Here is a 114,146-nt window from a genome sequence, read left to right as displayed (position 1 = left end):
CGGGGGAGCCGGTCGCCGACCGGGAGGGCCCGCGAGGTGATCCGGCCAGGCCGGTGACGATCTCCTACATCGCCGAGAGCGCCGGAGTGTCCATCCCCACGGTCTCCAAGGTCATCAACGGCCGTTCCGGCGTGTCCGCGGACACGCGCGCCCGCGTCGAGGCGCTGATCAACGAGTACGGGTACCGCAGGACCAACCGCAACAACCTGATGGAACTCGTCTTCGACGAACTCGAGGACCTGTGGGGCATCGAGATCATCCGCGGTGTCGAGCAGGTGGCCCGACGGCACCGGGTCGGGGTGGTGCTCACGGAGTTCGGCCCCGAACGCGACACCCTCACCTACCCCAGCGACGACACCCTGTCCCGCCGTCCGGCCTGCATCGTGACCGTGGCCCAGCTCTCGCAGGAGCAGCGCGACCAGCTGCGCGCCAGAGGCATCCCGTTCGTGGTCTTCGACCCCACCGCCGAGCTGCCCGACGACGTCCCCTTCGTCGGCGCGACGAACTGGTCGGGGGGCCGGTCGGCCACCCGCCACCTGCTCGGGCTGGGGCATCGGCGCATCGCGATGATCGGCGGCCCTGACCACGTGCTGTGCTGCCGGGCGCGCCTCGACGGCTACCGCTCCGCCATCGAGGCGGCCGGCCTGGCGGTGGACCTCGACCTGGTCGTCCGCACCGATCTCACCACGGAAGCCGGCCGCACGGCCGCACTCGACCTGCTCGGCCGCCCTGAACGGCCCACGGCGATCTTCACCTGCAACGACCTGCAGGCGCTCGGCGTCTACCAGGCCGCGCGGACGGCGGGGCTGCGGATCCCGGCGGACCTCAGCGTGGTCGGCTTCGACGACCTGCCCGTCGCCGCCCTGATCCACCCGCCGCTGACCACCGTCCACCAGCCGCTCACCGAGATGGCGGCGGCCGCCACCGAGCTGGCGCTCGCCCTGGGACGCGGCGAGGAGACCTCGCAGGTCGGCCTGGAGCTGGCCACCACCCTCAAGATCCGCGAAAGCACCGCACCTCCCGCCTCATGAAGGACACAGGTCCGAGCCGGCCGTTGATCGGGGTGCCGGTCATTTCGACCTTTCCTAGGGGATGGATGGCTGACGTACGGGATCGAGAGCAGGAGGCCGGTGGAGCCTCAGGGGGTTGAGGCGCGGGGAAGGAGGCTCAGTTGCTCGTCGATGCGGCGCAGTGACGTGGCGGGCACCTGGCCGTAACGGGCCAGGTCCATGAGGCTCAGGGACAGGGGGGCGGAGAGCAGCTCCGACTGCACCAGCGCGGGTGCTTCACGCATGAGGACGTCCTTGGCTCCGGTGATCTGCAAGAGGTCCAGGAGGGGAGCGTGCAGCAGGTCCGGGGCTTGGAGGTCGGCCTCCGGGGGCAGCGGGGCGGCGGTGTCGGCGGCGCGGTCTCGCTGCTCGCGTACGAGGAGATGTTCTGGTGTGATGTCGCCGTCGCGCGGGATGCCCAGGCGCTCGAACTGGCTGGGCGGCGCGTCGGTGTCGATCATGAGCCGGCGCAGCAGTTCGATCATGCGGAGTTCGACGTCGTCGTCGACGATCGGGATCTCCTGGGCCGGGTCGGTGTGGAGGTCGAACAGCAGGGTGCCGTGCTGCCACGGGTTCATCCAGCCGGGGGTGGCGGGCAGGCGCATGGTGCGTACGCCCTTGGTGAAGGTGAACGGCTCGGCGGGCTCCCACGTCTGCAACTCGCCGACGGAGAAGCGGGCGCGCATGTGGGTGGGCATGAGCGTGAACTCTTCGAGCGGGCCGTTGTCCCGGGTCTTGCCGGCGCGCATGTAGACGTAGCGGCCGTCGGTGACGTTGACGTGCCCGCCGTGGATGCCGAACAGCATCGCCTCATGGCCCTGCGTGGTGGCGAGGTCGTTGCCCTGCATGTCGGGGGTCGGCTCCAGGCCGAAGTAACGCAGCACGGTCGGCGCGATGTCGATGGTCTGGGCGAGCGCGCCGCGCCGCCGGTCCCGGCCGCCGGTGCGCGGGTCCCACAGGAACATCGGCAGGTGGACGAGCTCGTTGAACCACGGCATCACCGACTTGGCCCACCAGCCGTGCTCGCCGAGCAGGAAGCCGTGGTCGGTGTTGACGATGAGCAGGGTGTCGTCCCACATGGCGCGCTCGTCCATGAAGTCCAGCACCCGCCCGAGCGAGCGGTCGCACATCGTGACCAGGGCGGCGTACTCGTAGCGGGCGTGCTCGACCTGGTCCTTGGGTTCGAGGACCTTCTGGTACGGCGGCCAGTCGAACGCGGGCCCGTCGTAGTCGTGCGGGTAGCGGTCCTTGTAGTGCTGGTGGGTGAAGAACGGCTCGTGCGGGTCGAACAGCTCGATCTGCAGCAGCCACCGGTCGGCGTGCGCGTTGGTCCGCAGGAAGTGCAGGCCGGCGTCGACGGTGCGGGTCTGGGAGTGTTCCGCCTCGGTGGCCATGTACGTGCGGTTGATCGCGTCCTGGCGCCTCATCCCGCTCTCCCCGACGACGCCCTTCCACGGGTCGCCCTCCTGACCGCGGAAGAACTCCCAGGTGCTGTAGCGGGTGTGATAGGTCGCGCCGCCGTCCTCCCAGTAGTGCGGGTGATCGGAGGCCAGGTGGGTGTGCACGCCCGCTCGTTTGAGCATCTCGGGCATGGAGTCGTCGAACGGCTCCAGCGGCCCCCAGCTCCGGTGCAGGAAGTTGTAGCGGCCGGTGTGCATCTCGCGGCGCGCGGGCATGCACGGCATCGACCCGGCGTAGAAGTTGTCGAACGTCACGGCCTTGGCCGCCAGGCGCGCGAAGTTGGGCGCGTCGACGAAGGTGTCGGCGTACGGCGCGAGCAGGTGCCGGTTGAGGCTGTCGAACATGAGGATGATCGCCTTCATCGCACGGCCTCCTCGGCGGGCAGCGGGCTGAGCGGTTCCCCGTCGAGGAGGCGCCGGCGCAGCTCGGTGAGTGCGGCGATGTGGCGGTCCATCGCCGCGGCCCCCTGCCGATGCAGCCACTCGTCCATCTGGCCGCCGAGCTCGACGTCGTAGCCCGGCGGGGGCTCGTCGAACCGGGTGCGATCACGATGGCGATAGCGCGCCACCTCGCCCAGCCGGGTGTTGATCTCGATGTCGAGCAGGTTGATCACCTGCTCGGCGGTCATGAAGCCGGCATGGCCCAGCCGCGCGTAAAGGTCGGGGTCGCCGACCCGCGTCGGAGGGTTGTACGGGCGGTTCAGCCAGTCGATGAAGACCGTGTGGCCCTCTTCGGTCACGTGGTAGCGCTTGGCGTTGCTCGCCCCGGGGCGCTCCTCGATCGTGTGCTCGACCCAGCCGCGCTCCTCCATCGTCGCCAGCGTCCGGTACGCCTGGCTCATGGTCGTCTTCGAACGCTGGAAACGACCACGCGTGTCGAAGAACCTCTTCAGCTCGTAGCCCGTGCTGGGGCGGTTGAGCAGGGCTCCGAGGAGCAGAATCTCAAGCTTCATCAGACGTGCCCGTCGTCGTGACCAAGGTGACCGTGCCACAAGTGGAACGAAGTCACCATGGCACAAGTGTCATGATCTGTCTACGATGTAGACTTTCTATCTAGATTTGGAAAATATGTCTTGAATGGGCTGGGACCGCTTCCGTGTCCGGGCCGTCCGGAAGGAGGAGGTCGTGGCGCGCGAAGCCGAGGTCGATGGGGGCGGAGAGCAGCCGTCGCAGGGCACGGACTCGGATCTCCATCTCATCCGCGAGGCGGAGAAGATCGCCGAGGCGCTCGGCAAGATGTTCCCGGGGCTGTGCGAGGTCGTGCTGCACGACCTCCGCGACCCCGAGCACTCGATCCGCCGGATCGAGAACAACCTGTCCGGCCGCCAGGTCGGCGACCCGGCCACCGAACTCGGGCTGCGCCGGATCAGCGACCCCGAATACCCGGGCGTCATCCAGAACTACGCCAACCGGTTTCCCGACGGCAGGCCGGCGAAGAGCACCTCCATCGGGATCAAGAACGCGGCGGGCGACTACATCGCCGCCCTGTGCCTGAACCTCGACGTGTCGGTGCTGTCCCCGCTGACGCTGACGCTGGCCAACCTGGTCGCGACCGAGGTTCGGCAGCGCGACCATCCGCTGGAGACCCTCGGCGGCCGCACCAGTCGCGAGCTGCGCCAGGCCGTCGAGAAACTGGCGGCCGAGCGTGGCGTCGGCCCGCGCTCGTTGCCGAAGGACGTCAAGCGCGACCTCGTGCGGCAACTGCACGACGAGGGCTGGTTCGAGTCCCGCGACGCCGCCCGCACGATCGCCGATCTGCTCGGGGTGTCCCGGGCGACCGTCTACAACTACGCGAAATGAGGCAGGGCGCCGGGGCCGCACGACGGCTCCGCGGCCGAAGTGCAGGCGATCGCCGCCGTCAACTGATCCCGCTCTGCCGCTGTTCCCGTCCGTACGTATCGCAGAGGAGAATCCCCTGATCACCGCTCAGCCCGCCCTGTACGACCGCGCCGGTCGGCGATACGCCATCGACGAGCCCCGCTGGTGCGGCGACGACGGCTCCCCGCTCATGGTCGGCGAGCTTCCCGGCATCGGTCCCGGCGACGTCGACACCTCCGCACCGTCGCAGTGGCGCTACGCGGCCGCCCTGGCCCTGCCGGAGCTGGCACCGGTGAGCCTGGGCGAGGGCCGGACGCCGCTGCTGGAGCGCGAGCTGGCCGGCCTGCGGGTCCTCCTCAAGAACGAGGCCGTCAACCCGACGGCCAGCTTCAAGGACCGCGGCACCACCGTCATGGTCAGCGCCCTGCGAGCACAGGGAGTGAAGGCGATCCTCGAAGACTCCAGCGGCAACGGCGGCTCGTCGGTGGCCGCCTACGCCGCGGCCGCCGGGATGCGCGCCACCATCCTCACCCCGGAGACGACCTCGCCGTCCAAGATCACGCAGAGCCGCCTGCACGGCGCCTCGGTCGAGCTCATCCCCGGATCCCGTCAGGACACCGCGGACGAGGCGCTACGCCGGTCCCGGTCGGTGTTCTACTCCAGCCACAACTGGCACCCGCAGTTTCTCGAAGGCACCAAGTTGATCGCCTACGAGATCTGGGAGGACCTCGGGTTCACCGCCCCCTCGGTGATCGTCACCCCGGCCGGGGCGGGCAGCCTGGTCCTCGGATGCGCCATCGGGTTCGGCGAGCTGCATCGGGCGGGGGCGATCAGCCGGGTCCCGCGGATCCTGGTGAGTCAGCCCGCGCGCTGCGGTCCGCTGGTGGCCGCGCTGCAGGCCGGCGACGACGAAGTGAGCCCGGGGGACTGGACTCCGACCATGGCCGAGGGCACCTCCATCGCGCGCCCGGTACGCGACCGGGAGGTCCTGGCCGCGATCCGGGCGAGCGGGGGCGCGGCGACCGCTGTCGCTGAGAACGACCTCGGGCCGGCCGTTCTGGAGCTGGCCCGCACCGGGATCTACACGGAGCCGACGAGCGCGCAGATCGTTCCGGCGCTTCGGCGGTTCGCCGCCTCCGGGCAGATCACGCCGGACGACCAGGTGGTCGCGATCGTCACCGGGTCCGGCCTGAAGGCGGGCGCGGTGATGGCCCGGCTCGCCGAGACCGCCTGCCGTCAGGTGCTCGGGCCGCTCACGTCGACGTAGCAGAGCGCGTACTCCGGGCCGCCGGTATGGGTGAGCAGCAGCGCCGCCGAGCCGGGCGGGCCGGCGGTCACCGGGATCTCGATCCGGCCGTCCGCACCGACCACGGCGGGACCGGAGACGGAGAGTCCGAGTGCCTCCACCCTCACCTGGCCGGTGGCGGTCCACGGGGTCAGGTGGGCGTTGACGGTGCCGGGCCTGCCGGTCTCCAGGGTGGTGGGCTCGCAGCTCAGGTCATAGCCGCTGTAGACCTCCAGCTCCCATATCGACAGCCCGTACCGGGTGGCGGGGACGCCCTCGACGCGCACGTACCTGGCTTCGAGGGGAGAGCGGCCGATCGTGTCCGTCAGCCGGGTCTGCGGCTTGCGCACGCGGGCGAACTCCGTCCATTGGACGCCGTCGGCCGAGATCTTGACCGTGTAGTCCGTGGCGGTGGCCGCCTCCCAGAGGAGCTTCACCTGACTGACCGGGCGCGTCCGGCCCAGGTCGACCTGGACCCAGCGGGGGGTGATGGGCGGGTCCTCGCGCTGAGAGGCCCAGCGGGTGGTGGCGTTGCCGTCGTTGACCAGCGCCGCGCGCACGGCGTCGGCATAGGAGGAGTCCACCGTGACCGGCCGGTTCAGTGCCAGGTTCTCCCGGGACGGCGCCGGCGGTCCGGGCACCCGCTCCTCCGCGAACGCCTCGATCTCCCAGAGTGACGGCCCGTACTGCGTGCTGTCCCGCTGGAGGGTCTGGACGCGCAGGTGGCGGCCGGTGGCCTGGACGGGCAGGACATCCGGCCCGCCGTCGCTGCCCGACGCGGGAGTCCGGTAGACGTCCGTCCACGTCGTGCCGTCGTCGGAGACCTGCAGCGCGTACTGCCTGGCGAAGGCGCTCTCCCAGCTCAGCCGGACGGTGCGCAGGGTCTTCCGCGCGCCGAGGTCCACCCGCAGCCAGGTCGAGTCGGTGTTCAGGCCCTGCCATCGGGTCGACATGCTGCCGTCCACGGCCATGGCCGGTGTACGGTCTCCCGTGCTGCCATCGGCGCCGGCGGGCCGGCCCTGAGCGAGGTTGACGACGCTGGTGGCCGACATCTCGGCGACGTCGTAGCCACCGCGGCCCGAGAGCATGAGCACCCGTGCGAACCGGGCCGGCTCCCCGGCGACCGGCGTGTTCACCTGCGCGCCGGTGCCGTTCGTGACGAACTCATGGTCCTTCCAGGTCACGCCGTCGAGAGAGCTCTGAACGACGTACCTGGTGGCGGCCCGCCTGCCCCACGTGAGGCGGACACCGGTGAGCAGGGATCCTCGGGGAAGCTCGTACCGCAGCCACTGGAAGTCCTGGCGGTCCGAGCGCCAGCTCGTCGCCGGGTCGCCGTCGCCCGCGAGCGCCGGCGCGGTCACGGCCGTGCCGGCGGTGAGCCGCCGGTCCGGAAGGTCAGGGGTGTCGGTGAGCTCCTGAGTGACCGGCTTGCCGAGCTCGGCGCCCGAGCCCAGCTCGAAGACGGCGTACCGGGACTTGCCCGATCTGGTGAGGGTGAGGGTGACCGTGAGAGTGGCGCCGGGCACGTCGGGGACGGAGGCGGTCACCTTCGGGTTCGAGCCCGGGCCGTCGAGCATCACCAGGCTCGGCCGGTCGGCCGACAGGGTCCGGCCGTTGCCGAGATCGAGCGTGCCCGGCTTGGTGAACACGGCCATGGTGCGGCCCAGACCGGCGTGCGTGACGGCCTGGACGTCGGCGTCGTTGCGAAGGACGCGTACGGCGGGTTGCCGGGCGTAGGCGCGGGTTCTGGCCTCGGAGGCGCCGGGCAGGACGATGTAGGCGTAGCCGGCGTTTCCGGGCTTGACCCCGTGGTCCACGTAGAGCGTGAAGACGTTCCTGCTCACCGGCTCATGGCCGATCCAGCTTCCTGTCCGTGCCTTGCTGGAGACGCGCAACGCGCCACCGTCCGGCATGACATATCCGGTCTTGTCGTTGTAGGCCCAGGTCGCGCCGTCCCGGGCGCCGCGGTCGGTGCCGTGCGGCACCGCGGCGCCGTCCACGGACGTGGTGCCGCGGGCGACCGCCTGGTTGAGCGTGGTGTAGACCGGCCCGGTCGCGGAGGAGGAGATGTCGGCGCCGAGCGCCACCATCTCGTCGTCGAAGGTGAAGTAGCTCTTGGTGCCCTTGGTCTGGCCCTTGTCGAGCTGGAGGGTGGTCGCGCCGTACCTGCCGTCGGACACGCCGCCGACGAACGTGCCCGCGTTGGCGCTGACCCCTGCGGTCGTCTTGAGCTGGTACGGGTTGGTCACGCCGGGGTACTGGTACCAGTCGAAGACGGGGAAGAGGCCGGTGTACTCGTCACCGTCGACCTGGATGGCGGTCGCGCCGGCGGAGTTCCACTCGATCTCGTTGCCGATCTCGGGCCGGAGCGTCGACCGATATTCGCCGGCCACGGTCCGCGCCGAGTTGAGCCGGGTGTAGATGGAATAGCCGGGACGGGCGTGGCCGCTGAACTCCGACCGCCAGAAATACTTGTTCCCCTCCGTGCCGTTGGAGGCCGCCGTGCCCATGATGTTGTCGAGCATGCGCTGGTAGGCGGCCGCGTTCAGGGCGTCGGTCCGTATCATCGCCTGAAGGGGCACGATGAACTCCGCGGCCCCGGTGGAGACGCCCTGCACCGTCCTGGCCGGCCGGTAGCCCAGGTAGAGCAGGCCGAACTCGCGCCGCACCATCCACCGCGTCCCGCCCAGGATGTAGTCGGCGACCGCGTCCAGCTCGGCCCGGGTGAAGGCGAAGGAGGTCTCGCGGGCGAGGTCCGCCCAGATGGCGACGCTGTTGAAGAGGATCATGCCGTAGCCCTCGCTGTACAACTGCGCGCCGTGTGCCCAGAAGCTCCCGTCCACCTGGACGGCCTCGGTGGACGAACCGGTGTGGTTCACCGCCAGGGCCTTCGCCATGGTCCGCAGGCCCGTGCTGATGGTGGCCGGGTCCTGCCTGCTGAGCGCCTCGAACAGATAGTTCTGCGTACGCCAGGAGCCGTTCGCCCCGATCGGGTCGGCGATGCCGGTGTTGTGTTTGAACGCCAGGTCGAGCGCGTCCGGGGCGAGCCGGTCGCCCGTCAGGAGTGAGACGCGCCCCATCACCATGGACTCGCCGACCTCGGTGTCCCACCAGTTCCTGCCGCCGGGATCGGCCCGCTCCCAGTACACGAGAGACCGGTTGAGCGCGTCCAGCAGGGCGGGATCATCCGCACCCGGATGATTCGGGGTCCGGTAGGCCTGCGCGATCGCGTTCATGCGGCTCAGCGCGATGGACGGCTTCCACGTCGCGCCGTTGGCGGAGTTGGTCCGGTCGGCGTAGTCGACGTCCGCCCACGACCCGTCGGGGCGCAGCGAGGCGACGTAGTCGAGCGCCTGCGAGGCGCGGGCCATGACGTTGCCGTTCCAGATGTGGATGTCGTCGCCGAGGGAGATCAGCTGGTCGCGGGCGCGTGCCGTCATCACGGAGATGTCCTCTTCCACGGAGACATTCCGCTCCGCGGAGGCGGGCTGGGCGGGTGTGATGAGGGGGAGCAGCAGGGCGAGGGCGAGTAAGACGGGCAGGCGCAATCTCATCGGTGCCTTCTCTGGGGTGGGGCGGTCGTGCGGGGAGGCGTCAGCGGGTGCGTTCGAGCCGGGCGATGCCGATCTTCGTGTCGGCCATGCCGTAGAAGACGTACAGAGTGCCGCCGATGTCGGCGGCGGTGGTGGGGAAGACGACGTTGGGCACCGTTCCGGACACCTCGTCGATGGTCTCCGGGCTCAGGAGGGGTTCCTTGGACCTGGTGAGGACGCGCGCCGGGTCGTCCGCGTCGAGGATCATGGCTCCGGCCGAGTAGACGGCGCCCTGCTGCTGGTCGAACGGGTTGTCGCTGATCGTGCCCGCCGCGCCGTGGTGCAGCATGAGCCACCCCTCGGGTACGCGGATCGGCGCCGGTCCCGCACCGAGCTTCAGCTCCTCGTACGGGTACTCGGGCAGGGCCACGAGGCGGTGACCGCGCAGCCGTACCAGGGCCGTGGGGTCGAGCGCGACCTCGGCCAGCGGCACGTAACTGATCCAGATTCCCGGCCGGTCGTCGTGCAGCCCGGACGGCAGGGGAGAGCCCTGGCCGGGGCGGATCGTGCCCAGGTCCCACATCGGCCGGTGCAGCATGGCCAGGCTGGGCGTACCGTCGGGCGCGATCACCGGCTCGGGGAAGAACACGGCGTCCTTGTTGGGATAGAGGTTGAGATCCACGTCCAGGCCGTCGTCGTAGCCGAACTGGACCGGCCCGAGCCGCCGCCACTCCCGCAGGCCGGCGGAGGTGGCCAGCGCGAGCCGGGGGCCGAGCGGCCCGAAGGCGACGTACGTCATCACGTGCAGTCCGAGCACCGGCAGGTGCGTGACCCGCGGATCCTCGACGCCGGCGTTGCCCGCGCCGCGCTCCCAGCCGCGGTCGGGAGCCAGCACCACGCCCTCCCGCCGGACCCCGGCCGGAACCCCGTCCACCACCTCGACCCTGGCCAGGCCGATCCGTGAGACGTTGCCCCGCGCGACGAGCCGGGGGAGCAGGTAGAGATGCCCGTCCGGCCCCCAGCCGGCGGCGGGGTTCAGCACGCCTTCGGCCTCGAAGGGCTCGTCCGCGTCCGGGGCCATGAGCACGCCGGCCCGGACGAGGCGGTATGGAAAGGTCATCCCTTGATCCCGTCTTCGATGACGCCACGGACGAAGTAGCGCTGGAAAGCGATGAACAGCACGATCACCGGCACGGCGAGCAGCGTCGACGCGGCCGTGACCGTGCCCCAGTAGTTGCCGCCCCCGGCCGTGGCGTGGGCGCCGGAGCCGAGAATCCCGACCGCCACCGACAGCGGCTGCCAGTAGGCGTCGCGGACGACGAGCAGCCCCCACAGGAAGTCGTTCCACGGCCCGATGAACGTGATCAGGGTCGCGATCAGGAACGCCGGCTTGGTGAGGGGGATCGCGATCTTCCACAGGATGCGCAGGTTCCCGGCGCCGTCGAGGTAGGCGGCGTCGAACAGCTCCTGCGGCAGCCCGCGGAAGAACTGGCGGAAGATGATGATCGCGGTCGCGTTGACGGCCATCGGGAAGATCAGCGCCAGGTAGTTCCCCGGGCCGGGCCGAGCCCAGCCCCATTCGCTGACCATGATGAACAGCGGCACCATGAGGAGCTGGAACGGCAGCGCGAGCGTGAAGAGGATCACCGCGAACAGCGTGTCCCTGCCGCGGAAGCTGAGCCGGGCCAGCGCGTAGCCGGTGATCGAGCCGATCACGAGCGTGATGGCCACGACGCCCAGCGTGTAGACGGCCGAGTTGAGCAGGTTCCAGGTGATCGGCAGCTCGGCGAAGATGAACGTCCAGGTGCTGAAGTCGAGTGACGCAGGCACGAGGGAACCCGTGGAGCCGGGCGGCGACACGCTGGTGATGATCATGAAGTAGAACGGGAACAGGAAGATCAGCCCGCCCAGGGCCAGGATCGTGTAGCGGACGATGCGCGTCACGTTGTGCGTTCCTCCAGGAAACGGCGCTGTAGCAGGACCACCGCGACGACCACGAGGGCGACCACGATTCCGATGGCGGCCGCGTAGCCGAAGTCGAGCGACTGGAAGCCCTTCTGGTACAGGTAGAGGACCGGAGTCATGGTGGAGTTGAGCGGCCCGCCGCCGGTCATCAGGTAAGGCTCGGCGAACACCTGGAAACCGGTGATCGTCGACAGCGCGATCACCAGGGCGATCGCGGGCCGCAGGCCGGGCAGCGTGACGTGCCGGAAGCGCTGCCACCAGGTTGCGCCGTCGGTGACCGCCGCCTCCTCCAGCGACCTCGGGATGGTCTGCAGCCCGCCGAGGAACAGCAGCACGTAGAAGCCGAGCGATTTCCACGTCACCACCACCGCGATGGTGGGCATGGCCAGCCACGTGCTCGTCAGCCACGGCAGCCCGTCGAACCCGAGGACCTTCAGGAAACCGTTGAGCATCCCGTCGTCGGTGGACAACATCCACTTCCACAGCAGCGCCACCACGACGGTCGAGGTCACGTACGGCAGGAAGTAGACCGTGCGGAAGAACGTCCGGCCGGGGAAGCTCGCGTTGAGCGCCACGGCCAGCGCGATCCCGCAGACCAGCGTCAGCGGGAGGTTGACGGCCAGGTAGACGAAGGTGTTGACGAGCGAGGTGAGGAACAGCGGATCCTGGAACAGGGTGAGGAAGTTGCCCAGGCCCACCCACGGCCTGTCACCGGAGATCAGGCCCCACTCGTGCAGCGACATGTAGATGGCGAACCCGAGCGGGTAGGCGATGAAGGTGAGGAAGAACACCGCGTACGGCAGCGTGTACAGCCAGGAGCCGCGGTTGTGGGGCTTGCCTCCTCTGGCGCCCACGGTCATGCCGGTCATTTCCCGACGAGCTGGTCGACCTGGTCGGCGGCTTGCTTCAGGGCCTCGGCGACCGGCTGCTCGCCGTAGATCGCGGCGCTCTGGTAGGCGGTCGACAGGGCCGTGAGCACGTCGATGGTCTTGGTCGACAGGTCCAGGTCCAGCACGCTGCCGGCCTGCTCGACGAACGGCACCAGCAGCGGGTTCTCCTTGAAGAACGCCTCACCGACGTCGCCGGCCAGCGAGGTGCGCAGCGGGATCTGCTTCATGTCCGACAGGAACGCGGCGTCGTTGTCCGCGTTGAGGTAGAACTTCACGAACTCCCATGACGCGGTCTTGACCTTGGCCGTGGAGAAGATGACCACGTGCTTCATGTCGCCGTACGTGGTCACGGTGCCGGTGGCCTTGGCGTCGGGCACGGGCACGGTGCTGATGCCCGCCTCGGCCGTGACCTCCTTGGTCATGCTGGGGATGTTCCACGGGCCGGAGAAGTAGAACGCGCTCTTGCCCTGGTTGAACGGGTTGGTGTCGTCCAGGCCGGCGCTGCTGCGCGCGTTGTAGCCCTTGGCGAAGACGTCGCGCCAGAAGGTCATCGACTCCACGCCGGCCTGCTCGTTGAACGCCGAGGCGTCGACCTTCGCGGTCAGCAGGCCGTGCCCGGCCGCCGCCAGGTAGGTGGGGTACCAGTCGAAGTTCCGGTGCCACCAGGTCTGGTCGATCGACTGGGCGATGGGTGCGATGCCGGCGGCCTTGAGCGCCTTGAAGGCGGCCAGATACTCGCTGTAGGTGGCGGGCGGCTTTTCCGGGTCGAGCCCGGCCTTCCTCAGCAGGGCCTTGTTGTAGAACACCATGACCGGGTTGGTGCGCCACGGCACGATGGAGAGCGAGCCGTCGGCGGCGCGGTAGCCGTCGAGGATCGCCTGGCCCGAACGCTCCGTCACGAAGCTCTCGGCGTCGGGGAACTCCTTGCTGAGATTCAGGATGCCACCGGACTCCGCCAGCGACGGCGCCTGTGCCGTGGACGCCCCGATGAGGATCTCCGGGGTGCTCTTGGCCGCCACCGCCGCGGCGATGCCGTCCTCCGAGGCGGTGGCCGCGGGCAGGTCCTGCGCGACGAACTTGGTCGCGTGGCCGGCGTTCCACTTCTCGACGACCTTGCGCACGAAGTCGCCCTCCGTCCCGGCGGGCGCCCAGATGGTGAGCGTCTGAGCGCCCGCCGGCTGCCCGGCCGGAGCGCCGCCCCGCTCGGCGGAGCAGCCAGCGATGGTGAGGGAGCCTGCCACGGCCAACGCCGCGACGGACTTTCTATTGATCCACACTGGGAGTCCCTTCCGTGCTGAACCGGTTGTGCATCGTGAACGTACAGATGTGAAACGTACGGGTCAAGAGTGTTTCAGGTGTGTGTTGAACCGGTTCTGCTAGGGTGTGAGGTATCGTTTCGGCCATTCGGGGGAAGAAAGGTGTCCATGCAGGGGCGTCCGACCATCAACGATGTGGCGCAGGCGGCCGGGGTCTCCAAGAGCGCGGTTTCGTACGCGCTGTCCGGGCGCGGGCGCATCGGCGCGGAGACCCGCGAGCGGGTGCTCGCCGTCGCGGCCGAGCTGGGCTGGCAGCCCAGCCAGCAGGCCCGCGGCCTGTCCAGCTCGCGCACCTACGCCGTCGGGCTCGTCTTCGCCCGCCCCGCCGAGCTGATCGGCGCCGACCCGTTCTTCGCGCCGTTCATCGCCGGCGTGGAGGCCGAGCTGAGCCACCACAAGTACGCCCTGCTCTCCCAGGTGATCGTGGGCGGCGAGGCCGAAGAGGAGGAGGGCTACCGCCGCCTCGTCAGCGGGGGCCGCGTGGACGGCATGATCCTCACCGACCTGCGCGACTTCGACCCCCGCATCGGCCTGCTGCGCGACCTCGGGATGCCCTACGTCGCCGTGGGCCGTCCGATGCAGGCCATCGACGGGCCCGCGGTCAGCAACGACGACTCCGCGTCGGTCACCAGCGCCGTCGACCACCTCGCCGACCTGGGCCACCAGCGCATCGCCCAGGTCTCCGGCTCGCGGGCCCTGGTGCACGGCCTCGAACGCGAGCGCGCCTTCCACCGCGCGCTGGCCGCGCGCGGCCTGTACGCGGGCACGGTGATCCCCGGCGACTTCACCGGTCAGAGCGGCGCCGAGGGGATGTCCGCCCTTCTCGGCCTGTCCCCCCGGCCGACCGCGGTCATCTTCGCCAACGGCCTCATGGCCATCGCCGGCATGCAGGAGGCCGCACGTCAGGGCGTGTCCGTGCCCGCCGACATCTCCGTCGTCGCCTTGGACGACAATCCGATCGCGCCTTTCGTCACGCCGGCGCTCACCGCCGTGCACACCGACGTCCTGCTCTGGGGCTCGCTCAGCGCGCGCACGATCATGGCCTGGATCGAGGGCGAATCGGACACCTCGGACGTGACGCTCACCAGCGAGCTCGTCGTCCGCGGCTCGACCGCGCCGCCACCGTCGCCCTGAACGACTTCGGCGGCTCCGACACGATGCTCAAGGCTCGTGACACGATGACCTGCCAGATCAGGGATGTGCTCGACCGCGTCGGCGACAAGTGGACGCTGGCGGTCGTCAACGAGCTCGGCGGCGGCCCGCGGCGCTTCACCGAGCTCAAGCGGGGCGTCCCCGGGATCAGCCAGCGCATGCTGACCGTCGCGCTGCGCGTACTCGAACGCGACGGGCTCGTCGGCCGGACGGTCCACCCGGTGGTGCCGCCCCGGGTGGACTACGAGCTGACCGCGCTCGGGCGCGCCCTGCTGGAGAGGGTGTGGGGGCTGATCGACTGGACGGTGGAGAACCACCACGAGATCGAGAAGGCCCGCGGCCGGTACGACTCGCTGAACCGCTAGGGCCGGGGCCGCCAGCCGAGCTCGGGGCCGAGCCTGGTGGCGATGTCGGTGAGAATCTGCACATAGTCGTCGTGCTCGAACGTGAACGGCAGCGCGAACGCGACCTCGTCGACCTCCCGGAAGGCGGCATGGGCGTGAAGCCGTTCGGCGATCTCGGCGGAGTCGCCGACGAGATCGGGCGCGAACATCATCCGCGCCGGCCCCTGGGGCGTGGCGGTCCTGGGCGTGCGCTTGCCGGCGTACTCCTTGTACCTGGCGCGCTGTTCGGACGAGGCTGTGTCGGTGGGGATGACGACGAGGCCCTGGGAGACCCGGGCGCGGTCGCCGTCGGGGTGGTGCGCCCGGAACTCCCGTATGTGGGAGAGCTGGATCTCGGCGAAATCCTCGGACTTCTCCGCCTTCACCACACTGCTGGTCAGGAAGTTCATGGCGTTCTCGCCCGCCCACCGGGCCGAGCGCAGGCTGCCGCCGCCGTACCACATCCGGCCACCGAGGCCGGGGGAGTGGGGCTGGACCCGGTCGGAGAAGACCTCGAAGCCCTCGACCCCGCTGAAGTCGGTGGCCGGCTCGCCGCGGACGAAGCTCAGCAGCCGCCGCACACGTTCGTAGCCGAAGTCCTCGACGTCGCCGGTGTCAGGGTAGAGCGCGTCCTTGACCTGGTCGTAGTGCATCGGCGGGCCGACGCTGACGCCCGGGTTGAGCCGGCCTCCGGACAGGACGTCCACCGTCGCCAGGTCCTCGGCCAGCCGCAGCGGATTCTCCCAGCCCACGGGGATGACCGCGGTGCCCAGCTCGATGCGGCTGGTCCGCTGCGAGGCCGCCGCCAGGACGGCGACCGGGGAGGAGATGCCGTACTGCAGATGGCGGTGCCGCACCCACGCGCTGTCGAAGCCCAGCCGCTCGCCCAGCTCGATGACGCCGAGCGTCGACTCGTGGCCGCGCCCGGGATCGGCCTCGTCGAACAGCCCGATCGTCAGGAAACCCAGCTTGCGCAGCGCCATGTGCGTTACTCCTTCGGGTGGCGTCCGGTTCGCAGGACGATATCGCCGATCTCGGGCAGCACGGCGTCCGCCACGGTGCTCTTCCGCTGGGCCGCACGAAATTCCTATCAAATCTATAGGAAAACCATGAATTCGGGCGGAAGATGTGCCATAGTCCCGGCCATGAGCTTGGACGAGATCCGCCCGAAGAGCGCTCGTGCCGCCTCTCCGCTGACCGCCGCCGTCTCGACGGCGCGCTGGATCAGGTCCGCCGGGGTCGACGGCGAGCGCGGCCGCCACTGGGTGGCCAACCCCGACCCGCACGGCCGATCGGCGGTCGGGCCGCAGCCTCGATCCCTGTATTCGGGTGCGGCCGGCATCGTGCTGTTCTTCCTGGAGCTGGCCGTCGCCACCGGGCAGGAGGCGTACCTGGAGGACGCGCGGGGCGGGGCCGAGTGGCTCGCGGCCACCTGGCGGCGGGACGACGATCTGTCGCTCTACCACGGGCTGACGGGCACGATGATCGCGCTGATGGAGGCCGGGTGGATCCTCGGCGACGACCGGTTCACCGCCGAGGCGGCGGCCATCGCCGAGTCGATCGTCGCCGGCGGGCGCACCGGCGCGGACGGTTTCGGCTGGACGCACGACCCGACGCAGCGCGGCGACGGCGGCATCATCCTGGGGCTGCTGCGAGCCGCCGCCCAGTTCGGGATGCCCGCCTACGAGGCGGCGGCGGTGCGGGCGGGCCTGCGCATCGCTCGGCTGCCCGTTCCCGGCCACCGTCTCGGCGACGTCGACGGCGCGCCGCCGGACGCGGTCACCCCCGGCTTCCTGGCCGGCGCCGCCGGCACGTCGTCGCTGCTCGCCCGCCTGTACGGAGTGACCGGCGACGAGCGTTTCCTGCGTGCCGCGCGCAGCGGCGCCGGCTTCGTCCGCGAGGTCAGCATGGTCGGCGGCGAAGGGGCGATGGTCCCGCATCACGTGCCGCAGGCGCGCGAGCTGCACTACGCCGGCTTCTGCTCGGGCGCGGCCGGGGTGGCCAGGATGTTCTACGAGCTGTACCGGGTGACGGGCGATCCCGCCGACCTGGACTGGATGGAACGGCTGGCGCACGGCGTGGCCGACACCGCCGCCCCGCCGCGCAGGACGGACGGCTACTGGAACGTGGCCTGCCAGTGTTGCGGCACGGCCGGCCTGGTGGAGCTGTTCGTCGGGTTGTGGGCGGTCACCGGGAAGGCCTCCTGCCTGGAGTTCGCCCGTACGCTCGCCGTGGACCTGGTCGCCCGCGCCACCGACCACGAGGGGCGCGGCTACCGCTGGTACCAGGCGTACCGGCGGCTGCGGCCCGGGGAGGTGAGCGCGGACACCGGCTACATGGTCGGCGCGGCGGGCATCGGCGCGGCCCTGCTCCACCTGGACGCGGCCGGGCAGCCGGACCGGCCGCGCCGGGTGCTGCTCCTGCCCGACAACCCCTTCCCCGCGATCCCCGTCCCACCGGCCCGTGTCAGCCGGTGGTGAAGCCTCTCGAAGAGGTGAGATGGTCGCAGCCGCCCTGGACGCGGCCGAGGTGCTGCCGAACGGCGAGCGCATCGTAGGGCACCGGCTCGACGTCGTCGGCCTGGAGGGCCACCCGGCTCATGGGCAGTGGCCCAACCCGACCCGGCCGAGTGGATGGGGATCGAGACCGTCCCCCTGCGGCTCAGCCGTAGTGCGGCGGGTTGAGCGGCTGCTGGTGGTGCACCTGCTGTACCGGGAATCTCCGGGTCACTCGCCACCCAAGGAACGACACGGGGATGGCGACGAGCAGCCACAACCCGAGCGTGAACAGGCAGAGCCACGAGTGGATGAATATCCACAGCAGCACGTGAACGACCGCCGCGACCGGGTTGAACTCCTTCACCGTTGCGTACTGGATCGGCCCGTAGTACGGCCCCGTCGGCATCGGGACGTATGGCCGGCTGTACGGCTGCGGCTGGTAGCCGTACGGCTGCGGAAGCTGCGGGCCTGACTGCCCGTACTGCTGGTACGGGTCCTGCGGCTGGTGCGGATAGCCCATCTGTGTGCTCCTGACGGTGGGGCGGCCGCGAGTTGGGACGTTCCAGGCCCGCTCCTGGTTCACGAACATCGCGTGTCCACATCCGGACACCTGCCGGCAAGGGAGCGATGTGGCCGATGCGGCGGTGCACGCCTGGGAGTTGGCCAAATACGGCATGGTCATTCATGCGGTGGAAGAACCGGATGAGTTCGGCGGGCGTGATCACGGCGGCCGACGTGTCTCTTGGCGTTCGAGCGGGACGTTCATGCCACCGCACCCGCGTGACGGCTCACCGGCCACCCGGAAGTGGTGGGTGCCATCCCGCGCCTGCTCTGAGCCACCAGACGACCGGCAGCGCGCCGGCCAGCACCACGGCCGCCACGACCCGGTATCCGGCGGCCAGGCCGCCGGTGGTCATGACCGTGCCCATGACGGCGACGCCGATCGCGCTGCCGAGCTCGCGGGTGGCGCTGTTGAGCCCGGAGCCGAGGCCGGCGCGCTCGCGTGGCAGCGCGGCCATGATCTCGTGTGAGAGCACCGGCAGGCACAACCCCACGGCGGACCCTATGACGACGAGCCCGGCGGCGTACAGGGGGTAGGGCATGGCCGCGTCCGCGAACGACATCAGGACGAGCCCGCCCACGACCCCCGCCAGCCCGGCGGTGACGGCGGGACGCACCGGCAGGCGGCCGGACAGCCGCGACGCCACGATCATGGGGATCACGAGCGGCAGGATGGCCACCCCGGCCAGCAGTGGCGAGAACCCCTTGACCTCCTGCAGGAAGCGGGCGTTGACGAAGAACAGCGCGAACAGCCCGAAGAAGGCCACCGCCACGCCCAGCGTCCCGGCCCGCAGCCGGGCCACCGCGAACAGCCGGGGGTCGAGCAGCGGCGCCGGCGAGCGGAGCTGGTGGCCGACGAAGACCGCGAACAGCACGGCCGCCAGCACGAATGACGTCAGCACCAGCGTGCTTCCCCACCCGACCTCGGGCCCTTCGATGATGCCGGTGAGCAGCGCCAGCGACGCGGCCGTGAGCAGCGCCGTACCGGCCGGGTCCAGACCGGCGGGGTGGCGCGGCGCGCGGGGCACCATGACGGCCACCAGCACCGCGAGCACGGCGGCCAGTAGCACCGGCACCCCGAAGAGCGCCCGCCACGGCAGATACTGCATGACGAGCCCGCCCCCCACGTTGCCGACCACGCCGGCGGCCCCGGTGGCGGCCGTCCAGGCGGCGACGGCCCTGCCGCGCTCGGCGGGCGGGTAGGCGCCGACGGTCAGGGCCAGCGAGGCAGCGCTGGACCGTGGCGCGGCTCGCCGCCGAGGTCGGGCTGTCCCGGGCCGCCTTCGCCCGCCGCTTCGCCACCCTGGCGGGCGAGCCGCCGCTGGCGTACCTGACCCGCTGGCGCATGATCACCGCCGCGATCCTCCTGAAGGAAGGCACCGAACCGCTGTCGGTCATCGCCGGCCGCGTCGGCTATGAGTCGGAGTTCGCGTTCGCCCGCACCTTCAGCCGCGCCCACGGCCGACCTCCCGGCCGTTACCGAGCCCAGACCCGTCTCCGATCTTGAGCCCGGCGCCGATCGCACCGTCGTGTCGTAGACGTCCGTCATCGCACGACAGCCCCGGACCTGCGCGGTTTGACGGCACTTGCTTCGAGTTCGAAGCAATGTGACGAACGTCACACGGTGGAGCGGTATTGCTTTGAACTCGAAGCAAGTTACTGTCAGCATGCTTCGAATTCGAAGCGCATGAGCTGAAGGAGACAGACGATGAAGGCGGTCAGGTTCCACCGCTACGGCGACAGCGACGTCCTGGTCCACGAGGAGGTTGCCCGCCCGGTGCCGGCGGCGGGGCAGGTGCTGGTGAAGGTGGCCGGCACCTCGTTCAACCCGGTCGACGTCGCGATCCGCGCCGGCCATCTCCAGGAGGTGTTCCCGCTGACCCTGCCGCACGTGCCGGGCATCGACGTGGCCGGGACCGTCGCCGGCCTCGGCGACGGCGTGACCGGCTGGTCGGCGGGAGACACGGTCGTGGCCTTCCTGCCGATGACCGCCGACGGCGCGGCCGCCGGCTACGTCGCCGTCCCCGCCGAGATCCTGGCCGCCGCGCCCAGGACCGTGGATCTGGCCGACGCCGCCGCGCTGCCCGCGACCGGCCTGACGGCCTGGCAGGCGCTGTTCGAGCACGCCGGCCTGCGGGCCGGGCAGAGCGTCCTGGTCAACGGGGCGGGCGGCGCGGTCGGTGGGTACGCCGTGCAACTCGCCGCACGGGCCGGGGCCGTCGTCACCGCCACCGCCAGTGCCCGCAGCGCCGATCGGGTACGCGGTCACGGCGCCGGCGAGATCATCGACTACACCGCCGCGCCCGTCACCGAGGCGGCCGGCCGGCGGTTCGACGTCGTCCTCAACCTGGTGGCCACCACGCCGGATGAGACCGCGGCGCTGGCCGGCCTCGTGGCCGACGGCGGGGTGTTCGTCAGCACCACCACCCCCGCGCCGGACGACACCGGCCGGGCCGTGCGGACCGTGCGGGTGTTCGCCCGCAGCGACGCCGCCCAATTGGCCGGGCTCGTCGCCCGCGTCGACGCCGGTGACCTGAAGATCGACGTCGCCGCCCGCCGCCCCCTGGCCGACCTGGCCGCCGTACACGACGAGGCCGTCACCGGCCGCCTGGCCGGCAAGACCGTCCTCATCCCCGCCTGACCCCCTCACAAGGAGACTCATCATGTCCTTCACCCTGGACCCCCAGGTCGCCGAAGCCCTTGCCCCGATCGTCGCCGCGATGGCCGGCAGCACACCGCCGCCGGTCGGCGACGTCGCCGCCCGCCGGGTCGCGGTGGAAGGGCTCATCGGCCACGCCGACACCGCCCGGCCGACCCCGGACGACGTCAAGACCACCGACCACCACCTGACCACCGCCGACGGCGCGACGATCCTGTTGCGCTGGTACACCAAGCTCGGCGCCGAGCCGGGCCCGGCGGCCGTCTTCTTCCACGGCGGCGGCATGATCCTCGGAAACGTCGGCCTGTTCGACGGGACGGTCTCCCGCTACGTGTCGGCGAGCGGCACCCCGATCCTGTCGGTCGACTACCGGCGCGCCCCCGAACACCCCCACCCGACCCCGGTCGAGGACGCCTACGCCGGTCTGGTCTGGCTGCACGAACACGCCGCCGAGCTTGGCGTCGACCCCGCCCGCATCGGCGTGTTCGGCGACAGCGCCGGCGGTGGCCTGGCCGCCGCCGTGTCGATCCTGGCCCGCGACCGCAACGGCCCGGCCATCGCCAAGCAGATCCTCGTCATGCCGATGCTCGACGACCGCACCCTCACCCCCGACCCGGAGATCGCGCCGTTCGTCCTGTGGTCGTGGGACGACAACGCGACCGGCTGGCAGGCGCTCCTGGGCGAGGCCGCTGGCGGCCCCGACACGCCCGCCTACGCCGCGCCCGCCCGCGTCGCCGACCCCTCGGGCCTGCCGCCGGCCTACATCGAAGTCGGCCAGCTCGACATCTTCCGCGACGAGGACCTCACCTACGCCCTGCGCCTCGGCCAGGCCGGCGTCCCGGTCGAGTTCCACCTCCATCCGGGCGTTCCGCACGAGTTCGACGGCCTCGCCTTCACCACCGACATCGCCCGCCGCGTCATCGCCGACCGCGTCCGCGCCCTCGCCTCCCTGTGAGCCTTACGAAGGGAATGTCCATGATCACCGGCCGTTTCACCCCGGACGGCCAGAGGGTCCTGCCCATCATGTCCGACCTCATCCCGGCCTGAACCGGAGCCCGCCACGGGCTTCGGTACCCCTGGCGGGCATCGCGCCGGCGTTCACCAGCACCGTCATCGAAGGCGGGGCGGCGCCGACCGATCGGACGGGTCGGGGGCCTGCGGTGAGGCGGTTCGACGTGCTCTGGCGGATGTGGACCGATGGCACATGTGGGCGAACGATCCGCCACCGGCCCAGCCGCTCCAGTCCACTGCCGGCCACACCCTCGACGCGCCGCCTTTGATACCAGGGAAATGAAGTCGGTCATGAGATCGCGGAAGCGGGTGCGGGCGTGCTGTGGATCACGCTGATGCCGTCGCTTCTGGCGGTGGCCGGGCGCACCGAGGCGGCCCAGCCCAAGCCGAGGGCAGCGGCGACCGTTGATTGCGACCGGATCGCAGGCGGACGTTCTACGAGAGCAATCCCACGTACCCGGATCCCGTGGACGATGACGCGGCCTGGTCGCCGGCCCCGCAGGAGGAGTGGGGTTAGGTCATCACTCCGGAGGGTCGCACGTACCTCGCCATGCTGCGCGCCGAGTGGAGCGGCCTGGTCGACGGGATGCGACAGCTCCTCGACACCCTTGGTGAGGTGCGGGAATGAGCAACGAGCCAGAGATCATCGACGACTACGCCGAGCGGGTCGGGCGCCATCTGCTGGGTCCGGCCCGGGACAAGGCGAGGGCGGAGCTCGGCGCGCACCTGTCCGACGCGGCCGAGGCGGGCGAGCTGGACCAGGCCCTGGGCAGGCTCGGCACCCCGAGAGAGGCGGCGGCCACCTTCGCCGACTTACGATCCGCGCCGCTCGCCCCCATCGGAGCGCGGCTGGCCGCGGTCGTGATCGACAACCTGCCGCTCGTCGGCGTCACGCTCGCGCTGCTGGTGCGGGGCATCGTCCGGATCGCCGACCTGGGCAGCGGCTTCGCGCTGGCGTTCCCGCCCTTCCTGTACGTCAAGATCGGTGACGGGTGCGTGAGCGTGGGCCCGTCCATGCTCTGCGAATCCGGCGTCTACGACTACGCCGGGCTCCTCTACACCGTGGGCGTGCCGCTCGCCCTGCTCTGGTCGATCGTCGGCCTGGGGCTGATGGAGGCCTGGACCGGCACGACCCCGGGTAAACGCCTGCTGAAGTTGTGCGTCGTGACCGAGGCCGGGCTGCGCGTCCACCCGGCCGGCGGCATCGGACGACGGCTCAGCCTGGTGCTGGGACCGGCCGCCTGGCTGGACTGGCTGCCGCTGCTGTGGGGGGATCGGCACCGGGTGCTCGACCACCTGACGGGGACCAAGGTCGTGCGTACGGCGCGCTGACGCGTAGTGGATCGCGGCGATTCGCGGCTCGCGTGACCGATACCCTGGGTGACTTTGGTAAGCGCAAAGTGGTTGAACCTCTGGTGTGGGGTTACGCCCGGCCCAGCAGGTCGAGGTCGAGCGCCATGCAGCGAATGCCGCCGCCCGCCTTGAGAAACTCCTCCACCGGTGAGATCAGGACCGTGAACCCCCAGTCCTCCAGCGCCGTCCTGATCCGCGGCGGGCAGGCGGGCATGACGACGGTGCGCCCGACCACCACGGAGTTGGCGCTGAAGGTGAGCGCCTCGTCGACGCTGATGACCAAAGGCTCCGGCACCAGCTTCTCCACGGCCCGCCGGCCTTCCACGTCCCAGACGTCCGGCGCGTAGAGCGCCCGCCGGTCGTCGAGCGGGCAGAAGGACATGTCGAGGTGGTAGAAGCGCGGGTCGGCGATCGGCACCGTCACCACCTCGACGCCGAGGGCGCGGGACAGGTGCTCCGCCGCCGCGGGCGAGGTGCGCGGGCCGGTGCCGCACAGGAGCACCTCGCCGAACCGGATCACGTCCCCGCCCTCCAGGTAGAGGGCGGGGTCGTCCGGCCACGGGATCTCGGCGAACCCGTGCTCCAGCAGCCAGGCCGCGCCGTGCTCGGCCTCCGTGCCGCGTTCCTGATGCCGGAAGCGGGCCCGTACGAAACTCCTGTCGGTCACGACGCCCACGTCGGTGGGGAAGACCATGTCCGACAGCCCGGGCAGCGAGGGGGAATGGTGCACCGTCGCGCCGGCCGAGCGCAGCCCGGCCACCAGCGCGTTCCACTCCAGCCAGCTCTTGTCCCGGTCAGGACGGCGTCCGGTGGCCATCCAGGGGTTGATCTCGAACGTGACGTCGAAGTGGTCGGGGCTGCACAGGAAAAAGCTCTTGGGCGGGTGCGCCGGGCCGGGCATCAGAAGAGCACCCGCGAGTCGGCGCCGGCGCGGATGCCGCGTGACCGGCGAAGGTCCCGGGTGACGATGCTCTTCTTCAACCAGCGGTCGGCGCCGTCGTAGGAAGCGTGGAACGGCCGCCGCCCGTGCACCGCCCGGAAGTTGTCGATGAACAGGATCTCCCCGGCGTTCACCACGATGTCCTCCAGGCACTCGTTGAGCTGCTCGGTCGCCAGCTCCAGCGCGACCGCCGCCTGCTCGTCGCCCGGCACCGCCGACATGAAGTACGGGTCGATGCGCAGGTACGGCCGATCGGGCCCGCCGAACAGGATCGCCGTGGGGCGCGGCGCGTGGCCGATCTGCAGGACGGTCGAGTGGGGCGAGGCCACGTCCTGGCGCGCGTGGCGCAGGTGCTCGTCGTCGGGCCGGATCAGGAAACGTGGCTCGGAGAGCGTGCGCAGGACGTCCTCCGGCAGATTCAGGGTGGCGACGCTGGCGTAGGTGGTGGGCACCTTGCCGTTGTTGCGCAGCCCCATCAGGCCCAGGTAGTCGCACCGGTAGGGGTGGAAGCCGTCCTCGGTGTGCCATTCGAGCAGGTTGGCGCTTCCATGGCCGCTCTGCTGGTGCTCCTCGCCGCGGATGGGGATGACGTTGTGGACGAGCCTGCCGTCCTGCAACGTCGACCAGCCGAACGGCTCGCCCAGGATCGAGGCCACGAGCAGGAAGAAGAACTCCTCGCGCCTGGTGGAGCCGGGGTCGGCCTGCTTCGACCAGTGCGGCGGCGTCGGCCCGATGGCGGAGTCGTCGACCTGGAACCCCCGCACGACCAGGGCCCCCGCGGGCTCGTTCAGCCGGAACGAGCGCAGGAAGCGGGTCAGCCCGGCCGGCAGCCCGGCGGCGACATCCGGGGCGTCCAGCAGGAACTCCGGCGACTCCGGGTGGGAGTAGCGGCTGATCGTGGACGACAAGAGGTCCTCGATCCGCTCCTGCTCCGCCGGCCGCAGGTCGTAGTAAAGGGTGTCGGTGGCGCGCGAAACGGTGTCCATGGAAGGCCCTTCCAGATTCTGATGGTGTCCGGTCTCAGACGGCCGGGATGGGGGGCACGGATGCCCGGGAGTCGATCCACGCGGCCAGTTCGGCCGGCGTGGGCGCTTCGAACAGCGCCCGGATGCTCACCTCGGTGCCGAGGGCCGTGGACAGGCGATTGACCAGCCGGGTGGCGAGCAGCGAGTGGCCGCCCAGGTCGAAGAAGTTGTCTCGCACGCCGACCTCGGTGGCGCCGAGCACCTCGGTGAACAGCTCGCAGACCTGGGCCTCGCGGCCGGTGGCCGGCGAATCCCCGCCGGAGCCGGACACCGCCGGCTCCGGCAGCCGGGCCCGGTCGATCTTGCCGTTGGCGGTGACCGGGAGCGAGTCCAGGACGACGAAGGCGGAGGGGATGACCGCGGCCGGTACCGACGCGGCGAGATGGCGGCGCAGCGCCGCGGGCGCCGGCGGATCACCGGCGGCGACCGGCACGACGTAGGCGACCAGGCGATGGCCGCCCGCATCGTCGGAGCGGACGACGGTCGCCGCCCGCGCCACGTCCGGGTGCGCGGCCAGGACGGTGTTCAGCTCGCCGAGCTCGACGCGCACGCCCCGGATCTTGACCTGGTCGTCGGTCCGCCCGGCCAGTTCGATCGTGCCGTCAGGACGCCACCGCCCTCGGTCGCCGCTGCGGTACATCCGGCCGCCCGGCGGGCCGAACCGGTCGGCGACGAAACGCTCGGCGGTCAGGTCCGGGCGGCCCAGGTAACCGTGGGCGAGATTGCCGCCGGCCAGATACAGCTCGCCGGCCACGCCGGCGGGCACCGGCCGCAGCGCCTCGTCGAGGATGTAGATCTTCGTGTTCCAGATGGGCCGCCCGACCGTGGGCGTGGCCGGCCAGTCCTCGACCGCGGCGGGCAGTGCGCCGCCCGTGACGCCGTGCGTCTCCGACGGCCCGTACTCGTTGCGGAGGACGAGCCAGGGACGCGCGGCGTGGAACGCGCGCACCAGCGGGGTGAGCTGGAGCGCCTCGCCGCCCTGGATGACGTGCCGCAGAGCGGGCAGGCCCAGCCCCAGCGTGGTCGCCGCCTCGTAGACGGCGGCCAGCACGGCGTTGGTCGGGTAGAACTCGGTGACGGCCTCCGCCTCCAGCCACCGGGCCAGGCGCACGGGATCCTGGCGGGTGTCCTCGTCGGGAATGCACAGCGTCTTGCCGTTGAGCAGGGCGGTGAGCATCTCCTGCTCGGAGACGTCGAAGCAGACGGCGCTGAACTGGGCCACCCGCGCGCCGGGCCGGTACGGCACCTCCGAGGCGTGCCACAGCAGTTCGTTGAGCATGACGCGGCCGGGCAGCACCACACCCTTCGGACGGCCGGTGGTGCCCGAGGTGTAGATGACGTAGTTCGGCGTCTCCGTGGTCAGGGGCCGCGGCCTGTCCCGGGCCGTGGGATTCGATGTCGCGGCTCCGGCCAGCTCCCGCCTCACCTCGGGGTCGTCCAGCGCCAGGACCTCGACGGGCGGCCGGTGACGCGGCGCGGAGGCGGCCACCACGATCGACGGGGCGCCGTCCTGGAGCATGAAGCGGATCCGCTCCTCCGGGTAGGCCGGGTCGATGGGAAGGTAGGCGGCCCCGCACTTCAGGACGGCGAGGAAGACCTCGACCGAGAGGCTGCCCCGGCCCAGCAGCACCGCGACCCGGTCGCCCGGGCCGGCGCCCCGCGCCAGCAGCAGCCGGGCCAGGCGGTTGGCCCGCTCGTTGAGCCGGGCGAAGGTCAGCTCGCCCGTGAAGCAGCGGATCGCGGTCCGGTCCGGCGTGGCCGCCACCTGGCGTTCGATGAGGCCGGGCAGCGTGACGGCGGGCAGTACGGTGTCCGTCGCGTTCCACCCGCGCAGCACGTCGTCCCGCTCTCCGGGCAGGAAGAGGTCCACCTCGGACAGCCGGCGGCCGGGCTCGGCGGCCCACCGTTCCAGCAGGACCACGAAACGGGCCGCGATCAGCCGGGCGGACTCGGGCAGGTAGAGGTCGGTGGCGTACTCCAGCCTGCCCTGGATGCCGGCGGGCGAGCCGTCGGGTCCGCGCCGCTCGGTGAGCTCGAACAGCAGGTCGAAGAGGGCGGCGCCGGTGAAGACCTCTTCGGTCTCGGCGGTCAGGCCGGGCAGGCGGAAGCCCTCGCCGGGCTTCTCGACGGTCAGCTGGAGCATGACCTGGAACAGCGGGTTGCGTGACAACGACCGTGCCGGGTTGACCTCCTCGACGACGTCTTCGAAGGGCACGTCCTGGTGGTCGAAGGCGTCCAGGTCGGCCTGCCGTACCCGGTGCAGCAGCTCTGTCAGGTCCGGGTCACCCGAGACGTCGGTCCGCAGGACGACGGTGTTGACGAAGAAGCCGATGAGATCGTCCAGCGCCGGATCGGAGCGGCCGACGACCGGAGTGCCGATCGGGACGTCCGCGGGCGCGCCGAGCCTGGTCAGCAACGCCGCGATCGCCGCCTGCAGGATCATGAACACCGTCGTGCCGGTACGCCTGGCCAGCGCCTCCAGGCTCTCGTGCAGCGACGGGCCGATGGCGACGGCCGTCATCTCGCCCCGCCCGCCGGCGACCGCCGGCCGTGGCAGGTCGGCGGCGAGGGAGGGGCTGTCCGGCAGGTCGCGCAGCGTGTGGCGCCAGAAGTCGAGCTGCCGGAGCGCGAGCGGGGTACGGCGGGTGCCCGAGCCGAGGAGCTCCGCCTGCCACAGCGTGTAGTCGGCGTACTGCACCGGCAGCGGCTCCCAGGCGGGGGCGGCGCCCTCCCGCCGCGCGGCATAGGCGTCGTGCAGGTCCCGGGTGAGCGGGAGCATCGACCAGCCGTCGCTGCCGATGTGGTTCATGGTCAGCAGGAGCACGTGCTCGGCGGGGCCGAGACGGAACAGCCGGACCCGCATCGGCAGATCGGCGGCCTGGTCGAAGGGCCGCTCGATGTCCTCGCGGATGGTGGCCGCCAGGTCGCCGGTGTGCTCGACCGGCAGCGGCGGGCGCGCCACCCCGGCCGGCAGCACGGTCTGGTACGGGCGGTCCTCGTACACGGTGAAGACCGTGCGCAGGGCCTCGTGCCTGGCGAAGACGTCGGCCACGGCGGCGCGCAGGGCCGCGTGGTCGAGCGCGCCACGCAGCCGGACGGCGAAGGGCAGCGTGTAGGTGGGTGCGGCGCCGAGCCGGCCGAGGAACCACATCCGCTGCTGGGCCGGTGAGAGCGGGACCCGCTCGGGCCGTACGGCCGGCAGGACGCGCGGGCGGGCGCTCGCGCCCGGTTCCATCAGGGCGGCCAGGGCCGCGGGCGTGGGCGCGTCGAACACCGCCCTGATCGACAGCCCGGCGTTCAGCCGTCCGACCAGGCGGACGGCGAGCAGCGAGTGCCCGCCCAGGGCGAAGAAGTCGTCGAGCGGGCCGACGTCGTCCAGGCCCAGCACGTCGGCGAAGGCGGCACAGACGGCGGCCTCCCGCTGGTCGGCGGGCCGATCACCGGGTGCCCCCGGACGGTCTCGCGGTGGGGCGGGGAGCCGGGCGCGGTCCAGCTTGCCGTTGGCGTTGAGGGGCAGCCGGTCCAGGAGCAGCACGGCGGAGGGCACCATCGCGTCCGGGAGCCTGCCGGCCAGCCAGCCGCGGATCAGCGCGGGCAGGCCCGCGGTCTCCCGTTCCGCCGCCGGGACGACGTAGCCGACAAGCCGCGCGTCGCCCGCCTCACGGTGTACGGCGACGGCGGCGTGCGCGACCGCCGGATGCTCCTCCAGAACGGATCGCACCTCACCCAGCTCGATGCGGACGCCGCGGATCTTCACCTGGTCGTCCACCCGGCCCTCGAAGACCAGCAGCCCCTCCGCCGTGCGCCGGACCAGGTCACCGGTGCGGTACATCCGCTCACCCGGCCGGAAGGGACAGGCGACGAAGCGCTCGGCCGTCAGGTCGGGACGGTTGACGTAGCACCGGGCGAGTCCCGTGCCGGCGAGGTAGAGCTCGCCTCCGGCGCCGTCCGGCACCGGGCGCAGCTCGTCGTCCAGCACGTACGCGTCGAGGCCGGGCAGGGGCCTGCCGATCGGCGGGGCTCCGGCCGCCGCCTCCTCGTCCGACCAGGCGGTGGCGTACACGGTGGCCTCGGTCGGGCCGTAGATGTTCATGATCCGGGCCGCGCCGGTGGCCCGCTTGACCGCGGCGGCGACCCGGGGGGACAGGCCCTCCCCGGCGAAGACCACGGTCTCGGCCCGCGTGCACCGGTGCTCGCGGGCGGTCAACTGGTCGAGCACCGAGGGGACGCCGCTGACCAGGGTGGCGCGCGGCGCGCCGGCCGGTCGGTCGGCGAGCGCGAGCGCGTCCTGGAGGACCTCGACGGTGCCGCCGCAGACCAGCGGGGCGAACAGCTCGAAGACCGAGACGTCGAAGCCGAGCGAGGTGGTGAGCAGGGTACGCGCCAGGCCGTCGGGGCCGAAGCGGGCCGTGGACCAGCGCAGCAGGTTCGTCATGCCGTCGTGGGTGATGGCGACGCCCTTGGGGCGGCCGGTCGAGCCCGAGGTGTAGATGGTGTAGGCGAGGTGCTTGCCGGAGACGCGGTCGGAGCCGGTCAGGTTCGAGCTTTCGAGGGCCGGCGCGGTGGCGGGTTCGCTCGGGTCGAGCAGGGGGATGCCGGCGCGGATGGCCGCCCTCGCGGACGGCCCCATGGCGTCATCGGTGGTCAGGAGGAGGGCTGGGCGGGCGTCGGCGAGGATGTACGCGATCCGTTCGGCGGGATGGCGGTCGTCCAGCGGTAAGTAGCCCGCGCCCGCCTTGAGCACCGCCAGGACCGCGACGACGAGACCGGCGTCGCGTGGCAGTGCGAGCGCGACCAGGCCGTCGGGGCCCACGCCCCGCGCCACCAGGCGGCGGGCCAGGCGGTCGGCGCGGGCGTTCAGATCGGCGTAGGTGAGCGTCACACTGCCCGCGACGACCGCGGCCGCCGACGGGGACACGGCCGCCTGCGCCTCGATCATCGCGGCCGCCGTGACCGCTCCGGCCTGCCGGGTGCCCGGGCTCACGACGCACTGCCCGTCGCGGCGGTCGCGTCCGGAGCTTCGCCGAGTTGCGCGCGCAGGCTGCGCGGTCGCATGTCGGTCCACGTCTCGCGGATGAAACGGAGACACGCCTCACGGTCCGTGGCGCCGTACACCGGGGTCCAGCCCTGCGGGAGGCCGGCGAAATCCGGCCACAACGAGTACTGGTCCTCCTCATTGACCAGGACGACGAACTGACCGCCCGGATCCTCGAACGGGTTCGGCATGACAGTCACATATCCCTTCGCGGCGGATTCAGGTTGGCCTCGAGGTTCGCCAGCATTTGGTGCTCCGCGCGCCGTACCGACTCGGCGGTCCTGGCGGCGTACAGGTCATGGACGCGGACTCCGGGCAGCGCGGCGAGGTCGCCGGGCAGGCCGTCGGCCGCGCAGAGGTCCAGCACGACCGGGCCGGTGCGCGACCGCTGCCACGACCGGAAGTCCTCGCAGGGCGCGGGCAGGCCCAGCGTGGTGATGACGACCAGCGCGCCGGAGGCGATCAGGCGCAGGTCGGCCAGCCGGGCGACGTGCCGGTACGCGGGGGAATGGAAGCTGACATAGTCGGCATTCCTCAACAGGTCGGGCAGGGTGGCCCACTGAGGGCCGTCCGGCGGGCCGTGCCGAGGGGAGGGCGTGTGGAACGCGACGGTCATCCCGAGGGCCGTGGCGACCCGGGCCACCGCCGCCCCGACGTTGCCGTACCCGACGAGCCCGAGCCGCTTGCCGGCCAGTTCCGTACGGGCGGCGCCGCCGTGGCGCGCGTGCCGCAGTAGCTCCCCGACGACGAACTCGACATTGCCGACGTCGCCATAGCCGTGGATCGGCGTCACCGTGATGCCGTGCCGGGCGGTGTGGCGCAGGTCCACGCGATCGGTCGAGGTGGCGCGCAGGCCGAGATAGCGCAGCGCGGGCATCCGGCCCAGGCGGTCGGCGTCGAGGCGGTCCTTCCATCCGGCCAGCAGCGCGTCGGTCCGGGCGACGGACTCGAAGGCGTCCGAGCCGGGAGCCGGCCAGTCGTCCAGCACCAGCAGCGGCCGGTACGTCAGCGGGCGCAGCCGGTCGAGCAGGTGCGGGGAGGGCCAGACGCCGGGGGAGACCGTGATCTGGTGGAAGGCCGGCCGGGTCATGCTCCTCTCACACCCCCTCCGGCCCGAGCCGATGACGGCAGGACGGCCTCGATGAGCCACGGACCCGGCTCGGCCAGCGCCCGGCGCAACTGATCGGCGAGGTCGCCGGCCGATCGGGCGCGGCTGCCCGGCACCCCCATCCCGGCCGCCAGGGCGACGAAGTCGAGCCCGGAGATGTCGCTGATGCCCCGGGTACGGCCCAGGTCGGCGCCCGGAACTCCCTCGACCCGGGCCAGTTCGTCGGCGAGGATCGCGTACGAGGCGTTGGCGAGGATGACCGTGACGACGTTCAGCCCTTCGCGGGCCTGCGTCCACAGGGCCTGCGGGGTGTACATGGCGCTCCCGTCGGCCTGCAGGGTCAGCACCGGGCGGTCCGGGCAGGCGACGGCCGCGCCGACGGCCGCGGGCATGCCCATGCCGATCGACCCGCCGGTGAGACAGAGCCAGTCGTGCGCGGGCGCTCCGGCCGTCGCCGCGACCAGATCCGCGCTGGAGGAGATGGCCTCGTCCACGACCACCGCCTCCTCGGGAAGCAGCGCGCCGATCACCGCCGCGGCCTTGGCGGCGGTCAACTCCCCGGCGGGCAGACCCCCGGCGGGCGGGCGTGGGCGGCTCGCCCCGATGCCGGCCGGTGCCACCAGGTCTGCGAGGTCCTGCAGGGCGGCGGGTGCCATGCCGAGAAGGTGGAGCTCGCAGTCGTCCGCGAACAGCCTGGAAGGCCGGCCGGGATAACCGAAGAACGGGACCGGCGGCCGGGCGCCCGCGAAGACGATGTGCCGATGGCCGTCGAGCCGGGCCGACGCCTCCTCCAGCGGGTACGGCAGGCGCTCGATGTCCGGGAGACCGGGCTCCCGGCGGTGCCGGGCCGGCGACTTCTCCGCCAGCAGCCGGGCCCCGGTGGCACGCGCGATCCTGGCGGCGGCCCGCAGCCCGTCGGGTCGCAGGTTGGCGCCGCCGATGAACAGCAGGCAGCGCGTGTCGTCCCGCAGGATCTTGGCGGCACGCTCCACCGCGTCCGCGTCGGCCCGCTCGGGAGCCGTCGCCGGCACGCCGGCCGGTCGGGCGCCTTCGGACCAGCACACGTCGGAAGGCAGAATGAGGGTGGCCACCCCTCCGGTGCCGGCGGCCGACCCCGCCCGCGCCGCCAGGATCGCCTCGGCGGTGTCCCGGCCGGCGTCGGCGGCGCGCGTCGTACGGCGTACCCATGCGGACATGGGAGCCGCCAGCAGCTCGATGTCGGAATTCAGCGGCGGATCGGCGTCCTTGAGATAGGTCGCGTGGTCGCCGACCAGGGCGACCATCGCGGTCGAGGCCCGCCGGGCGTTGTGCAGGTTGGCCAGGCCGTTGCCGAGGCCGGGGCCGAGGTGCAGGAGAGCCGAGGCGGGCCGCCCGGCCATCCGCCCGTATCCGTCGGCGGCGCCGGTCGCCACGCCCTCGAAGAGGCACAACACGTCGCGCATCGACGGCCTCGCGGTCATCTCCGCGACGAGGTGCATCTCCGACGTGCCCGGATTGGCGAAGCAGACCTCCACCCCGCCGTTGGCGAGCGTGTCCAGGACCGCGCCGGCGCCCCGCATGTCACCGTTGGAGGAGGTCATGCCGCGATCAGGACGCGCTTGAGGTGCCGGGACGGGTCCTCGAAGGCGTTGCGCGAGTGCAGCATCCGCCAGTTGTCCCAGACCACCATGTCCCGCGCCTGGTAGCGGACGGCGATGTGCTGCTCGGCGAACAGGACGTTGCCACGGTCGATGAGCCGCCGGGCCGTCTCGTCGCCCTCGGGGACGGCCAGGTAGTTGGTCGAGAACCGCAGGATCGGCTCGCCCTTGTGCTCCTCCAGGACGGGGTGCTCGGCCGTCGGCGTCACGCCGTGCCTGGCCAGGCCCTCGGTGGAGCCCCAGCGGTAGACGGTGTCGCGCAGGTGCAGGCGCTCGTCCTCGGTGAACTCGGCGAGGATGCGGTCGCCGTCGAACAGGGTCGTCTCCCCGCCCTGGCCGGACGGCGGCGTGACGCACCACAGGGCCAGGTGCCGTGGCGGCAGGCCCTGGAACTCGTACCCCTCGGTGTGGGGGGTCAGCGCGCCGCGGTTCTGCCCGTGGTTGACGTCGTCCATGCCGCGTTCGGGCTTGACGTCACCGACGAGCGTCCCGGTGGAGGTGGGCTGGAACTCGCCCAGCTCTTTGAGGAAGGCGACATGGTCGAAGGACTCGGGGACACCGACGAGGTGCACGTATCCGTTGTTGCCGAGCAGTTGCCGGAAGGCGTACCAGAGGACGCCGGCGGCCAGCGGCTCGCCGTTCATGTCGAGGCAGGACAACACGCTGTCGGGCGACTTCGCCACGGGAATCTCCATTCTTGGACAGGGGTGGGCCGATGGCCGCTCAGCGGCCGAAGACGTCTTCCAGTGAGGCCTCGATGACGGCCGTGAGCTGCGCGAGCTCGTCGTCGGTGATGGCCAGCGGAGGCATGACGACCAGGACGTCGCCGAGTGCGCGCATCCAGACGCCGCGCTCCTGGGCGGCGGCGCAGACCCGGAAGCCCGCGCGCGGCAGGGAGGCCGCCAGCTCGATGCCGGTCATCACGCCCAGCCGGCGCACCTCGCGTACGGCGTGGTGCTTGGCCACGGGTTCGAGCAGCGCGCCGAGAACGGCCCCCTTGTCACGTGCCACGGCGGGCAGGTCGAGCTCCTGCGCCATGGCCAGGTTCTCCAGCGCCGCCGCGCAGGCCAGAGGGTTGGCCGCGTAGGTGTGGCCGTGGAAGAACATCGCGGTCGCGCCGGGCCCGGTGAACGCGTCGGCGACATGGTCGCCGGTGAGCAGGGCGGACATCGGCAGCACGCCGCCGGTGAGCCCTTTGCCGCACAGCATGACGTCCGGGACGATCCCGGCGTGCTGCGTGGCCCACATCTGTCCGGTTCTGGCCACACCCGCGGCGATCTCATCGCAGATGAGCAGAAACCCGTAGCGGTCCGCGAGCTCGCGGCACCCCTGGAGAAAGGCCGGGTGGTACGGCAGCATGCCGCCGGCCGCCTGGACCATCGCCTCCACGATCAGCGCGCAGCAGCGCTCATGACAGCCGGCCAGGACCTTTTCGAGGTCGTCCAGGGCGCGGGCCGCGGCCCGCGCCGGATCGAGGCCGTCGGCGGGCGCCGGCGAGGTGGTCCTGCGCGTGCTCATCAGCAGCGGCCCGTAGGCGGACTGCGACTGCTCCCCGCCCATGATGCTGGAGGCGGCGATCGAGTCGCCGTGGAAGGAATTCTCCAGGTGCAGGATGAGATCCCGGGGCCGGCCGGACCGCACCGAGAACTGGTAGGCCAGCTTGAGAGCGGCGTCCACCATGGACGCGCCGTCGCTGCCGAAGAAGACGCGGGTCAGGCCGCGGGGGTCGCTCTCGCTCGCCGGCGCCAGCTCCACCAGCCGTTCGGCCAGGCGGATCCCCGGTGTGTGCGTCGCGCCGAAGAACGTGGAGTGATCCAGCTCCTCCAGTTGCCGGGAGACGGCGGCCTTGAGCCGTGGCTCTCCGTGCCGGTAGGTGGTGACCCACAACGATCCGCAGGCGTCGAGAAAGCGCCGGCCCGAGACGTCGGTGAGCCAGACCCCCTCGGCCCGCTCGATGACGAGCGGATCGTCAGAAAGCCAATCCTGCTGCCGCGTGTACGGATGCCACACGGCGCGGGCATCACGAAACTGCCAATTCATGGTTTCTTTCATAAAGATCCCCCGTGGACCATTGATCCCGTCCTGTGCATAAGGTGGGAGGCGTAAACACTGCCACGCTTCACACATGCGGGAATTTGCGATCATGTAATCGCACTAGGAGACAAGCTAGCCACTGAATTTGGCATCGTCAATCCTATTATCGGCCGCCGGTGGACCACTATTGTCCGACTCCGGCCAAGTGGTACTTTCGCTGTTGCACGCGGCATCCTCCTGTGGCAGTGTCGGGCGGCAGGAGGCGATGACCTCCGACTTCGGGGATTTTTAGGGGACGGTAAAGGATCAACACAGGGGAGCGGCCGGGGGCCGTACGGGTGATGCCGCTCTAGAAGCCGGGGAAGCTTCTGGGCAGGCCGGCCACGATGAAGATCGGTCCACTGAGTGGACATTCCACGCCTTCTGTCGCACACCGCCATCTGGGTGTGCGCTGACGGAAAGGTGCAGCTCAACCATGCCGTGAGGCTTCACGGAAGCCTCCTTGGCGCTGCCGCGCGGTTTCTGGGAAATCTCGTCTTGAATGGCGAATTCGGCATGCGCAAAATCGGCGAGGCCGACAATGAATGGCGGGCTCTAATGTTAGGTTTCCACCATGTCGGGGTGCAGACGGACGACCTCGACAACTGCCTGAACTGGTATCTGGACTATTTCGAAGCGGACTTCTCCTGGCAGCTCGACCGCTTTTCCGATCTTACGCTCGACCGGCTCCCCGGAATCGTCAAGCTGATCGAGGTGAAGGCCGGAGACGTGCGATTCCACCTGTTCGACCGGTCCGCGCACAACCGCCGGCGGCCACCTGCCGCCGGGTTCCAATTCCAGCACGTCTGCCTGACGGTGGACGCCGCGGACGAGCTGCCGGAATTGCGCCGGCGCTGGTTCGAGCTCTACGAGTCCGGAAAGTATGTTTTCGCTCGCCCGGATCCGCCCAGCGGCATCGTCACCGACGCGGACGGCACGCGGAGCCTCTACGTCCTGGACGTGAACGGGCTGGAGTTCGAGTTCACCTACATTCCGGGTAGCGCCCGTGACTGAGCTGCGGACGATCGAACCCGAGACCTCTGCCCCGCAGCGCGACTGGGACTACGGCGACTTCCCGTACGGGCTCGAACCGCTGGTCATGCCGGCGCTGGGCCAGACCGCCGCTCCCGGCCCGCCGCCGCCCGGCATGCGCGCCCTCTACGACGCCGAGCGGGCCCGGGCCGCACTGGAGTTACCCGCCCAGGCCACGGGGCTCGCCCTGCCGGACACCACCGACGTGCTGTACTGGTTCCGCTGGATCACCGGCCACCAGGTGACCATGCTGCTGTGGCACCTCATGGGCGCGCTCGTGACGGACGCCAAGGAGAACGACGCGGACGACCAGGCGCTGACCGACCTGGAGTCCTACGTCAACGGATACACCGCCATGCTCCAGTACAGCGGCTCGTGCCCGCCGGAGATCTACCAGAGCCTGATCCGCCCGCGGATGTACCTCTGGCACCGCTGCTTCAGCGGCCTGTGGGCGGCCGACTTCGCCCCGCTCCGCCGGCTCCTGCGCGGGCACGGGACACCCTGGACGACCGGGCCCGGTGGCACCCGGCTGGTGAAGGCGGTGGCCGTCAACCGCAGGGCGCACGAGGCCGTCGCCGCCCGGCTGGTCCACGGCGGGCGTTCGCTGCTGCAACAGAGCAGCGTCGACACCTCCGCCCGCCCGACCCCGCGCACCTCGCTCATCTTCGACACCTTCTTCATGACCGCGCGAGCGCCCATCGGCCGCGACGCCGTCGTGGCCCAGCTGCTGCACCGGGTCAGGGCCGTCGCGCTCGACCTGGCGGCCAACGGGTCCGGCGGCCCGTCGACGGCCGGCGACATCATCGGCTCGCTCCAGGAGGTCGTCGACTCCGCCGCCCACCATCTTCAACCCGACCGCTGACGCCCCTCGTACGGAGACGAGTTCATGCCTGACATTCGCACCTACCAAGTCGTCGTCAACCACGAGGAGCAGTACTCGGTGTGGGCCACGGACCGGCCGCTGCCTCTCGGCTGGACCAGCGAGGGGACCTCCGGCACCCGGGAGGAATGCCTGACCCACATCGCCGAAGTCTGGACCGACATGCGCCCGCGCAGCGTCCGGCAGGTCCAGGAATGACCTCGAGCATGCCCGGCGATCTCTCCTACGCCGAGCGGCGGATGTGGTTCCTGGACCGGCTTCGCCCCGGCGGGACCGACTACCTGCTCCCGTACATCTTCCGGATCGGCGGCCCGCTCCGGGTGGACGCGCTCACCGCCACCCTCACCCGCCTGCACCAGCGGCACGACGTGCTGCGCTGCACCTACCGGACCGAGGCGGGAGAGCCGCGACGGGTCGTCCACCCCGCCGGTGAGAGCGCGCCGGCACTCACCATCGTCGACCTCACCGGACACGCGCCGCGGGAGCGGGAGAGGCGCGCGCGGGAGGTGCTCGCCCGCGACCAGCGCACCCCCTTCGACCTCGGCCGGGAACATCCGGTGCGGTGGCTGCTGATCGAACTGACCGGCACCGAGCACCTCCTTGTCCTCACCGCGCACCACATCGCCTTCGACGCGTGGTCCGGGCATGTGGTGTTCGAGGAGTTCGGGGCGCTCTACGACGCCGAGGTCGCCGGCGTGACGCCGGCGCTCGCCCCGATCCAGGTGGACTACGCCACCCATGCGGTACGGCAGCGCGAGCGGTTCCTGCGCGGCGAACTCGACGGCTCGCTGGCCTTCTGGGAAGGCGAGCTCGACGGCATGGCGGCACTCGACCTGCCGCTGGACCACCCCCGCCCGCGAATATGGCGCCCTGACGGGGCCAGCGTCGACGTGTCCGTTCCGCCGGCGCTCGCCAAGGCGCTGACCGCGCTGGGCCGCTCGGCCGGCGCGACCCGGTTCATGACGGCGCTGACCGTCTTCACCGGCCTGCTCGCCCGGTTGAGCGGGCAGAGCGACATCAGCGTGGGCACCGCGGTCTCCGGCCGCGACGACGGGCGCACCCACGAGACGGTCGGGCTGTTCGTGAACACGGTGGTGCTGCGTTCCACGGTGGAGGCGGAGACGACCTTCCGCGACCTGCTCGGCCGTACGGTCATCACGACGCTGACCGCGATGGAGCACCCGGAGCTTCCGTTCGACGTGCTGGTGGAGCGCCTGCGGCCGGAGCGCGACCTGTCGGCGAACCCGCTCTTCCAGGCGATGTTCCTGTTCGAGGAGGCGGGCGGCGCCGCCATCACCGCCGGCGGCCTTCACTTCGAGGAAGTGGACGTGCCGCCGATCGCCGCGAAGGTGGACCTGACGCTCGCCCTGCGGCACGAGGCCGATGGCGGGTTCACCGGGCACTTCGAGTACGCCACCGCCCTGTTCGAACGCGCCATGATCGAGCGGTTCGCCCGGCTCTTCGTGCGGCTGGCCGAGCAGGCGGCGGCCGAGCCGGACCGTCCCCTCGTGGAGCTGCCGCTGTCGACGGCGGCCGAGCATGTCGCGGAGCTGGGCTACCGTGAGGCGCCGCCGGCACCGGTGATGACGCCCGAGCTGATCGCCGGGCAGGCGCGGCGGCGGCCCGACGCCATCGCCGTCGCCGGGCCGGACGGGGACCTCGACTACCGGACGCTGGCCCGGCGAGCCGGCGACCTCGCCGCCGCGCTCGCCCGGGCCGGGGTGCGCCGTGGTGACGTGGTCGGCCTCTGCGTGGAGCGCGGGCCGCATCTCGTTTCCGCGCTGGCCGGCATCATGAGTTCCGGGGCCGCCGTGTTGTGGCTCGATCCCGCGCACCCTCGGGAGCGGTTGCTCGGCCTGCTCGCGGACGGGGGAGCGGTGCTGGTCGTCGCGGCCGGGCCGGACCGGGCCGGACTGGACGACTGCGGACTCCCGATCCTCCCGGCCGACGCGGTGCCTCCGCCTTCCGGACCGGTGCCTTTGCCGCGTATCGGCCCGGACGACGTCGCCTACATCGCCTACACCTCCGGCTCCACCGGCAGGCCGAAGGGTGTCCAGATCTCGCACGGCGCGCTGGCCGAGCACCTGGAGGTCATCGCCACCGAGTTCCGGATCACGGCCGGCGCCCGGATCTCGCTCGCCGCCTCGCTGGGGTTCGACGTCTCGCTGGAACAGATCCTCACCGCCCTGGTACGCGGCGCGCGCGTGGTCCCGCTCGACCCGCGCAGGCTCGGCGCCGACGACCTCCTCGACGAGATCGGCAGGCATCGCCTCACCCACCTCAACCTCACCCCGCTGTACTACCGCGAGCTGATCGGACGCGCGAAGCCCCGGGACCGGCGGCTGGACTCCGTCGAGATGGTGTACCTCGCGGGGGACGTCATCCGCGGCGACGACCTCCAGCGCTGGCGGGACGGCGGCTTCGGTGGCGCCTTCGTCTGCGCGTACGGTCCCACCGAGGCGACCGTCACGTGCACCGCGATGGACACCGCCGGCTTCACGGGCAGGGAGAGCATCCTGCCGATCGGGCGCGCGGTGCCGGGCACCCGGGCCTACGTCCTGGACGGCCGGCTCCAGCCGGTGCCGGTCGGCGTGCCCGGCGAGCTCTACCTCGCCGGCCGTCGTGTCGCGCTCGGGTACGCCGGCCGTCCCGCCGCCACCGCCGGCGCCTTCCTGCCCGACCCCTTCGGCGCCGAGCCCGGGGCCCGGATGTATCGCACCGGTGATCTGGTGCGGCGCCGCCCGGACGGGGTGCTGGAGTTCCGCGGCAGGGTGGACCGCCAGATCAAGGTCCGTGGGCACCGGGTGGAGCCGGAGGAGGTGGAGAGCGCGCTGCTGGCCCATCCGCGGGTGCGGGCCGCCGCCGTGGTCCACCGTCCGGTCGGCGCGACCGGCGAGCCGGGCCTGGTGGCGTACGCCGTCCTGTCGGATTCGGTCCGGGGCGATGCCGGTCTCGGGGACTATCTGCGGGAGCGGCTGCCGTCCTACCTGGTGCCGGCGGCGATCGTCACGCTGGCCGAGCTGCCCAGGACGTCCAGTGGCAAGCTCGATCACGACGGACTGCCGGAGCCGGTCCTGATCCGGCCGGATCTGGGCGCCGAGATGGTCGCGCCGCGCACCACGGCGGAGAAGGCACTCGTCGCGGCGATCTCCCACGTGCTGGGCATCGAGGGCGTCGGCGTCCATGACGACTTCTTCCGGCTGGGCGGGAACTCGCTCGCGGCCACCCGGCTGGTGGCCCGCCTGCGGGATCACGCCGGTCTCGTGCTGCCGCTGCGGGAGGTCTTCGGCACACCGACGGCGGCCGCGCTCGCGGCCCGCGCCACCCCGGTGACCGGCACGGCCGGTGACGAGCCCGTCCGGGCGGATCGTACGGGCCCGATCGTCCTGTCCGCCGCCCAGCGGCGCCTGTGGGTGCTCCACCAGGTCGACGCCTCGGGATGGGAGTACGTCGTACCGGCGACCTTCCGCCTGCGCGGCCCGCTGGACACCGGCGCGCTGCGGGCGGCCTGCCGGCTGCTGGCCGAGCGGCACGAGATCCTCAGGACCAGATACGTCGTCGTACCCGGCTCCGGCCCCGCCCAGATCGTCGATCCGGCCGGCGAGGTGCCGGTGGAGGTCGTCGAGCCGGCCGGCCGATCCGCCGAGGAGGTCGTCGGCGAGGCGGCCACGCGGGGCTTCGACCTCGGCCGTGATCACCAGTTCCGGGTCACGCTGGTGCGGGCCGCGCCGGACGAGCACATCCTGCTGCTGCTCAGCCACCACATCGCCGTCGACGGCTGGTCGTGGAAGATCATCGGTACGGAGCTGGCCGCGCTGTACCGCGCGCTGACCGCCACGGATCTCCCCGCGGCACCGCTGCCCGCGCCCGCGTGGCAGTACGCCGACCACGCGGTCCACGAGGCCGCCCGCGACCTGGACGACCAGGTGGCGTACTGGCGCCGGACGCTGGCCGGGAGCGAACCCCTCGACCTGCCGCTCGACCGGCCACGCCCGGAGACCCGGGACCCCTCGGGCGCGGTGTGGGCCTTCCGCGTGCCCGCCGAAGACGCCCGGGCCGTGCTGGAGCTCGGCCGGGACGCCGGGGCGACCGAGTTCGCCACCTGGTTCGCGCTCTATGCGGCGCTGCTCAGCCGCGTGACCGGACAGCGGGACCTCGTGATCGGCACCCCGGTCGACTGCCGCGGCACGGCCGGTGCGGAGACGGTGCTGGGCTGCTTCGTGAACACGCTCGCCGTCCGTGTCCCGCGGGTGGGGGAGACTTTCCGCACGCATCTGGCCGCGGTGCGGTCGCTGCTGGCGCAGGCCCACGGCCACCGCGAGGCGCCCTTCGACCGGGTTCTGGCCGAACTGGGCCGGGACCGCGATCCGTCGCGCACGCCGCTGTTCGACACGATGTTCCAGGTGCTCGAAGGCGCAGGTCAGGCGTTCTCGCTGGCCGGCCTCACGGTCACCCCCGTCGAGTCGCTGCCGCCGTCGGCGGTGACCGACCTGACCCTGGCCATGCGGGCGAACCCGGACGGAAGCTGGACCGGGGAGCTGGAGTACGCCACGGCGCTGTTCGAACCGGCCACGGTCATGCGGCTCGGGGAACGGTTCGCCCACCTGGCCGCCGAGGTGGCCGCCCGGCCCGGCGCCGTGCTGGCCGATATCGACCTGCGCACCGAGCGCGAGCGGACCGCCACGGGTGCGCCGTACGCCGAACGTCCGCGCACGGTGCTCGAACTCTTCGCCGACCAGGTGGCCCGCGTCCCGGACGCGGTGGCGGTCACCGGTCCGAGCGGCTCGGTGACGTACCGGGAGCTCGACGACCGCAGCCGGCGGCTCGCGCGGCGCCTGGCCGCCGCCGGGGTGGAGCCGGGTGCGGCGGTGGCGGTGTACGCCGGCCGGAGCGTGCGGACGGTCGTGGCGCTGCTCGCGGTCCTGCGCCGCGCGGCCGTCTACGTCCCTCTGAACGAGGCCGATCCGCCGGAGCGGCGCGAAGCGCTGCTCGACGAGACCGGGGCGGTCGCCGTCGTGACGGACGAGCCGCACGCCACCGAGTTCGCCGAAGGCGGGCGGCTGGTCTTTTGCGACGACGACCAGCCGGACGATGGCCTGATCACGGACGACCCGGCCGGTGCGGCGCTGACCGATCTCGCCTACGTCATCTTCACCTCGGGCTCCACCGGCCTGCCCAAAGGCGTCATGATCGACCACGCCGCCTTCACCCACCACTGCCAGGTCATGGCCGACGCCTACGGGCTCGCGCCGGGCGAACGGCTCGCCCTGCTGGCCTCGCTCGGCTTCGACGCGTCCATGGACCAGATCATGGCACCGCTGATCAGCGGTGCGGCCGTGGCGGTGCTGGACGCCCGCGCGGTCTCCCCGGCGAAAATGCTGCACGATCTGTACGACCACGCGGTGACGGTCGTGGACGTCACCCCGGTGTACTACCGGGAGCTCCTCCACGCGGCCGTCCCGGACGACCCGCGCCTGGCCCGGCTGCGCCTGATGAGCGTCGGCGGGGACGTCGTCACCGGCGAGGACGCCCTCGCGTGGCACGCGCTCGGCACGGGTGCCGCGTTCGGCTGCACGTACGGCCCGACCGAGGCCACCATCGCCTGCACCTTCCTGGTCGCCGACGAGGCGGAGGCCCGGCGCGCGGGCCGCCACCCGCTGCCGCTGGGGAGGCCGTTGCCCGGTTCCCGCCTGCTGGTCCTGGATTCGGACCAGCGCCCGGTGCTGCCCGGGGCCACGGGGGAGCTGTACGCCGGTGGCCCCAGGGTGGCGCGCGGATATCTGAACCGCCCGGAGCTCACGGCGGACCGGTTCGTGCCCGACCCGTCCGGCCCGCCCGGCGCCCGGCTCTATCGCACCGGTGACCTGGTCCGGATGCGGCCGGACGGAGTGCTGACGTTCCTCGGCCGTACGGACCGGCAGGTGAAGATCCGCGGCTTCCGGGTGGAACCCGCCGAGATCGAGGCCGTGCTGTCCGCGCTGCCGGGGGTGCGGGCGGCCGCCGTCGTGCCGGGGCCGTTGCCCAGCGGGGAGCAGGGGCTGCTGGGCTTCGTCGTACCGGCGGCCGGAGCCCGGCTGGAAGCCGCCGACGTCAGGTCGGCCGTGCGGAGCCGCCTGCCACGGCACCTGGTGCCGGCCGCGCTGACGATCATCGACGAGCTGCCACTGACCCCCAACGGCAAGCTCGACCAGGCGCTCCTGCTCCGAAGCCGGGCCGCGCCCGCCGAGCAGGCGCCCGATCGCGAGCTGGACCCCACCGAGCGGGCGGTCGCCGGGATCTGGACCGAGGTGCTCGGCCTGTCCGGGCTCGGGCCCGGCGACGACTTCTTCGTCCTGGGCGGCCACTCCCTGTCGGCCACCCGGGCCGGCATGCGGCTCCAGGAGATCTTCGGGATCGAGCTGCCGATGCACCGCCTGTTCACCGCCACCACGGTCGAGTCGCTCGCCGTGGTGGTCCGCGAGGCCGTGACCGCCTCACTTGACGCACTGTCCGACGCCGAAATCGTGGCCCTCGCCGCGCAGGATCTGGAGGCCGACCCCCGATGAGCATCGACGCACCCCACTCCGGGACGGACGCGGCGGAGCTGCGCCGCAGGCTCCTGGAGCGGCGGCTGGCCGGCCGGTCCCGGCAGGCGGCGGAGACCACGGTCATCCCGCGCCTGCCACGCACCGGACCGCTGCCGCTCTCCTTCGCCCAGCAGCGGCTGTGGATGGTCGACCAGTTGCACGCCCGCCAGGAGGAGTACCTGATCCCGGTGGCCATGTCACTGACAGGACCGCTGCGGGAGGAGGCGCTGGAGAAGGCGCTGACCGAGGTCGTGGCGCGGCACGAGGTCCTGCGTACCCGCTACGTCCTGGTGGACCGCCAGCCCCGGCAGGTGGCCGATCCGCCCGCGCCCGAACGGATCGAGCGGGCCACGGCGGGCGAGCAGGACCTGCAGCGCGTGATCGCCAAGCTCTCGCGGCTGCCGATGGACCTGGCGAGGGAGCACCCGATCCGCTTCCACCTCGTGGAGCTCGGCCCGGAGCGGCACGTCCTGCTGATCTGCGTCCACCACATCGCCTTCGACGGCTGGTCTGCGGGACTGCTGCTGCGCGAGCTCTCCGAGCTCTACTCGGCGGCGGTGGAGAACCGGCCGCCGGCCCTGCCCGAGGTGCTCACCCAGTACGCCGACCACGCGAGCTGGGAGCGGGACCGCATCCGAGGGATGCTCGGCCAGGCCCAGCTCGACTACTGGCGGGCCGAGCTCGACGGCCTGGACGACCTGAGGCTGTTCACCGACCGGCCGCACCCGGCCGAGTGGGACTCCCGCGGGGCCGCGGAGCCGTTCGTCATCCCCGCCGAGGTCACCCGGGCTCTGCGTGAGACCGGCCTGGCCGCCGGCGCCACGACCTTCGTCACCCTGCTCGCCGCCGTCCAGGCGTTCCTCGGCCGCTCCTGCGGGCAGCCCGACATCGCGGTGGGCGTGCCGTCCGCCGGGCGGCCACGGGCCGAGGTGGCCGGCACCATCGGCTATTTCGGCAACATGCTGGTCATGCGGGCCGACCTGGCGGACGACCCGGCCTTCTCCGCTCTCGTACGGCAGGCCAAGGCGAGCGCGGTGGCCGCGTACGCCAACCAGGACGTCCCCTTCGAGCAGTTGGTCACCGAGCTCCGCTCCCACCGCGACCTGTCACGCAACCCGCTCTTCCAGGCCAGCCTGACGGTGGAGGAGGATTCGGGAGACGATGAGCCGGCCCTGACCGGCCTGACGGCGCGGATGCTCGACATCGACTGGACCGCCGCGAAGTTCGACCTCTCCTTCACCGTCACCGTGCCCGCCGACGGCGCGTGGACGGGCGAGATCGTCTACCCGGCCGCGCTGTTCGACCGGGACACGGTCCGGCGCATGGCCCGGCACTTCACCGCCTTCGTGACCGCGCTGGCGGCGGCACCGGACCGCCCGGTCGGCCAGGTTCCTTTCCAGCCGGACGACGAGCCCGCCGCCGAACCGGTGAGCATCCCGGTCACCACGACCGTGCACGAGGCCGTGGAACGCGTGGCCGCCCATGCCGGCGAGCGGGTCGCACTCCACGCCGGCGACGCGCGTCACAGCTACCGCGACCTCAACGAGCGGGCGAACCGCCTGGCCCGGCACCTGATCGGCCTGGGCGTGGGCGGCGGCGGCCTGGTCGGGGTCCGGCTCGGCCGCGGTGCCGACCTCGTCATCGCCCTGCTGGCCGTACTGAAGACGGGCGCCGCCTACCTCCCGCTCGACCCGGACCAGCCGGACGACCGGGTCAACTTCATGATCGACGATGCCGCCGCCGCGCTCGTCATCACCGAATCCCGCTTCGCGCAAGGGCTCGGGGCCAGGCTCGTCGTCCTCGACGACGACGCCACCCGGGCCGCGCTCGCCGAACTGCCGGGCACGGACCCCGGCCGGGCCGTGGATCCGGACGACCTCGCGTACGTGATGTACACCTCCGGCTCGAGCGGCCGGCCCAAGGGCGTGATGGTGACGCATCGCAACGTGGTGCGCCTGTTCGCCGCGATCGACCGTGACCTGGCGACCGGTCCCGACGACGTGTGGACGATGTTCCACTCCTACGCCTTCGACTTCTCGGTGTGGGAGATGTGGGGCGCGCTGGCGCACGGCGGCCGCCTGGTGCTGGTGCCGTTCGAGACCTCCCGCTCGCCGGAGGAGTTCCTGCGCCTGCTCATCGACGAGCGCGTCACCGTCCTCAGCCAGACCCCGTCCGCCTTCGCGGGCCTGACCCGGGCGCTGGAGGAGCGCGGCGGCCTCGGCGGGCCGGCGCTGCGCGCCGTCGTCTTCGGCGGTGAGGTGCTCGACCCGTCGACGCTGAGGCCCTGGTTCCGGCCGGGCGGGCCCCGCCTGATCAACATGTACGGGATCACCGAGACCACGGTGCACGTCACCTTCCACGAGCTCGGGGAGGCGGACTGCCGGGAGCGCGCCGGCCGCAGCCCGATCGGCCGTCCCCTGGCCGACCTGAGCACGCACGTGCTCGACTCGGCCGGGCAGCCGGTCCCGGTCGGCGTGCCGGGCGAGATCTACGTCGGCGGCGCCGGGGTGGTCCGCGGCTACCTCGGCCGCCCCGCGCTGACCGCCGAACGCTTCGTCCCCGACCCGTTCGGCACCGAGCCGGGCGCGCGCCTCTACCGGACGGGTGACCTGGCCCGGCGCCGTCCCGACGGCCGGCTCGAATACCTCGGCCGCGCCGACGAGCAGATCAAGATCCGCGGCCATCGGATAGAGCCGGGCGAGGTCGAGGCAGCCCTGGCGAGCCACCCGTCGGTGCGCGCGGCGGTCGTCGACGTGCGCTGGAGCGGGCCCGGAGACGGGCGGATCTTCGGGTACGTCGTCCTGTCCGGCGAAGCGGCCCTCGACGACGTACGCCGGCACGCCGCCACCAGGCTACCCGGCTACATGGTCCCGGCCGCGGTGGCCGCCATCCCCCGGATCCCCCTGACCGCCAACGGCAAGCTCGACCGCGGCCGGCTGCCCCAGCCCAGCCTCGGCTCGGCCGTCGCCTACCTGGCCCCGCGCTCGGAGGCGGAATCCGTCGCGGCGGCGGTGCTGAGCGAGGTGCTGGAGGTGCCCAGGGTCGGGGTGCACGACAACTTCTTCGCGCTCGGCGGTGACTCCATCCGCGCGGTCCGCGCGGTGGGCCTGCTGCGCGCCCAGGGGTTCGGCGTCACGGTCGCCGACCTGTTCCGCCGCCAGAGCGTCGCCGAGCTGGCCGAACTGGCCGGCGGCACCGTCGAGGCGGACGCGCCCGCGAAGCCCTTCGCCCTGCTCTCACCGGCCGACCGCGAACGGGTGCCGGCCGATGTGGAGGACGCCTATCCGCTGGCGCAGACGCAGGCCGGCATGCTCTACGAGCTGCTGCGCGACGACGAGGTGCACCGCTACCACAACGTGACGGCGTACCCGGTGCGCGAGCGCGGCACCTTCTCGCTGGAGGCCCTGCGCCGGGCGGCCGCGTACGTGACCGCCCGGCACGACATCCTGCGCACCGGGTTCGACGTCACCACCTTCTCCGAGCCCATGCAGCTCGTCCACGAGCACGTCACGCCGGACATCCGCTTCACCGACCTGCGGCCGGTGCCGGCCGGGGAGCGGGAGGCCCGGTTGTGGGAGGTCATCTCGGCCGAACGCGCCGACCTGTTCGACCTTGACGCGGCGCCGCTGTGGCGCCTGCACATCGTCCCGTCCACCGCCGGGACGTGGCACCTGCTGCTGGTGGAGTTCCACCCGGTCCTCGACGGCTGGAGCCACAACTCGCTGATGACCGAGATCCTGCACGTCTACGAGGCATACCGGGACGGCGGGGCGCCCGAGCCCGCCCCGCCCGGCGCGGTCCGCTTCGCCGACTTCGTCGCCCTGGAGCAGGCCTCGATCCGGTCGGCGGAGGACCGCCGCTTCTGGGCGGAGCGGGTGAACGGCGACTGGGAGCGCCTGTCGCTGCCCGAGCTGTGGGCCGGGCCGGCCGGCATGCTGACCTACGAGGTCCACGTACCCCTCCAAGAGCCGGGCCCTGGGCTGCGGGAGCTCGCGCGGATCGCGGGCGTGCCGTACAAGACGGTGCTGCTCACCGCCTACCTGCGGGTACTCGCGATCGTCAGCGGGCAGGAGCGGTTCTTCGCGGGCATCGTCTCCAACGGCCGCCCGGAGCGGCTCGGGGGTGACGAGGTGCGCGGCATGTTCCTCAACACGGTGCCGTTCGCCGCGCCCGCCGTCCCAGGCACCTGGGTCGCGTACGTGCGGGAGGTGTTCGCGGAGGAGATCGCGGTCCACGCGCACCGCCGCTACCCGCTGCCGGTCATGCAGGGGGAGTGGGGCGGCGACGTCCCGCTGATCGAGACCGCCTTCAACTACATCAACTTCCATGTGCTCGACCTCGACCTGATCGACGCCGAGGCCCTGCACGACGTCAGCCCCACCCAGTTCGCCCTGGCGGTCTCGACCGAGGGCGACCGCCTGGCCATCACGGCGCGGCCAGAACAGGTCGCGCCCGAGTACGGCGAGCTGGTCGGCCGGCTGCTCACCCAGGTCCTGGCGGCGATGGCCGCCGCGCCCCACGGCGACCCGCGCCTGCCGCTGCTCGGCCCGTCCGACCGCCGGCGGGCGCTCGCCCTGGCCGCCGGTCCCGCCGAGCCGGTGGGAGAGGGCTTCGTGGAGCTCGTCGACCGGTGGGCGGTGGAGCGGCCGGACGAGCCGGCGGTCCGCGACCCGGCGGGAGACCTGACGTACGCGCGGCTCCGGCACAGGTCCGGCCAGGTCGCGGCCGCTCTACTGGCACGCGGCGCCGGGCCGGACACCGTGGTGGGCATCAGCCTGCCGCGCGGCTGCGACTTCGTCGTGACCATGCTCGGTGTCCTGCGGGCAGGCGCGGCGTTCCTGGCCCTCGACCCGGCCCAGCCGGCCGTGCGGAGGCAGGCCCTCCTGCGCGACGCGGGCGCGCTGCTGGTGCTGGGAGAGGACGACGACGGCCTGGGCCTGCCCGTGCTGTCGCCGGCCTCGTGCGCCGGGCTGACGCCGCTCGCCGAACCCGTCCGGTGCGCTCCGGAGTCGCTGGCCTACCTGATCAGCACGTCCGGCTCGACCGGAGAGCCCAAGAGCGTGATGCTGACCCATCGCGGGCTGCTGAACCTGGCCGGAACGCCACTCGACGTCCTGGGCGTCGAGCCCGGCGACCGGGTGGCGCAGCTCGCCCCGGTGGTGTTCGACATGGCCCTGTTCGAGATGGTCCTCGCGCTGACCCGCGGGGCCACCTTGTGCATCCCGGACCCGGGCGTCCTCGCGGTCGGCGAGGTCCTGTCCGCCCTGCTGACCGGGATGGAGGTCACCCACCTCGTCATCGTCCCGTCGGCCCTGGACGTCCTCGACCCGGACGGCGTGCCCGGCCTGAGGGTCGTGGCGGTGGCCGGCGAGGCGTGCCCCGAGCCGCTCGCGGAAGGGTGGTCCGGCCGCGTCCGCTTCCTCAACCTGTACGGGCCCAGCGAGTACACCATCATGGCCACCGGCCTGGAGATCCTCCCCGGCCAGGAGCAGGGGCTGACCATCGGCCGTACCATCGCCAACACCGCCGCGTACGTCCTGGACGTGAACCTCGACCCGGTGCCCGTCGGCGTGCCGGGCGAGCTCTGCCTCGGCGGGTCCGGGGTCGGGCGCGGCTACGCGGGCCGGCCGGAGCTGACCGCCGACCGCTTCCCGCCCGACGCGTTCGGCGGCGTGCCCGGGGCCAGGCTCTACCGCACCGGTGACCGCGTGATCCGCCGCCCCGACGGCGAGCTGGTGTTCCTGGGCCGCATCGACCACCAGGTGAAGCTGAACGGCCATCGCGTCGAGCCGGGCGAGATCGAGGCGGCCCTGCAAACCCACCCGGCCGTCCGGCAGGCCGTCGCGGTGGTGCGCGGCGACGGCGGGCGGCGGCACCTGACCGCGTTCGTGGTCGCCGCCCCCGGCACCTCGCCCGGCGACCTCAAACGGTTCCTCCGGGACCGCCTGCCCGCCTACCTGGTGCCCGCCAGGGTGGTGCCCCTCACCGACCTGCCCAGGAACGCGACCGGCAAGATCGACAGGGAGCGGCTCGCCGTCCTGCCGCTCGGCGACGACCACCGGGCCGCGCCGGTGCCGCCCCGCGACGACCTGGAGGCCCGGATCGCCGCCGTCTGGCAGCGCGTCCTGCGCGCCGACCGGGTCGGCGTCCACGACGACTTCTACGACCTGGGCGGCAACTCCCTGCTGGCGGTACGGCTGGCGGCCCGGCTCTCGCAGGCCCTGGACGGCACGGTCTCGGTCGCCGACGTGCTGCGGCGGCGGACGATTGCCGAACTCGCCGCCGAACTCGCCGCCGCCCTGGCCACCAGCCGGACGGCGGACGACGGCGGGCCGCTGCACTGGTTGCGTTCGACGGGCACACAGGCGCCGCTGCTGTGCGTCCATCCGGGCGGTGGCGGCATTCACTGGTACGAGCGGCTCGCGGAGATCATGCCGGAGGGACGGCCGGTCGGCGCCTTCCGCTTCCCCGGGGCCTCCTTCCCCGGCGCGGGCTCCACCGTGGAGCTGGCCCGGCACTACCTCGACCAGCTCGACCCCGGCCTGACCGGCCAGGGCCTGACACTGCTGGGGTGGTGCGGCGGCGGCGCCGTCGCGTGGGAGATGGCCCGGGTGCTCACCGAGTCCGGCGTCCCGGTGCGTCTGGCGCTGCTCGACCCGGGCTCGCCGCTCACCGACGCCGGCGAGCAACTGCGCGACTTCGGGCGGTGCGAGGCTCTCTTCACCCGGCTCGCGGCCGGCGAGGAGGGCGTCCGCACCGAGGCGTTCGCCCTGCTCGCTGAGCTGCTCGACGAGGAGCTGCCGCAGGACGACCTGACGGACGAGTCCTGGCTGGACCAGGTACGCGGCTGGCACGCCCTGCTGAGAGCCACCTTCTCCTACGATTTCCGGCCCGCGCGCTGGTCGGTGGACATGATCTTCGGTGCGGAGATCGCCGCCGGGACGCACAGCGTGCTCCAGGGCATCGGGGCGGCGGACTACGTACGGTCCTGGCGAGAGCTGGTCGCCGGGGCGCCGAGCACGTGGACCACCATCTCCGGCAGTCACCTGGGCGTCATGGAGGAACCGCATGTCTCCGAGCTGGCCGGCGTACTCACGCGGGCGCGATGATGGCGGGCCTGTGGCGCAACCGCGAGTTCAACCTGCTCTGGACCTCCCAGTCGCTGGCCGACCTCGGAGACGGGATCGCGTCGCTGGCGCTGGCGTTGCTGGTCCTGGCCGAGACCGGCTCCCCGGTCCAGGCCGGGATGGTGGGCACGATCACCCAGGTGGCCCGGCTGGCGCTGCGCCTGCCCGCCGGCGTCCTGGTCGACCGGATGGACCGCCGCCACGTCATGGCGTGCTGCGGCGTGCTGCGGCTGGCCGTCTTCGCCACGCTCACCGTCGCCGTGCTCTCCGGCCATACGGGTCTGGCGTTGATCCTCGTGGTCGCGGCGGCCGACGCGGCGGGGAGCGCGTTGTCGGGGACGGCGGAGGACGCCTCGATCCGCAGCATCGTGCCGATCGCGCAACTGCCGGCCGCCGTGGCGCGCAACGAGGCGCGCTCCTACGGCGCCTCGCTGGCCGGCCCGCCGCTCGGCGGCCTCCTGTTCGGGGTCGCGCACGCCGTGCCGTTCCTGGCCAACGCGATCTCGTCGCTGGTCTCGGTCGTCTTGGTGCTGTTCATCCGCAAGCCTTTGCAGGCGGAGAGAGAGGAGAAGCCGCAGGCGTACGGTGCGGCCCTGGCAGAAGGCGTCACCTTCGTGCTGTCCCACCCCTTCCTGCGCGCGTTGATGTTCATCGCCGCGCCGCTGAACTTCGCCATCGGCGGCGTGCTCTTCTCCGTGATCGTGGCGCTGCAGCGCAACGGCACGCCGCCCGCGGTCATCGGCCTGGCGGAGACGATCGTCGCGGTGGGCGGCCTGCTCGGCGCGTTCGTCGCCCCCGCGCTCCAGCGCCGTCTCAGCCTGGCGTCGCTGGCCCGGCTGATCTGCTGGGCGGCGGCGGCCCTGCTGGCGAGCGTCGCGATGCTGACGTCGAGCATCGCCGCGGCCGTACCGCTCGGGCTCGCCGTCTTCCTGGGGCCCGCGTGCAACGCCGCGCTCTTCGGCTTCCAGGCCGCCATCACGCCCGACCGGCTGCAGGGCAGGGTCAGCAGCGTCATCATGGTGGCGGCGACCTCGATGGCCGCCATCGCGCCGGTCCTGGCCGGAGCCATCGTGGCCGCCTGGGGGCCGGCCGCGGCCATCCTGTTCTTCGCCGCGGCCGTCGCCGGATCCGCCCTGCTGGCGACCTTCGGCAACGGCATCCGCCACGCCGGCGACCGTGTTCTGGTCGAATGAGCGGGTCAAGCGCCAGCCGGCGTCAATGCGTCAAATATCAAATCAGGCTGGACATGGAGCAGGCGAAAGACAATGGCCCGCCGGGAAATCCCTGTGATTCCGTGAGAGTGGCGCGGGAATCGCGCCGCCTCATCGGAAAACAGGAGGATTGAATGGCAGCCACATTCGATCTGGACCTGAGCGCGCTGGACGTCGTGCCACAGCCTGGCCAGGCCTCGCCTAAAAGGCCAACGGCAAGAAAGAATGCAAGGACTCGCTTTCATGGCGTCAAGCATTCGGCACGGCTGAAACGTCAAGAACAGCGCCGGATTGGACGACCCCGAAGCGACGCGGCCACCTTTTCGCCTCGATTCAATCCTAATCTCCTGATGAAACCCTTTTAGGGGAGCAGGCGCGAAGAGGAGAACGGGAAATGAGAAAGAGCATTCTGGCCAGAACGGCCCTCGTCGCGACGATCGCGACCGTCACCGGTGCCGGCGTGGCACTGCCCGCCGCGGCCGCCACCAGCACCTCGCACTACACCGTCCAAGCCCAGCTCGACAACAACCCCGGCTCGGGCGCCGGCTGGGTCTGGGTCTATTCCGGCTCGGACAGCAACGGGCGAGTCGACTACCAGTTCTACGACGGGTCGATCCGGAGCCTCCACACCGGCTGGTGGACCGCCAACAGCACGGACCCGGGCCACCCGGTCGCACAGACGGCCATGCTCGGGGCCGTGGAGATGCCCGCGCAGGACTGGGACGGGGGCCGGGTTGTTGGGCTGGTCGGTGTCTTCCGCGCCTCGACCGGCTCGGCGATCTGACGCTGCGGGGGTGGATCGTGCTCAACCTGACCCGGGCCCCGGCTCACGGGGTGCGGGGCTTTCGCCGGAGTTCACCGCCGTGAGACGGGCCAGGTGAACGCGAACGCTCGCGACGTCGACTCCCTGCTCGTCGGTATGGTCGGTGCCCAGGGTGGTCATGATGCTCAGGGCCTGGGTCCAGTGGTGGCGGGCTTGGTCGTGCCGGCCGAGTGCGGCGTGGGCGTGGGCGAGGCCGTCGTGGGCGCGGGTCTGGTCGCCCGGTTGGTCGAGGTCCGTCGCGAGGCGAAGCGCCTGGCGATGGCTGTCGAGCGCCTGATCGGCGTGGCCGGCGTCGTGCTGCAGCCGGCCCATGCCGTGGACGGCCTCGAACTCCCAGTTGCGGTTGCCGATCTCGCGGGCGAGATCGAGGGCCCGCTGGTAGCAGGTGCGGGCCTGCTCGTGCCGCCCCTGGACACGGTGCAGGTCACCGAGGGCGGTGAGGCTGTCGAGTTCGCCGAGCCGGTGCTCCGTGCCGCGAGCAAGATCGCCTGCCCGCGTGAAGCAGTCGGTGGCCGCCTCGTGCTCGTCCCGGCCGAGATGGATGTGGCCGAGCCCGAGCAGCGCGCGCGCTTCGCCGGTACGGTGACCGATCGTCCCGGCGATGTCCAGAGCTCTCGTCAGGTTGTCGACAGCCTGCTCGTGTCGTCCCATCAGCCGATGGATGTGGCCGGAGCCGATCAACGCGTCCAGCTCGCCGGTACGGTGACCGACCGCCCGGGCGATGTTCAGCGCCTTCGTGAAATTCTCGCCGGACTGTACGTACTGTCCGTGGACCGCGCGAAGCATGCCCAGGGTGTTCAGCGCTCGCAGCTCGCCCGGGCGCCGGCCGATGGCGCGGGCGATCTCCAGGGCGTACGAGGTGTCCTCGATCGCTGTTTCGTACCGGTTCTGCATGTGGCGGATCTCGCCGAGTGCGATGAGCGCTTCCATCTCACCCAGGCGATCGGCGGCGGCGCGGGCGGCGGACAGCGCCTGCCGGTGGAGGGTCTCGGCCTCGGCGTATCGGCCGCGAGTGCGCAAGCATCGGTGCAAGGTGGTCGACAAGTGCCGGATATGTTCTGGAAAGTCGTGCTCGGCGGCATGCTGGGCAAGGGCCAGCAGGTTGGACAACTCCGCCTCCAGCCAGGTGGTGGCCGCTGCCTCATCAGGCATGGAGACGATGCCGGATGGGGGCCGCGGCCGCATATCGGCTTCGTAGGGGTAGAGGCGGTCCATTGCCGCTGAGGCGGCCTGACTGTAATGGTCCAGCAGCCGCGTCAGCGCGGCGCGCCGCTCGGTCTCCGACTCTTCCTCGGTGGTGAGTGCGGTGGCATGGGTGCGGATCAGGTCATGGAAGCGATACCGGCCGGAGATCGGCTCTTGCAGCAGGTGCACCTCCAGCAACTGATCCAGCAGCGTCGAGGCTTGCCCGACGGTGGTGTCCAGCAGTGCGGCGGCGGCATCGGGCGCGATGTCAGGGCCCGCGTGCAGTCCCAGGAAGCGGTAGGCGCGCTGCTCGGCGATGGCGAGTTCGCGGTATGACAGGTCCAGCGCGGCGGTGATGCTGCGCTGACCGGCGTGCAGTTCGCCCAACCGGCTCTCGTGCTCTTCCAGCCGCTCCAGCAGATGGTCCACCGTCCAGGCCGGATGAGCCTTCAGCCGGGCCGCGGCCAGCCGGATCGCCAGAGGCAGCAGCCCGCAGCGCCGCACCACCTCGGCCAGCATTTCCCGCGGCGTGCCCGCGACCCGCTCCTGCCCGGCGGTGCCGGTGAACAACGCGATCGCATCGGCCGGCGGCATCACGTCCACCGACAGCGTGAGGGCACCGTCCAGACCGATCAGCCGTCGCCGGCTCGTGATGAGGACCAGGCAACCGCCCCTGCCGGGCAGTAGCGGCCGCACCTGCGCCTCATCGGCGGCGTTGTCCAAAACGATCAGCATCTTCTTGTCCGACAGCAGGCTGCGGTACAACGCCGCCCGATCGTCGAGATGATGCGGAATCGACTCCCCAGGCACACCGAGCACACCCAGCATCCGGGCCAGCGTGTCGGCCGGCTCCGCCACGGCCATGCCCTGGGTGTAGCCGTGCAGATCCACGAACAGATCACCATCGGGGAAACGGCAGGCCAGTTGGTGCGCGGCATGCACGGCCAGGGCGGTCTTGCCGACTCCGGCCATCCCGTCGATCGCGGTGATCACCACCGTGGCCGCGTCGCCCGCCTCCTCGAGCAGGGTCAGCTCCCGCGCCCGTCCCACGAACGCCGCCACATCGGCCGGCAACTGCCGGAGCGCCGACCGTTCCGGGCGAGGGTCGTGCGTGTCGGTGCCGGCGGCGCGGACCAGGATCGACAGCTCGGCAGCGGCCAGATCCAGCGCCTGCGCCAGCAACCGTATCGACGCACTGCGCGGCCGCCGCAGTTCACCCGTCTCCAACCGGCGAATGGTCCGCGCACTGAGCCCCGCCCGCGCCGCCAGTTGCTCCTGGGACAGCAAGGCCCGCTCACGCCAGCCGCGCAGCAAGACGCTCAACGCCGGCTCTTCCATCGAAGAACCTGCCTGAGCATCGCCTTTTCCCCCTGAAGGCATGTACACCTCTCCCACGCACCCCACCCTGGACCAGCGAGCAAGGCGACGCCATCCAAACCCCAGAAGTCAGGGCAAAACCCCAAGATCCAAGCCGCGCCGAACTCGGTGATCGGCCCGTACCGGCGGGCGAGGGCCCTCGGCATGAAAGCCAGGGTGATCTCCGGGGCGAGGACCATCAGGGGACTGGTGCGACCTTGCCGGGTCTTGGCGTGGGTGAGCCTTGCGGCGGGGGCGCGGGAAGCCGGGGAGGCAGGAGGTGGTGAGGGCGGCGCCGCGTGGCACGACGGAGCCTGGCCGGCCGATGCGCGAACGCGAACCGGCTACGAAACCGAACCGCCCTTGACCGCGATCTCTATCGGCCCGCGGCCGGGAAGTATCCCAGGATGTGTTCCGCCACCACGTTGGAGGTAGGCGTCCGCTCGCAGTCGCCGCGGACGGAGACGAAGTGGCTCTTCGTGTGGGGGACATAGCAGCGGTAGAGCGGCTTCGTGCCCGGCAGTTGACGCGTGTAGAGGTAGCCCTCCTGCCGTAGGAAGGTATTGTTCCCCGTGTCATGAACGCTGTTCTCACAGCCGGCGTCGCCGGTCAGGAATTGGTCGCGTTCCGTATTGCCCGCGCGGCAGCCGTAGATGGCCTTGGTGAGGCCCAGCGTCTTTGTCGTGAGAATCGGCGTCCGGCCCTCCTCGCGGTATGCCGCGCCGGGGCTTCCGCCACTGGTCACATAATGCTTGAGACCATCGAAATAGCGGACCAGCGGTTTGGTCGGCGCGGCCGGCCGGCCGGTTTCGGCCTGGGCGGCGGAAATCCCGGACCCGGCGGTGACCACGGCGGCCGCCAGTATTCCGATCACGGTGAATCTCGCCCTCATATCGACTTTCCCTTCATATGCCTGTGCTGATGGATGAGCGAACGTTCCGCGCATTGTCATCGCGGGATCGAGAAATGCGCGGTAGGAACACTATCGGCTCCGTGTCGTGACAATCTGCTACATCCACCACATGTCCGCCCAATGTCCGCTAAATGGCCGGGCGAGCCGTCACGAGCAGGGTCGTTGACGTGGGTCCGTGGTGCTAGGTGGTCGGCCGGCCGCTCGCCCTGTGCGGAGGGCGTAAACCGAGCACTCGCCCTGAAGAAAGAAAATCGCTGGCCGCCACTATCGTGCGTATCCGCAATAAATCGAGCAGGGTGCCGGAGATGCGGATGGGCTCGCGGCATTCGCGCAGGCGGATCAGCGCTATCACGGCGTTGGCCCACATCCCGGGCACCCACACGGTCCTGGCCGCCGGCGCATTGAGTGACCCGTCGACAGAGGACAAGCTGACGATCGCTCGATTGGATCCATGAGCCGCTCATTTCGAGCACGGCACGCCACGTTCGTGGCGTGCCGATCGTCGTTCCGCGCTAGTGGGCCTGCTGGTCGTAGAGGCCGTCCATCATTCGCGGGAGCGGTGCGGGGTAGGTGCCCTCACCCTCGTCGCTGAACTCCCCTCCGTACGACGCCTGCCAGTCGCCGGTCGAGGTGTTGCGGATGGAGGTGTGAGTCAGGGTGCCACCGTCCGCGTTCGCGCCGTAGAGCGCCCAGTGATGGGCGGTGCGCTTGTTGGTCGCCGAGTCGGCGCTGACCGTGTCGTCGTGACGCGAGGCGAGGAACGTGTAGTCCGTACCGATCTGGGAGAGCGGCTGCTTGCCCAGCCAGCTGATGAAGCCGCTGCCCGGACGCATGTCGCTGCACTGCTCGTGGGTGATGGCGCAGGCGGTCACCACCGCGCTGCCGATGCCCTGGTGTGGAGTGGCGAACGTGACCATGTCCTCGATGTACAGGAACGGGGGCCAGTCTCTGGGCCACGTGGTCGCGCCGAGGTCGTCCTGGTTGACCGTCAGCCCGGACAGGTCGGGCGCCGGCTTGCCCACGCCGTACCTGTTGACGCCCTCGATGGCCGCCTTCGCGACCAGGCCGCCCATGGAGTGGGTCACGACGTCGATGGCCACGTCACGGCTGGAGTACAGGTAGTAGACGGTCCACGCGAACTGGCGGCCGACCTCCTGGATGCGCGTGTCGGTGGTGCCCCGGAGTCTGAGGTCGCAGTTGGTGGCCTTGTTGTAGTAGCCGAAGGTGACGACGTCGCCCCAGCCGTTGGCGTTGAGCAGGCTCTCGGCGCTGTTCCATGCGCCGGAGCAGCTGATGTCGGCCTCGCGATCGAACCCGTGGACCATGACGGTGACCCGGTGTCCGTTGGCGCGCGCCGGCACCGCCGACGCGGCCGGTGCGGTGGCGATCAGGGTGGCCGCGACGGTGGCCACGATCAAGCAGAGGGCATAACCGGATCTGGCTAATCTGGGCATCCACGCTCTCCGTTTCCGTGAAGTCGGAGGCAATGTAACGCGCGGATGATCAGCTGCGCATCGGTCGTTTTGCGGTGTTGCACCGGTCACGCCGGAAGGTCGACGGTGATGTCGAGGCCGCCGCCGGGACGGGCGGTGACCGTGATGCGTCCCTGGTGGGCGAGGGTGATCGCGCGCACGATGGACAGTCCCAGCCCCAGGCCGTCGGTACGGACGCGGGTGCCCTGTCCGTGCACGAACGGTTCCAGCAGCGCCTGCGCCTTCCCGGGCGGGATCCGGCGGCCGGTGTTGCCGACGCGCAGGACGGCGCGTCCGCCCACGGAATCGGTGTCGACGGTCAGGCGCCCGCCCGCCTGGTTGTGGCGGATCGCGTTGTCGACCAGGTTTCCGATCATCCGTTCCAGCAGGACGGGCTCGCCGGTGACCGGCGCCGGCCGGTAGATGTGATCACCCTCGAAAGCCCTCAAGGGAGGATCACCGAAAATGAGCCGTACACGAACGGCCGGAATGACCGGGCTGGCGTCCGTCATGCTGGCGTTGAGCATCCACGCGCCCGCAGCAGCCGCCGAGCTGGGAGACGTCCAGCAGGCGATCGAGAGCGTGGCGAAGACCGCGGGCGTGGTGGGCGTCATCGGCGAGGTGTACGTCGACGGCAAGCGGGTGGACCGGGGAACGGCGGGTTCACGCCTGCTCGGCGGCAGGGGCGGCCGCATTCCTTCGGGCTCCCGTTATCGCATCGCGTCCCAGACCAAGCTCATGGAGGCCGTGATCGTCCTGCAACTCGCCGGGGAGGGCAGGCTCGGCCTGGACGACAAGCTCAGCAGCCTCCTGCCCGAGACGGCCGAGCACGACCACGTGGATCGGGCCGCCGAGATCACCGTGCGGCAACTGCTCCGGCACACCTCGGGCATCCCCGACTTCGCCGAGAGCGGGAAGTTCGACGTCTTCGACTTCACCACCGTCTACAAGCCGATCGACCTGGTCAAGGCATCACGGACCGTCCCTCGTCAGGGCGATCCGGGACAGTACCGCTACTCCACCACCAACTACATCCTCCTCGGCATGATCATCGAGAAGGTGACCGGCCACGATCGGGCCGCGGAGTTCAAGCGGCGGCTGATCGACGGCACCTGGAAGGCGATGGAGCGGGTACGGGTCGCGCTCACCGGCCCGGCGGGCGGTCCGCGTCGAAGTACGGGCTCAGCAGCGGGCCCAGCGTGGCCGCCATCAGCCGGTCGCCCGGTCCGATGGCGCGCCGCGCGCCGTCGAACGGCACCCCCAGCGTGCTGACCGCGCCCGTGGTACGGGATCGGACGACGATCTTCAGCATGTCGTCGATGCCGTTGCGGTGCAGGAACGTGTCGGCGAAGTCCCGCTCCGGGCCGGTCGCCCGCAGGCGGAGCCGTCCGAGGGTCGCCACACCGTGGCGGGTCAGGCAGGCGACCCCGTCGGGCGAGGCGAACGGATTGGTCGAGCGCCAGCGTTCGGCATATTCCTCCACGAAATCCGGCCGGAACATGGTGAGGTACTGCTCTTCGCCAGGGCCTCCCGGCGCCAGGTACGCGGGATTCTCGGCCACGAACGCGTCGATCCACCCGAGATGGACGGCCAAGGCCTCCGCCAGCACCGGATAGAGCGCCCCCTGCCGAGCCTCGGCCACCTGCTCCAGAACTTTGATGAGCTTTCGGTATTCCAGTTGTTCCACGGATCCGCCATCGCACTCGTTCATTGTTTCGAAGGCAGCCAGGAGGGTGGGCGCCTGCTCAAGGATTTCGCAAGGAACGCCCGGCCGCCCATCTATTGACCAAGGATTCCGCATCGTTAGGATCGTTCTAAACGATCCGATTCTTGTAAAGGTGGATGTGGTGCCGGAGATCTCCCCTGCCGAGGCCGAGTTCGTCGACCGGATCGGGCTGTTCTTCGAGATGGTGGGCGGCCCCCGGACGATGGGAAGGATCTACGGCCGGCTGATGATCTGCGATCCGCCGCAGCAGTCGCTGACCGAGCTGGCCACCGCGCTCGCCCTGAGCAAGGCGTCGATCAGCACCGTCATCCGGCCCATGCAGGAAGGCGGCATGGTGGAGCGGCTGCCGTCGTCCACCCGCGAGCACCACTACCGGATCGCACCCGGCGGCTTCACCCAGGTGCTGCAGGTCCAGCTCGATCGCATGCGGACAGGTGCGCAGGCGGCCGAGTTCGGGCTGTCGGTGATCGGCGAGGACCGGCCGGACCAGCGAGAACATCTCGAAGAGCTCCGCGACTTCTGCGAGTTCGCCGCGACCGAGGTCCGCGGGGAGTTCATGCGGCGCTGGCAGGCGCACCGCGCGACAAAGAAGAGGAGAGAATGATGGAGAAAATCGACTTCACCGGCGTGGAGCAGACGATGCTCACCACCCTCTACCTCCGCGCCTGCGGCCTGGAAGAGGTCATGCTGGCGCGGGACGAGAGCGCCAGCATGGTGTGGGGCATCGAGCAGACCGTCCGGATGCCCACCGGCGAGCCCCGCCCCGCCGCCGAGACCCTCGCGTTCCGACGCCGGCTGCGCCCGGTCACGCCGCCCGGCGACCCGCGCGCGCCGGTGGCGTACCGGTGATGAGCTCCGTCCCTGAGCACGGGATCCCGTTCATCCCGGTCCACGTCCCCGGCGACGACCGCAGCGTGCAACTGCGGCGTGCCGCGATGCTCAGCGACGTGGGCGAGCCCCGTCCCTCCCCGGACGGCCCTGCTCCGCGAGGGGTTCGACGCCGGGCGCGCGTACTTCATCAACGAGGAGAAGGTGCCGCTCACGGGCACCCGCCTGACCGCCGCGTACAACCGCACCCGTACGCGAAACGGCCAGGTGATCGTGTGGCTCACCGTACGGCGTGACACCGGCCGCGGCGGACGGTCCAGCGGCCTCGCCTTCGACCTGCTGACCGACACCCCGATCACCTGATCAGGCCAGGGCGATCAGATCGGCGTAACCGTCGTTCCACAGGTCCTCGGCCCCATCGGGCAGCAGGAGGCGGGCGTCCGCCATCCATTCACGTGAAGTGCCCGCGGGCCACCATGTCGGTCGTGACCACGATGGACAGAGCCTCGGCTGCCAGCAGTGCCACCAACACCACGAGCTGCACGATCCCGGCTTCGATCGGGCCGGCGCCGCCGAGCAGCATGCCCACGAAGGCGCCCGGCAGCGTGACCAGTCCCACCGTTCTGGTCTGGTCCAGCGCGGGGACCAGCGCCTGGGCCGCCGCCGGGCGGCAGATCTCCAGCGCGGCGTCCCTCGGCAGGAAGCCCAGTGACAGCGCCGCCTCCACCTCTCCTTTGCGGTGGTTCAGCTCGTCCACGGCCCGGCGTCCGGCCAGGGAGGTGGCGGTCATGCAGCCGCCCAGCAGGATGCCCGCGATGGGGATGACCACGATCGCGTCCATGGAGATCACGCCGCTGGTGGCCAGCAGGGCGAGCACCGGCGCGGTGCCCGCGGCGACCGGCACCGCCGCCCGCCAGGCAGTCCGCCCCGGCGTGATGCGCCGGCCCGCGGTGAAGGCGGCGACGCCGTACATGAGCAGGATGAACCCGGTCGCCGCCGCGAAGGAGGAGACCACCCAGGTGATCAGCAGGGAGACCGCGCCGAGTTGCACGGCCGCCCGCAGGCAGGCGGTCAGGACCGCCCGCCCGTGACCGAGGTGGCCCAGCCACGCCACCAGGGCGCCCAGGGCGACGAGGGCCACCAGTGCGACGGGCAGGAGCGGGGTCAGTGTGATCAGAGAAGAGGAACGCACAGCCGGTAGTGTCTCGCCGAGAGCCGGGGCATTGCGCTCCGGGTACACGGTGGATAGAGTCCAGAAATTCTTCCGCAAACGTTTTCGGGATCTCGGGTGCGGTGATGGCGAGGCGGGGCAAGCGTGGCGCGACCCTTCAGGAGATCGCGCAGGAGATCGGCGTGTCGGTGGCGACCGTCTCCAGGGTGGCCCGCGGCGTGGGCCAGGTCTCCGACGACACCCGCCGCCGCGTGCTGGCCGCCATCGAGCGGCACGACTTCCGGCCGAGCCGGCTGGGCAGCGGGCTGGCCAAGCGCTCGCACGGCGCGCTCGGCATCGTGTTCCCCGGCCTGTCGGGGCCGTACTACTCCGAGGTGATCGGCGGGTTCGAGGAGGAGGCCGTACGCGCTCAGCTCGCCGTCGTCATCCTCGGCACCCACCTGCTGCGCGAGTCCGACGAACTGGTCAGGGACACCGCGGCGCGGGTCGACGGGCTCGCCGTCATGGGCGGGGTCCTGCCCGACGACGTGGTCGACCGGCTGCGTGACCGCGGCGACCCGGTGGTGCTGCTGGCCAGCAGGCCGCGGGCGGGCGTGCCCACGGTGCGCGTCGAGAACGTCTCCGCGTTCGACCGCCTGACCAGGCACCTGCTGGCCGACCACGGCTACGACCGGCTGGCGTTCGTCGGCGACCCCGGCAGTTCACCGGACGCGGACTATCGCTGGCAGGGGTTCACGCAGGCGCATCGGCACGCCGGGGCCGGGGCGCCCGCGGAGCCGGTCCGGGTGGGGCTGACCCAGTCGGAGGGGTTCATCGCCGTCAACCGGCTGCTGGCGGCCGGGCCGCCGCCGCGGGCCCTGGTCTGCGCCAACGACGAGACCGCGATCGGCGCCGTGCTCGCGCTCCTCGACCGGGGGCATCGGGTGCCGCAGGACGTCGCGGTCACCGGGTTCGACGACATCCCGATGGCCGGCCTGCCGGTCTCCGGGCTCACCACCGTTCACCAGCCGATGCGTGAGCTGGGGAGGGAGACCGCACGGTTGCTCCTGCGCGATATCGAGGGCACCGTGCCGGCCGCGGTCGATCGCGTACTGGAGACCCAGCTCGTGATCCGGGGGAGCTGCGGCTGCGGCGTGGCATGACCGCTTCCTGACATGGGGCCTTGACAGGTCCCGTCCGGCTCATCACTGTGTAAATCGCGCTGTAAGCGCTTGCGGTAAGCCAGTCCGCCGGCAGCCTTTCCCCCCAGGCCCGGCCGAAGGGAGATCCCAGTGACACGCTTACGTCCTTGGCTCAGGAGTGCGCTCACGCTGGCGATGTTCGCCACCTCGACGGCGATCGGCACGATCGCGATGGGCGGTACGGCCACCGCGGCCGCGGATCCCGTGGTCGGTCAGCCCTGTACGGCCGCCGACCTCGGAAAGCGCCACCCGCTGGTCAAGAGCGCGACCCTGACCCCCACGATCACCCACTTCAAGACGTTCTTCGTCACGTCCGGCACGACGGGCTCGCAGGTCGTCACCCTGGAGCACACGAACCAGATCCAGGTGGCGGTCGGTACGATCACGCAGATCACGGCCACCTTCAACCTCGGCGTGCTCGGCAACGTCCAGGCGTTCGTGAACCGTACGGTCACCAAGACCACCTCCTCCACGGACCGCGAGAGCACCCAGATGACCTGGAACTTCGTCGCTCCCGGCTATTACGGCCTGTTCAAGGGGACCAGGAAGGTGACCGGCGAGTACGGCAGCATCAACTGCGGCCGCGTCGACAAGGGCGGCGGCCAGTACGCCACCGAGTGGATCGAGCGCCCCGGCGGCGCCTACACGACGTACACGGTGATGGAGGAAGGCGCCATCCGGTGCGAGGACGTCGTGCCCGCCAACAGCATCATGCGGCAGGCGCAGATCCAGCTCGGCTGCGACGGCCGGGCCGCCAAGGAGGAGGCCGGGCGGCAGCGGGCGGACGAGCCGTCCAGAGGGGGAGACGTGGTGGCGCCGCTCGCCGTGCCTCCGGGGTTCACGTGCGACCCGGGCTACTACCGGATCGGCACCCCTGACCGGCTCCTGAACTGGTGGAACCAGGACGGCACCGACGAGATCCGCCTGCAGGCCTGGTCGAGCTCCACCCGCGCCCAATGGCTCCTGTGCCAGGGGCCGGTGAGCAACGGCATGACCGAACACGTCATCATCACCCGCTACGGCGATGCCAAGTGCCTGACGCTGCATTCCGGGGAGACGGCCAGCGAGGGCGGCAGGCTCCAGGAGGAGAGTTGCCGGACCGTGGACGACCGTCAGCGCTTCTACCTCTACCGTGACGTGCCCGGCTCGGACAAGATCGGCTTCCAGGTCAAGAGCAGCGGCTTCATGGCGGGCCAAGCCGTGGTCGCGAACAACCAGGTGCTGCGCCAGTACAGCATGGGCATGGCCGACGGCACCGGCACGTACATCCTGGAGAAGATCGCGTAAGGCGGGAGCCGCCCTCGGCCGCACGAGGCGGCCGGGGGCGGCCGGGGGCGGCCGGGGGCGGCCGGGGGCGCCCGGCGGTGTCCGCGGGTCAGCGGGCGCCGAAGTCCTGCGTCCAGTAGATCTGCCCCTGGCCGTCCTTGGCCGCGCCCACCCCGATGAGGGTGTACGAGCAGTTCATGATGTTCTGCCGGTGGCCACTGCTGTTCATCCAGCCCCGGACCACCTCCGCCGCCGACCGCTGGCCCATGGCGATGTTCTCGGCCCAGGCCGAGCCGGAGAAGCCGGCCGCGCGCATGCGGTCGGACATGTCGCGGCCGTCCTGGGAGTCGTGCTCGAAGTAGTCGTTCTTCGCCATGTCGGCCGAGTGCCCGAACGCGGCCCTGCGCAGCCGCGGGTCGTGCTTGAGCGGGCCGCAGCCGCCCTTGGCCCGCTCGGCGTTGGTCAGCCGGACGACCTGGTTCTCCAGCGCCGTGCCGACGGAGGTGCCGGACTCGGGAACCGCGGGCGCCTTCGTCTCCCTCGCCGCGGGAGTGGGGGTGGGGCTGGGGGTGGGCGTGGGGGTCGCGCACGTCACGCGTACGGCCTTCGACTTGGCCGTGCCGCCCCGGTAGTCGGTGGCGACGGCGTAGTACGTACCCGGCTCGCAGGGCAGTCGCAGACTGATGCGGCCCTTCCTGGTGGCGCCGCTCTTGACGACCCGATCGGCGCCGGGGACGGCGCGCTTGACCCGGACGCGCAGCAGCGCCGGGTGCACACAGCCACGGCGGGTGGCCGAGGTCTCGATCCTGAGGGCGGAGAGGTCCGGCCTGGCCACGCTCACGCGGCAATCGTCCGATTCAGGAGCCGGCTCTTTGGTCTGCGCCGGCTGTGCCGACGCCGACGCCGGCGCGGTCACCTCGGGCACCGCCGCCGCCCCGGCCGGCGGCTGGTCGGCGGACGGGGCACAGGCGGCGAGGCCGGCGACGGCGGCGAGTACCCCCAGGGGTCTGCGCATGGGTTCCTCCAGAGGCGGGAGAGGCTGGTGGTCCCGCATTCTGTCGCCCCACGACCGGACTTGTCACGCAAAATTGGACATTTCGCCTCTGTGATAGATGTCAACCAGAGGCTTGATGCGGGTGCTCGCCGTCGCCGGCGAGGCGGTCGAGCCACTCGCCGAGGAGCCGTTGTTCCGCCTCGCTGAGCGCCGTCCGTTCGGGCAGGACGGCGCGGAGCGCTCGGGCGGCGCCCGCGGGGCCCGGCTCGCGTACGGCCGGCTTCTCGGTGGTGACGGCGGTGACCATGGACTCGCGCATGGCCGTCAGCAGGGCCGGGTCGCGCCGGTCCTCGGGGAGTGACAGCCAGGTGAGCACGGCGCCGCGCGCCGTGGCGTGGATGAGGGCGGCGGCGAGCCGTTCGTCGACGCCCAGCCTGCCCGCGGCGGCGAGGCGGCGGATGCGCCCGAGGAGGATCTCCATGCCGGTCCTGAACGCGGCCGAGTCCGTGCCGCGTCGGGGCTCGCCGTACATCGTCGCGTAGAGCGCGGGGTTGGCGAGCCCGAACTCGACGGCGAGGTCCCAGCCCGCTCTGAGGTCCTCGACCGGGTCGTCCGGACGGACGACGGCCTGTTTGGCCTCGAGGAACCTGGCGTAACCATGCTCGGCCACCGCGTCGAGCAGCCCGTCCATGTCGGCGAAGTGACGGTAGATCGCCGGGGGCTGCACCCCGGCCGCGGCCGCCACCGCGCGGGTGGTGACCGCCTCGCGCCCCTCGCGCGCCAGCAGATCGGCCGCGGCCTCGATCACCCTCTGTCGGGTCGGCTCTGTCCTCCTGGCCATGGGAGCAATGATACGGCCGGGGTCGTATCAATGTGACTATCACTGATACCGTTAAAGTGTTTCCAGTGGAATCAACGCATCGGGAGTCAGAGATGTCGGAGCGCATGCGCATCGTGGGTCTTGAGGAGCACGTGGCCCTGCCGGTCCTGCTCGAAGCGTGGGCGCGGGCGGGGGTGCCGCGGACGCCGCAGCTCGGTTTCGGCGACGACCCGCTGGCGCGGCGCCTGCGGGACGTCGCCGGCCTGCGCCTCGCGGACATGGACGACCAGGGCGTGGACGTCGCGGTGCTGTCGGTGAACTCACCGGGGGTGCAGAACGTGGCGGCGGCTGACGCCGTGAGCCTCGCGCGGGAGGTGAACGACACGCTCGCCGAGATCGTCGCCGGCAACCCGGACCGGTTCCAGGCGCTCGCGGCCATCCCCACGCCCGCGCCCGAGGCGGCCGCCGCGGAGCTGGAACGCGCGGTCACCAAGCTCGGCCTGCGCGGCGCCATGCTGTACGGGCGCACGGGCGACCTGCTCGCCGACGCGCCGGAGTTCGACGACCTCTACGCCACCGCCGCGCGGCTGCGGGTGCCGCTCCATTTCCACCCGCAGACTCCGGTCAAGGCGGTCCTGGACGCGTACTACTCCGGGCTGGGCCGCGTCGGCATGACCCTGGCCGGCCCCGGGCTGGGCTGGTATTACGACCTGGGCGTGCAGTATCTGCGCATGATCTTCTCCGGGGTGTTCGACCGCCACCCGGATCTGCAGGTGATCGCCGGGCACTGGGGCGAGGTCGTCCTGTTCTACCTCGACCACACGGGGATCCTGGCGCCCGGCGCCGGGCTCGAACGCCCGCTCGCCGACTACTTCCGCGAGAACTTCTGGGTGGCGGGCAGCGGCACGGTCAGCGAACGCTACCTGCGGTGGACGGCGGAGGTCGTCGGGACCGGGCGCATGCTGTACTCCACCGACTACCCGTACACGTACGGGACCCGGCCCGGCGGCTTCCCCTACCTCGACACCAGCGGCGGGGTGGCGCGGTCGTTCCTGGAGCGGGCACCGTTCACCGACGAGGAGAAGAGGGCCATCGGCTCGGGGAACTGGGAGCGCCTGTGTTCCAGAGGCGGCCCGTACCGGCCGGTGGCACATCGCTCCAGCCCATCGGCGAGCCGCGGCCCCGACGTGAAATCCACCGAGGAGTAGGCGGGCACCGGCGGCGCCACAGGCGAGGAAATTCGGAAGCGCGGCGTCGCCTAGCATGCGGGCATGCGGACTGCTGCGGGTGTGGTGCTGGCGGGTGGGCGTTCCACGCGGATGGGGAAGCCGAAGGCGTGGCTGGAATGGCATGGTTCGACGTTGTTGTACCGGGCCGCCGCGGTGCTGGCCAGGGCGGTCGACGGGCCGGTCGTCGTGGTGGCCGCGCCCGGGCAGGAGCTCCCCGCCCTGCCTTCGGGCGTCGCGGTGGCCGAGGATCCCGTGGAGGGGCTGGGGCCCATGCAGGGGCTGGCCGTGGGGCTCGCGGCGGTGGCCGATCGGGCCGAGACGGCATTCGTGTGCTCCACCGACCTGCCGTTCCTGCACCCGGCCTTCGTCCGCCGCGTCATGCGCGCCATGGTCCCGGGGACGGACGTCGCGCTGCCGGTCGCCCGGGGTTTCCGGCAACCGCTGGCCGCCGGGTACGCGACCGCCCTGGCCGGGCTGGTCACGGACCTCCTCGCCGCGGGCGATCTACGGCCGGGCATGCTGTTCAAGCACTGCGAGGCGGTCCAGTTGAGCGACGACGAACTGCTGGCCGACGCCGCCCTCGCGCGGCACGACCCGGAGCTGGAGTCCGTGGTGAACGTCAACTCGCCGGAGGACTACGCGGCGGCCCGGGACCGGAAGCCGCCGGAGGTCGTGGTGGAGTGTTTCGGCGCGCTCGCGAAGAAGGGCGGCCACCGGCCGCGCGCCATCCGGGCCGCCACCCTCGGGGAGGCGGCCACCGCCGCCGGGCTGGCCCTGGATCGTCACGTGGTGGCCGCGCTCAACGGCGACCAGGTCACCCGGGACGGATCACTGCCGCTGGTGGCCGGGGACACCGTCGCCTTCCTGTCGGCGGACGCGGGTGGCTGAGGAATGGCCGGCCGGTCGTAGAGTCGTGACATGGTGCCTGGCGGGTTCTTCGGACGAGCCCTGCTCGTCGACGTCGACGGCGGGGCGGCGACCGGCGTCCCCTACGAGCTGAGCGAGCGGGTCCTGCGCTCCTACCTGGGCGGCGTCGGGCTCGGCACCTGGCTGCTGCATCGGCTGGCGCCCGCCGGGGTCGATCCGCTGGCCCCCGGGGCGCCGCTGGCCTTCGTCTTCTCCTCACTGGTCGGCACCCCGCTGACGACCAGCGCGAAGTTCGCGGTCGTGGCCAAGTCGCCGCTGACCGGGCTGCTGACCGACGCCCTCGCCTCCAGCCGGTTCGCCATCTCCGGCAAGCTGACCGGGCATGACGCGATCGTGATCCGCGGCCGGGCCGCCGAGCTGTCGGTGCTGCTGATCGAGGGCGCCGACGTACGCCTCGAACCGGCTCCCGAACTCGCCGGGATGACCGCGGCGCAGGCGGAGACCGCGGCGAGAGAGCGCTTCGGACGCAACTGGCAGACCGCCGCCATCGGCCCGGCGGGGGAGCGGCAGGTGCGCTACGCGACCATCAGCCACGACGGCCGCCACGCCGGCCGGGGCGGCCTGGGCGCGGTGCTGGGCGCCAAGAACATCAAGGCCGTGCTGGTCAGAGCGGCGACCAAGGTGTCGGTGGCGGACCAGGCCGGAGTCCTCGCCGCCGCCCGCGACCTGCGCCGGCGCAGTTTCGGCCCGGCCACCGCGAAATACCGGGAGCTCGGCACGCTGGCCAACCTCCTGGCCTTCAACGCCGTCAGCACCCTGCCCACGCGCAACTTCACCGCGGCGACGTTCGAGGGCGCGCCCCGGCTGGCCGCCGAGGAGCTGCACGAGCTGCGCGGGGTGGCGCGCAACAGTTGCGCGTCGTGCTCCATCGGCTGCGAGCACATCTACTCGCGCAAGGGCGGCGGAAAACAGCGGATGGAGTACGAGAACGTCTTCGCGCTCGGCCCGCTGTGCGGTGTGTCCGACCCCGACGAGGTGTTCGCCGCCAGCGCGCGCTGCGACGAGCTGGGCATCGACACCATCTCGGCGGGTGGCACGATCGCGTGGGCCATGGAGTGCGCCGAACGCGGCCTGCTCGACGAGCCGTGGCTGCGGTTCGGCGACGGCGCGGCGCTGCTGCGCGCGCTGGACGCGATCGGGGAGCGCTCGCCGGGCCTGGGGGAGCTGCTCGCCCAGGGCTCGCGCCGGGCGGCCGGTGTGGTCGGGCGATCCTCGATCGACTTCGCGCCGCAGGTCAAAGGGCTGGAACTGCCCGGTTACGAGCCGCGCAGCCTCCAGGCGATGGCGCTCGGGCTGGCGGTGAACGCCAGAGGAGCCGATCACAACCGGTCCGGCGCCTATGAGGCCGACCTGTCGGGCGAGCTCGACCGGCTGGCCGGCGGCGCGGCCCACGTCGCCGCCGCCGTCGACACCGAAGACCGCGCCGCGGTCATGGACTCGATGATCCTCTGCAAGTTCCTGCGCGGTGTCTTCGACGACCCCTTCACGGAGTGGGCCGGGCTGCTGGCGCTGGTCACCGGCTGGCCGCTGGACGCCGCCGAGCTGCGGGAGACCGCCCGGCGGATCGTCCGGGCCAAACGCGCGTTCAACCTGCGCGAGGGGGCCACCGCCGCCGACGACACGCTCCCGGCGCGGATGCTGGAGACGCCGCTGGAGCTCGGTTCCGGCCGCCGGGCGGCGCTGGACGCGGGCCGGCTGCGGTCGATGGTCGCCGGCTACTACGCCGTGCGCGGCCTGGACGAGGAGGGGCGCGTCGCGGCGACCGACCTGGCGGATCTCCTGCTGGACGGGTAGCGAGGTGGTGTGTTGCGGAACCGGCGAGGGGGTAGAAGATCGGTCTCCCTAAGGGGTAAATTGCTCTACATGGTGTATGCCGTATTCTGTATACCGGCTTGCGGATGAGGTTGAGATGACGACGCTCGAGGAGCCGGCGACCGCCGTACGGACCGTGACCGCCGAGATCGACGGCCGCGCTGTGACCGTGCCGGAGGGCACCAGCATCTACGATGCCGCGAAGGCGCTGGACATCGACATTCCGGTGTTGTGCCACGACGAACGCTATGACCCGGTCGGGGTCTGCCGGATGTGCGTGGTGGACACGGGCGGGCGGGTCTTCGCCGCCGCGTGCGTACGCCCGTGCGAGGACGGCATGCAGGTCAAGACCAGCACCCCGGAGCTGGAGCGCAACCGCGCCACCCTGACCGAGCTGCTGCTCTCCGACCAGCCGGCCCGCGCCGAGGACCCGAAACAGACGACCACCGGCGACAACCTGCTGCTCGGCCTCGCCGACCGGTTCGACGTGGCCAAGGAGACGACCGACCTGCCGTGCGGCTCGGGCCGGGGCCTGGACATCTCCAACCCGGTGATCGCGGTCGACCACGACGCGTGCATCCTCTGCGACCGCTGTGTCCGCGCCTGCGACGACATCCAGGGCAACGACGTCATCGGCCGCTCCGGCAAGGGCTACTCGACCAGAATCGCCTTCGACCTCAACGATCCGATGGGCGCCAGCTCGTGCGTGACCTGCGGCGAGTGCGTCCAGGCGTGCCCCACCGGCGCCCTGACCAACAAGGCGATCAACAACATCCCCATCCGGCCCCGCGAGGAGCTCGACGCGGTCGACACCGTGTGCCCCTACTGCGGCGTCGGCTGTGCCCTCACCTACTACGTCGACCGGTCGCGCGGCGCGATCGCCTTCGCGGAGGGCCGCGACCAGCCGGGCTCGAAGAGCCGGCTGTGCGTCAAGGGCCGCTACGGCTGGGACTACGCGGCCTCGCCCCAGCGCCTGACCATGCCCCTGATCAGGAAAGAGTCGTCCTACCCCAAGGGCCCGCTGTCGGCGGACGTGCGCGGTGACACCCACAACGACCGGGGACGCGCCGGGGGCGGCGGCAACCGCAGCGCCAGATTGAGCAAGAACGGCAAGGACGGCCGCCGCAAGCCCGGCGGCCTGGTCGACTACGACGAGGTGCTGCCGCACTTCCGCGAGGCCACCTGGGAGGAGGCGCTCGACCTCGTCGCCCGGCGGCTGAAGGAGATCCACGCCGAGCAGGGTGCCGCCGCCATCGCGGGGTTCGGCTCCGCGAAGTGCTCCAACGAGGAGGCGTACCTCTTCCAGAAGCTGATCAGGGCCGGGTTCGGCACGAACAACGTCGACCACTGCACCCGGCTCTGCCACGCCTCGTCGGTGGCCGCGCTGTTCGAGGGCGTCGGCTCCGGCGCGGTCTCGACCACGTACGGCGACGTCGCCAACGCCGAGGTCGTGATCATCACCGGCTCGAACCCGACGGCGAACCACCCCGTCGCCAGCTCCTTCTTCAAGCAGGCCCGCCGGCGCGGCACGAAGATCATCTATGTCGATCCGCGCGCCAGCACCGTGGCCGAGCACGCCGACTACTACTGCCAGGTCAAGCCCGGCACCGACGTGGCGTTCTACAACGGGGTCATGCACGAGGTGATCCGCCTCGGCCTGATCGACCGGGAGTTCATCAAGGCCCGGGTGTCGAACTTCGAGGAACTCGTCCGCACGGTCAACGACTACCCGCCGGAGCGCGCCGCGCAGATCACCGGCGTCGACGCGGACCTGATCCGGCAGGTCGCGCGCGTCTGGGGCGAGGCCAAGGCCGGCGTCATCTACTGGGGCATGGGCATCTCCCAGCACACCACCGGCACCGACAACGCCCGCTGCCTGATCGCCCTGTGCTCGATCACCGGCAACGTCGGCAAACCGGGCACCGGGCTGCATCCGCTGCGGGGACAGAACAACGTCCAGGGCGCCTCCGACGCCGGGCTGATCCCGATGTTCTACCCCGACTACCAGGGCGTCGACCGGGAGGGCACCCGCCGCCGGTTCGAGGAGGCGTGGGGCGCCGAGCTCGACCCCGAACGCGGTCTCACCGTCACCGAGATCATCGGGTCGGTGCTGAAGCCGGGCGGGGTGCGCGGCATGTACATGCTCGGCGAGAACCCGTTCCTGTCCGACCCCAACATCAACAAGGTCCGCAAGGCGCTGTCGCAGCTCGACTTCCTGGTGGTGCAGGACATCTTCCTGACCGAGACCGCGGAGTTCGCCGACGTCATCCTGCCGGCGTCGTCGTACCTGGAGAAGGAGGGCAGCTACACCAACACCGACCGGCGCGTGCAGCTCGGCCGCAAGGTGATGGACCCGCCGGGGCAGGCCCGGGTGGACTGGGAGATCATCCAGGACCTCGCCCGCAGGATCGGCCTCGACTGGTCCTACTCGTCGCCCGGTGAGGTGTTCGACGAGATGGTCGCGCTCATGCCGTCGTACGCGAACCTGCGCCACGACAACCTGGGGCTGAGCGGCAAGCTCTACCCCAACGCCGACCCCGACCACTCCGACGGGACCGTGGTGCTGTTCGACGAGCGGTTCAACACCGACGACGGCCTCGCCCACCTCGTCCCGGCCCACTGGCTGCCGGCCAAGGAGCTGCCGGACGCGGAATATCCGCTGGTCCTCAACACCGGCCGGCTGCTCGAACACTGGCACACCGGGTCGATGACGCGGCGCTCGTACGCGCTCGACACGATCTCGCCGATCGCCGAGGTGTACATGCACCCCAAGGACGCCGCCGACCGCGGCCTGTCGCACGGCCAGCTCGCCCGCGTGCACTCCCGGCGCGGCGCCATCGAGCTGCAGGTACGCGTCTCCCACCGCGAGCAGCTCGGCAACTGCTTCATCCCGTTCCACTTCCGGGAGGCGGCGGCGAACCTGCTGACGATCGACGAGATCGACCCCTACGGCAAGATCCCCGAGTTCAAGTTCTGCGCGGTTCAGGTCGAGGCCCTGAGCCCCGCCGGGAGGGTGTCCGAATGACCCTGAGTTTCGAGCCGGCCCAACGGCGGCTTCCCGGCGTCGAGGCACGAGCCGGCAAGTTCCCCGGGCCATCGCTGATCCCGGCGCTCAACGCCATCCAGGCGCGGCTGGGCTGGCTGCCGCGCGAGGAGCTCGAAGAGCTGGGCCGCACCATGCGGCGGCCACTGTACGAGATCGAGGGCCTCATCTCGTTCTACCCGCACTTCCGCACGACCCCGCCCGCCAAGGTGGCCGTCAACGTGTGCCACGACCTGTCGTGCTGGCTGCGCTCGGCCGACGACCGCATCGCCGAGGTGCGCGAGCGCTACGGCGACGACGCCGAGATCGAGCTGACCGAGGTGTCCTGCCTGGGCCGCTGCGACAGCGCCCCGGCGCTGGCCGTCAACGAGCACCCGGCGCCCGTCGCCGGCGTGGAGGCGCTCGTGGCCGCCGCGCGGGACGAGGACCTCGCCGAGGCCACCGTGACGGGACGCGCCGAACCCTGGCCGAACGACCCGTACCCGGCCGGTTCCGATGTTTCGGCCCGATACGCGAGCCTGCGCGCCCTGCTGGCCGGCCGGATGAGCGCCGACAGCGTGGTGGCCACCCTGGAGGCCTCCGGGCTGCGCGGCATGGGCGGCGCCGGGTTCCCGACAGGCAAGAAGTGGGGCCTGGTCGCCTCGGCCGAGCCGGGCAGCGTCAAATACGCGATCTGCAACGCCGACGAGTCCGAGCCGGGCACGTTCAAGGACCGGCAGATCCTGACCGACCAGCCGCACCTGGTGATCGAGGGACTCCTGCTCGGCATGGCCGTGACCGGGGCCGAGCAGGGCTGGATCTTCATCCGGCACGAGTACGGCCCCGAGGAGCGCGTCCTGCGCGCCGAAATCGCGGTCCTGCGCGAGGCCGGCGTGATCGGCGCGAACGCCTGCGGCAGCGGCCGCCGCCTCGACCTCGACATCTTCGTCTCGCCCGGCGGCTACATCCTGGGCGAGGAGACCGCGCTGCTGGAGTGCATGGAGGGCCACCGCGGCGAGCCGCGCAACAAGCCGCCCTTCCCCGGCAACTACGGCCTGCACGGCCGCCCCACGCTGATCAACTCGGTGGAGACCTTCGCCGACGTGCCGGTGATCCTGCAACGCGGCGCCGAATGGTGGGCCGGGCAGGGCGAGGGCGACAGCGTCGGCTGGAAGTTCTTCGCCGTGTCCGGGCACGTCGAGAACCCCGGCGTCTACTGCGTGCCGATGGGCACCACCGTGCGCGCGCTGATCGACCTGGCCGGCGGCGTGCCCGGCGGCGCCAGGGTCGGCGCCGTGCAGCCGGGCGGCGCGTCCTCCAACTTCATCGGCCCCGACAAGCTGGACCTGGCGCTCGACTTCGGGACGCTCGCCGAGGCCGGGACCATGCTCGGCTCCGGCGCCCTGGTGGTGCTCGCCGAGGGCACCGACCTGCTGGCCGCCGCCACCAACGTGCTGCGTTTCTTCCGCAACGAGTCGTGCGGCAAGTGCGTGCCCTGCCGGGTCGGCTCCACCAAGGCCCACGAGGTGCTGCGCGGCGTGCTCGACTCCGGGTCCGCCACCCTCGATCACCAGCAGAAGGGCCGGATCCTGCAGTTGGAGGAGACCATGCGCAAGACGTCGATCTGCGGGCTCGGGCAGGTCGCGCTGGGGCCGGTGGTGTCCGTGCTCGGGCTCGACAAGGGCGGCGCGGCGGCCCGCCCGCAGCCCCGGCCCGAAGGCTCGACGGAGCAGCCGGACCGTTGAGCGGCAGAGAGTTCTTCACCGCACGTACCCTCGCCGAGGTCCGCGCCGGATTCCGGCCCGCGCGCCGCACGCCCGCGGAGCGCGTCCCGCTGTCGGAAGCGCTACGCCGGGTGCCCGTCGCGGACATCACGGCGCCCGCCGCGCTGCCCGGCTTCGCCCGGTCCACCGTGGACGGCTTCGCGGTGCGGGCGATGGACACCTACGGCGCCTCCGACGGCCTGCCGTCCTACCTCGACCTGCTCGGCGCGGTGCTCATGGGCGCCGAGCCCACCGTCGAGGTCCGGGCCGGGGGATGCGTCGCGATGCCGACCGGGGGAGTGCTTCCGTCCGGCGCCGACGCGGTGGTCATGGTGGAGTACACCGCCGAGACGATGCCGGGCACGATCGAGGTGACCCGGCCGGTCGCGCCGGGCGGCGGCATCGTCCGCGCCGACGAGGACGTCGCGGCGGGCGGCGTCCTGGCGCCCGGCGGCCGGCCGTTGCGCGCCCCCGACCTGGGCTTTCTCGCCGCCGCGGGGGTGACCGAGGTCGCCGTGCACCGCCGCCCCCGCGTGGCGATCATCTCCACCGGCGACGAGGTCGTCCCGCCCGGCACCGCCCGGCTCGCCGCCGGGCAGGTCCGCGACGCCACCGCCTCCGCGCTGGCCGGGCTGGTCGCCGACGCGGGCGGCGAACCGGTGATCGCCGGCATCGTCCCGGACGAGCCCGGCGCGCTCAAGGACCGGCTGACCGCGGTCCTGGCCGACGCCGACCTGGTGGTCGTGTCGGCGGGCTCGTCGGTCGGCGCGCGGGACGAGACGGCCGGCGCCGTGGCCGCCATCGGCGAGGTCTGGTGCCACGGCATCGCCATCAAGCCGGGCAAACCCACGCTGCTGGCCGAGTGCTCCGGGGTCCCGCTCATCGGGTTGCCGGGCAACCCGCTGTCCGCGCTGGTCGTGTTCGGGCAGGTCGGCGTGCCGTTGTTGTGGCGCATCGCCGGGTGCCCGGTTCCGCCGCCGCAGCCGAGCACGCGTGCGCGGCTGTCGCGCGATCTGGCGTCGGCGGCCGGCCGGCTCGACGTGGTCCAGGTCGGCGTACGCGACGGCGTGGCCGAGCCGATCTTCGGCCCGTCGGCGCTCCTGTCGGTGCTGGCCCGGGCCGACGGCCATGTGATCGTGCCCGAACCGGCCACCGGGCTGGACGCGGGCACCGAGGTAGAGGTCATCCTGTATCGATGAGCGCCGAAAGTCCCTTCGTCTCCGACGTCCCCGCCGCCCAGGCCCACGCCGTCTGGCGCGAGGCACGCGCCGCGGCCGGCTGCCCGGTCCGGGCCGGCCTGCTCAGAACGCCGGTCGGCGCCGCCGTCGGCCGGGTCACGGCCGAGCCGGTGTGGGCGCTGCGGTCCTCGCCCGCCTTCGACGCGGCGGCCATGGACGGCATCGCGGTCCGCGCCGCCGACACCGTCGGCGCGGCCGAGACCAGCCCGGTGCTCCTGGCCGCCGGTGACTTCGCCGTCGTGGACACCGGTGACCCGCTGCCCGACGGATACGACGCCGTGGTCATGCGGGAGCACGTGCACCACACCGCGGCGGGGGAGGCGGAGCTGCGGGCGGCGGTCCCGCCGTACCAGCATGTCCGCTCCATCGGCGAGGACATCAGCGCCGGCGAGCTGCTGCTCCCCGAGGGCCACCGGCTGCGTCCCGTCGACGTCGCCGCCTGCGCCGCGGCGGGAGTGGCCGAGCTCGGCGTCCGCCGCGCGCCGCGCGTGGTGATCGTGCCGACCGGCGACGAGATCCGGCCGGTCGGCGCCGAGCTCGCCCCCGGTGACATCCTCGACACGAACTCGATGATGCTGGCGGCGCAGGCCCGGGAGGCGGGCTGCGAGGCGCGGGTCACGGAGATCGTCCCCGACGACCCCTCGGCCATCACGGCGGTGCTCCTCGCGGCCACCCGCGACGCCGACCTGGTGCTGCTCATCGCGGGCTCCAGCGCGGGGCGCGACGACTACACCGCGCGCGTGGTCGCCGGGGCCGGCGTCGTCGCGGTGCACGGGGTCGCCGTGCGTCCCGGCCATCCCGTCGTCCTCGGCGCGGTCGCGGAGACGCCGGTGATCGGCGTCCCCGGCTATCCGGTGTCGGCGGCGCTGACCTTCGACATCTTCGCGGCCCCGATGCTCGCCGAGCTGGAGGGCGCCGCGCCACGGGAACGCCCGTCGGCGATGGCGTACCTGGCCAGGAAGCTGCCGTCGGCCATCGGCATGGACGACTGGGTACGCGTGCGCCTCGGACGGGTGCGAGACCGGCTCGTCGCCACCCCGCTGCCCCGGGGCGCCGGTGTGCTCACCTCGCTCGTACGCGCCGACGGCCTGCTCGTCGTCCCCTCAGGCCTCGAGGGCCACCATGCCGGGGAGCAGGTACGGGTCGAGCTGCTGCGCGGGCTGTCCGAGATCGGCCGGACCATCGTCGCGATCGGCTCCCACGACATGGTGCTCGACCTGGCGGCCTCCGCCCTGCGCGCCGCCGACCCGCTCATCACCCTGGCGTCGTCGAACGTCGGCTCGCTGGGCGGCCTCGTGGCGCTGCGCGACGGCCTGTGCCACCTGGCCGGGTCACATCTGCTGGACCCCTCGACCGGCGACTACACGCTGCCGTACGTGGACCGGCTGATGGGCGCGGACGCCGGCGTCGCCGTGATCAGGCTGGTCCACCGCGACCAGGGGCTGATCGTCGCCCCCGGCAACCCGCTCGGCCTGACCGGGATCAAGGACCTGACCCGGCCCGGCCTGCGCTACGTGAACCGGCAGCGCGGCGCCGGCACGCGGGCGCTGCTGGACTTCGAGCTGGCCGGCCACGGGATCGACGCCGGCGAGGTGCCCGGCTATTCCCGCGAGGAGCACACGCACCTGGCGGTGGCCGCGGCCGTGGCGGCGGGGCGCGCGGACGCCGGCCTGGGCATTCTCGCCGCCGCCCGCGCCTTCGGCCTCGACTTCGTCCCGGTGGCCCAGGAGCCGTACGACCTGGTGCTGCGTACCGGCACGCCGGCGGAGGAACTGCTGGCTCCGCTGCTGGCGCTCCTGGAACGACCGGACTTCCGCGCGGAGGTGGAGGCGCTGGGCGGATACTCCTGCGCCGAAACGGGCCGCCGCGTTCGCTGACCCGGCTCCGCTGTCGCGCGCTGGTCTAGCGTGGCCGGGACACCAGGGTGAGCCGGCATCGGCCGCCCTGGCAGTCCCGCAGGCTCTCCGCGGCGGCCTGCCGGGCCCTGGTCAGGTCGGCGATCTTGGCGTCGAGCCGGTCCACCACCGCCTCCAGCCGCCACCGCTCGCTCTCGCAGGTCGCCCCGCCCTGGTCGTGGGCGGTCAGGGCGTCCACGACCTCGTCGAGGGTGAAGCCCAGCTCCTGCAGCGCCTTGGCCATGCGGATGCGCTCCACCGCCGTGGCGTCGAAGATGCGATAGCCCGAGGGCCTGCGCTCGGCGGCGGGCAGGATGCCGCGCCGCTCGTAGAAGCGCACCGTGTCCACGCTGACGCCCGCCTCCCGCGCGACCCGTCCGATCTTCACGGCACTCCTTGACTCTGGACTCAAGTCCAGACTCTACCGTTCGTACGAGGACGCCGGGATGCGCTGTACTACCGACCATGACGATCATCCGTTCCCTGCTGTTGTTCGCCCTGGCCGCGCTCGCCGAGATCGGCGGCGCGTGGCTGGTCTGGCAGGGCGTGCGCGAGCAGCGCGGCCTGCTCTGGATGGGCGCCGGCGTCATCGCGCTCGGCCTGTACGGCTTCGTCGCCACGCTGCAGCCGGACGCGAACTTCGGCCGGATCCTGGCGGCCTACGGCGGGGTGTTCGTGGCCGGCTCGCTGGCGTGGGGCATGGTCGTCGACGGATTCCGGCCCGACCGCTGGGACGTCATCGGCGCGCTGGTCTGCCTGGCGGGCGTCCTGGTGATCATGTACGCGCCACGCGGCTGAGCCGGGTCAGCCCCCTTGGCCACCCCGACGACCTGGCCGCCTGAATGCCCATGGGGTGAACGCGACCGGAGCCGCCGCGTGGCCATGGGCGATCAGCCCGTCGTGGCGCGTGGGCGGCCGGGTGCGGGTGAGGCGTTCGCAGCGCTCCGCGAGCAGCCGGAACGCGGTCTCGCCGGTGAGCCTCGCGACCGCCGAGCCCGGGCAGAAGTGCCGGCCGTGGCCGAAGCTCAGCGGCTGCGCGGCATCGGCCGCCATGCGTTCGGGGTCGAACCTGTCCAGGACGAAGCGGTCCGGATCGGGGAAGACCGCCGGGTCCCGGTTCGCCGCCGCGAACAGCACCAGGAGCAGCGTGTGCCGGGGCAGGCGCACGCCGCCCAGCGTGGTCGCCTCGCCGGTCCAGCGCGCGGTGTAGAGGATGGGCGGGTCGTGGCGTACCAGCTCCGCCATGAACTCCCGGGCCCGCTCGGGGCGGTGGTGGAGCCGGGCGAACAGGTCCGGGTCGGCGGCGAGCCGCACCATGCCGTTGCCCAGGAGGTAGGTCGAGGTCTCGGTGCCGGCGGCGGTGAGGAACATGAGGTTGGAGACGAGGTCGTCCCGTCCGTCCGGGCCCCACTCGCCGGCCATCGAGCCGATCACGTCGCCGCGCCCCGCGCTGACGTGCGCGGTGAGGTACTCGCGCAGGTGGCCGGCCGCCTCGTCGGCGGCGGTCAGGTCGGGGCCGCCCGGCGGCACGTACTCGTTGGCGGCGGCGAAGTCCATGATCCAGTCGCGGAGCATCGGCTGGTCGGACTCCGGCAGGCCGAGGAACTCGCCGAGGACGGCCATCGACAGCGGCTTGGTGAACTCGGCGATGACGTCGGCTCCCGCCGGGTCCGAGCCCAGCTCGATGATGCGATCGACGTGGCGTGAGACCTGCCGCCGCACGGCGGACCCCATTTCGCTCACCGCCCGCGCCGCGAAGCAGCGGCTGAGCAGCTTGCGCGCGGGCTGGTTGGCCGGGGGATCACGGTGCATCAGAGCGGTGTAGAAGCAGACGACCGACGGGTGGTCGTGCCAGCCGGGCCACTCCCGGTCGCCCCATTCCGGGTCGCACACCCGGAATGCCGGATCGCGGAGCACCTGCTCGCACTCCCGGTAACCGCTGACGACGGCCCGGCGCGGCCCGGCCGTGAAGACGGGTCCCGAACTGCGTAGCGCCGGATAGTGCGCGTAAGGGTCGGCGCGGCCCTCGGGCGTCCACAACGCCTCGAACGCCGTCCACGCTTCGGCCGTTCTCATCGGCGCGCCCCCCGCCCGGCGACCAGTCTCATGTCGGCCAGCCACTGGTCGCGATCGGCGGCCCGGCGGCGTTCGGCCACGGAGACGTCCGGGTCCGGCAGGATCAGGAAGCGTTCCCCGGCGAGCCCGCCGACGACGGCGTCGGCCACCTGCTCGGGTTCGAGCAGCGGCCCGAACGCCCTGAGCATCCGTTCCACCTCGGCGCTGGCGGTGGTCATCCCGGTACGGACCCCCGACGGGCACAGCACGCTGACCTTGATCCCCGCATCCCCGTAGGCGATGCTCAGCCATTCCGCCAGGGCCACCGCGGCGTGCTTGGTGACACTGTAGGGGGCGTCCATGGGCAGGGTGAGCAGGCCCGCTGCCGAACAGGTGTGGAGCAGGTATCCGCTGCCCCGTTCCACCATGGCCGGCAGCGCCGCGCGGGCCGCGTAGACGTGCCCCATCACGTTCGTCTCCCAGCAGCCGGCCCACATCCGGTCGGGTGCGTAGAGGTCGAGGGCGGTGCTCGTGCCGGCGTTCGAGCAGAGGAGGTCGATGCCGCCCAGCCGCTCGGCGGCGGCCGTCATCTCCCGTACGTCCTTCTCGCAGGACACGTCGGTACGGATCGGGACGACCCGGCAGGGCAGCTCTCCGGCCAGCGCGTCGATCGGCTCCATGATCACATCGGCCAGCACCAGGGCGGCGGCGCCCTCGGCGGCGAAACGGCGGGCCAGGGCGGTGCCTATCCCACCGGCGGCGCCGGTGATGACCACGTTCTTTCCTGCGAGGCGCATGTGCTCACTTCTTTCACAAGGTCACGATCTGGCCCGCGTAGGCGAGTCCGGCGCCGAAGCCGAACAGCGGGATCGGCTCTCCGGCCGGGATCTCCCGGGAGTCGATCATGCGGGACAGAGCGAGCGGAATGGTGGCGGCGATCACGTGCACCCGGCGGGACGTGCCGCTGCGGATCAGGGAGTCCGCGCACACCAGCGCGTAGCAGAAGCCCGCGCAGGCGGTGTTGAGGTCGAACGCGGCCGGGTTCGCCAGGCCGAGCCGGGCGGCGACCTGGGCGGCGGTGCTGGGAATGGTGGACGCGGCCGTCGAGGTGGCCACGATCACGGTGTCCAGGTCGGTGACGGCGGCGGACTTCAGAGCGTGCTCGGCGGCCTTGACCGCCATGTCATCCCCTTCACGGTGCGGCGGCACGGACGTACGTGATGACGTCGCGTGGCGTTCTGAGATCCTTGAGCCGGTCGTCGGGGATCTCGACGCCGAGCCTGTCCTGGACGGCCGCCGAGATCTCCACCATGGCCAGCGAGTCGATGTCGAGGTCGTCGGCGAAGGTCGCGTCCGGTGTCACGTCGCGGGCGGGGATACGGGTGACGTCCTCGACGATGTCGGCGAGGGCGGCGAGCAGGTCCGGCACGGCCCTACACCCCCGGCCATTCGGCGGGGTTGAGGTAGGTGTTGTCCCGGGTGATGCGGCCGTCCCCGTCGAACGTGAGGATCGCGCACCAGGGCGTCTCCCACGGCGTTCCGGTGTCCGGGTCCGTGCCGGTCAGCAGGGCCTCCACGATCACCTGGTCGCCGGTGCGGATCGTGTTCACGATGTGGCCCCGGCGGTCCGGGGCGGCCTCCAGGACGGCCTGCTCGACCTTGTGGAAGTGCTCGCGGTCGTCGATGCGCAGGAATCCGGGGACGGTGACGATGAAGTCGTCGGCGTAGCACTCGTCCACCATCCGGCGGACGTCGTGGTTGTAGTGGTCCAGCCAGGTGCGTACGGCCGCGTGATGGTCACGCATGGGTGTTCTCCTTCGTGCGTCGCGGATAGCGGTGGGGCCGCTGGATGTGGTTGCGGAGCAGGTCGCGGATGGTGTGCGGCGGCGCGGCGAAGGCCATGGCCGCGTCGCCGACGAGTGCGGCGGTGTTGGTTCTGTCGAAGGTCTTGGGCGAGCACGTGTACGGCAGGTGGAAGGCGAACATGTTCGCCAGCAGCCGGTCCATCTCGTCCATGTCGCCGGCGTCTTCGACGAACTCGGGCTCGGGCAGGCCCCCGTGGGCGAAGGCCGCGCCGTACATGTCCTGGGCCGTCGGAGCCGTGGCGTTGGTGAGGTGGAAGACGGTGCGCGGCGGTCCGGTCAGGCCGGCGCGGACGCCGTGCCCGGCGACGTGGTCGAGGGGGACGAGGTTGATCTCGCCCGCGCCGTCGCCGCACAACCGGGACGGCCGCTCCAGCAGGCGCGATCCGTACCGCCGCGCGTACTGGCGACGGAACCGGCCCACCCGGGCGGCCAGGTCGTACAGGCCGGAGAACGAGCCGGTGCGCAGCGTGCCGCTGTCGGCGACCACGGCGCTCGGCCGCAGGATCCGCCAGCGCAGGCCCGACTCGGCGACCATCCGCTCGGCGATCACCTTGGACCGCTCGTACCGGTTGTTCACCGGCTGATCGGCCGGGGGAAGCTTCTCGGGCTGGAGGCCGCGGCGGCGGCCCGCCACGTAGGCGGTGCTGATGTAGGTCAGCTCGGCCTCCCACCGCCGGGCCAGTCCGATCACCTCGCGGGTGCCGATCACGTTGCCGTGGTGGATCTCCTCGGCGAAGCCCGGCTCGTAGCGGAGCGTGGCGGCGCTGTGCCACACGTGGACCCGGCCGGGGGGAGGCCGCGGCCCGCCGTCCAGGCCGCAGCCCGGATCGCCGATGTCTCCGGGCAGCGCTCTGAGACGTTGTTCCGCGCCGGTCAGGACCGGCGTGCGGTCCTGCTCTTCGGCGGTGCGGGCCATCGCCTGCCAGAGCCTGACCCGCGCCCTTTCCTGGCCGGCGGCTCTGACCAGGCACCAGATCGGGTCATCGGTACGTGCCAGCAGCTCCAGCGCCATCGCGCTGCCGAGCATGCCGGTGGCTCCTGTGATCAGGTGCGTCATGCCCGTGTTCCCTGGGCTCGTACGAGGTGGTCGGTCAGCTCGCCCACGGTCTGGACGACGGGGGCGTCCTCCGACATCAGCACGACGTCGTAGTGGTGCTCCAGCCGGCTGACCAGCCGCAGCAGCCGGATCGACTCCGCGCCCTCGATGTCGAGGAACACGGTCGTGTCGCCGACCTCCTCCGGGGGCACGTTGAACGTCTCACAGGTCTGCCGCCGCACCTGTTCCAGGACGTCGTCCCGGGTGGCCGTGGCTGATTCGGTCATCGTTGATCTCCTTGGGTGTTGGCGAGCAGGTCGCGGGTGTCGTTGCGGCGCCACTTGCCGCTGGTGGTGCGGGGCAGCATTCCGCGCGGCACGATCCGTACGCGGACCGCGTCGAGCCCGAGTTGCCTGCGGATCTGGTTGCGGATCTCCGTCGAGATCTCGTCGGCGCGATCGTGGTGGAGGCTCTCCGCGGCGACCACCAGGTGCTCATCGGTGTCCCCGAAGGCGACGCAGTGGTCGCGGTGCACCCCCGGGACCGCGCTCGCGATCGCCTCGGCGTCCTCGGGGAAGTAGTTGCGCCCGCTCACGATGATCAGGTCCTTGGTCCGGCCGACGACGAACAGGTCTCCGTCGAGCCGTACGCCGAGGTCGCCGGTGCGGAACCACGAGCCGTCGAACGCGGCGGCGTTCGCCTCGGGGGCGTTGAGATAACCGGGGGTGACGGCGTCGCCGGCGAGCTGGATCTCTCCCGTGGCGCCTTCGGCGGGATGTCCCGCCAGGCGCAGCCGCATCCCGTGCACGGGGCGGCCGACGGAGACGATGTCCTTGGCGCGCTCGTGGTCGCGGGGGACGCGGACGGCGCTGCCGTCGGCCAGCCGGTCGCGGTCCACGTACTCGATGCGGGGGGTGTTGCCCGGCGTGGGGAACGTCGCGGCCAGCGTCGCCTCGGCGAGCCCGTAGACCGGGAACATCACGTTCTCGCTGACGCCGTGCGCGTCCATGGTGCGGGTGAAGTCGCGTACGGTCGCGGCGCGTACCGGCTCGGCGCCGTTGTAGGCCAGCCGCCAGCGGCCCAGATCGAGCGTGTCCGGGGCGAGTTCGCGGGCGGCGTCGTTGAGCAGCGCGTACCCGAAGTCAGGGCCGGTCGTCGTGGTCCCGCCGCATCGTTCCAGGTACTCCAGGAAGGCCGCGGGCCGCCGGACGAAGTCGAGCGGCGCGAACGTGTGCACGTCCAGACCCGCCAGCCCGTAGGCGAGCGGCGTGAAGAGCCCCATGTCGTGGTGGTGCGGCACCCACTGCACCAGGCTGTCGCGGCGGGTCAGCGACGCCGACGTCAGCAGCGCGCGCAGCCCGGCCAGCACCGTGCCGTGCCGCAGCGTCACCCCCTTGGGAAAGGCCGTGCTCCCCGAGGTGTACTGGACCACGGCCAAGTCGTCTGGTGCCGCCTCGGGGAGTGCCTGGGATCCGCCGCCCTCCGCGAGGGGCAGGCAGCGGAGTCGGGGCCGCTGCGCCAGCAGCGCGCGGACCAGCTTGTCGAAGCCGTGGCCGGCCACGATGTGCCGCATGCCCGCCGAGTCGACGATCCTCGCCAGTCGCTCGGCCGCCACCTGGGTGGGCTCCAGCGGGCGTACGGGGAGCATGGTGGCCGCGGCGCCGGCCGACACCGTGGCGAACAGGCCCTGCCACACCTGCGGGCCCGTGGGCAGCAGCAGCCCTACCCGCTCTCCCTGCCGCACGCCCGCCTCGCACAGGCCGCGTGCCATGGCCAGCGACGATCGGTACAGCTCACTCGCCGCGAGCCGGACGTCCGGCGCGGGGAACACCCAGCTCGTGTCCGGAGCCTTCGACGCGAGGTGCCTGAGCGCCTCGGGCAGCGTGCCTCCCTCGATGACGGCCGGGTCGAAGCCGGTGTCGAGCGCCGGTTTCCTGATCGTCACCCGCAGGCGCTCGTAGCCGTGGATGACGGTCCCGACCGCGTGGACCGGGGGTTCGGCGAAGGTCATGCCCTCGCACGCGCGGGCCAGGAGGGGGAAGACGATCTCACCGGTGAGCATGGCCACGCCCGAGCCGACGCAGAAGTGCGGCCCGACCCCGAAGCTCAGCAGGCGCGGCGGGTCCTGCCGGCCGCCGTCCTCGTCCATGGGAGCGAAGCGGTAGGGGTCGAAGCGGTCGGGGTCGTCGAAGTGCCGGTGGTCGCGCCCCGCCGCTCCGAGCATCAGCATGACCAGGCAGTGACGCGGCAGCCGCAGCTCCCCGAGGGTCGTCGGTTCGAGGGTCCACCGTGCCGCGAGCTGGGCGGGCGGGTCGTAGCGCAGCGTCTCCTGGACGAAGGAGGGCACCAGGTCAGGGCGTTGCACCAGGAGCGAGCGCAGCTCGGGCCGCTCGACCAGCATGCGCAGCCCGGTGCCGAGCATCACGGAGGCCGTCTCGGTCCCCGCTCCGATCAGAAAGGCCAGGTTGTCCAGGAGCCCGTCCTGATCTCCGGTCCAGCCGGTGGCCAGTTCGGTGGCCAGGCCCGGCCTGCCTTCGGCCACCAGCCACCGCAGGTAGTCGTGGAGCTCCTTGTATCCGGCGTCGGCGGCGGTCAGATCTCCGCCCGGGGGGTTGAAGTCGTTGGCCTCCATCAAGGCCGCCGACCACTGGCGCAGCCGCGGCAGATCCGCCTTGGGCACGCCCAGCGCCAGGCCGATCGTGGTGTTCGGCAGCGTCAGGAGATGGTCGACCGCGTCGGCGCCGCCCCCGGCCGCGAGACTCCGCAGACGGCGGACGTGCTCTCGCGCCTGTTCCTCGATCAGGGGCCGCAGCCGGTCCATCCGCCGGGGGCCGAGCATCTGCGCCAGCCGCTTCCTGGCGGGCTGGTTCCCTGGCGGCTCCTGGTGCATCAGCGCGTTGTAGATGGAGCGCACCGACGGGTGCTCGCGCCAGGTCGGCCATTCCATGTCCGCCCATTCGCGGTCGCACACGCGAAACAGCTCAGGATGGCGGAGTACGTAATCGCATTCGTCATATCCCAGCGCCAGAACCCGGCGCGGGCCCACCGAGAAGACCGGGGCGTGCTCGGAAAGGGCGCGAAGATGGGGATACGGATCCCGGCGCCCGGAGTCGGACCAGAGTGCCTGGAAGGCGTCCCACGCCTCGACCATGGCCATGTTCATCTTCCTTCGAATAAAATCGGCGAACCATTAAAAAGGTGGGCCTTTGAAATCGGCCCGGCCATCAGGCCGCGGCGAACACCAGGACGGCGTTGTGGCCGCCGAAACCGAACGAGTTGCTCATCGCCGCGTCGACGCGGCGCCGTCGCGGCGCTCCGGAGACGATGTCCAGATCGATGCCGGGATCCAGCCGGTCGAGGTTGGCGGTCGGCGGGACGAGGCCGTGCTCGACGCTCAGCACCGTGTACGCGGCCTCGATGGCCCCGGCGGCGCCGAGCGCGTGGCCGATCACCCCTTTGGCCGAGCTGACCGCCGCCCTCCGGCCGATCACCCGCTCGATGATCTTCGCCTCGGCCAGGTCGCCTTGAGGGGTGGAGGTTCCGTGCGCGTTGACGTGGTCGATGTCCGCGCCGCCGAGTCCGGCGTCGGCCAGGGCCGCCCGCATCGCCCGCCGCGCGCCCTCGCCGTCGGGGTGCGGGGCCGTGACGTGGAAGGCGTCCGCGGAGGCGCCGTAGCCGGCGAGGCGGGCCCTGATCGGGGCGTCGCGCCGCCGGGCGTGTTCCTCCGACTCCAGGACGAGCACCCCCGCGCCCTCGGCCATGACGAATCCGTCCCGCCCGGTGTCGAACGGGCGGGAGGCGGCGGCCGGGTCGTCGTGCCGGTTCGACAACGCCTTCATCCGGGCGAAGGCGGCGGCGAAGAACGGCGTCACGGCCGCCTCCGCGCCACCGGCCAGCACGACGTCCGCCGCGCCGGAGCGCAGCAGGTCACGGGCGACCCCGATGGCGGTGGCGCCGGACGCGCAGGCGGTGCACACGGCCAGGTTCGGTCCCGTGGCCCCGAGCTCGATGGCGAGTTGCGCCGCCGCCATGTTGGGCAGCCCCATGGGCAGGGCCAGCGGGGAGACACGCCTGGCGCCGTTGTCCGTCAGCTGGTGGTGCTGGGTTTCCATGGTGCCCGTCCCGCCCGCGCCGGTGCCCATCACGACGCCGACCCGGGAGCCGTCCCAGCCACGCGGGTCCAGGTTCGCGTCGCCGATCGCCTCGCGCGTGGCGGCCACCGCGAACTGGACGTACCTGTCCATGCGCCGTGCCTGCCGCGCCCCGAGCAGCTCCTCGCCGTCGAAGCCCGGAACCTGGCAGGCGAACTCCACCGGCATTCCCGCGAGCCCCTTGGCGGGGGCGGCGGCCGGCTTCCCGCTCAGGATCCGCGCCCAGTTCGTGGACGTCCCGATCCCCGCGGGCGTCACAAGGCCCAGTCCGGTCACGGCGGTCATTCGGCGATCTCCGTACGGTAGGACCATTCGTAGACGGCGATCACGTCGCCAGAGTCCGTACGGGATTCGCCGGTGTAGCAGAAATGCTCGCGGCCGCCGCGGAACTCCACGCTGATCTTGTTCTCCGCGGCGGGGACCTGCCGGTGTCGTACGTCATCCGGCAGGTCCTGAGGCCCGCCCGCCAAAAGCACTGGCCGCATGGAAACGCTTCCCCTCATCGGATATTCGGAATATCAGCCTCCGGCGCTGAAGGGTCGCGAAACAATTCTCTGTTCGACAGAGTGGAACAGCGCGCTCGTTCCATGGAACGGAACACGCGGTGGCCGGCATTTCGCGGGCACGGCATGGTGACCCCGTCAGGAGTATGCGTTTCTCAACATCAAGGGGTGACCACGCGGTGGACATGCTGTCGCGCATCGGCGATCAGGCCGAGCAGTGGCGAAAGTGTCCGAAATGTGGAGCATGGCTGAGCCGGGAGCGCCTGCGCCAGGCCGGGATCTGCCTGGAGTGCGGGCACTACTTCCGGCTCGGCGCCCACGATCGGATCGCCCAGCTCGTCGAGGACGGCAGCTTCCAGGAGTTCGGCGAGGACCTGACGGCCACCGACCCGCTGGACTTCACCGACCGGCTCCCCTACCCCGAGCGGCTGCGCCAGGCGATCACCGACACCGGCCTGGCGGAGGCCGTGGTGACGGGGACGGCGCGGATGGGCGGCCATGACGTGGTCGTGGCCGTGCTGGACTTCGACTTCCTCGGCGGCAGCATGGGGGCCGTCGTCGGAGACAAGATCGTGTACGCGGCCGAGCACGCCCTGCGCGCCCACGTCCCCCTGCTCGCCGTGTCCGCCTCCGGCGGCGCGCGCATGCAGGAGGGCGTGATCTCGCTGGTGCAGATGGCCAGGACCGCCGCCGCGATCGGCAGGCTGCGCAAGGCGGGGGTCCCGTACATCAGCGTGCTGACCGACCCCGTGTACGGGGGAGTGGCGGCCTCGTTCGCCGCCCTGGGCGATGTGATCGTGGCCGAGGAGGGCGCCCGTGCCGGGTTCACCGGGCCTCGCGTGATCGCGCAGACCATGGCCCAGGAGTTGCCCGACGGCTTCCAGCGGGCGGAGTTCCTCAAGGAGCAGGGCCACGTCGATCTGGTGATCGCCCGTTCGCGGCTGCCCGAGCTGCTGGGACGGCTGGTGGAGTTCACGGCCGTGCCGGACGAGTACACGTTCGAGCCGGACGCGGCGCCTCGGCGAACGCCGCGGCAGGACGACCCCGACCCCTGGGCCGCGGTACGCGCGGTGCGTGACACGGCCCGTCCCGACCCGCGCGCCTACATCGACCGCGTCTGGACGGGATTCGTGGAGCTGGGCGGCGACCGCTGGAGCGGCGACGACCCGGCCCTGTGCGGAGGTCTGGCCTGGCTGGACGGCGTGCCGACCGTGGTGCTGGGTCACCGCAAGGGCAGCGATCCGGCCCGGTTGCCGGAGCACAACTACGGCATGTCGCATCCGGCCGGCTATCGCAAGGCGGTCCGGCTGATGGAGCTGGCCCAGCGGTGGGGGCTGCCGGTGATCACGCTCATCGACACGCCGGGCGCGTACCCGGGAGTCACCGCGGAACAGGACAACCAGAGCGGGGCGATCGCCGAGACCCTGCTCATGGCGGCCGGCGTGGCGATCCCGGTGCTGTGCGTGGTCACCGGCGAAGGGGGCAGCGGCGGCGCTCTGGCGCTCGCGGTCGGCGACCGGCTGCTCATGCAGGAGAACGCCACGCTCTCGGTGATCAGCCCGGAAGGCTGCGCCGCGATCCTGTTCAACGACTCCGCCCACGCCCCGGAGGCGGCCAGGGCGCTGCACCTGCGGGCCGCCGACCTGCACCGGCTGGGCCTGGTCGACGCCATCGTGCCCGAGCCGCCCGAAGGGGCCGGCGCCGACCCGGACGCCGCCGCCCGGCTGCTCGCCGGGGAACTGCGCGAACACCTGGCTCCGCTGCTCGCCACCGCGCCCGAGGACCTCGTCGCCCGGCGGTGGCGGCGGCTGCACGACCTCGACAGGCGCTGGTGCACCCGCCTGGCTTCAGAAACGGAAGGTTGATGATGGAAAAGCGAGACGCCGATGGGGCCGCTCTGGACGCCGCCGTGACGGCCGCCAAGGACCTGATCGGGGCGATGGGACAGAGCCCGGTGAGCGGCGTGCGGGTGGAGGCGGACGGCGCCGTCGTCGAGATCCAGGGCGAGGCGGCCGCTCCTTCCCCGGCGCCGGTGCCTGACGCGCCCGAACCGCCTGAGGATCGGGACAGCGGCCTGGTGGAGGTCAAGGCGCCCACGGTGGGGGTCTTCTACCGCCGGCCGGCGCCCGACGACCCGCCGTTCGCCGAAGAAGGCGACCACGTCGGAGAGGGCGGGCAGATCGGCCTGGTCGAGGCCATGAAGACCTACACCCCCGTCAAGACCGCTCAGGCGGGCGTCATCGAGGAGTTCCGTGCCGAGGACAAACAGGTGATCGAGTACGAGGAGGTCCTCGCCACTCTGAGGCCCGCCTCCGGGGAGTGACGACGTGTTCCGGAGCATTCTGATCGCCAACCGCGGCGAGGTCGCCGTCCGTATCCTGCGCACCTGCCGGGAGATGGGCATCCGGGCGGTGGTGGCCTACTCCACCGCCGATCGCGACAGTCTCGCCGTCCGCCTGGCCGACGACGCCGTGTGCGTCGGCCCGCCCCAGGCCGGCCGCAGCTATCTGTCCATTCCCTCACTCCTGTACGGGGCCGCGCGCACGAAGGCCGAGGCCGTCCATCCCGGTTTCGGTTTCCTGGCCGAGGAGAGCGAGTTCGCGACCGCGTGCCGGGACGCGGGCCTGGCCTTCATCGGCCCCGCACCCGAGCACCTGACGCTGATGGGCGACAAGCAGGCCGCCCGCGCCGCCATGCGGAAGGCCGGCCTGCCCGTGCTGCCCGGCTCACCCGACCCGCTGACCGGCGAGGACGACGCGGCGGCCCAGGCGGAGAAGATCGGCTACCCGGTCGTGCTCAAGGCGCTGGCCGGGGGCGGCGGGCGGGGCATCGTCCCGGTCCACGATCCGGCCGATCTGGCGGAGGCGTTCGAGGCCGCCCGTTCGACCGCCCTGGCGTTGTTCCATGACGAGCGCGTCTATGTGGAGAAGTTCGTACGGGACGGCCGGCACATCGAGGTCCAGGTCATCGCCGACTCCCACGGGAACGTGATCCATCTCGGTGAGCGCGACTGCTCCGTGCAGCGCCGCCACCAGAAGATCATCGAGGAGTCGCCCGCCCCCGATCTGCCCGATGACGTCCGGCACGCCCTGTGGGAGGCCGCCGTCACCGGCGCCCGGGCCATCGGGCTGCGCAACGTCGGCACGTTCGAGTTCCTCGTGGACGGCGACCGCAACGCCCACTTCATCGAGATGAACGCCCGCCTGCAGGTCGAGCACCCGGTGACCGAGGCGCGCACCGGCATCGACATCGTCGAGACGATGATCCGCGAAGCGGCCGGCGAGCCTCTCGCCCTGGACCAGCGCGACGTACGCCTCGACGGCCACGCCATCGAGGCCCGGGTCAACGCCGAGGACCCCGACCGCGACTGGGCGGGGTCGGCGGGCGACGTCGGCTACCTGGCGCTTCCCGGCGGCCCTGGCATCCGCGTCGACACCTACCTGGTGCCCGACGCCGTCGTCCCGCCCCATTACGACTCCCTGCTGGCCAAGATCATCGCCTGGGCGCCCACCCGCGATCGCGCGATCCGGCGGCTCGACCGCGCCCTCGGCGAGTTCCGTTGCGACGGCCTGACCACCAACACGGCCTTCCTGCGCCGGGTCCTGGCCGACCCCGCGTTCCGTTCCGGCACCCACCGTCTCGGCCTGATCGAGTCCCTGCGGGAACCCCCGGGCGTCTGAAGCGCGTCACCGGCGTGTCACCGCGCTCTCCCAAGCTCGTGAGGAGAGGAGGTAACGATGGACGCCCAGACAGTGGCCACCCCCGTCGCGATCATCGGCATGTCGTGCCGGGTCGCCGGGGCAGAGAACGTCCGCGAGCTGTGGAACCTGCTCGGGAAGGGCACACGGATGGTGGCGCCGATCCCACCGGAGCGGGTTCCGGGGCTCGACCACGGAGACGTGCCCGTCGGCACCCCCCGGGCGGCGCTGATCCCGGACGTCGGCGGGTTCGACGCCGACTTCTTCGGCATCTCCCGGCGGATGGCCGCCTGGACCGACCCGCAGCAGCGCATGTTCCTGGAACTGGCCTGGCACGCCGTCGAGGACGCCGCCGTGAACCCGGAGAGCTTGAAGGGACGGCCCGTCGCGGTCTTCGCGGGCACGTGCATGACCGACTACCGGGAACGGATGGGCTGCGCGGGGGCCGTGGACAGCGGCGCGCTGCCGGGTGCGCTGACCACCTTCATACCCAACCGGGTCTCCTACCATTTCGGGCTGACCGGGCCCAGCACGGCGATCGACTCCGCCTGTTCCTCCGGTCTGACCGCGCTCGGCCTGGCCGTACGCGGGCTGCAGGCGGGCGACTTCCCCATGGCGCTGGTGGGCGCCGCCAACGTCATCTGCCAGGGCTTCTACGCCAGTACCGCCTACCGGGCCGGGGCGCTGTCGCCGACCGGCGAGTCGGTGCCGTTCAGCGCCTGTCACGACGGGTACGTCCGGGGTGAGGGCGGCGCCTGCGTACTGATCAAGCCGCTGCCGGACGCGCTCAGGGACGGCGACCCGATCCGCGCCGTGATCCGAGGCGTCGAGCTGGGCCACGACGGGCAGGCGGGCGGGCTCACCGGGACCGACGCCGAGTCCCAGGCCCGGCTCATCACCCGGGCGGCACGGGCGGCGGGAGTCCCCGTCCGCTCCATCGGCCACCTGGAAGCCCACGGCACCGGCACCGGCGGCGACGCGGTGGAGGTGGAAGGGCTGCGGCGCGCTCTCACGGACGGCGCTTCCGAAGATCGCGCCGGCGGTCCTGAGGGCAAGGTGTGGATCGGCTCGGTCAAGGCGAACATCGGCCATCTGGAGCCGGCCGCCGGCCTCATCGGGCTGGTGAAGGCCGCGCTGGTGCTGGCCCACGGCAGGATCCCGCGCATCGCGGGACTTGACGCGCCCGATCCCGGCATCGACCTGACGGGCGCCCCGATGGCGATCGCCGACCACGACGTCGCCTGGCCGCCGTCGGACTCTCCGCGCCGGGCCGGCGTCAACTCCTTCGGGCTCGGCGGGGCGCTCGCCCACGTCCTCATTGAGGAGCCGCCCGCGCCGCCGGACCAGCCCCGCCCCGACGGCCCCCTGGTCTTCCCCCTGTCCGCGGCCACGCCTTCGGCGCTGCGCCGCCTCGCCGGCGGCCTCCGCGAGGTCATCACGGCGGCCGGCACGACAGCCGACACGGCAGCCGGCACGGTGGCCGACGCGGCAGTCGACGTGGCGGCCGTCGCCTGGACGTTGCAGCACGGCCGCGCACCGCTGGCCGTCCGCCGCGCGGTGGTCGCCGACGACCTGGAGGGGCTCGGCGACGCGCTCGGCGCGATCGCGGCCGACACCGCGCACCCCGCCGTGGCCACTCCAGAGACCGAATCCCCGCGAGCGCTTGATCGCCTCGGCGGCGAGCAGCGCTCCGCCGTGGCCTCCTGGCTCGACGGCGGAGCCACCGACTGGGCGCAGACCTGGCCCGGCCGGGAACCGAGCAGGGTCGCTCTGGCGCCGTACCCGTTTGAACGGCGTCCGCACTGGTTCAAGGGCGACCCGCACCCGATCCGATGAAGGGACAGATGACGATGACCGTTCAGGAGCAGACCAACGAGATCCGCGGGGCGCTGCGCGCCCATATCGCCGAGGTCCTGTACGTGGAGCCCGACGAGGTGGGCGAGGACACGGCGTTCCGCGACCTCGGGCTCGACTCGGTCCTGGGCGTGGAGCTCATAGGGACGATCAACCGCGAGTACGGCCTGAAAGAGGAGGCCGACGTGCTGTACCAGCATTCGACCCTCAGCGAGCTGACCACGTACATCGCGGGCAAGACGGCCCAAGAGGATTCATGAGAGTCGCGATCACCGGCGCGGCCGTGCTCCTGCCGGGGAGCGGCCGCCTGGCGGACTTCGACACGATGCTGCGCGAGGGCGGGAACGCCTTCGGCGCGGCGGAGCTCGTTCCCGGGCACGAGCCCGTCCCGGCGTCCCTGCTGGGCTCCTTCAGCGTCCGCGACTGGGCGGACGACCACCTCGGAGACGACCGGGAGGCGCACCGGCGGCTGCGCCGGGCGGCGGGACGCGCCGCGCGGCCGGCGCGGACCGCGGCCTGCGTGGCGCTCGCCGCGGCGCGCGCCGCCCGGCTCTCCGAGAAGGAGCGGTCGGCGGCGACGGTGATCGTCGCGGGCAACAACCTGGCGCTCGGCGACCAGGCCGGCAAGGTGATCAGGTACGCCGACGATCCCGGCCTGGTGCAACCGAGCCACATCCTGGACGTGTTCGACACCGACGCGGTCGGCACGGTGAGCCAGACGGTCGGGGCGCACGCCGAGGGGTTCAGCGTCGGCGGCGCGTCCGCCAGCGGCACCGTGGCGCTGGCCCAGGCCGTCCGGCTGGTGCAGGCGGGCTTCGCGGCCCGCTGCCTGGTGGTGGCGCCGGTGTCCGAACTGTCGGAGATCGAGGTCTCCGCCTTCCTGCGGAGCGGCGCGATGTCGTCCTACGCCTGCCGGCCGTTCGACGTCGATCGCAGCGGCTTCCTTTACGGGCAGGGCGCCGCGGCCGTCGTCCTGGAACGGCCAGAGGACGCGGCGGAGCGCGGCGTCCCGGTGACGGCGGAGGTGCTCGGCCACGGCCAGCGGCTGGACGGCCACCGTGGAACGAAGCCGAACGCCGACGGCCAGGTGGCCGCGATGTGCCAGGCGATCGCCACGGCCGGGCTCACCCCGGACGACATCGACTACGTCAACGCGCACGCCACCGGCTCGGCGCTCGGCGACGCCACCGAGGCGGACGCCCTGCACCGCGTCTTCGGACCTTCCGGACATGTCCGGATCAACGCCACCAAGGCGCTCACCGGCCACTGCCTCTCCGCCGCCGGCCTCGTGGAACTGGTGGCGACCACGCTCCAGATGAGCGGCGGCTACTGCCACCCCAACCCGTGGCTGGACACCCCCGTGCGGTCCGACCTGCGTTTCGTGGGGACGACCGCCGAGACGTGCGAGGTGCGGTTCGCCCTGAGCAACAGCTTCGCGTTCGGCGGCATCAACAGCTCCGTCGTCCTCGGCCACCCCCAAGCCCAGAAAGGAGAAGACCGATGACGCTCGCCGCCCTCTTCCCAGGGCAGGGCACCCAGCAGATCGGCATGGGGCGGGACCTCTTCCCGCGCTACCCCGGCCTCGTCGAGGAGGCCGACGACACGCTCGGCTACTCCATCCGCCGGCTGTGCCTGGAGGACCCGGACGGCGTGCTCGACCGGACGAGGTTCACCCAGCCCGCCGTCTACACCATCAACGCGCTGGCCTTCCGCCACCTGGCCGACACCGAAGAGGTGGCACCGGACGTGATGCTCGGGCACAGCCTGGGCGAGTACAACGCCCTGGCGGCGGCCGGGGCCTTCGGCTTCGCGGACGGGCTGCGGCTGATCGCCGAGCGGGCCCGGCTCATGGACGAGGTGCGCGGCGGCATGGCGGCCGTGACCGGGCTGACCGAGGACGCCGTCCGCGACGTGATCCGGTCTGGTCCCCTCGACCTGGCGGCGGTCAACGCCCCACGGCAGATCGTGCTGGCCGGTCCCCGGCGGGAGCTCGACGCGGTCACGCCCGCCCTGTCCGAGGCCGGCGCCGCCGCCGTCACGCCGCTGCCGGTCAGCGGGCCCTTCCACTCCCGGTACATGGCGCCGGCCGCCCGGCGGTTCGCCGAGGTGCTCGAACACGGGCCGCTTGGCCGGGAGCCGCGGGTGCCCGTGCTCGCCAACCGCACCGCCCGGCCGCACCGGGCCGAGACCATGGCCGCCGAGCTCGCGGAGCAGATCGATCACACCGTGCTCTGGGCGCAGTCCGTGCGGCACGTGCTGGCCGGCGATCCCGACACCAGGCTTCTCGAAGTGGGAGGGGACGGCGTGCTCGCCGGCCTGCTCCGGCAGATACGACGGGAAAGGAGAGTCACCGATGAAAGCGGTGTACGCGCACCATCCCGCCGCTGACAACCCGCTGGAGGCGCTGCGCTTCGGCGAACAACCGGAGCCAGGCCCGCCCGGCGACGACTGGATCGTGCTCGGCGTCGTGGCCGCCGCGCTCAACCACCACGACCTGTGGACGCTTCGCGGAGCCGGGCTGCCCGCCGACCGCTACCCCATGATCCTCGGCGCCGAGGGCCTGGGCGCGGACGACGACGGCCGTAAGCTGATCATCCACGGCATGGTGTGCCGCCCGGAATGGCGGCACGAGCCCATCAGGGACCCCGGGCACTCGCTGCTCAGCGACGACCACCCCGGCACGTTCGCGGAGCGCGTGGCGGTGCCCCGGCACAGCGTGACCTGCCCGAAGCCGGAGGAGTTCTCCGACGCGGAGGCGGCCTGCCTCACCGGCACCTGGCTCACGGCGTACCGGATGCTCTTCACCAAGTCCGGGCTGCGGCCCGGTGACACCGTGCTGGTCCAGGGGGCGGGCGGCGGCGTCGCGACCGCGCTGATCCGGCTCGCCGCCGCGGCGGGCCTGCGCGTCTGGGTCACCAGCCGGAGCGAGGCCAAGCGGGAGGCGGCGCTGAGACTCGGCGCGCACACCGCCCTTCCGGCCCGCGCGCCCGTGCCGGAGCCGGTCGACGCGGTGATGGAGAGCGTCGGGCAGGCCACCTGGGCGCACTCGCTGCGTTCGGTACGGCCGGGCGGCACGATCGTGGTCACCGGGGCGACCACCGGAGGCGATCCGCCCGCGTACCTCAACCGGCTCTTCTGGAACGAGCTCCGCGTCGTCGGCTCCACCAGCGGCACCCCGGAGGAGCTCGACCGGCTCATCCGGTTCATGCTGCAGCACGACCTGCGGCCGGACATCGCCGCCGAGCTGCCGTTCGACCACGCCGAAGAGGGCTTCCGCCGGATGCTGGACGGCGATCTGATCGGGAAGGTGGTGTTCTCATGGTGAGCCGCTCGGTGTTCGTGACCGGCGGGAATCGGGGGATCGGGCTGGCCGTCGCCCAGGCGTTCGCCAGGAACGGCGATCGCGTGGCGGTCACCCACCGGGGCTCGGGAGCGCCGGCCGGCCTGCTGGCCGTCCGCTGCGACGTCACGAGCTCGGACCAGGTCGACGCGGCCTTCACGGAGGCGGAGCGGGAGCACGGCCCGGTGGAGGTGCTCGTCGCCAACGCCGGGATCGCCGAGGACGTGCCCCTGGTGCGGATGGACGAGGACCGGTTCGGCCGGGTCGTGGACGCGGACCTGACCGGCGCGTTCCGCGTCGCCGCCCGCGCCTCCCGGCCCATGCTGCGCAACCGCTGGGGCCGCATGATCTTCATGTCCTCGGTGCTCGGCACGGAGGGCGGCAAGGGAGCGAGCAACTACGCCGCCGCCAAGGCGGGGCTGATCGGCCTGGCCCGCTCCGTCGCCAGAGAGCTCGGGCCGCGCGGCGTCACCGCCAACGTCGTCGCCCCCGGACTGGTCGAGACCGAGCTGATCAAGGACATGGCGGACGAACGCCGGCGGGAGCTCATCGGCCGCACCTTTCTCGGCCGTCCCGCCACGCCGGAAGAGGTCGCCTCCGCGGTGCTCTGGCTGGCCGGCGAGGACGCGCGCTACGTCACCGGCGCGGTCATTCCCGTGGACGCGGGGCTGGCGCTGGGCGCGTGAGAAAGTCCGGTCGTTCCGCAGCGTGGAACCCCTCTTTGCGGCGCTCCGGCGGGTCGGCCCACGATTGGGCCGATGAGGTTTCTGCAACTGGGCCCGCTCACGGTCCGTACGGACTCCGGTGAGCCCTCGGCCGTCGGAGGTAAGCAGGCGGTGCTGCTCGCGGAGCTGCTCGCCGCGGAGGGCAACGTCGTCCCGGCCGGACGGCTGGTCGACGAGATCTACGGCGGCGAGCCGCCCGCCAAGCCGCTGCGCGCCCTGCACGCGCAGATGACCCGGTTGCGCCGCAAGCTGGCCCAATGGGACGCGCACGGTCCCGGCCCCGAGCGGCTGACCAGCTCCCACACCGGCTACGCGCTCAAAATCGACGCCGCCGAGAGCGACGTCGCGCAGTTCCTCGCCGAGGCCAGGCGGGGCCGCGCGCTCGTCGGGACCGACGCGCACGAGGCCATCGCGGTGCTGCAGGGCTGCCTCGGCCTCTGGCGGGGCCCGGTCCTGGACGGCGTGTCGATCGGCCAGGGCGCCAGGTTCCTCGCGAGCCGGCTGGAGGAGGTCAAGCTCCAGGCGGTGGAGTCGCTGATCGAGGCCCGCATCGGGGTGGGCGGCGACGCCGAGGTCGTCTCGGATCTGGAACGGCTGCTCGAAGAGCATCCGTACCACGAGCAACTGGCCGACCTGCTCATGACCTGCCTCTACCGGCTCAGCCGGACCGCCGACGCCCTCGCCGTGTACGAGAGGGTGCGCAGGCGCTTCGTCGACGATCTCGGCATCGAGCCCAACCCCCGGCTCTCCGAGCGATTCACCGCCATACTCAACCACGATCTCGGCCACGACCCCGTGAAGCGCCCGGCCGCCGAACCGGAGCCGTTCGTGAGAACGGCCCGGCGCCCCCAGGAGTACCTGCGGGCCATCGCCGACCCCGGCACCTTCGCCGAACTGGGCCCCGGCGAGCCGGGGGACGCTCCGGCGAGCGGGGTCTGCCGCGTCGACGGCAAGTCCGTCGCGGTCTTCGCGCGCGGCGGACGCTCCTCCTCCTCCTCCTCCGCCTCCTCCTCCGACGGCGCGGACATCCAGCGCGCCATGGAGTACGCGAGGCGCGCCCGCGTCCCCGTCGTCGGCTTCATCGACTCCGGCGAGGCGTCCCTGGAGGGCTACGGCCCGGTCCTGCGCACCGCCGCCGGGCTGAGCGGCCACGTGCCGCAGATCAGCGTCGTCCTCGGGCCCTGTACGGGAGCCGCGGCCTACGTCTCCGCCCTGAGCGACCTGGTGGTGACCACGGGCGCCGCCGGCTCCGGGAACGTCGCCCTGACCAGCCCCGGGGTGGACGAGACCTTCCCCCTGGTCCGCCGCCTGCTCGGCTACCTGCCGAGCTCCTGCTGGCACCCGCCGCCGGTGGCCCCGCCCGTACCGGCCGAGCCGATGCCCGGCTCGCCCGCCGAGACCCGCGACGTCATCCGCGGGATCGTGGACTCGGGCAGCGACCTGGAGCTCTACGCGGGCACCGGCGACGGCCTGATCACCGCGCTGGCCCGCGTCGAAGGGATGCCGGCGGGCATCGTGGCCGCCACCGGCCCGCTCACCCTCGCCGCCACGGACAAGGGGACGCGGTTCGTCCGGATGTGCGACGCGTACGGCCTGCCGTTGATCACCCTCGTGGACACCCCGCTCTTCCCGCCCGGCCAGGAGGACACGGGCGCCAGGCTGCTGTACGCGCTGATCAAGGCGAGCGTGCCCCGGATCAGCGTCATCCTGCGCGGGACGCACACCGTCATGAACGCCACCGAGATCGGGGCCGACGCCGTCTACGCCTGGGAGAGCACGAACACCGCCGCGCTCGGACCGGTCGACGCGGTGCTCGCCCCGGATCGTACCCGGCACGCCGTGGCCGCCAGGCTGGCCGTGCTCACCAGCGCGCTCGAACCCGGCTTCCGGCACGACAACCAGCCCCAGTGACGCGCCGGTGACGCGGCCCGGCCCCTGTCCCGGTCTCCCGTCACCGGTGCGTCTGATCCGCGTAAGCGGCGACGCGCAGGCTGGATCCGATGACCGAAAAAGGAGGACTCACCGTGCCGACAGACACGAGGGTGGGTGTCCTCACGACGGGCACCTGCATCCCCGCCGACGTACGGACCAACGAGGAAGTCGCCGACGCGGCGAACGTGACCCCCGACTGGATCGCCGAGCGCACCGGAATACGACGACGTCACGTCGCGCCACCCGGCCACGCGGCCTCCGATCTGGCCGCGGAGGCCGTACGGCGCGCGCTGGAACCCCTCGGGCGGCCGCCCGGCGACATCGACCTGCTCGTGCTCGCGACCTCCACCCCCGACGAGCTCGGCCCGTCGACCGCCTGCCGGGTCCAGGCGCTCCTGGGCGCCGACCGCGCGGTGGCCTTCGACGTGGCCGCGGCGTGCTCCGGCTGGATGTTCGGCGCCCGCGTGGCCTGCGACTGGCTGCGCGGCGGCAACGAGGACAAGCTCGCGGTCGTGGTGGGCGTCGAGGCGTACTCACGCTTCCTCGACCCCGAGGACCGGGCCACCTCCGTGCTGTTCGGCGACGGAGCCGCGGCGACCGTGCTGGGACGCGTGCCCGACGGCGGGTTCGACCCGATCGTCCTGGGCTCGGACGGCACCGACGCGGGAACCGTCCTCATCCCCGGCGGCGGCAGCCGCATCCCGGCCTCGTCGCAGAGCCTGGCGGACAAGGACCACGTCATCCACATGGACGGCGGGACCGTCCGCGACTTCACCCTGAAGATCTTCCCGGAGATGGTGGCGGCCGCCCTGGAACGCGGCGGCCTGAAACTCGGGGACATCGACCTGGTCGTCTCCCATCAGCCCAACCCGGTGCTGCTGAGCCGGGCGGCGGCCGAGCTGGGGCTGCCGGAGGACCGCCTCATGGTGGTCGGGCACGAGGTCGGCAACATCGGAGCCGCCTCCCTGCCGTACGCGCTGGCGCGGGCCGCCGGAAGCGACCGGCTGCGCCCCGGTGACCGGGTGCTCCTGGTCGCCTTCGGAGCCGGGCTGACCTGGGGCAGCACCATTCTGACCTGGAGCCGATCCTTCGAAGGAGCATCGTCATGACCTCGTACTTCCGGCTCGACGGGGCGCGCGTCCTGGTGACCGGCGCCTCCCGGGGCATCGGGCGGGCCGTCGCCCTCGCGTTCGCCGAGGCGGGCGCCGACGTCGCCATCACGGCGCGCAGCATCGAAGCGCTGAAGGACACCGCCGAGCGGGTCCAGGAGACCGGCCGGCGGGTGTTCCCGATCGCGGGCGACCTGTCCGACCCCGAGACGGCCGGGCGCTTCGCGACCGAGGCGGCCCAGGCGCTCGGAGGGCTCGACATCCTGGTCCACAACGCCGGGGTGCTGCCCACCGACGACGCCGGGAACTCACGGCTCGCGCCGTTCGCCGAGGGCGACGCCAGTGACTGGGATCCGGTCCTGGAGGTCAACCTCGGTGGGACGGTCGCGCTGTGCAGGGCCGTCTATCCGTACCTCGCCGAGTCCGGCAGGGCCAACATCGTGATCATGTCGTCGGTGGCCGGTCTGATCGCGTCGCCGGCCATGGAGGCGTACGCGGTCACCAAGGCCGGCCAGATCTCGCTGGCCCGCTCGTTGTCGGCCGCCTGGGCCCGCCAGGGCATCCGGGTGAACGCCCTGTGCCCGGGCTGGGTCCGTACCGACATGACCGCGCCCATGCGCGACCAGGCCCCGCTGGCCGACTGGCTGCTCAGCCACGTCCCCCTGGGCCGCTGGCTCGACCCGGAAGAGGTGGCGGCGAGCGCCGTCTACCTGGCCTCGCCGGCGGCGGCCGCCGTCACGGGGCAGGCCCTCGTCGTGGACGGCGGCCTCTCGGTGCCGGACGGCGGGCTCGCGGGAATCCCCAAACCCCCTTCCCCCTTCGCCGACTGACTTCGAAAGCTGGTGTACTGATGTCCGAGAGCCAATGGGTGATCGGCGAATGCTTCACCCGTGCCACCGTGCAGCCGCGGCTCACCACCGCCGCGCGGCTCCGCGAGCGGTTGCGCGCCGAGAGACCGTCCGTGGACGAGCCGCTGCGCCTGCGGCCCGGGCTGGGCGTGGATCCCGGCGAGTGGTCCGACCTGTGCGACGACCTCGCCAAGCGTTACGGTGACGCCGTGCTTCCCCAAGGGGAGCCCGCGTCCGCCGTGCCCCGGGACAGGGTGCTCAAGCACGCTCGCGACAACGTCGTGGTCGGCGACGCCTGGGCCGAGGGGGAGTGCTTCTCGGGCTGGCTGGCGGTGGCCAACGACACGGAGATGATCCGCGACCACACCGCCGAACAGCAGCACATTCCGGGCATGCTGCTGATCGAGGCCGCCATCCAGCTCGTGACCTGGGCGGTCTCGGAGCTGTATCCGGTCGACGCCGACCGGCCGCCGTACTACGCCGTGATGCACGGCTGCTCGTTCGAGTTCCACCGGTTCGCCTTTCCCCTGCCGACGCGCCTGCACGGCCGGATCTTCCCGTCCGGGGAGGTCGAAGAGGGCAAGATCCCGCTGCGGGCCGAGGCGGAGATCGAGCAGGCGGGACAGGTGTGCGGCGCGGCCCGGTTCGAGCTGCATGCCTTCGACCCCGAGCTGGTCTTCGCCATCGAGGACGGGCAGGCCGCGAGCGCCCTGGACCGTCTCTCGGCACAGGACGACCTCTCGGCACCGGACCTTCCGGCTCAGGACGGAGGCGCGCGATGACCTCGACCTCGACCTCTCTTCCGCTGCGCGGCCTGAACGACCTGGCCGACCTGGGCGACCTGGACGTCCTCCTGACCGATCCCGCCTTCACCGAGCCCGCCCCGCCCGCCGGGCCGGAGCGGCACGCCAGGACCTACCGCAGGCTCGCCGCGCTCGGCCGCCACCTGGGCGGCGTACGCGCCCTGCACGAGCGCCCGGACCGGATGCTCGCCGCGCTGGAATGGGCGGCGACGGTCGACCCGTCGCTGTTCCTGGCCGGCATGGTGCAGCACGCCGTCTGCGCGGAAGGGCTGCTCAGCGTCGAGCGGCCCGGCGCCCACCTCAGCGGGCTCATCGACCGGCTGGACCGGCAGGAGGCCTTCGGCTGCATCCTGATCACCGAGCTGGGCTGGGGCAACAGCCATCTGAGCCCGGCGACGGAGGCGCACTTCGACCCGGAGAGCCGGGACTTCGTCCTGCGCACGCCCGAGCCCGCCGCCGCCAAGTTCATGGCCGGCGTCGCCCGCGCCGACGGCCGCGGCCGCGTCGGAGCAGTCTTCGCCCGGCTGATGGTCGGTGGCGAGCCGTGCGGCGTCTTCCCCTTCGCCGTCTACGTGCACGACGGCGAGCGGCCCGCCGACGGCGTCACCATTCGCGCGCTGCCCGAGACCACGGCCGTGCCGCTGGACTACGCGCTGGTGACCTTCGACGGCACGCGCGTCCCGTACGACGCCTGGGTGCGCGACAACGCCGAGATCAGCCCGGACGGCTTCTTCCACGACCCGCTCGGCGATCCGGAACGCCGCCTGGTGCGGTCGCTGTCGGTGTCGTCCAACGCCTCGACCAGCGCCGCCGTCGCGCTCGCCGCCGCGGCGCGCGCGAGCGTCACCGTCGGCCTGCGCTACGCCGGCCGGCGCCGCACCATGGGCCGCCTCGGCGCGGACATGCCCGTGCTGCGCTACGACACCCAGCGGGAGGCACTGTACGGGGCGCTGGCGGAGACGTACGCCTGCGACCTCCTCGTCTCCAGCGTCCGGGAGGACTACCTGCTCCGGCGCTCGGCCGCGGACGACGGCGACCACCAGCGGCCCGAGCGCCCCGTCTGGGCGCCCTGGACGTCGGTCAACCGGGAACAGGCACTGGCCAAGGTGGCCGCCGTCCACGCGCTGGAACGCGCCGCCGGCGTCAGCCGGGCGCGATCGGGCGCGCAGGGCCTGCTCGCCGTCAACCGGCTGCTGGAGTACGAAGGGCTGGCGCACGTCTTCCAGGCCGCGGCGGGGGACAACCTGCTGATCAGGCTCGACGCGGGCAAGCAACTGGTGGAGGATGCCGCGTACGACCCGCCTCCGGTCTCGACGCTGCGGCCCACGGACTACTCCGAGCCGGCCACCCCCGAGATGGCACGCGCTCTGGCCGTCGCGAGAGAGCGCGAGATGTTGCGGACGCTGCGCCGCCGCTCCACCGAGCGGGCGGAGCAGGACGGGCGTTCCCCGTTCGATCTGTGGAACCCGTTGCTGCCGCACCTCGTCCGGCTGGCCGACGCCCACATCGAGCGGCTCACGCTGGACTGCTTCGCGATGAACGTGGCCCGGTGCGACGACCCGGCCGCACTCGCCGCCCTGCGCCCGCTCCAGGAGTTGTACGGCGCGGAACTGCTCGAAAGGAACCTGGGCTGGCATCTGGAGCACCTCACCATCAGCCCGGCCGACGCGGCCGAGGTGCACCGGGCGCGCGAGCGGGCGCTGGAGGCCGTCCATCCCCACGTGCCGGCTCTGGTGGAGGGCCTGGGGATCCCGGGTGCGCGGCTGCGGGCCCCGATCGCCGAACCCGACTACGTGGCGGCCGTCACCGCGGCGTGTTCACCGCCCTCGAAAATCGCGTAGCCATTTCGCTCATCCGGGCAGGCGTCCGGCTCGCTCATCCGGGCAGGCGTTCGGCTCGCTCATCCGGGCAGGCGTTCGGCTCGCTCATCCGGGCAGGCGTTCGGCTCGCTCATCCGGGCAGGCGTTCGGCTCGCTCATCCGGGCAGGCGTCCCGCTCGCTCACCGGGCAGGCGGCCGGTGGCGAGCCGGCCGCCGCGGGCCGCCAGAGAGGCCGCGTAAGCGGCCCGGCGCAGCAGCGGCTCGGTATGCGGAAAGTCGAGCTGATCCGCCGGCCCGGAAACGGTGAGACAGGCGATCGTGTTTCCGCGCCTGCCATTGATCGGCGCCGCGATCGCGGAGAATCCGTCGAGATATTCCTCCCGGCAGAACGCGACTCCCGCACGCCAGATGCCGGCCATTTCCCGCTTCAGAGCGAACGCGTCCGTGATGGTCTTCTCCGTGAAAGCCGGAAGACCGTCATTTATGACCGTGTCGAGCCGCCCGTGCCCGTCGAACGCCAGCAGCAGTTTTCCCGCCGCGGTGCAATGAGCGGGTGCTCTCGTGCCGGTGCGCACGAGATAGGGGATGTACGCGGTGGGGTGGATCGTCTGCAGGTAGTGCACGGTCGTGTGCCGGAGCACGGCCAGGCTGATCGCGTGATGGGTCAGCTCGAACAACTCCGCCATCTGAGGGGTGACCAGCCGTTTCAGCTTGAGGCTGCGGCGACGGCCGGCGCCCCCGGCGGCCTCCGCCAGCGGCTGCATCCTGGCGCCGAGCGCGTAGGTGGTGCCCTGGCGTCCGACCGCGTCGTGGGATTCGAGAATGGAGAGCAGCCGGTGGACGGTGGATTTGGCGATCTGAGTGTGTCTCGCGATATCCGACAGTTTGGTGGGACCACCTTTACGTGCGAGGTAATCGAGTACGATCATCGCTTTGTCGACGGAGCGGAGCGAAGGCCGTGCCGAGCCGGGCATGAGAGATCCCCTGTCGCGGAATGATTTTGTTCGTCTTCGTCCTTTGCCCTGCGAATTCGGCGGCACACATGAACGCCATGATCTATTGAATGCCCGGTAATTTAGGCATCGGTCGTTATGGGGAATCGGGTCGCGTAGCCCGTTTCGCGGGTCAGATGTCCAGTTGGCGCATCAGCGTCAGATGGTCGTAGATGCCGCGCACCTGGCACATCCGGCCGTCGCGATACTGGTGGAAGTCGGCGCCGACCACATCGACGGTCCGGCCGGTCGCGGGGACCCCGGCGAACTCGCCCTGGTGCGTGGCGCGGGCCCGCCAGCGCAGCGCGCCGATCGAGCCGTCCGGCGGGCCGTATGCGCCGAGGATTTCGAACTCCAGGTCGGGGAAGGCCGTCCACAGCGCCTTGAGCCAGGTCTCCACGTCGGCGTGGCCGTACATGACCGACGGCGCGTAGTCGTCGCTGTAGACGATGTCGTCGGTCATCAGGCTCAGCACCTGGCGGGAGTCGTGGGAGTTCCAGGCGAGCGCCCAGGCACGGGCGAATTCGCCGATCGTCATGACGCGGTCAGTCCTTCGATGTCGGTGTAGCCGTGGCGCGCGAGGGTGCCGAGGAGCTCGCGCACGAGGGAGCCGGGGGCGGAGGCGCCGGCGGTGACGCCGATGATGCCGTCCGCGGGCAGCCATTCGCCGCGCAGGTCCGCTGCGCCGCCGATCAGGTGGGCGGAGCCGGCGCCGTACCGGCGGGCGACCTCGATCAAGCCCGGGGCGTCGTCGCCCGAGCCGATCACGAGGACCACGTCACTGTGGGGAGCGACGATCTCGACGGCGCGCTCGGCGCGGGCGCAGCCGGGTGGCGTGGCGAGCAGGATCCGGCGCGTGCTCAGGAGCCGTTGAGTGCTCATGCCAGTGACCGTAGGGTCCCGCCCGGCCCCGGCCCAGCGGTTGTTCCAACCGGCGGAACGACCGCTTCGCCGAAAGAAGGGAGCTTTCTATGGTGCGTATCTGGCACCGGAAAAGGAAGGCATCACCTTGGTCGCCATTCGGGACGAGACCATCAGCGTGCGAACCGTCGAAAGCATCACCGAACTCCAGCCGGCGGAATGGGACCGGCTGGTGACCGACGACAACTTCTACCACAGCCATTCCTGGCTGCTCAGCCTCGAATACCTGCACGGGCCGCACCTCATCGTCGTCGCCTGCCAGAAGGGCGAACTGGTCGGCGCCCTGCCCGTCTGGGGCGGTGAGCATGGTGAGCCGGGGCTGTTCGACCTGCCCGACCAGTTCTCCGACGTTCCGGGCGAGTGGGACAGCCACTTTCTCTGGCTGGGCGCACACCGCAGCGTGAGCAACGGCCTGCTGGTGTCGACGCACGCCCGCCGGCCCGACGCGGTGCTGCGGGCGCTGCTGGACCACGCGCACGGGCTGGCGGCCGAACGCCGGCTGGCGGGAGTCGTCATGCCCTACGTTCCGGCGCCGGCCGCCGACGAGCTCGCCTCCTCGCACCCCGAGGCGTACGCGCTGCTGCACTCGGCCGACGCCGAGATGGAGGTGCCGCCCGGCGGGCTCGGCGAATGGCTGGAAGGGCTCAGCAGGAAGGATCGGCTCAAGCGCCGGGCCGAGCTGCGGAAATTCCACGCCGCGGGCAACACCGTGACCTGGGTTCCGGTGGACGACCCCGTCGCCGGTGACGCGGCGCGGCTGATCGCCCAGAACCGCAGTCGTTACGGCAGCGACCAGGGGGCCGACTGGATGCACCGCTCCTTCGACGCGCAACGGCGCAGCGGCGTCCTGGATCAGGCCATCGCCGGTGTCTGCCGCCGCGACGGCCGCACCATCGCCGTGCTGGTGTGCTACGGCTTCCGAGGACATCTGTACGCCCGCTACTTCGGCTTCGACTATGCCGCGGCTCGCCCGGCATCGGAATATCACGTGCTGGTCTATTCCCTGGCACTGGATTTCGCCGCCCAGCACGAATTCCACCATTACCACCTGTCCACCTCCGCCCTGGACATCAAGGCCCGCCGGGGCGCGGTGCTCACTCCGCAGGCGGCGGTCGTGGCACCCACGGAAAACGAGTGGCCGCCGGAAAAGGCGGTGGAAACGCACAACGAGCGGTACGCGACCACATTCTGGCGGCGCTTCCAGCACCGCCGCGACGCCATCAGTTCGCACTGGAACCGCTGGTTCCCACGCCGCCGCCCACGCGACAAGTGATGAAGAGGAGACGAACGATGCTGCATCTGGTCTATCGCCTGAGGCTGACCCAGAAGGCCAACAGCGACATGCGCGCGTTCTGGGAGTGGGCCGGGCAACGCCAAACCTGGTTCTACTCGGGGCTCGACATGGTCGAGGACACCAAGTGGTACGTCTGCACCGTCGGCCCCGAAGTCCACAGCCTGGAGCATTTCGTCACCTTCGCCGACGAGTCGGCCTGGGGACGTTACCGGCAGGAGGTCGCCCGCCGCGGACAGGATCCGGCCTGGGAGCGCCGGCGGACCAGCCAGGAGGAATGGTGGGAGCTACTGGAGGCCCGCCTGCTGAACGATCCCCCCGCGACCATGTCGGCCGGCGGAGGCGAATGACCATGACCGACCGCGAAACGCTCATCGAACGCAGCACCTACCTGCTCGACAACGCACGCTTCGTCACCCTGGCCACCCAGGGCCCGAAAGGTCCCTGGGCCTCCACCGTGAACTTCGTACCGCTCCGCTCGCCGCTGCGGCTGCTGTGGTATTCGCTGCGCGACGCCCGGCATTCGCGGTTCCTGTCCGCCCACCCGGACACCGCCGCCTCGTTGTTCATGACCGGCCTGCCCGGTTTCGGCCTGGACGGCGCCCAGCTCACCGGGGAGGCACACGAGGTGGGCGACGGCGACCTGGCGGAATGCCATCGGCTCTACTACGAACTGAACTTCCCCGACGAGACGGTGCGCCGGGAATGGCTGCTGCCCACGTCCGAGTTCAGCGGTGACGGGCCCCGGCGTTTCTACGTCATGGACGTCCGGCAGTGGTGGCTGCTCGACATCGACCGGTGGTTGCAGGACAAGCACGACCAGCGGATCGAGGTGCCTCTCGACGCCCTGAACGGCTGACTCCGGCTACTTCCCGCAGTCGAGGATGGCCGCGTGCGGCACGCTGAGATATTTCTGGAAGAACTCCTCGCCGAATTCCGCCACGCCCGCCTGGCTCACCTGATGATTCCGCCATTCCACGGTCGAGAAGCCCGCCGCCTTGAGGACGTCTTCCAGGGTTTCGCCGGTCCAGTAGCGGGCGGTCACGGTCACGTCATGAGCGCCGAACCGCAAATCGAGAGTGACCGGGGCGGCATCCTCCCGGGGGTGTTCCGAATGCAGCCGGAAGCCGTAGGAGGCATAGTATTCGGGATCGCCGTGGTAGTCCGGGTGCACCGGCAGGGTCACGAACCGCCCTCCCGGCCGCAGCGCCTCGGCGGCCGTCCGGCACAATTCCAGCAATTCGCCTGTGGTCGTGGCGTAGGGAAGCACATATACACCGAGTACGAGGTCGAACGCGCCGTGCATTTCGGCGGGTAAAGCCCCGGCCACGTATTCGATGCCGAGCGGCTCGGCCCGCTCCCTGCTCCGGGCGTACTCCAGCATTCCCTCGGCCTCATCAAGGCCGACCACCCGGCGGGCGCCCTGCCGAGCGAGTCGCCGGCAGTAGACCCCTGATCCGGAGCCGATGTCGAGCACATCGCGGTCCGACAGGTCGCCGATCAGCGCCAGAACCGTCGGAATCTCCAGATCCTTTCGCCACGGCAGCAGGGCCATGTCCTCATAAAGCGCAGCGAGTTCCTCGAACTGGCTCATACGACCCGGTCTACATTTCAGGTGCGCGGCCGTCAATCTCCGTGCCGGGCGCGGGCACTTGAGGTCATGCGTGTCCGAATCGAGGGGATACGCGGCATACTGGGGTGTTGGGCTCGTTTCAGGTGTCCCCTCCACGGGCGGTGAGGAGCATGACTCTCGGGCATCGCCAACGCTGGCCGCTGACCGGCGATCTTGCCCTTCTCCGAGAGCGGGTCGAGCTGTTCGGCATGGCTCACGGCCTGCGGGGCGACGCGCTCCAGGACCTGGTGATCACCGTCAACGAGGCCGCGTCCAACGCTCTCGAACATGGTGGATCGACGGGGACGGCCACGTTGGTGGAAGACGGCACCGGCGTACAGGTCGAGATCGTCGACTCGGGCGGCACCCTGGAGCCGTACCACCTTGATCGCGCGCCGGATCCCCGCGCCATCCGCGGCATGGGTCTGTGGATCATCCAGCGCATCTGCCGCGACGTCACGGTCGATCATCCGGGCGGACAGTCCCGGTTGCGCTTCCGCGTGTCCTCCGGCGTCGCCTCCGGGGACAAGGGAGACGCCATGCCGGGTTCCGCCGCCGAACCCCTCCTCTGAGAAGCCTCGATTAGGGATTCCCCTCGGCCCGACCCTGACGCGAGCCATCGGGCCGCCCGCATAACCTCCCCGGGAGTGACCCGAGGAGGTCGATCATGCTCACGTCTCGAATCTCAGGTTGCACGGCCGTTACGCTGCTGTTCCTGACCCACCTGACGGCGCCCGCCGCCGCCCGATCGTCTGCGACCGGCGTCGCACATTCGGCGGTGATCGGCGTCGCACAATCGTCGGCGACCGGCGTCGCACAATCGTCGGCGACCGGCGTCGCACACTCGTCGGCGCCCGCTGTCGCACATTCGGCGGCGATCGACGTCGTACGCGTGTCGGCGCACACGGCGAAGAACTCGGCGAGCGAGAAGAAGAAACGCGCGACGTGCCCGCGCGGCAAGCGGGTGGTCAGCGGCGGAGCGTCCATAGAGGACGGCGCCAGTGGGCAGGCGCCGGGCGCCCGGGCCCGGGTCGTGCTCACCAGGCTCCAGCCGCTGCCGGCGAGCGGCAACAACGGCCGGTCGTCGTTCGAGGCCGCGGCGCACGAGGCCGGCGGCGGCTTCCCGGGTGCGTGGCGGCTGCGCGTGTACGCGGTGTGCGCCGATCCGCTGCCCGGCCTGACGTACCGGCAGGCCTCCGCGCCGGTCGCCTCGGCGTTCACCACCGCCGAGACGGTGTTCTGCCCGGCGGGCAAGGTGGTGCTCGGCGGGGGCGGCCGCGTCGACGGCGGCAGGGGTCAGGTCGCGCTGACCGAGCACGGGCTGCAGATCGGCGACGCGTTCGCCACCGCGTACGAGGACGAGAACGGATTCGCCGGCCGCTGGAAGCTGACCGCGTACGCCATCTGCGCCGATCCGCCGCCCGGCCACAACATGCAGAACGCGAACCAGCTCCTGGGGAACTCGGCCAGCTCGAAGACGGCGGTGGTGGCCTGCCAGGATCCGGCCCAGCGCGTGCTCGGCGCCGGCATAGGCAACGGTGGCAAGCAGAACCAGGTGGTCCCCACGGCGCTCATCCCGCACGCCGACCAGACGAAGGCGACCGGCATCGCCACGGAGGACGAGACGGGCTTCGCCGACCCCTGGGACCTCGACATGTTCCTCATCTGCGTCGACTGACCCTGGTGCCGGTCTTGAGATGACTCAGTCGGCGCGGAACGCGTCGGCCGGGTAGACCCCGAGGATCTTCACGTCGGTGGTGAAGAACGCCAGCTCCTCCAGCGCGTTCTTCAGCCCGGGGTCCTCAGGGTGCCCGTCGACCTCGGCGAGGAACTGGGTGGCGGCGAAGTGGCCGCCGACCATGTAGCTCTCCAGCTTGGTCATGTTGATGCCGTTGGTCGCGAACCCGCCGAGCGCCTTGTAGAGCGCCGCCGGCAGGTTGCGGACGTTGAAGACGAACGAGGTGACCACCGGGCCCTCGCCGCGCGGCGCCTGGACGAAGTCTGGACTGAGCACCACGAACCGGGTGGTGTTGTGCTCCTCGTCCTCGACGTCGCGCGCGAGGATGCGCAGGCCGTAGATCTCCGCCGCGAGCGGCGGCGCGATCGCGGCCTGGGTCGGGTCGTTCGCCTCGGCCACCTCGCGCGCGGCGCCGGCGGTGTCACCGGCGATCACCGGCACCAGGTTGTGCTCGCGGATGATCCGGCGGCACTGGCCGAGGGCGTGTACGTGACTGTGCACGGCCTTGATCGTGTCCAGGGTCGCACCCGGCGGCGCCATCAGGTTGAACTGGATGCGCAGGAAGTGCTCGCCGATGATGTGCAGGTCGGAGGTCGGCAGGAAGTGGTGGATGTCGGCGACCCGGCCGGCGATCGAGTTGTCGATCGGGATCATCGCCAGCTCGGCCTCGCCGTTCTCCACCGTCGCGAACACGTCCTCGAAGGACGCGCACGGCACCGACCGCCAGTCGGGGTAGTGGCGCTTGCACACCATGTGGGAGTTGGAGCCGGGCTCGCCCTGGTAGGCGATACGTCGTGCGGTCACACCAGCATTTTCCCACGCGGCCGGGTCACGGCCGGCCACCTGTGAATCTACTTTGTAAAGGCGCCCGGCAGGTCCTGATTTACGAGGTGCGCCATGATTTGACCAACATTTTGACACCGAGTATGTCCAGCTTTGACTTAGTCTTTGGTGGCATATGAACCACGCACCAAAGAACAGACCCGTTGCACTGACAGCCGTTGCCCTGGCGTTTGCGCTGGTGGCGGCCTCTCCGGGGCCCGCCCTCGCGAACCAGGCGCACGCCCGGCCCGTACAGACCGTGGCCGGGGTCCAGGCCCCGACCAAGGCGCTGGCCACCGCGAACCGCCTTTACAAGACCGGCCGTCTCACCGACGTGAACTGCTCGCCCGGCAGCCTGCCGGCCGGGAGCACGAACGCGTACCGGCGCTATTTGACGCGCGTGACCTCCTGCCTGAACGAGGCGTGGGGCGCGCAGTTCCGCAAGGCGAAGATGCCCTTCGCCAAGCCGCGGCTGCGCATCATCACCCGCAAGGTGAACACCGCCTGCGGCAGGTGGAGCACCGGCGCCGAGGGCTACTACTGCTCGGCCGACCGCACGATGTACATGCTGATCGGCAAGAAGCAGCTCCGCAGACCGTTCCCGCCGGGCATCACGCGGCTGGTCGCCCATGAGTACGGCCACCATGTCCAGCAGGTCTCGAAGATCTGGACCTACTACTGGGCGGCCGGCTCCAGGGCCGGCAAGGCTCAGAGGTTGCGGCTCTCCCGCAACTCCGAACTGCAGGCCGAGTGCTTCTCCGCCAATTTCATGTCGACGATGCGAGGCGGATCGGTCTTCACGGAGGCGGAGTGGCTTTCCATGGTGAAATGGTTCAGGGAATTCGGTGCCGAGGTCTGGCCGCAGAACGACCATGGCAAGGGTCCCACGCAGGCGGCCTGGATGACGCGCGGGTTCACCAGCGGCGCTCCCGGGTCGTGCAACACCTGGGCCGCGTCTCCTCGTAGCACCACCTGATTCACGACGCCCGAACCCCCCGCTTGCCCAAGGCGCGAGCGCGGGGTTCGGCGTCCGGCAATGCTCGCTCGGCCTATTCGACCGTCGGGTCGAGCACGAACACGGGGATCTGCCTGTCGGTCTTCTCCTGGTATTCGGCGTAGGGCGGGTAGGCCGCGACGGCCCGCTCCCACCATTCGGCCCGCTCGGCGCCCTCGACCTCGCGTGCGACGTAGTGCTTCGTCACGGTGCCGTCCTGCAAGGGGAACTCGGGGTGCGCCTTGATGTTGTGGTACCAGGTGGGGTGCTCGGGGGCGCCGCCCTTGGAAGCGACGACGGCGTAGGCGCCGTCGTGCTCCACCCGCATCACGGGGGTGTAGCGCAGCTTGCCGGTCTTGGCGCCGCGCAGCGTGAGGAGCACGACCGGCGATCCGAGGATCTCGATGCCTTCGGTGGTGCCGGTTTCGAGGATCTTCTGCGTCTGGTCGCGCACCCATTCCCTGGGGCTGAGCTCTACGGTCTCGTCTGCCATGCCGACGACAACACTGCCCGCACCGCCTCGATTCCCGGTGTCGGAGGGCGTTCCGGCGCTTCGAAAGGCCGCTGCGCATCCGTCAGATCTCCACGCGCCGCGTCCATATTTCTATTTGGTGTCGAACCGGACACGGTGAGTCCGCGTATCTCGTCATAACGACGGCCACGACTCCCTTGCGGATGCGGCCTGACGGCTTTTCGGGCCGGCCCGCATTCGCAGACGCAGAGAGGTGTTGGATGAGACATCTGCATGGCTCCCGTACTCGCAGAAGGACGGCGGGGATGCTCACGGCCCTCGCCGTCTTGAGCGGCGGCCTCACTGCCGGCGCCGCCGACGCGGCGGCGAACGGGGCATCGGGTACGGCCTTAGCACCGGCCATCTCCTGCCCAGCCGTGGAGAACAGGGTGGGTCAGGTTCCCGATCGTGCTCAGGCGGAGGTGGAGCGAAATCTGCAGCAGTTGGAGACCCAGATCGCCGAGGCGAATCGGCGGCTGGCTACCTCTGCGGGGCAGGGTGGGCCCAACTTTGTGCAGAACGCGATTCTTGGGCCGCTGAGGGACAAACGAGCGGCCGCGCTGCAACGGATCCAGATCGCCTTCCAGCGGGCCGGCGCCCAGGCCCCGAACGGCCTGAACGGTCTGGCCACCTGCACGGTGCAGGATGACGGCACGGGAAACGATGACGGCACCGGTCAGGACGACCCCACCGGTAACGACAACGGCGGCCAGGACAATGGTGGCCAGGATGACGGCACCGGCAACAACGACGGCACCGGTAACAACGACGGCACCGGTAACAATGACGGCACCGGCCAGGACAACGGCGGCCAGGGCGACGGCACCGGGAACGACGACGGCACCGGCCAGGACAATGGCGGTCAGGACGACCCCACCGGCAACGACAATGGCGGCCAGGACAACGGCGGCCAGGACGACGGCACGGGCAACGACGACGGCGCTCAGGACAACGGCGGCCAGGGCAATGACGACGGTCAGGGCAATGACGGTCAGCCCGATGGCGGTCAGACCGGGGCCGTAGGCCAGATCAACTGCCCCACTGTGGCGGGCCGGCTGGGTCAGATTCCCGCTCGCGCCCAGGCCGAGGTGCGGCGGAACATGCAGTTGCTGGAGACCCAGATCGCCGAGGCCAATCGACGACTGGACAGCTCGGCGAGCCAGGGCGGTGCGAACTTCGTACAGAACGCGATCCTCGGCCCGTTGAAGAACAAGCGGGAAGCGACCCTGGAGCGGATCGCGATCGCCTTCCAGCGCGCCGGTGCCCAGGCCCCGGCCGGGCTGCAGACCCTGGCGACCTGTGAGCGCCGGAACCCGGGAGGCGGGAACAACAACGGAGGTAACAACGGCGGCAATGGCGGTAACGGAGGTCAGGCCAGGGGTCCCGTAGCGGCGGACTTCGTCGACATCCGCTCGGTGCGGCCGAACGTGAACACGCCCCGTTCGCAGGGCAACGGCTCCAGGGGAACCTTCAGCGTCGACTGCGGGCGTAACGAGCAGCGGATCTTCAACTCCGACAACGTCATCGTGGCCCCCGGCGTGTCCAACGGCGCGCAGCACACGCACGACTACGTGGGCAACGAGTCCACCAACAACCAGTCCACCAACGAGAGCCTGCTGGCGGCCGGTACCACCTGCCGTAACGGTGACAAGTCCACGCACTACTGGCCCGTGCTGAGGGCGCTCGGCCAGCGGGAGTTCGACGCCAACCGGAGGGGTGGCGGTCTCGACCTGAACGTCGGCAAGATCCTGACCCCGGCGCAGGTGCAGATCACCTTCAAGGGCAACCCGACCTCCAAGGTGGTGGCGGCTCCGCAGTTCCTCCGCATCATCACCGGTAACGCCCGAGTCGGTGGCGCCGACCCCAACGCCGGGTGGACCTGCACCGGGTTCGAGAATCGCGAGCTGACCGACAAGTATCCGCTCTGCCCGCGAGGCAGCAGGGTCGTACGGGTCTTCAATTTCCAGAGCTGCTGGGACGGTCAGAACATCGACAGCGCCAACCACCGGACGCATGTCACCTTCCCTCAGGCCGACGGTAGTTGCCCGCAGGGCTTCCAGGCCATTCCGGCGCTTGAGCACCGGCTCGTCTACAACGTGCCGCAGGGGCCCAACTACGCCGTGGACGGTTTCCCCGAGGAGTTGCACAAACCGATCACCGACCACAGCGACTTCATCAGCCTGATGAACGAGGAGCAGATGCAGCAGGTGGTCGACTGCATCAACAGCGGCAGACGCTGTCGCTGACCCCGCAGGTATCAAGCAGTAGGGGTCCGGTGTGGCCAGGCGGCTGGCCACACCGGGCCTCATCGCCGTATCAGCCATGAGAAAGGGCAAGA

The 114,146-nt window shown here is 71.5% G+C and carries 96 protein-coding genes (2 of these 96 cut by a window edge); 53 read left to right on the top strand and 43 right to left on the bottom strand.

Annotation, left to right across the window (positions count from 1 at the left end; genetic code table 11):
• On the top strand, positions 1 to 1,031 hold the 3' portion of the coding sequence (locus C4V41_RS30440) for a LacI family DNA-binding transcriptional regulator (RefSeq protein WP_235030461.1). It extends 16 nt beyond the left edge of the window; only the last 1,031 of its 1,047 coding nucleotides appear in the window; its start codon lies beyond the left edge, outside the window; it ends in the stop codon at positions 1,029 to 1,031.
• A 107-nt stretch (positions 1,032 to 1,138) separates the two neighbouring features.
• Here C4V41_RS30440 and C4V41_RS30435 read toward each other — a convergent pair whose 3' ends face one another.
• Together C4V41_RS30435 and C4V41_RS30430 are read right to left on the bottom strand one after the other, a co-directional pair.
• Positions 1,139 to 2,872, bottom strand: coding sequence for a sulfatase (locus tag C4V41_RS30435; protein WP_103959403.1), 1,734 nt, complete (start codon positions 2,870 to 2,872; stop codon positions 1,139 to 1,141).
• On the bottom strand, positions 2,869 to 3,462 hold the full coding sequence (locus C4V41_RS30430) for a PadR family transcriptional regulator (protein ID WP_103959402.1): 594 nt from the start codon (positions 3,460 to 3,462) through the stop codon (positions 2,869 to 2,871). The genes C4V41_RS30435 and C4V41_RS30430 overlap by 4 nt, the downstream gene beginning before the upstream one ends.
• 172 nt (positions 3,463 to 3,634) lie before the next feature.
• Between C4V41_RS30430 and C4V41_RS30425 the strand changes: the two genes are divergently transcribed.
• Positions 3,635 to 4,309 (top strand): helix-turn-helix transcriptional regulator, encoded by a 675-nt coding sequence (locus C4V41_RS30425; protein WP_235030460.1) that lies wholly within the window; start codon positions 3,635 to 3,637, stop codon positions 4,307 to 4,309.
• Between the two features lie 208 nt (positions 4,310 to 4,517).
• Entirely contained in the window at positions 4,518 to 5,594 is a 1,077-nt protein-coding gene (locus C4V41_RS30420) for a pyridoxal-phosphate dependent enzyme (RefSeq protein ID WP_200824323.1), read from the top strand.
• Here C4V41_RS30420 and C4V41_RS30415 read toward each other — a convergent pair.
• From C4V41_RS30415 to C4V41_RS30395, 5 genes are read right to left on the bottom strand one after another with little or no spacing between them, the layout of a single operon-like run.
• Positions 5,564 to 9,166 carry a polysaccharide lyase family 8 super-sandwich domain-containing protein gene (locus C4V41_RS30415; RefSeq protein ID WP_103959400.1) on the bottom strand — a complete coding sequence of 1,201 codons (3,603 nt, stop codon included), beginning with the start codon at positions 9,164 to 9,166 and terminating at the stop codon, positions 5,564 to 5,566. The two genes, C4V41_RS30420 and C4V41_RS30415, sit on opposite strands and share 31 nt — an antisense overlap.
• A gap of 40 nt (positions 9,167 to 9,206) precedes the next feature.
• Complete coding sequence (locus tag C4V41_RS30410) at positions 9,207 to 10,265, bottom strand: glycoside hydrolase family 130 protein (protein WP_103959399.1); 1,059 nt, start codon at positions 10,263 to 10,265, stop codon at positions 9,207 to 9,209.
• Positions 10,262 to 11,089, bottom strand: a complete 828-nt coding sequence (locus C4V41_RS30405; protein WP_103959398.1) for a carbohydrate ABC transporter permease — start codon at positions 11,087 to 11,089, stop codon at positions 10,262 to 10,264. The genes C4V41_RS30410 and C4V41_RS30405 overlap by 4 nt, the downstream gene beginning before the upstream one ends.
• Entirely contained in the window at positions 11,086 to 11,979 is an 894-nt protein-coding gene (locus C4V41_RS30400; protein ID WP_103959397.1) for a carbohydrate ABC transporter permease, read from the bottom strand. Before C4V41_RS30400 ends, C4V41_RS30405 begins: the two co-directional genes overlap by 4 nt.
• Positions 11,976 to 13,277: an extracellular solute-binding protein gene (locus C4V41_RS30395; RefSeq protein ID WP_103959396.1), complete on the bottom strand. Its 1,302-nt coding sequence runs from the start codon at positions 13,275 to 13,277 to the stop codon at positions 11,976 to 11,978. Before C4V41_RS30395 ends, C4V41_RS30400 begins: the two co-directional genes overlap by 4 nt.
• Before the next feature lie 147 nt (positions 13,278 to 13,424).
• On the opposite strand from C4V41_RS30395, the gene C4V41_RS30390 reads away from it, so the two are divergent.
• Positions 13,425 to 14,450, top strand: a complete 1,026-nt coding sequence (locus C4V41_RS30390; RefSeq protein WP_103959395.1) for a LacI family DNA-binding transcriptional regulator — start codon at positions 13,425 to 13,427, stop codon at positions 14,448 to 14,450.
• Positions 14,451 to 14,473: 23 nt separating this feature from the next.
• Positions 14,474 to 14,833 (top strand): winged helix-turn-helix transcriptional regulator, encoded by a 360-nt coding sequence (locus tag C4V41_RS30385; RefSeq protein ID WP_103959394.1) that lies wholly within the window; start codon positions 14,474 to 14,476, stop codon positions 14,831 to 14,833.
• Here the strand turns inward: C4V41_RS30385 and C4V41_RS30380 are convergent.
• Positions 14,830 to 15,834: an LLM class flavin-dependent oxidoreductase gene (locus tag C4V41_RS30380; RefSeq protein WP_103959393.1), complete on the bottom strand. Its 1,005-nt coding sequence runs from the start codon at positions 15,832 to 15,834 to the stop codon at positions 14,830 to 14,832. The two genes, C4V41_RS30385 and C4V41_RS30380, sit on opposite strands and share 4 nt — an antisense overlap.
• Positions 15,835 to 15,996: 162 nt before the next feature.
• On the opposite strand from C4V41_RS30380, the gene C4V41_RS30375 reads away from it, so the two are divergent.
• Positions 15,997 to 17,331 (top strand): lanthionine synthetase LanC family protein, encoded by a 1,335-nt coding sequence (locus C4V41_RS30375; protein ID WP_103959392.1) that lies wholly within the window; start codon positions 15,997 to 15,999, stop codon positions 17,329 to 17,331.
• Here the strand turns inward: C4V41_RS30375 and C4V41_RS65425 are convergent.
• The 3 genes from C4V41_RS65425 to C4V41_RS30365 form a co-directional block, all read right to left on the bottom strand.
• On the bottom strand, positions 17,318 to 17,452 hold the full coding sequence (locus C4V41_RS65425; RefSeq protein WP_268808690.1) for a hypothetical protein: 135 nt from the start codon (positions 17,450 to 17,452) through the stop codon (positions 17,318 to 17,320). The two genes, C4V41_RS30375 and C4V41_RS65425, sit on opposite strands and share 14 nt — an antisense overlap.
• A 60-nt stretch (positions 17,453 to 17,512) precedes the next feature.
• Entirely contained in the window at positions 17,513 to 17,938 is a 426-nt protein-coding gene (locus C4V41_RS30370) for a hypothetical protein (RefSeq protein WP_146103834.1), read from the bottom strand.
• 199 nt (positions 17,939 to 18,137) lie between these two features.
• The gene (locus C4V41_RS30365; RefSeq protein ID WP_235030481.1) at positions 18,138 to 19,127 is read right to left on the bottom strand and encodes an MFS transporter; all 990 of its coding nucleotides are present in this window, start codon (positions 19,125 to 19,127) and stop codon (positions 18,138 to 18,140) included.
• A gap of 23 nt (positions 19,128 to 19,150) precedes the next feature.
• Here C4V41_RS30365 and C4V41_RS30360 point away from each other — a divergent pair, with 23 nt between their 5' ends.
• The 4 genes from C4V41_RS30360 (at position 19,151) to C4V41_RS30345 (ending at position 22,912) form a co-directional block, all read left to right on the top strand.
• The gene (locus C4V41_RS30360) at positions 19,151 to 19,417 is read left to right on the top strand and encodes a helix-turn-helix transcriptional regulator (RefSeq protein ID WP_103959389.1); all 267 of its coding nucleotides are present in this window, start codon (positions 19,151 to 19,153) and stop codon (positions 19,415 to 19,417) included.
• Between the two features lie 201 nt (positions 19,418 to 19,618).
• On the top strand, positions 19,619 to 20,551 hold the full coding sequence (locus C4V41_RS30355) for an NADP-dependent oxidoreductase (RefSeq protein WP_103959388.1): 933 nt from the start codon (positions 19,619 to 19,621) through the stop codon (positions 20,549 to 20,551).
• A gap of 22 nt (positions 20,552 to 20,573) precedes the next feature.
• Positions 20,574 to 21,524, top strand: a complete 951-nt coding sequence (locus tag C4V41_RS30350) for an alpha/beta hydrolase (RefSeq protein ID WP_103959387.1) — start codon at positions 20,574 to 20,576, stop codon at positions 21,522 to 21,524.
• A 680-nt stretch (positions 21,525 to 22,204) separates the two neighbouring features.
• The gene (locus C4V41_RS30345) at positions 22,205 to 22,912 is read left to right on the top strand and encodes an RDD family protein (RefSeq protein WP_103959386.1); all 708 of its coding nucleotides are present in this window, start codon (positions 22,205 to 22,207) and stop codon (positions 22,910 to 22,912) included.
• Positions 22,913 to 23,003: 91 nt separating this feature from the next.
• Here the strand turns inward: C4V41_RS30345 and C4V41_RS30340 are convergent, their stop codons facing one another.
• Genes C4V41_RS30340 through bioA form a run of 8 tightly spaced genes read right to left on the bottom strand, consistent with a single transcriptional unit; the run spans position 23,004 to position 34,718 of the window.
• The gene (locus tag C4V41_RS30340) at positions 23,004 to 23,834 is read right to left on the bottom strand and encodes a dimethylarginine dimethylaminohydrolase family protein (protein ID WP_103959385.1); all 831 of its coding nucleotides are present in this window, start codon (positions 23,832 to 23,834) and stop codon (positions 23,004 to 23,006) included.
• Positions 23,834 to 24,859 carry a guanitoxin biosynthesis L-enduracididine beta-hydroxylase GntD gene (gntD, locus tag C4V41_RS30335; protein ID WP_146103833.1) on the bottom strand — a complete coding sequence of 342 codons (1,026 nt, stop codon included), beginning with the start codon at positions 24,857 to 24,859 and terminating at the stop codon, positions 23,834 to 23,836. The genes C4V41_RS30340 and gntD overlap by 1 nt, the downstream gene beginning before the upstream one ends.
• A gap of 34 nt (positions 24,860 to 24,893) precedes the next feature.
• Positions 24,894 to 29,882: a non-ribosomal peptide synthetase gene (locus C4V41_RS30330; RefSeq protein ID WP_103959384.1), complete on the bottom strand. Its 4,989-nt coding sequence runs from the start codon at positions 29,880 to 29,882 to the stop codon at positions 24,894 to 24,896.
• The gene (locus C4V41_RS30325) at positions 29,879 to 30,124 is read right to left on the bottom strand and encodes an MbtH family protein (protein ID WP_103959383.1); all 246 of its coding nucleotides are present in this window, start codon (positions 30,122 to 30,124) and stop codon (positions 29,879 to 29,881) included. Before C4V41_RS30325 ends, C4V41_RS30330 begins: the two co-directional genes overlap by 4 nt.
• 5 nt (positions 30,125 to 30,129) lie before the next feature.
• Entirely contained in the window at positions 30,130 to 31,023 is an 894-nt protein-coding gene (locus tag C4V41_RS30320; RefSeq protein ID WP_103959382.1) for an NAD(P)-dependent oxidoreductase, read from the bottom strand.
• On the bottom strand, positions 31,020 to 32,621 hold the full coding sequence (locus C4V41_RS30315; protein ID WP_235030459.1) for an acetolactate synthase large subunit: 1,602 nt from the start codon (positions 32,619 to 32,621) through the stop codon (positions 31,020 to 31,022). Before C4V41_RS30315 ends, C4V41_RS30320 begins: the two co-directional genes overlap by 4 nt.
• Positions 32,618 to 33,361, bottom strand: coding sequence for a TauD/TfdA family dioxygenase (locus C4V41_RS30310; RefSeq protein ID WP_160150437.1), 744 nt, complete (start codon positions 33,359 to 33,361; stop codon positions 32,618 to 32,620). The genes C4V41_RS30315 and C4V41_RS30310 overlap by 4 nt, the downstream gene beginning before the upstream one ends.
• Before the next feature lie 40 nt (positions 33,362 to 33,401).
• Positions 33,402 to 34,718, bottom strand: a complete 1,317-nt coding sequence (gene bioA, locus C4V41_RS30305; RefSeq protein WP_160150436.1) for an adenosylmethionine--8-amino-7-oxononanoate transaminase — start codon at positions 34,716 to 34,718, stop codon at positions 33,402 to 33,404.
• Positions 34,719 to 35,117: 399 nt separating this feature from the next.
• Between bioA and C4V41_RS30300 the strand changes: the two genes are divergently transcribed.
• The 7 genes from C4V41_RS30300 to C4V41_RS62065 all read left to right on the top strand — a co-directional run bounded on the left by C4V41_RS30300 (position 35,118) and on the right by C4V41_RS62065 (position 52,351).
• On the top strand, positions 35,118 to 35,765 hold the full coding sequence (locus C4V41_RS30300; protein ID WP_235030458.1) for a VOC family protein: 648 nt from the start codon (positions 35,118 to 35,120) through the stop codon (positions 35,763 to 35,765).
• The gene (locus tag C4V41_RS30295; RefSeq protein ID WP_103959378.1) at positions 35,758 to 36,645 is read left to right on the top strand and encodes a hypothetical protein; all 888 of its coding nucleotides are present in this window, start codon (positions 35,758 to 35,760) and stop codon (positions 36,643 to 36,645) included. The genes C4V41_RS30300 and C4V41_RS30295 overlap by 8 nt, the downstream gene beginning before the upstream one ends.
• A gap of 24 nt (positions 36,646 to 36,669) precedes the next feature.
• Entirely contained in the window at positions 36,670 to 36,861 is a 192-nt protein-coding gene (locus C4V41_RS30290) for an MbtH family protein (RefSeq protein WP_103959377.1), read from the top strand.
• Positions 36,858 to 43,208, top strand: coding sequence for a non-ribosomal peptide synthetase (locus C4V41_RS30285; RefSeq protein ID WP_160150435.1), 6,351 nt, complete (start codon positions 36,858 to 36,860; stop codon positions 43,206 to 43,208). Before C4V41_RS30290 ends, C4V41_RS30285 begins: the two co-directional genes overlap by 4 nt.
• Entirely contained in the window at positions 43,205 to 50,338 is a 7,134-nt protein-coding gene (locus C4V41_RS30280) for a non-ribosomal peptide synthetase (RefSeq protein ID WP_103959375.1), read from the top strand. Before C4V41_RS30285 ends, C4V41_RS30280 begins: the two co-directional genes overlap by 4 nt.
• Positions 50,335 to 51,549: an MFS transporter gene (locus tag C4V41_RS30275; protein WP_200824322.1), complete on the top strand. Its 1,215-nt coding sequence runs from the start codon at positions 50,335 to 50,337 to the stop codon at positions 51,547 to 51,549. The genes C4V41_RS30280 and C4V41_RS30275 overlap by 4 nt, the downstream gene beginning before the upstream one ends.
• Positions 51,550 to 51,961: 412 nt before the next feature.
• Positions 51,962 to 52,351: a hypothetical protein gene (locus tag C4V41_RS62065; protein ID WP_160150434.1), complete on the top strand. Its 390-nt coding sequence runs from the start codon at positions 51,962 to 51,964 to the stop codon at positions 52,349 to 52,351.
• A gap of 21 nt (positions 52,352 to 52,372) precedes the next feature.
• Here the strand turns inward: C4V41_RS62065 and C4V41_RS30265 are convergent, their stop codons facing one another.
• The 4 genes from C4V41_RS30265 to C4V41_RS30250 form a co-directional block, all read right to left on the bottom strand.
• Positions 52,373 to 54,913: an ATP-binding protein gene (locus C4V41_RS30265; protein ID WP_160150433.1), complete on the bottom strand. Its 2,541-nt coding sequence runs from the start codon at positions 54,911 to 54,913 to the stop codon at positions 52,373 to 52,375.
• A 394-nt stretch (positions 54,914 to 55,307) separates the two neighbouring features.
• On the bottom strand, positions 55,308 to 55,805 hold the full coding sequence (locus C4V41_RS30260) for a hypothetical protein (protein WP_146103831.1): 498 nt from the start codon (positions 55,803 to 55,805) through the stop codon (positions 55,308 to 55,310).
• A gap of 551 nt (positions 55,806 to 56,356) precedes the next feature.
• Positions 56,357 to 57,298 carry an esterase/lipase family protein gene (locus tag C4V41_RS30255; protein WP_146103830.1) on the bottom strand — a complete coding sequence of 314 codons (942 nt, stop codon included), beginning with the start codon at positions 57,296 to 57,298 and terminating at the stop codon, positions 56,357 to 56,359.
• Between the two features lie 86 nt (positions 57,299 to 57,384).
• On the bottom strand, positions 57,385 to 57,765 hold the full coding sequence (locus C4V41_RS30250; protein WP_200824321.1) for a sensor histidine kinase: 381 nt from the start codon (positions 57,763 to 57,765) through the stop codon (positions 57,385 to 57,387).
• A gap of 16 nt (positions 57,766 to 57,781) precedes the next feature.
• Between C4V41_RS30250 and C4V41_RS30245 the strand changes: the two genes are divergently transcribed.
• From C4V41_RS30245 to C4V41_RS63195, 4 genes are all read left to right on the top strand, one after another.
• Entirely contained in the window at positions 57,782 to 58,588 is an 807-nt protein-coding gene (locus tag C4V41_RS30245; RefSeq protein WP_103959369.1) for a serine hydrolase domain-containing protein, read from the top strand.
• A gap of 575 nt (positions 58,589 to 59,163) precedes the next feature.
• Complete coding sequence (locus C4V41_RS30240; RefSeq protein ID WP_200824320.1) at positions 59,164 to 59,646, top strand: GbsR/MarR family transcriptional regulator; 483 nt, start codon at positions 59,164 to 59,166, stop codon at positions 59,644 to 59,646.
• Positions 59,643 to 59,891, top strand: a complete 249-nt coding sequence (locus C4V41_RS63200; RefSeq protein ID WP_200824319.1) for a hypothetical protein — start codon at positions 59,643 to 59,645, stop codon at positions 59,889 to 59,891. Before C4V41_RS30240 ends, C4V41_RS63200 begins: the two co-directional genes overlap by 4 nt.
• Positions 59,892 to 59,969: 78 nt before the next feature.
• A complete protein-coding gene (locus tag C4V41_RS63195; protein ID WP_200824318.1) occupies positions 59,970 to 60,233 on the top strand; it encodes a hypothetical protein in 264 nt (87 codons plus the stop codon).
• An 88-nt stretch (positions 60,234 to 60,321) separates the two neighbouring features.
• Here the strand turns inward: C4V41_RS63195 and C4V41_RS30230 are convergent, their stop codons facing one another.
• Entirely contained in the window at positions 60,322 to 61,062 is a 741-nt protein-coding gene (locus C4V41_RS30230; protein WP_235030457.1) for an ABC transporter permease, read from the bottom strand.
• A 104-nt stretch (positions 61,063 to 61,166) separates the two neighbouring features.
• Here C4V41_RS30230 and C4V41_RS30225 point away from each other — a divergent pair, with 104 nt between their 5' ends.
• Entirely contained in the window at positions 61,167 to 62,183 is a 1,017-nt protein-coding gene (locus tag C4V41_RS30225) for a LacI family DNA-binding transcriptional regulator (protein ID WP_103959368.1), read from the top strand.
• 129 nt (positions 62,184 to 62,312) lie between these two features.
• Positions 62,313 to 63,509 (top strand): hypothetical protein, encoded by a 1,197-nt coding sequence (locus C4V41_RS30220; protein WP_146103829.1) that lies wholly within the window; start codon positions 62,313 to 62,315, stop codon positions 63,507 to 63,509.
• Positions 63,510 to 63,597: 88 nt separating this feature from the next.
• On the opposite strand, the gene C4V41_RS30215 is transcribed toward C4V41_RS30220, so the two are convergent.
• Complete coding sequence (locus C4V41_RS30215; protein WP_160150431.1) at positions 63,598 to 64,503, bottom strand: CAP domain-containing protein; 906 nt, start codon at positions 64,501 to 64,503, stop codon at positions 63,598 to 63,600.
• Positions 64,504 to 64,603: 100 nt separating this feature from the next.
• Complete coding sequence (locus tag C4V41_RS30210; protein ID WP_103959365.1) at positions 64,604 to 65,323, bottom strand: TetR/AcrR family transcriptional regulator; 720 nt, start codon at positions 65,321 to 65,323, stop codon at positions 64,604 to 64,606.
• Between the two features lie 92 nt (positions 65,324 to 65,415).
• On the opposite strand from C4V41_RS30210, the gene C4V41_RS30205 reads away from it, so the two are divergent.
• The 7 genes from C4V41_RS30205 (at position 65,416) to C4V41_RS30175 (ending at position 77,170) form a co-directional block, all read left to right on the top strand.
• Entirely contained in the window at positions 65,416 to 66,510 is a 1,095-nt protein-coding gene (locus C4V41_RS30205; protein ID WP_103959364.1) for an amidohydrolase family protein, read from the top strand.
• Positions 66,511 to 66,573: 63 nt separating this feature from the next.
• Entirely contained in the window at positions 66,574 to 67,419 is an 846-nt protein-coding gene (locus tag C4V41_RS30200; RefSeq protein ID WP_103959363.1) for an NTP transferase domain-containing protein, read from the top strand.
• A gap of 30 nt (positions 67,420 to 67,449) precedes the next feature.
• Positions 67,450 to 69,252 carry an aldehyde ferredoxin oxidoreductase family protein gene (locus C4V41_RS30195; RefSeq protein WP_103959362.1) on the top strand — a complete coding sequence of 601 codons (1,803 nt, stop codon included), beginning with the start codon at positions 67,450 to 67,452 and terminating at the stop codon, positions 69,250 to 69,252.
• A 115-nt stretch (positions 69,253 to 69,367) separates the two neighbouring features.
• A complete protein-coding gene (gene fdhF / locus C4V41_RS30190; protein WP_103959361.1) occupies positions 69,368 to 72,295 on the top strand; it encodes a formate dehydrogenase subunit alpha in 2,928 nt (975 codons plus the stop codon).
• Positions 72,292 to 74,037 (top strand): NAD(P)H-dependent oxidoreductase subunit E, encoded by a 1,746-nt coding sequence (locus C4V41_RS30185; RefSeq protein WP_103959360.1) that lies wholly within the window; start codon positions 72,292 to 72,294, stop codon positions 74,035 to 74,037. Before fdhF ends, C4V41_RS30185 begins: the two co-directional genes overlap by 4 nt.
• The gene (locus C4V41_RS30180) at positions 74,034 to 75,254 is read left to right on the top strand and encodes a molybdenum cofactor synthesis domain-containing protein (protein ID WP_103959359.1); all 1,221 of its coding nucleotides are present in this window, start codon (positions 74,034 to 74,036) and stop codon (positions 75,252 to 75,254) included. The genes C4V41_RS30185 and C4V41_RS30180 overlap by 4 nt, the downstream gene beginning before the upstream one ends.
• Entirely contained in the window at positions 75,251 to 77,170 is a 1,920-nt protein-coding gene (locus tag C4V41_RS30175) for a molybdopterin biosynthesis protein (RefSeq protein ID WP_103959358.1), read from the top strand. Before C4V41_RS30180 ends, C4V41_RS30175 begins: the two co-directional genes overlap by 4 nt.
• A 25-nt stretch (positions 77,171 to 77,195) precedes the next feature.
• Here the strand turns inward: C4V41_RS30175 and C4V41_RS30170 are convergent, their stop codons facing one another.
• Positions 77,196 to 77,576 (bottom strand): MerR family transcriptional regulator, encoded by a 381-nt coding sequence (locus C4V41_RS30170; protein ID WP_160150430.1) that lies wholly within the window; start codon positions 77,574 to 77,576, stop codon positions 77,196 to 77,198.
• Between the two features lie 77 nt (positions 77,577 to 77,653).
• On the opposite strand from C4V41_RS30170, the gene C4V41_RS30165 reads away from it, so the two are divergent.
• Positions 77,654 to 77,986: a YnfA family protein gene (locus C4V41_RS30165; RefSeq protein WP_103959356.1), complete on the top strand. Its 333-nt coding sequence runs from the start codon at positions 77,654 to 77,656 to the stop codon at positions 77,984 to 77,986.
• Positions 77,987 to 77,992: 6 nt separating this feature from the next.
• Here C4V41_RS30165 and C4V41_RS30160 read toward each other — a convergent pair whose 3' ends face one another.
• The 10 genes from C4V41_RS30160 to C4V41_RS30115 all read right to left on the bottom strand — a co-directional run bounded on the left by C4V41_RS30160 (position 77,993) and on the right by C4V41_RS30115 (position 86,780).
• A complete protein-coding gene (locus C4V41_RS30160) occupies positions 77,993 to 79,264 on the bottom strand; it encodes a cytochrome P450 (protein ID WP_103959355.1) in 1,272 nt (423 codons plus the stop codon).
• The gene (locus C4V41_RS30155; RefSeq protein ID WP_103959354.1) at positions 79,261 to 80,040 is read right to left on the bottom strand and encodes an SDR family oxidoreductase; all 780 of its coding nucleotides are present in this window, start codon (positions 80,038 to 80,040) and stop codon (positions 79,261 to 79,263) included. The genes C4V41_RS30160 and C4V41_RS30155 overlap by 4 nt, the downstream gene beginning before the upstream one ends.
• 13 nt (positions 80,041 to 80,053) lie before the next feature.
• Positions 80,054 to 80,425, bottom strand: a complete 372-nt coding sequence (locus C4V41_RS30150; RefSeq protein WP_146103828.1) for a 3-oxoacyl-[acyl-carrier-protein] synthase III C-terminal domain-containing protein — start codon at positions 80,423 to 80,425, stop codon at positions 80,054 to 80,056.
• A 10-nt stretch (positions 80,426 to 80,435) separates the two neighbouring features.
• A complete protein-coding gene (locus C4V41_RS30145) occupies positions 80,436 to 80,672 on the bottom strand; it encodes an acyl carrier protein (RefSeq protein ID WP_103959352.1) in 237 nt (78 codons plus the stop codon).
• 4 nt (positions 80,673 to 80,676) lie between these two features.
• Positions 80,677 to 81,048: a nuclear transport factor 2 family protein gene (locus tag C4V41_RS30140; RefSeq protein ID WP_103959351.1), complete on the bottom strand. Its 372-nt coding sequence runs from the start codon at positions 81,046 to 81,048 to the stop codon at positions 80,677 to 80,679.
• Positions 81,041 to 82,165: an SDR family oxidoreductase gene (locus C4V41_RS30135; RefSeq protein WP_103959350.1), complete on the bottom strand. Its 1,125-nt coding sequence runs from the start codon at positions 82,163 to 82,165 to the stop codon at positions 81,041 to 81,043. The genes C4V41_RS30140 and C4V41_RS30135 overlap by 8 nt, the downstream gene beginning before the upstream one ends.
• Positions 82,162 to 82,431 (bottom strand): acyl carrier protein, encoded by a 270-nt coding sequence (locus C4V41_RS30130; protein ID WP_103959349.1) that lies wholly within the window; start codon positions 82,429 to 82,431, stop codon positions 82,162 to 82,164. Before C4V41_RS30130 ends, C4V41_RS30135 begins: the two co-directional genes overlap by 4 nt.
• Positions 82,428 to 85,301, bottom strand: coding sequence for a cytochrome P450 (locus tag C4V41_RS30125; RefSeq protein ID WP_160150429.1), 2,874 nt, complete (start codon positions 85,299 to 85,301; stop codon positions 82,428 to 82,430). Before C4V41_RS30125 ends, C4V41_RS30130 begins: the two co-directional genes overlap by 4 nt.
• A 67-nt stretch (positions 85,302 to 85,368) precedes the next feature.
• Positions 85,369 to 86,580, bottom strand: a complete 1,212-nt coding sequence (gene fabF / locus C4V41_RS30120) for a beta-ketoacyl-ACP synthase II (protein ID WP_103959347.1) — start codon at positions 86,578 to 86,580, stop codon at positions 85,369 to 85,371.
• Complete coding sequence (locus C4V41_RS30115; protein ID WP_103959346.1) at positions 86,577 to 86,780, bottom strand: DUF5988 family protein; 204 nt, start codon at positions 86,778 to 86,780, stop codon at positions 86,577 to 86,579. Before C4V41_RS30115 ends, fabF begins: the two co-directional genes overlap by 4 nt.
• Before the next feature lie 203 nt (positions 86,781 to 86,983).
• On the opposite strand from C4V41_RS30115, the gene C4V41_RS30110 reads away from it, so the two are divergent.
• The 14 genes from C4V41_RS30110 (at position 86,984) to C4V41_RS30045 (ending at position 102,948) form a co-directional block, all read left to right on the top strand.
• Positions 86,984 to 88,663 (top strand): acetyl-coenzyme A carboxylase carboxyl transferase subunits beta/alpha, encoded by a 1,680-nt coding sequence (locus C4V41_RS30110; RefSeq protein ID WP_235030480.1) that lies wholly within the window; start codon positions 86,984 to 86,986, stop codon positions 88,661 to 88,663.
• A complete protein-coding gene (locus C4V41_RS30105) occupies positions 88,663 to 89,121 on the top strand; it encodes an acetyl-CoA carboxylase biotin carboxyl carrier protein (protein WP_103959344.1) in 459 nt (152 codons plus the stop codon). The genes C4V41_RS30110 and C4V41_RS30105 overlap by 1 nt, the downstream gene beginning before the upstream one ends.
• Positions 89,122 to 89,125: 4 nt before the next feature.
• Complete coding sequence (locus C4V41_RS30100) at positions 89,126 to 90,478, top strand: acetyl-CoA carboxylase biotin carboxylase subunit (RefSeq protein ID WP_103959343.1); 1,353 nt, start codon at positions 89,126 to 89,128, stop codon at positions 90,476 to 90,478.
• 57 nt (positions 90,479 to 90,535) lie between these two features.
• Entirely contained in the window at positions 90,536 to 92,332 is a 1,797-nt protein-coding gene (locus C4V41_RS30095; RefSeq protein ID WP_103959342.1) for a beta-ketoacyl [acyl carrier protein] synthase domain-containing protein, read from the top strand.
• A gap of 8 nt (positions 92,333 to 92,340) precedes the next feature.
• Complete coding sequence (locus C4V41_RS30090; RefSeq protein WP_103959341.1) at positions 92,341 to 92,610, top strand: acyl carrier protein; 270 nt, start codon at positions 92,341 to 92,343, stop codon at positions 92,608 to 92,610.
• Complete coding sequence (locus C4V41_RS30085) at positions 92,607 to 93,854, top strand: beta-ketoacyl synthase N-terminal-like domain-containing protein (RefSeq protein ID WP_103959340.1); 1,248 nt, start codon at positions 92,607 to 92,609, stop codon at positions 93,852 to 93,854. The genes C4V41_RS30090 and C4V41_RS30085 overlap by 4 nt, the downstream gene beginning before the upstream one ends.
• Complete coding sequence (gene fabD, locus C4V41_RS30080; protein ID WP_103959339.1) at positions 93,851 to 94,738, top strand: ACP S-malonyltransferase; 888 nt, start codon at positions 93,851 to 93,853, stop codon at positions 94,736 to 94,738. Before C4V41_RS30085 ends, fabD begins: the two co-directional genes overlap by 4 nt.
• A complete protein-coding gene (locus C4V41_RS30075; RefSeq protein ID WP_103959338.1) occupies positions 94,704 to 95,675 on the top strand; it encodes a zinc-binding dehydrogenase in 972 nt (323 codons plus the stop codon). The genes fabD and C4V41_RS30075 overlap by 35 nt, the downstream gene beginning before the upstream one ends.
• Positions 95,672 to 96,376: an SDR family oxidoreductase gene (locus C4V41_RS30070; RefSeq protein WP_103959593.1), complete on the top strand. Its 705-nt coding sequence runs from the start codon at positions 95,672 to 95,674 to the stop codon at positions 96,374 to 96,376. Before C4V41_RS30075 ends, C4V41_RS30070 begins: the two co-directional genes overlap by 4 nt.
• A gap of 72 nt (positions 96,377 to 96,448) precedes the next feature.
• A complete protein-coding gene (locus C4V41_RS30065) occupies positions 96,449 to 98,326 on the top strand; it encodes a carboxyl transferase domain-containing protein (RefSeq protein ID WP_103959337.1) in 1,878 nt (625 codons plus the stop codon).
• Positions 98,327 to 98,439: 113 nt separating this feature from the next.
• A complete protein-coding gene (locus tag C4V41_RS30060; RefSeq protein ID WP_235030456.1) occupies positions 98,440 to 99,456 on the top strand; it encodes a 3-oxoacyl-ACP synthase III family protein in 1,017 nt (338 codons plus the stop codon).
• Complete coding sequence (locus C4V41_RS30055; protein WP_103959335.1) at positions 99,453 to 100,286, top strand: SDR family NAD(P)-dependent oxidoreductase; 834 nt, start codon at positions 99,453 to 99,455, stop codon at positions 100,284 to 100,286. The genes C4V41_RS30060 and C4V41_RS30055 overlap by 4 nt, the downstream gene beginning before the upstream one ends.
• Before the next feature lie 20 nt (positions 100,287 to 100,306).
• Entirely contained in the window at positions 100,307 to 101,086 is a 780-nt protein-coding gene (locus C4V41_RS30050) for an AfsA-related hotdog domain-containing protein (protein ID WP_200824317.1), read from the top strand.
• Positions 101,083 to 102,948, top strand: coding sequence for an acyl-CoA dehydrogenase (locus tag C4V41_RS30045; RefSeq protein ID WP_103959334.1), 1,866 nt, complete (start codon positions 101,083 to 101,085; stop codon positions 102,946 to 102,948). Before C4V41_RS30050 ends, C4V41_RS30045 begins: the two co-directional genes overlap by 4 nt.
• A gap of 134 nt (positions 102,949 to 103,082) precedes the next feature.
• Here C4V41_RS30045 and C4V41_RS30040 read toward each other — a convergent pair whose 3' ends face one another.
• From C4V41_RS30040 to C4V41_RS30030, 3 genes are all read right to left on the bottom strand, one after another.
• Positions 103,083 to 103,901 (bottom strand): IclR family transcriptional regulator, encoded by an 819-nt coding sequence (locus C4V41_RS30040; RefSeq protein ID WP_103959333.1) that lies wholly within the window; start codon positions 103,899 to 103,901, stop codon positions 103,083 to 103,085.
• Between the two features lie 151 nt (positions 103,902 to 104,052).
• Complete coding sequence (locus C4V41_RS30035) at positions 104,053 to 104,457, bottom strand: ester cyclase (RefSeq protein ID WP_160150427.1); 405 nt, start codon at positions 104,455 to 104,457, stop codon at positions 104,053 to 104,055.
• Positions 104,454 to 104,801: a hypothetical protein gene (locus C4V41_RS30030; RefSeq protein ID WP_103959331.1), complete on the bottom strand. Its 348-nt coding sequence runs from the start codon at positions 104,799 to 104,801 to the stop codon at positions 104,454 to 104,456. The genes C4V41_RS30035 and C4V41_RS30030 overlap by 4 nt, the downstream gene beginning before the upstream one ends.
• Positions 104,802 to 104,958: 157 nt before the next feature.
• Between C4V41_RS30030 and C4V41_RS30025 the strand changes: the two genes are divergently transcribed.
• The 3 genes from C4V41_RS30025 to C4V41_RS30015 are packed head-to-tail and all read left to right on the top strand — an operon-like array spanning position 104,959 to position 106,990.
• Positions 104,959 to 106,113, top strand: coding sequence for a peptidogalycan biosysnthesis protein (locus C4V41_RS30025; protein WP_160150426.1), 1,155 nt, complete (start codon positions 104,959 to 104,961; stop codon positions 106,111 to 106,113).
• Positions 106,114 to 106,130: 17 nt separating this feature from the next.
• Positions 106,131 to 106,481: a hypothetical protein gene (locus tag C4V41_RS30020; protein ID WP_103959329.1), complete on the top strand. Its 351-nt coding sequence runs from the start codon at positions 106,131 to 106,133 to the stop codon at positions 106,479 to 106,481.
• 2 nt (positions 106,482 to 106,483) lie between these two features.
• A complete protein-coding gene (locus C4V41_RS30015; protein WP_103959328.1) occupies positions 106,484 to 106,990 on the top strand; it encodes a pyridoxamine 5'-phosphate oxidase family protein in 507 nt (168 codons plus the stop codon).
• A gap of 6 nt (positions 106,991 to 106,996) precedes the next feature.
• On the opposite strand, the gene C4V41_RS30010 is transcribed toward C4V41_RS30015, so the two are convergent.
• Positions 106,997 to 107,725: a class I SAM-dependent methyltransferase gene (locus C4V41_RS30010; RefSeq protein ID WP_103959327.1), complete on the bottom strand. Its 729-nt coding sequence runs from the start codon at positions 107,723 to 107,725 to the stop codon at positions 106,997 to 106,999.
• A gap of 149 nt (positions 107,726 to 107,874) precedes the next feature.
• Between C4V41_RS30010 and C4V41_RS30005 the strand changes: the two genes are divergently transcribed.
• Both C4V41_RS30005 and C4V41_RS30000 read left to right on the top strand, forming a co-directional pair.
• Entirely contained in the window at positions 107,875 to 108,315 is a 441-nt protein-coding gene (locus tag C4V41_RS30005; RefSeq protein ID WP_103959326.1) for an ATP-binding protein, read from the top strand.
• 95 nt (positions 108,316 to 108,410) lie between these two features.
• Positions 108,411 to 109,421, top strand: a complete 1,011-nt coding sequence (locus C4V41_RS30000) for a hypothetical protein (protein ID WP_103959325.1) — start codon at positions 108,411 to 108,413, stop codon at positions 109,419 to 109,421.
• A 24-nt stretch (positions 109,422 to 109,445) separates the two neighbouring features.
• Here C4V41_RS30000 and C4V41_RS29995 read toward each other — a convergent pair whose 3' ends face one another.
• Complete coding sequence (locus tag C4V41_RS29995) at positions 109,446 to 110,285, bottom strand: prephenate dehydratase (protein ID WP_103959324.1); 840 nt, start codon at positions 110,283 to 110,285, stop codon at positions 109,446 to 109,448.
• A gap of 217 nt (positions 110,286 to 110,502) precedes the next feature.
• On the opposite strand from C4V41_RS29995, the gene C4V41_RS29990 reads away from it, so the two are divergent.
• Complete coding sequence (locus C4V41_RS29990) at positions 110,503 to 111,279, top strand: neutral zinc metallopeptidase (RefSeq protein WP_235030455.1); 777 nt, start codon at positions 110,503 to 110,505, stop codon at positions 111,277 to 111,279.
• A 73-nt stretch (positions 111,280 to 111,352) separates the two neighbouring features.
• On the opposite strand, the gene C4V41_RS29985 is transcribed toward C4V41_RS29990, so the two are convergent.
• Positions 111,353 to 111,790, bottom strand: a complete 438-nt coding sequence (locus C4V41_RS29985) for a nitroreductase family deazaflavin-dependent oxidoreductase (RefSeq protein WP_103959322.1) — start codon at positions 111,788 to 111,790, stop codon at positions 111,353 to 111,355.
• A gap of 182 nt (positions 111,791 to 111,972) precedes the next feature.
• Here C4V41_RS29985 and C4V41_RS63190 point away from each other — a divergent pair, with 182 nt between their 5' ends.
• Complete coding sequence (locus C4V41_RS63190) at positions 111,973 to 114,054, top strand: DUF1996 domain-containing protein (RefSeq protein WP_200824316.1); 2,082 nt, start codon at positions 111,973 to 111,975, stop codon at positions 114,052 to 114,054.
• A 31-nt stretch (positions 114,055 to 114,085) separates the two neighbouring features.
• On the top strand, positions 114,086 to 114,146 hold the start of the coding sequence (locus tag C4V41_RS29975; protein WP_146103826.1) for a hypothetical protein. It continues 422 nt past the right edge of the window; only the first 61 of its 483 coding nucleotides appear in the window; the start codon lies at positions 114,086 to 114,088; the stop codon falls past the right edge of the window.

Origin of the sequence: Nonomuraea solani (assembly GCF_900108335.1) — a bacterium.
GTDB classification, from domain to species: domain Bacteria; phylum Actinomycetota; class Actinomycetes; order Streptosporangiales; family Streptosporangiaceae; genus Nonomuraea; species Nonomuraea solani.
The sequence above is the reverse complement of the archived record's forward strand: the minus strand, read 5'-3'. Positions and strand labels throughout refer to the sequence as shown.

What these genes read in the sequence shown, in the direction of transcription:
- C4V41_RS30435 (WP_103959403.1), bottom strand. Translation starts at nt 2,872, where the DNA reads ATGAAGGCGATCATCCTCATGTTCGACAGCCTCAACCGGCACCTGCTC.
- C4V41_RS30430 (WP_103959402.1), bottom strand. Translation starts at nt 3,462, where the DNA reads ATGAAGCTTGAGATTCTGCTCCTCGGAGCCCTGCTCAACCGCCCCAGC.
- C4V41_RS30420 (WP_200824323.1), top strand. Translation starts at nt 4,518, where the DNA reads ATGGTCGGCGAGCTTCCCGGCATCGGTCCCGGCGACGTCGACACCTCC.
- C4V41_RS30415 (WP_103959400.1), bottom strand. Translation starts at nt 9,166, where the DNA reads ATGAGATTGCGCCTGCCCGTCTTACTCGCCCTCGCCCTGCTGCTCCCC.
- C4V41_RS30410 (WP_103959399.1), bottom strand. Translation starts at nt 10,265, where the DNA reads ATGACCTTTCCATACCGCCTCGTCCGGGCCGGCGTGCTCATGGCCCCG.
- C4V41_RS30400 (WP_103959397.1), bottom strand. Translation starts at nt 11,979, where the DNA reads ATGACCGGCATGACCGTGGGCGCCAGAGGAGGCAAGCCCCACAACCGC.
- C4V41_RS30390 (WP_103959395.1), top strand. Translation starts at nt 13,425, where the DNA reads ATGCAGGGGCGTCCGACCATCAACGATGTGGCGCAGGCGGCCGGGGTC.
- C4V41_RS30385 (WP_103959394.1), top strand. Translation starts at nt 14,474, where the DNA reads ATGCTCAAGGCTCGTGACACGATGACCTGCCAGATCAGGGATGTGCTC.
- C4V41_RS30380 (WP_103959393.1), bottom strand. Translation starts at nt 15,834, where the DNA reads ATGGCGCTGCGCAAGCTGGGTTTCCTGACGATCGGGCTGTTCGACGAG.
- C4V41_RS30375 (WP_103959392.1), top strand. Translation starts at nt 15,997, where the DNA reads ATGAGCTTGGACGAGATCCGCCCGAAGAGCGCTCGTGCCGCCTCTCCG.
- C4V41_RS65425 (WP_268808690.1), bottom strand. Translation starts at nt 17,452, where the DNA reads ATGAGCCGGGTGGCCCTCCAGGCCGACGACGTCGAGCCGGTGCCCTAC.
- C4V41_RS30370 (WP_146103834.1), bottom strand. Translation starts at nt 17,938, where the DNA reads ATGTTCGTGAACCAGGAGCGGGCCTGGAACGTCCCAACTCGCGGCCGC.
- C4V41_RS30355 (WP_103959388.1), top strand. Translation starts at nt 19,619, where the DNA reads ATGAAGGCGGTCAGGTTCCACCGCTACGGCGACAGCGACGTCCTGGTC.
- C4V41_RS30350 (WP_103959387.1), top strand. Translation starts at nt 20,574, where the DNA reads ATGTCCTTCACCCTGGACCCCCAGGTCGCCGAAGCCCTTGCCCCGATC.
- C4V41_RS30345 (WP_103959386.1), top strand. Translation starts at nt 22,205, where the DNA reads ATGAGCAACGAGCCAGAGATCATCGACGACTACGCCGAGCGGGTCGGG.
- C4V41_RS30340 (WP_103959385.1), bottom strand. Translation starts at nt 23,834, where the DNA reads ATGCCCGGCCCGGCGCACCCGCCCAAGAGCTTTTTCCTGTGCAGCCCC.
- gntD (WP_146103833.1), bottom strand. Translation starts at nt 24,859, where the DNA reads ATGGACACCGTTTCGCGCGCCACCGACACCCTTTACTACGACCTGCGG.
- C4V41_RS30325 (WP_103959383.1), bottom strand. Translation starts at nt 30,124, where the DNA reads ATGCCGAACCCGTTCGAGGATCCGGGCGGTCAGTTCGTCGTCCTGGTC.
- C4V41_RS30320 (WP_103959382.1), bottom strand. Translation starts at nt 31,023, where the DNA reads ATGACCCGGCCGGCCTTCCACCAGATCACGGTCTCCCCCGGCGTCTGG.
- C4V41_RS30315 (WP_235030459.1), bottom strand. Translation starts at nt 32,621, where the DNA reads ATGACCTCCTCCAACGGTGACATGCGGGGCGCCGGCGCGGTCCTGGAC.
- bioA (WP_160150436.1), bottom strand. Translation starts at nt 34,718, where the DNA reads ATGAATTGGCAGTTTCGTGATGCCCGCGCCGTGTGGCATCCGTACACG.
- C4V41_RS30290 (WP_103959377.1), top strand. Translation starts at nt 36,670, where the DNA reads ATGCCTGACATTCGCACCTACCAAGTCGTCGTCAACCACGAGGAGCAG.
- C4V41_RS30285 (WP_160150435.1), top strand. Translation starts at nt 36,858, where the DNA reads ATGACCTCGAGCATGCCCGGCGATCTCTCCTACGCCGAGCGGCGGATG.
- C4V41_RS30280 (WP_103959375.1), top strand. Translation starts at nt 43,205, where the DNA reads ATGAGCATCGACGCACCCCACTCCGGGACGGACGCGGCGGAGCTGCGC.
- C4V41_RS30275 (WP_200824322.1), top strand. Translation starts at nt 50,335, where the DNA reads ATGATGGCGGGCCTGTGGCGCAACCGCGAGTTCAACCTGCTCTGGACC.
- C4V41_RS62065 (WP_160150434.1), top strand. Translation starts at nt 51,962, where the DNA reads ATGAGAAAGAGCATTCTGGCCAGAACGGCCCTCGTCGCGACGATCGCG.
- C4V41_RS30265 (WP_160150433.1), bottom strand. Translation starts at nt 54,913, where the DNA reads ATGGAAGAGCCGGCGTTGAGCGTCTTGCTGCGCGGCTGGCGTGAGCGG.
- C4V41_RS30255 (WP_146103830.1), bottom strand. Translation starts at nt 57,298, where the DNA reads ATGCCCAGATTAGCCAGATCCGGTTATGCCCTCTGCTTGATCGTGGCC.
- C4V41_RS30245 (WP_103959369.1), top strand. Translation starts at nt 57,782, where the DNA reads ATGAGCCGTACACGAACGGCCGGAATGACCGGGCTGGCGTCCGTCATG.
- C4V41_RS63200 (WP_200824319.1), top strand. Translation starts at nt 59,643, where the DNA reads ATGATGGAGAAAATCGACTTCACCGGCGTGGAGCAGACGATGCTCACC.
- C4V41_RS30225 (WP_103959368.1), top strand. Translation starts at nt 61,167, where the DNA reads ATGGCGAGGCGGGGCAAGCGTGGCGCGACCCTTCAGGAGATCGCGCAG.
- C4V41_RS30215 (WP_160150431.1), bottom strand. Translation starts at nt 64,503, where the DNA reads ATGCGCAGACCCCTGGGGGTACTCGCCGCCGTCGCCGGCCTCGCCGCC.
- C4V41_RS30210 (WP_103959365.1), bottom strand. Translation starts at nt 65,323, where the DNA reads ATGGCCAGGAGGACAGAGCCGACCCGACAGAGGGTGATCGAGGCCGCG.
- C4V41_RS30205 (WP_103959364.1), top strand. Translation starts at nt 65,416, where the DNA reads ATGTCGGAGCGCATGCGCATCGTGGGTCTTGAGGAGCACGTGGCCCTG.
- C4V41_RS30200 (WP_103959363.1), top strand. Translation starts at nt 66,574, where the DNA reads ATGCGGACTGCTGCGGGTGTGGTGCTGGCGGGTGGGCGTTCCACGCGG.
- C4V41_RS30195 (WP_103959362.1), top strand. Translation starts at nt 67,450, where the DNA reads ATGGTGCCTGGCGGGTTCTTCGGACGAGCCCTGCTCGTCGACGTCGAC.
- fdhF (WP_103959361.1), top strand. Translation starts at nt 69,368, where the DNA reads ATGACGACGCTCGAGGAGCCGGCGACCGCCGTACGGACCGTGACCGCC.
- C4V41_RS30185 (WP_103959360.1), top strand. Translation starts at nt 72,292, where the DNA reads ATGACCCTGAGTTTCGAGCCGGCCCAACGGCGGCTTCCCGGCGTCGAG.
- C4V41_RS30175 (WP_103959358.1), top strand. Translation starts at nt 75,251, where the DNA reads ATGAGCGCCGAAAGTCCCTTCGTCTCCGACGTCCCCGCCGCCCAGGCC.
- C4V41_RS30165 (WP_103959356.1), top strand. Translation starts at nt 77,654, where the DNA reads ATGACGATCATCCGTTCCCTGCTGTTGTTCGCCCTGGCCGCGCTCGCC.
- C4V41_RS30160 (WP_103959355.1), bottom strand. Translation starts at nt 79,264, where the DNA reads ATGAGAACGGCCGAAGCGTGGACGGCGTTCGAGGCGTTGTGGACGCCC.
- C4V41_RS30155 (WP_103959354.1), bottom strand. Translation starts at nt 80,040, where the DNA reads ATGCGCCTCGCAGGAAAGAACGTGGTCATCACCGGCGCCGCCGGTGGG.
- C4V41_RS30150 (WP_146103828.1), bottom strand. Translation starts at nt 80,425, where the DNA reads ATGGCGGTCAAGGCCGCCGAGCACGCTCTGAAGTCCGCCGCCGTCACC.
- C4V41_RS30140 (WP_103959351.1), bottom strand. Translation starts at nt 81,048, where the DNA reads ATGCGTGACCATCACGCGGCCGTACGCACCTGGCTGGACCACTACAAC.
- C4V41_RS30135 (WP_103959350.1), bottom strand. Translation starts at nt 82,165, where the DNA reads ATGACGCACCTGATCACAGGAGCCACCGGCATGCTCGGCAGCGCGATG.
- C4V41_RS30130 (WP_103959349.1), bottom strand. Translation starts at nt 82,431, where the DNA reads ATGACCGAATCAGCCACGGCCACCCGGGACGACGTCCTGGAACAGGTG.
- C4V41_RS30125 (WP_160150429.1), bottom strand. Translation starts at nt 85,301, where the DNA reads ATGGCCATGGTCGAGGCGTGGGACGCCTTCCAGGCACTCTGGTCCGAC.
- fabF (WP_103959347.1), bottom strand. Translation starts at nt 86,580, where the DNA reads ATGACCGCCGTGACCGGACTGGGCCTTGTGACGCCCGCGGGGATCGGG.
- C4V41_RS30115 (WP_103959346.1), bottom strand. Translation starts at nt 86,780, where the DNA reads ATGCGGCCAGTGCTTTTGGCGGGCGGGCCTCAGGACCTGCCGGATGAC.
- C4V41_RS30110 (WP_235030480.1), top strand. Translation starts at nt 86,984, where the DNA reads ATGCTGTCGCGCATCGGCGATCAGGCCGAGCAGTGGCGAAAGTGTCCG.
- C4V41_RS30105 (WP_103959344.1), top strand. Translation starts at nt 88,663, where the DNA reads ATGATGGAAAAGCGAGACGCCGATGGGGCCGCTCTGGACGCCGCCGTG.
- C4V41_RS30095 (WP_103959342.1), top strand. Translation starts at nt 90,536, where the DNA reads ATGGACGCCCAGACAGTGGCCACCCCCGTCGCGATCATCGGCATGTCG.
- C4V41_RS30090 (WP_103959341.1), top strand. Translation starts at nt 92,341, where the DNA reads ATGACGATGACCGTTCAGGAGCAGACCAACGAGATCCGCGGGGCGCTG.
- C4V41_RS30085 (WP_103959340.1), top strand. Translation starts at nt 92,607, where the DNA reads ATGAGAGTCGCGATCACCGGCGCGGCCGTGCTCCTGCCGGGGAGCGGC.
- fabD (WP_103959339.1), top strand. Translation starts at nt 93,851, where the DNA reads ATGACGCTCGCCGCCCTCTTCCCAGGGCAGGGCACCCAGCAGATCGGC.
- C4V41_RS30075 (WP_103959338.1), top strand. Translation starts at nt 94,704, where the DNA reads ATGAAAGCGGTGTACGCGCACCATCCCGCCGCTGACAACCCGCTGGAG.
- C4V41_RS30065 (WP_103959337.1), top strand. Translation starts at nt 96,449, where the DNA reads ATGAGGTTTCTGCAACTGGGCCCGCTCACGGTCCGTACGGACTCCGGT.
- C4V41_RS30055 (WP_103959335.1), top strand. Translation starts at nt 99,453, where the DNA reads ATGACCTCGTACTTCCGGCTCGACGGGGCGCGCGTCCTGGTGACCGGC.
- C4V41_RS30050 (WP_200824317.1), top strand. Translation starts at nt 100,307, where the DNA reads ATGTCCGAGAGCCAATGGGTGATCGGCGAATGCTTCACCCGTGCCACC.
- C4V41_RS30045 (WP_103959334.1), top strand. Translation starts at nt 101,083, where the DNA reads ATGACCTCGACCTCGACCTCTCTTCCGCTGCGCGGCCTGAACGACCTG.
- C4V41_RS30040 (WP_103959333.1), bottom strand. Translation starts at nt 103,901, where the DNA reads ATGCCCGGCTCGGCACGGCCTTCGCTCCGCTCCGTCGACAAAGCGATG.
- C4V41_RS30035 (WP_160150427.1), bottom strand. Translation starts at nt 104,457, where the DNA reads ATGACGATCGGCGAATTCGCCCGTGCCTGGGCGCTCGCCTGGAACTCC.
- C4V41_RS30030 (WP_103959331.1), bottom strand. Translation starts at nt 104,801, where the DNA reads ATGAGCACTCAACGGCTCCTGAGCACGCGCCGGATCCTGCTCGCCACG.
- C4V41_RS30020 (WP_103959329.1), top strand. Translation starts at nt 106,131, where the DNA reads ATGCTGCATCTGGTCTATCGCCTGAGGCTGACCCAGAAGGCCAACAGC.
- C4V41_RS30015 (WP_103959328.1), top strand. Translation starts at nt 106,484, where the DNA reads ATGACCGACCGCGAAACGCTCATCGAACGCAGCACCTACCTGCTCGAC.
- C4V41_RS30010 (WP_103959327.1), bottom strand. Translation starts at nt 107,725, where the DNA reads ATGAGCCAGTTCGAGGAACTCGCTGCGCTTTATGAGGACATGGCCCTG.
- C4V41_RS30005 (WP_103959326.1), top strand. Translation starts at nt 107,875, where the DNA reads ATGACTCTCGGGCATCGCCAACGCTGGCCGCTGACCGGCGATCTTGCC.
- C4V41_RS30000 (WP_103959325.1), top strand. Translation starts at nt 108,411, where the DNA reads ATGCTCACGTCTCGAATCTCAGGTTGCACGGCCGTTACGCTGCTGTTC.
- C4V41_RS29985 (WP_103959322.1), bottom strand. Translation starts at nt 111,790, where the DNA reads ATGGCAGACGAGACCGTAGAGCTCAGCCCCAGGGAATGGGTGCGCGAC.
- C4V41_RS63190 (WP_200824316.1), top strand. Translation starts at nt 111,973, where the DNA reads ATGCGGCCTGACGGCTTTTCGGGCCGGCCCGCATTCGCAGACGCAGAG.